This is a genomic window from Hydrogenophaga pseudoflava (genome assembly GCF_031020795.1).
GTDB classification, from domain to species: Bacteria; Pseudomonadota; Gammaproteobacteria; order Burkholderiales; family Burkholderiaceae_C; genus Hydrogenophaga; species Hydrogenophaga pseudoflava_A.
In genome coordinates, this window is record NZ_JAVHJP010000011.1 from 1 (window position 1) to 83557 (window position 83557).

Consider the following 83557-nt stretch of genomic DNA (forward strand, 5'->3'; position numbering starts at 1 on the left):
TTAGTTCCTCAATCGCGCTTTGATCATGCACTGCCCACTGCGCATAGGCATTCGAAAAAAGACCGAGCAGGGCCACTGCAAGGCTGGTTTGACACAGTCTTTGAATTACTCTCATAGGTAACCCCTGACAATGTCTTGGCCACCTACTTCATACCAGTTTGCTCCGCTGAGCACGTAGTCATCAGGAGCCTTTGAGCTATCTGGAGAAAAGGTAACTGACAGGTTTTCATTGCCGGAGCGGTACCCATAGCTTGTGTTTGAAATCGACGATGGTTCACGCCCAATCAATTCCCGCACCTGCTTCTTCGTCATCCCCGGCTGCAACCGATCAAAAGCTTCACGCAGCGTCGGCGGCTCATCGCTGCCCCCGCCACCCCCGCCACAAGCCGCCAGCCCAGCGCCCATCGTTGCGGCCAATGCCCATTGGCCCCACCTCCGGCGGGTGATCGGGTTTTGACGGGTGGTATTTGATGTGTTCACGGGCTTCCTCCTTGGGTTGGTTGACAAAACAATCATCCGCGAGCGATGGCGGCCTCTGGCCAGGCTTGCGGGGACGGGGTTGGGGATACGAATGCCGCATCCTGCATGGACGTGTTCATGGCGACCGCTTCGCGCCAATGCTCGGCCGGGGATTGCGAAAGCGCTTGCGCCACACTGAATTCGCGCAGGGGCGGGTGCGTCTGATGCAAGCAGATGCTGCTGGCGTCCTTGTTCAGCAGGAATTGGCTGACCTCGCCTTGCGAGGCGTGCAGGGTGGATTCCTTCACTGCAGCAGCGGTCAAGGTCTGTAGCTGTGTTTCGCTCATCCCCAGGGCACGCAACCGGGCACCCAGCTGTCCCAGGAAGCGCTCGGCATGCGCCCTTTGCTGTGAGCTGGGCGTCAGCGTTTCGCGCTTCTCTCCCACCGCCTCGGCCAGTTGTGTGCGCTGCGCTTCGGGCTCGCACATTGCCACCGTCTCGCGGCGCACGGGCCGGCCATGCGCATCGAGCTCGGTGAACACAGCTTCCTTCCCAAGCCGGGGGTTGAGCTCAATGCGGCTTCGGCTGCCGTCGGGGCCGTAGTGCTCGATCTCGACCGCGCCCGTTTGCGGGTTGCTGCTGAGCCACTGGCGGCTGCCGTCTTCGCGCTCGATCTGGTAGCGGTTCCAGGGTGAGTTCTCGTCGGCGCTCGCCATCTGGCCGACCTTGGTCACGGGTGAGGCGCTGAGCAACGCGAAGCGCGCCCTGGCCTGCGCAGGAATTTCGGAGAAGTCGATCTGGCCTTCGGGGATGCGGTAGCGCCCGTCGGGTCCGACGCTCAGGCCTTGCTGGCCGTCGACCAAGGCGCCCATGGTGTGGTCCTTGCCCATGAGCGCTGCGGCTGGCAGCGTGCCGACCTTGCTCAGCATCAGCGCGGTTTTGAGCAAGTCGGGCGCGGCAGCGCCGGGCAGCAGGGTGTGGGGGTGTCCCGTTCGTTCGCTGAGGTAGTGGTTGCGCATCACCCCGTCGTAGGTGTAGGTGGCGATGTCGTTGGGCGTGCGCACGTCGTGCACCACGCGGCCGCTGGCCTGGTAACGCGCGATGGCCGCCTTGTACCCGCCGACGCTCTTGAAGTAGTCGCCGTTGCGGGTGTCGCGTGCGATGGGCAGGCTGTTGTAGACCGCCGCGTCGATGTTGTTCTTCAGAGCGAAGCTCTGCGCCATGCCGCCGCCCAGGCTGTGGCCGGTGGCGGAGAAGTGGTAGTGCTTGTAGCGCTCGTCGTTTCTCAGTGCATCAAAGGCCGCTTGGGCCTTGGCCTCGATCTTGGCGAACTCGCTGGCGCCTGCGTTGCCCAGGTCACTCTTCCAGTTGCTCCAGGCGTCCGAGCCTTTGAAGTCGAAGCTGATCTGGTTCGTCTTCCGGTTGATGGAGACCATGAACTGGTTTTCCAGCTTGCCGTCGGCATTGTGCTGGGTGTTCCAGCCTTCCTGGAGCAACCTACCTTGGGGGTCTTTGACCGGCATGGGCCAATCGGCGGGAATGTGGTCTCCCTGTACGGCATGCTCCCAGGGCTTTGGATACTTGGCTATTTCTTCGGCCGCCTTCACGTCTTTGTGTGGATAGGCCCAGAAAGCCAGATACAAACCAACTTTGGCGTCCCACCTGTTCCAGGGGGTGTCCGGCAGCCCGGAGGGAATCTCGTTTTTCCCGCTCATGCACTTGCTCCTGACTTATTTGTTGTAGAGCCGGTCCAGCCATTGATCTGCAGGTTGCTTGCAGTTGTCCTCCAGGGCCTGCCAGAGCTTGTGCCGCTCAGGATCCCTCAACAAGGTTCGTGTCCCATCTTGGTTATTGCGGTAATAGCCGTCCCGAAACGTTGGCCAAATCTTGTACGCCACCGCATACGTGGTGACATGCGGCCGAAGCTCGGTGCCCAGGTCCCGGCTTCCTACCACCAGCCGCCTCACATAACACTGCTGCTGCAACAGCGGCAGCAACTCGGCGAGGCCAGCCTCCCAGGCGACGACATTGCCTCGCGGGCTCATGCCTTCATCCAGCTTGCCCGGCACCGGTCGGCTGGTCGCCTTCTGCAGCGCCAGCAGAATCTTCGCGTCCATCGACCCTTTGGCCGCCGCCTGGCGGAACAGCTCGGTGATGGCCTCGTCGTCCTGCACGTCCTTGATCCAGCCGTCCGAATTGCCCAGCGCGTAGAAGTAGTCCCCGAGCGGATCGCCCGCAGCCTGCAGGGTCTTGACGTGGTGCAGCAGCATGGCACGGCCCTTGTCGATGTCGCTGGCATATCCAGCCTTCTCGATGGCGGTGCAGGCAGAGAGCATCAAGGCGCACGCCGCCGCCCCAGCGAGCGCAACCCGCCGCATGCCATTTATGGGCTGTTCGTAACGATTTGGAATGTTCATGTCTCAGGACTCAAGTCAAGAAAGAGCTGGAAGATGAGTGCGCGATTGCGGCCTCACGCGCGCGCTGCGCGGGCGCCAAGGCGCCCTCCGCGCACCTTTGGCGGGGAGTTGTCCGGTTGGATGGTCTTGACGTCCAAATGCTTCTTTGACATCCCGATCAGAAGGTGAAGTAGCCAGCGCATGGTGTGCAGAAGCCGGGGGCTTTCGGATTCGTGTGGGGGTGGTGAGGGCGAGGCGAAGCCTTGCACGGACGGTCCGCAGGCGGCGTCCACGCACGGTCGGGGCAGGTGCCCGAAGCGGCTTGGTGGTGTGTTTGGATGGTCGGCTCCCTGGCGCCCGTGGTGGTCCACAGGTCGCCTGTGCGTCGGATTGGGTCCGACAGCGGGAGATGCTAGCGCCAAACCGCTTGGGCTCGGTCCCAGGCGTGCACTATTTGGTTACATTTTGAACCGCACGTGCGGCGCCACCACCGGCACCGTCAGCATGGTGCTGGCCACGGCCATCAGCAGCAGGGCGGTGAAGGTCTCGCTGGTGATGACCTGCTTGTCCAGCAGGATGTTGGCGAAGATGATCATGATCAGCGCCTTGGTCTGCAGCAGCCAGCCGATGACGCTGGCCTCGCCCGGGCCCCAGCCCAGCACGCGGCCGGCGATGCGCACACCGATCAGCTTGCCCGCCACCGAGACGAACAGCAGCAGCGCCGCCGCCGCGAACACCTCGGCGCCGCCGACGCCCCAGTTGGTGCGCAGGCCGGTGGAGAGAAAGAACACCGGCATCATCACCAGCAGCACGTGGTGGCGCAGCTGGTCCAGCTTGTCCTGGTTGAACCAGTGCGCGTCCATGATGGCGCCGGCCAGGAAGGCGCCCACCATGTAGTGCAGGCCGGCCCAGTCGGCGCCGAAGCCGCAGGCCGCGAGCCAGATCAGCGCGACGTACCAGCGGTCGCGCTCCTGCAACCAGGCCATCAGGCGCCGGAAGCCCCAGCCCAGCACCACAAAGCCGAGCAGGAACACCACCTGTTTGCCGATGCGGCTCCAGTCCATGAGGATGAGCGCGAGCACGCCCCAGATGGCGATGTCGTCCAGGCTGGCGTAGCGCAGGATGCGCTGGCCCAGCGGGTGGCGCAGGATCTCCAGCTTCTCCATCAGCAGGATCAGGATCGGCAGTGCGGTGACCGCGCAGGCCATGCCGACGCCGGTCACGAACTGCCAGTCCTGCGCGAGCGGGCCCATCCAGCCCGGGAACTGCAACAGCACCAGCGCGGCCCCGCAGCCCAGCACCAGTGGCACACCCAGCGCCAGCCCGGCGGTGATGCCGCTCTCGCGCCGGTGCTTCCAGGCCTGGGCCAGGTCCAGCTCGACGCCAGCGATCATCACGAACAGCATCACCGCCCACCAGGCGATGCCGCTCAGCGACTGCACCACCGCCGGGGTGAACACGAACTGGTAGTACTCGGGCGACCACTTGCCCAGCACGCCGGGCCCCAGCAGGATGCCCATGATGATCTGCACCACCACCAGCGGCGCGAAGTAGTCGGTGTTGAAGACTCTCCAGACCAGCCAGGGCAGGCTGAAGATGATCAGCATCGCGATCAGGAACAGCTCAGTGGTGTTCATGCCGGCCGCACCCCGGTGTATTCGCGGAAGATGCCCAGCGACACCGAGCAGTCCACGTCGGCGAAGCCGGCGCGCCGCAGGGCGTCCATGATGGTCGCGGGGTCCAGCGCCGCCTCGATGGTGTCGCCGTAGTAGGCCCAGAGCTTCTGCACGTCGGCGTGCCGGCCGGTGAGCCGCGCCATCAGCGGCACCATCACCGAGATGTGGAAGCGCAGCAGGCCGCGCAGCAGACGCCCGCGCGGACGGCTGATCTCCATGATGCAGACCTTGCCGCCCGGCTTGAGCACGCGCAGGTACTCGGACAGCACCTTGTTCAGGTCGTCCACATGGCGCAGGGCATAGCCCATGGACACAAAGTCGGCCTGAGCGTCGGGCAGCGGGATGGCTTCGCCGAAGGCTTCGAGGGTCTCCACCGACACCTTCTTGCGCAGCTCGGCCAGCATGCCGGGTGAGGGATCGACCGCGATCACCCGGCCCGACGGGCCGACCAGCTCGACCCCGGCGACCGTGACCAGGCCGGTGCCGGCCGCCACATCCACCAGCGTCATGCCGGCGGACAGGCCGTTGCGCCTGAGCACGTCGCGCCGGTACCAGGCGCCGCTGCCCAGGGCGGTCAGGCTCTCGGCGCTGTCGTAGCCGCCCGCCGCCTCGTTGAACATGGTCTGGGTGAGCTGGCGTCGCTCGCCCTCGCTGCTGAAATAGGGGCGCAGGCGCGGGTCGTCCTTGAGCGCGCCCTTGCGGGCCTCCGGCAGGGTCATGTCGTTGTTCCTATCCAAAAAGACGTCGCCAGACCAGCAGCGGCAGCCGCAGCACGAAGCCGATGAACAGGCGGGTGTGCATCCAGGTCAGCAGGGTGTTGTCGCGCAGGTATTTGAAGTGCGAGACGCCGCCTTCCTCCGCGCTGAGGTAGCGCACCGGGGCGTCGATGTTGACCGGCCGCACGCCGGCCCAGCACAGCCGCACCACGGCCTCGGGGTCGAAGTCGAAGCGGCGCATGAAGCGGTTGCCGCGCATGATCTTCGCCAGCGGTGCAATGGGGTAGACGCGAAAGCCATAGAGCGAATCGCCCACGCCCATCCAGAGCGTCTCCAGGTTGGCCCAGCCATTGGAGACCTTGCGGCCGTTGACGCGCAGGGCCGGCGCCTCGGGGCCGAACACCGGCTTGCCCAGCACCATGGTGCCCGGGTCGCGCTGCGAGGTGGCCATGAAGGTGGGAATGAGGCCGGCGGGGTGCTGACCGTCGGAGTCCATGGTCAGCGCGTGGGTGAAGCCCTCGCGCGCGGCCTGTTCGATGCCGTGGAGCACGGCCGAGCCCTTGCCCTGGTTCTGCGGCAGCACGATCACGCGCAGACCGGGGTCGCGGGCGGCTTCGGCCTGCAGCAGCCGGTCGGTGCCGTCGGTGCTGCCATCGACGACGACCCACACCGGGGTCCATTGCGCGCGCGCCTGGCGAACGGTGTCGATGACGCCCGGGCCGGGGTTGTAGCTGGGGATCAGCACCAGGTGGGTGCTCGAAGCAGAAGCGGTCATGCGGGTGGGGCGGCGGGCACTCGGACCTCGCGGCGGAAATAGGCCTCCAGCTCGGCGGTGAAGGCGATGTGGTCGGCGGGGGCGTCGAAGCGGTGGCCCAGGCGGGCCTTCACGGTCAGCGGCAGCACCGGCGGGCGCAGCAGCGGCCAGGCCTTGCCCAGGTAGGCGGTGGAGAAGTCCAGCAGCACCGTCTGCACCGGGGCCCCGGCGCGGCGGGCGATCATGCCCACCGTGGGCGCCAGCGGGTCGACCGGGAAGTGCACGGTGCGGCTGCCTTCGGGGAACAGCACCAGGTGGGAGCCCTGCTGCAGCGCTTCGCAGCCGCCGGCGATGATGCGCAGGATGCCGTCGTTGCGCACGTAGCGCGCCAGGCGCGCGGCCGAGCCGAACAGCGGGTTGTCCATCAGGCTGGCCTTCATCACGCAGATCGCGTCCGGCAGGCGCGAGACGATGAGCACGGCGTCCAGTAGCGAGGGATGGTTGGCCGCGATGACCAGTCCGCGCTCATGGCGCAGGCCCTCGATCTCGGACAGGTCGAAGCGGCAGGCGCACAACCGCTCCAGCAGACCCAGGTAGAAGCGGAAGCCCGCGGCGATCACGCGCCGCCCGAGCCGCTGGCCCAGGGGGCGCGGCAGCAGCGGGTGCAGCAGCATGGCAAACGGCAGCCAGGTCAGGCAGAGCAGCGCCAGGGCGCCCAGGCCGATGTGCATGGCCAGGCGCTCGTACAGGGCCCACAGCGGACCGCGTGGCCGCAGCGCGTCACTCATCGACCCGCACGCGCTCGCTCGATTCGCCGAACACCCAGGACACCGCCACGCCGCCGGCCACGTAGTGGCGCGTGCGCACCAGCGGGCTGGCCTCGAACGCCGCGCCGCGCAGGCTGTCGTAGCGCAGGAAGGCGCCGACCCACTGGTTGCCGAAGCGCCTGGAGACGCCCACCAGGTACTGCATGCCGGCGAAGCCGGCGCCGGCCCGGTAGGCCGGACGGTCGGCGGTGGCGTGGGCCGCGTCGACGCCGTAGAAGTACTGGTGCTGCTTGCGGTCGCCGAACAGCGGGCCCGCCTGCAGGCCCACGTTCCAGCCCGGCAGACCGGACAGGTCGGTCAGGTCCAGGTTGAGCTTGGGGTGCAGCACCCAGCCCAGGCTTTGCGGGTTGCGCTGCAGCGTGTAGGCCGCGCGCAGCGGCAGCAGCAGCTTGAGCTGGCGCGCCTTGCCTTCGGTCTGCCACAGGGTCAGGTTCAGCTGCGGGCCCACTTCGAAGTTGGCGCGCAGGTCGGGCATGCCGGCGCGCGCGCGGATGTCCTCGCTCGACGCCGGCGGCGACAGCGCGGCCGAGACGGTCAGCTCAGCCCGGTCGGAGCCGAACAGCTCGGCGCGCACACCGTCGCGGTCGGCCTTGAGGAACTCGCCGCGGTAGACGAAGTAAGGCGTGGGCAGCACGAAGGCCCGGCGCTGGTCCGATCCGCGGTAGGCGGGAAAGCTCACCGCCGCCACCCCGGCGCCGGCTTCCCACAGCGGCTTGTCTTCCGCGCCCTGGGCGGGGGCGGTGGCCCCCAGGCCCAGGAGCAGGCCGGCCATGCCCGGGGCAGACGCGAGGCGGAGCAGGGTCTTCATGCGTTGTACATGGCGGGATCGTCCACCTTGCGGATGTTGAATCGGCGCCGCTGCCAGGCCATGAAAGCGCGCCGGGGCTGGGTGATGTTGGCGATGTAGTACATCGCCTTGAACACGAGGATCGAGCGCCAGATCGGGGTCTTGCCGAACACGTCGCCGGCCAGCACCGACAGGATGGCTTCCTTGACGCGGAACACGTTCTTGGGACCCATCAGGAAGTCGCGCATGATCGGGTTGGTGACGCGGTAGATGAACCAGGAAAACTCCTTGGGCCCGTGGCGCATCACGCGGTCGAAGCGCTTGAGCGCGGCAGCGGCCCGCCCCGGTTCGCGCAGGCAGGTGTCGATGGTGTCGGCGCCCACCACCGCGCTGTGCATGGCGAGCCAGACCCCCGAGGAGAACACCGGGTCGATGAAGGCATAGGCGTCGCCGAGCATGAGGTAGCTCTCGCCATGGTTGCGTTCAGAAACGTAAGAGAAGTTGCCGGTGGCTTCCACGGCACTTGCCAGTGTGGCCATGGACAGCCGTTCGGCCAGCGGCGGGCAGGTGGCGATGTTGTCCATCAGGAACTGCTGCAGGCTGCGCGCGCCCTTGGACTTCATGTGGTACGGCCAGGTGACCATGCCGATGCTGGTGGTGCCGTTGGTCAGCGGGATGAACCAGAACCAGCCGTGGGCGAACCAGAAGATGCGGATGTTGCCTTCTTCCTCGCCCTCGCCACGGCTGGCGCCGTCGAAGTGGGCGTAAAGGGCCGAGCTGTTGTGGCGCGGGTTGCGGTGCTTGATGCGGAAGCGGTTGGCCAGGAAGGTGTCGCGGCCCGAGGCGTCGACCACGAAACGTGCGCGCCAGCGCACCGTCTGGCCGTCCGCGTCACGGGCGCTGACGTCGGCGCCACTGCCCGGCAGGAACTCGACCCCGGTGACCTTGACGCCCTCCAGCGCCAGGGCGCCCTTGTTGCGCGCGTGGCGGAACAGGATCTGGTCGAAGTCGGCGCGCCGCACCTGGTAGGCGGCGGGCATGGACTTGTCCCAGGCGTCGGCAAAGTAGAAGGTCTGGGACCGGCCGTGCTCCATGGAGACGAACTCGGCGCCCGGCTTGTGCATGCCAATGGCCTTGATCTCGTCGGCGATGCCCATCTGCGCGAACAGCGGCAGGTTGGCTGGCAGCAGGGACTCACCGATGTGAAAGCGCGGGTGGTGGGCTTTTTCGAGCAGCACCACCTGGTGGCCTTTGTCGGCGAGCAGGCTGGCCACCGTGGAGCCGGCCGGGCCGCCGCCGATGACCAGCACATCGCAGGAAGGGGCGCTGACGCTGCCCTGGGCCGGGGTGTTCATGGGGTGGGATTCGGAATGCGATGCAGAGGCCGCCGGGCGGGTGCCGGCGGAAGCCCCGCATCATAGTCCGTTGCCCTCAGCAGACCGGCTCGGGCAGCCGGCCCGGCAGCAATGCGCGGGCCGGGGCGCTGGCGGCCGGGTCCGGAGACACCAGCCGGCCCAGCGCGCCGGTGTCGAGCCCGGGGTGCTCGGCGAGGGCGCGGCCGAGGATTTCCGCGGCCAGGGTGTGCAGCAGGGTATTGGACGCACGGATGCGGGCCACGAAGCCGGCGGCGTCCAGTGTGTCGTTGAGGCTGCGGTTCAGTTCGGCGAACCAGGGCAGGGCGGCCTGGTCCAGCATTGCGGCCGGGTTGCGCTTCTCGCTGACCACCGACCAGGCGCGCAGGAAGTCCTGCACGGCGCGGTTCAGCGCCTGGCACTGGGCCAGTTCGCTGCGCAGGGCGGCCAGCGACGACAGGTCGGCCAGCCGGTTGTGGAACACGAACTGCGCCAGCACGCCCCAGTAATAGGTGTAGTCCCAGATCACCTTGACCGGCAGCACCTCGGGGTCGCCGAAGATCGGGTACTGGTCCTGGTAGAGCGCCATGGTGCTTTCGTAGAACGAATGCAGCAGCTGGTCGAACACCTGAACCCGCGCGCCCAGCCGCTCGCCGCGCCGGTCCATGGCAACCAGTTCGGTGATGTAGGTGTTGCTGATGGCGATGAAGTCGCTGCCCGGCGAATAGAAGGGGTCGAGGAACAGCCCCGCCTCGCCGGTCAGCGCCCAGCGGTCGGCCGAATAGACCTGCTTGCAGCCGTAGGAGAAGCGCTTGAAGAAGGCGAAGTCCTGCAACAGGTGGCGCTTGCCGTCCAGATCGTCGAACAGCAGCGGCTGGTAGGCCTTGAACCAGTCCATGGCCTTCTCGAAACTGTCCATGGTGTCCAGCGGGTGGATCGCCGGGTCGGCCACGATGCCGACCGAGTGCGAGCCCGAGGACAGCGGGATCAGCCAGACCCAGTAGCCCTTGCCGACCAGGTGGTTGGTCGAGAGCCAGCGCGCCGGCGGGTTGCAGCGCATGCGCCACTCGGTGTTGTCGGTCCAGCGGTCGATCTCGATGCGGTCCTTGATGCGGAACCACACCGCATGGGCGGCGTGGTCGTTCGGCTCGGCCAGGCCCAGCTTGCGCTTGATCAGGCCGGCGCGGCCGCAGGCGTCCACCACCCACCGGCTGTCGACCTCGTGGCTGCTGCCTGCGTGGGTGTAGCCGACGCGGTGCAGGGCGCCCGGGTCGCCGGACGATTCGGCCAGTTCGATCTGCCGTACCATCGAACCTTCGATCACCTCGATGCCACGGCGGCGGGCCTCCTCGACCAGGAAGTTCTCGAAGATGCCGCGGTCGATCTGGTAGCTGGGCACCGACAGGTGCATGCTGGCACCGATTTCGGTCACCTGGTCCAGGTCGCGCCGGCCTTCGGAGAAGAAAAAGCGGAAACCGAACTTGCGCAGGTGGCGTTCGCGCAGGTGCTCGCCCAGCCCTACCACTTTGTCGAAGTAGTGTGCGCCGACCTCGACCGTGGATTCACCCACCTTGTGGGCGGCCTCGGGCGCCGGCCCCGCGCGGCGCTCCAGCACCAGGATGTCCAGGTCGGGCTCGCGCTGGCGCAGCTGCAGGGCCAGCGTCAGGCCGGCCAGTCCACCACCAAGGATCACGACGTCGCGGAAAGGGCGTTGGGCATTCATGGCGGAAGTATCGCCGCATTGATCCGCCGCACGGCCTGCGAAAAGGGGAAACCGCAGGTCTCAGGGGGCGATGAGCAGTTCCAGTGACTGGTGGGCCGACAGCGGCCAGCGCAGCCGCGCCGGTTGCCCCGTGGCCAGGGCCTCGAACAGGGGCAGCGCGGGGGCCATGGCGTTGCCGCCAAGGGCCTGGGCGGCGGGGCTGCGCGCGGCCGGTGGCTCGGATGCGACGGGACTCAGTTGCCAGTCCAGCCGGGCGGTGCTGGCCGGGCCGGCCCGCGGCGCCAGCACCAGCCCGACGGCCAGCGCGCCCTGGCTGGTGGTGGTGTGGGTCAGGGCGCCGACGGCGGCGGTGTCGTAGGCCACGTACAGCACGGGCCTCTGCTCGGCCTCGCACTGCACCAGTGCCTCCAGCAGGCCGTGGGCGAAGCTGTGCGCGGCGCCGCTGACTGAGGTGTTGCCCTGGCCGTTGCGCGTGAGCATGCTCCAGAAGCCGGCGGGCGCGTTGTGGATCGAGTGCAGGAAGCGCGTCGGCGACACCAGGGTGGGCGTGTGCACCAGGGTGCGGCACAGCTCGTCGATCACCGGCAGATCGCCATGGGCCGAGGCGAAGACCGCCAGAAGCTGCGCCGGGTCGTGACCACAGGCCATCACCGCCTCGTGGGCCGCGGCCAGAGACAGGGCCACCGTCTGGGGCGCGCGGCGGCGTTCGGCCGGGGGCAGCTGGCCGGGCGGCGGAATCGGCAGCGGTGGGTCCCCCGGAGGCATTTCGCCGCGCAGCGCGGAGCGGGCCGTCGGCCAGCCTGGCAGGGTGGGGGCCCAGAGCGCGATGCCGTCGATGCGGGTGCTGAACCCGCTCATGAGCCCGCTCCATCGCCGCGACCGAAGACCAGCACGCAGTTGCTGCCACCGAAGGCAAAGGCGAAGCTGGCGGCGGTGCGCACCCGCTGCTGCCGCGGGGCCAGCAGCAGCCGGTCCTGGATGCCCGCTTCGGGGGACGAGGTGTTCGCCGTACCGGGCAGCAGGTCGTGGTCCAGCGCGAGCAGACTGAACACGGCACCCAGCGCGCCGGCCGCGCCCAGCGTGTGGCCGGTCATGCCCTTGGTCGAGCTGGCCGGCACGCCGGGGGGGAATCGGCGCGCAACCAGCCGGGCTTCGACCTCGTCGTTCTTGGGCGTGGCAGTGCCGTGCAGGTGCAGAAAGCCGATGTCGCCGGTGCCCAGCCCGGCACGGGCCAGCGCCCGGTCCAGCGCGGCCTCGGCGCCCGCGCCGTCGGGGTCGGGAGCCGACAGGTGGTGGGCGTCGCTGGACTCGCCGTGGCCCAGCAGCTGCAGGCCGCCTGCGCCGCGTTCCAGCAGCACAAAGGCCGCGGCCTCGCCGATGCTGATGCCCCGGCGCGCTCCGTCGAAGGGCCGGCAGGGTTCGGGCGACACCAGCTGCAGGGCATGGAAGCCGAACAGCACACTGCCGCACAGGCTGTCCACCCCGCCCACGACCGCCGCATCGGCCAGCCCCAGGCGGATCAGGCGCTCGGCGGCCGCAAAGACCTTGGCGCTGGACGAGCAGGCGGTGGAGATCGTGAGCGGCGGCCCCTGCAGGCCCAGCGCCTCCTGCACAAAACCGGTGAGCGAATGCAAGGTGTGCAACGCCGGGTTGTCGGGCTGGGGCGGGAACACGCCGCTGGCGTCGAGCACGCGGCAGGCGTCTTCGGTGGCGCCGATGCTGGCGGTGGACGAGCCGAGCACCAGGGCCACACGGCCGGCGCCATGGCGCTGCACCGTGGCGGCCACTGCGTCCGCGAAGCCGTCCGCCTGCAGGCCGCGCCAGGCCAGCCGGTTGTTGCGGCAGTCCCAGTGGGCCCAGCGTGCCGGCAGGGGCCGGTCCAGCCCATCGACGCGGCCGACCCAGGTGTCCAGGGGCTCGGCCATCGGGGCGGCGCCGAAGTCGTGCGGGCCGAGTGGTCGCAGGCCACTGCGACCCGCGGTGATTGCATCCACCATGGCCGCCCGGCCGTCGCCCAGGGCCGACACGGCGGTGAAGGCGCTGACGCGAAGGGGTGGAATGGACACGGTGGGCTGGTCGGTGGCGGGGTGTGGCGGGCATTGTAGGGAGCCGGGCCCGCAGCGCGGACCGGGCACCCCCCGGTAAAATCACCGGTCCGTTCTGTATGGCGCCCGCCTGCGCGCACCCCCACCCCATGCCCCCTTCGACGACCGAACTGCCACCGCCGGCGGCCTCCTCCGTGTGGCCCTGGGTCAAGGGCGCGCTGGCGGCCCTGGCGGCAGTGGCCTGGGCCGTCGCCTCGCATGTGGCGGCCGGGCAGAGCGAACCCTCCGGCTGGGGCGCCGCGCTGGCGCTGGCGCCGGTGGTGACGGCCCTGGCGCTGGGGCTGTGGAGCCTGTCGGCGCGCTGGCTGGGCCTGGCGGGGCTGGCGCTGCTGGCGGCGCTGCTGGTCGGCGCCTGGCCCTGGCTCACCGCCCGCGTGCCGCTGCTGTTCTTCATGGACCAGACCGGTGTCTACCTGCTGATGGCGGTGGTGTTCGGCCGCACGCTGCGGGGGCCGGGCGAGTCGCTCGTGACGCAGATGGCGCGCCTGGTCCACGGCGGGGTGCTCTCGGCCCGGCAACTGGTCTACACCCGAGCGGTCACGGTCGCCTGGAGCCTCTTCTTTTTCGTCATGGCCCTGGTCTCGGTGGCGCTGTTCGCCTTCGCGCCCACCGCGGTCTGGTCGACCTTTGCCTACCTGTTGGGCGGCCCGCTGATCGGCCTGATGTTCCTGGGCGAGTTCCTCTGGCGCCGCCACGCGCTGGCCGGCGAGGACAAGGCCACCATCGCCGACGCCATCCGCGCCTGGAAGGCGCACAACGCCGACAAGGCGCCCTGATTTTTTTCGCCCGCCCGTGCGCGGGCCTGCTGCACCGATGTTCATCCACCTGCGCCTGCACACCGAGTTTTCCGTCGTCGACGGCACCAACCGCATCGACGACGCCGTCGCCGCGGCCCAGGCCGATGGGCAGCCGGCGCTGGCCATCACCGACCTGAACAACCTGTTCGGTGCGGTCAAGTTCTACAAGGCGGCCCGCGGGGCCGGTGTCAAGCCGCTGCTGGGGGCCGAGGTGTCGCTGGGCGGTTTCACCGACGAGACGGCGGGCGCCATGCCCGGCGCCCACCAGCCCCCGGCACCGCGCGTGATCCTGCTGGTGCAGGACAAGCAGGGCTACCTCAACCTCAGCGAGCTGCTGGCCCGTGCCTGGACACGCAGCGACGGTCGGGCCGGCGCGGTGGTGCAGCGCGAATGGCTGGAGGAACTCAACGCCGGGCTGCTGATGCTCTCCGGCGCGCAGGCCGGCCCGGTGGGACAGGCGCTGGTGCAGGGCGACTCCCAGCGCGCGGCCGACCTGGCACTGAAGCTGGCCAGCCTGTTCCCGCACCGCTTCTACATCGAGCTGCAACGTGCCGGCCGCGCCGACGACGAGCGCCACGTGGTCGCCGCCGTGCAGCTGGCCGCGCGCCTGCACCTGCCGGTGGTGGCGACCCACCCGGTGCAGTTCCTGGCCGAGGACGACTACGAGGCACACGAGGCGCGGGTCTGCATCGCCGAGGGCGAGATCCTGGCGAACAACCGCCGGGTGCGCCGCTTCACGCGCGAGCAGTACTTCAAGTCCTCGGCCCAGATGGAGGCGCTGTTCGCGGACATCCCGTCGGCCGTCGCCAACACGCTGGAAATCGCCCGGCGCTGCAGCCTGACCCTGGTGCTGGGCAAGCCGCAGCTGCCCAACTTCCCGATCCCGCCGGTGGACGGCCGCACCATGTCGGTGGAGGAGTATTTCCGCCACGTGTCCTACGAGGGGCTGGAAGGGCGGTTGAAGCACCTGTTCCCCAACGAGGCCAAGCGCGAGGAGCAGCGCCCGCGTTACGTCGAGCGGCTGGAGTTCGAGCTCAACACCATCCTGAAGATGGGTTTCCCGGGCTACTTCCTGATCGTGTCGGATTTCATCAAGTGGGCCAAGGAAAACGGCTGCCCCGTGGGCCCGGGCCGGGGTTCCGGCGCCGGCTCCCTGGTGGCCTACGCGCTGCTCATCACCGACCTCGACCCGCTGCAGTACAACCTGCTGTTCGAGCGCTTCCTGAACCCGGAGCGGGTGTCTATGCCCGACTTCGACATCGACTTCTGCCAGTCCAACCGCGACCGGGTGATCGACTATGTGAAGGACCGCTACGGCAAGGACGCGGTGAGCCAGATCGCCACCTTCGGCACCATGGCCGCGCGCGCGGCGATCCGCGACGTGGGCCGCGTGCTCGACTTCTCCTACGGCTTCTGCGACGGCATCTCCAAGCTCATCCCCAACAAGCCGGGCATGAGCGTGACGCTGCAGTACCCGCCGGTGCCCAAGAAGGAGGGCGACAAGAACAACTACGCCATCGAGATGGAGCCCATCCTGGCGGAGCGCATCGAGAAGGAAGAAGACGTCAAGACCCTGATCGAGCTGGCGCAGAAGCTCGAAGGCATGACCCGCAACATTGGCATGCACGCGGGGGGCGTGCTGATCGCGCCGGGCAAGCTGACCGACTTCTGCCCGCTCTACCAGCAGCCGGGCAGCGAATCGGCGGTGAGCCAGTACGACAAGGACGACGTCGAAGCCATCGGCCTGGTGAAGTTCGACTTCCTGGGGCTGGCGACGCTGACCATCCTGGAGATCGCGCGCGAGTTCATCATGAAGCGCCACAAGGGCCAGGAGAACTTCCGCTTCGAGGACGTGCCGCTGGACGACAAGGCGGTCTACGCGCTGTTCTCCAAGGGCCAGACCGAGGCCGTGTTCCAGTTTGAAAGCCGCGGCATGCAGGGCATGCTGCGCGACGCCAAGCCCAGCCGGCTGGAAGACCTGATCGCACTGAACGCGCTCTACCGTCCGGGCCCGATGGACCTGATTCCCAGCTTCGTGAACCGCAAGCATGGCAAGGAGGTGGTCGAGTACCCGCACCCGCTGGTGGAACCGGTGCTGGCCGAGACCTACGGGATCATGGTCTACCAGGAGCAGGTGATGCAGACCGCCCAGGTGCTGGGCGGCTACTCGCTCGGCGGCGCCGACATGCTGCGCCGCGCCATGGGCAAGAAGAAGCCCGAAGAGATGGCCGAGCACCGCCTGATCTTCCGCAAGGGCGCGGCCGAAAAGGGCATCAGCGAAGAGAAGGCCGACGAGGTTTTCGACCTGATGGAGAAGTTCGCCGGCTACGGTTTCAACAAGTCGCACGCCGCCGCCTACTCGCTGCTGGCCTACCACACGGCCTGGCTCAAGGTTCATTACACAGCCGAGTTCTTCTGCGGCAACATGACCGTGGAAATGGACGACACCGACAAGCTCAAGGTGTTGTGGGAGGACGCGCGCAAGATGGGCGTGGCCTTCGAGCCGCCCGACGTGAACCGCGGCGTCTACCGTTTCGAGCCGGTCACGGACAAGCTCATCCGCTACGGCCTGGGGGCGGTCAAGGGCACGGGCCAGCAGGCGATCGAGGCCATCGTCGCGGCGCGCGAAGGGCGGGGCGAGGGACCGAACGGCGGTGAATCCGGACCGTTCACCAGCCTGTTCAACTTCTGCCTGCGGGTCGACCGCCAGCGCATCAACAAGCGCACGGTGGAGGCGCTGATCAAGGCCGGCGCCTTCGACGCGCTCAACCTCAACCGGGCCGAGCTGCTGGCCTCGCTGGACGTGGCCTTCGAGTACGCCGCGGCCACCCAGGCCAACGCCCACCAGGGCGGGCTGTTCGACATGCTGGGCGGCGATGATCATGGCTCCAGCACGCAGGAGCCCGCCTACGAGACCACGACGCCCTGGGGTGTCAAGGAGCGCCTGACGCACGAGAAGACCGCCATCGGCTTCTACTTCTCAGGCCACCTGTTCGACGAGGTCGAGCGCGAGGTCCGGCGCTTCGCCCGCACGCCGCTGGCCGACGTGAAGGAAAGCCGCGACCCGGTGGTCCTGGCCGGCATCGTCTCGGACTTCCGCGTCATCAACGGCCAGCGCGGCAAGCTGGCCTTCTTCAAGCTGGACGACAAGAGCGGTGTGCTGGAAGTCAGTGCCGACGAGAACCTGATCAACCAGTACCGCCACCTGCTCAAGGACGACGAGCTGTTGGTCGTGCAGGCGACCGTGCAGCCCGACCGTTTCTCCGGCGGCCTGCGGCTGAAGATCCAGCAGATCTGGGATCTGGCGGCCGCCCGCTGCCGCTTCGGCAAGTACCTGCGCGTGGCGGTCAACGGCCAGGCGCCGGCCATCGCCCAGCTGGTGCGCGATTTCCCACCCCGGCGCGAAGAAACCGAGCAGGGCGAGCTCGTCCGGGGGCTGGGCGTGCGGCTGATGGTCGAGCGCGCCGGCGCCCGCTGCGAGCTGCAGCTGGACGACCGCGCGCTGTTCTTCCCGACCGATGCGGCGCTGGCGAGCTGGATGGCGCAGGCCCATGACCGCCGGGCCGAGATCGTGTTCGACTGAGCATTCCCGGTCCCGGTGCAGGAAAAACCCTTCTTGGTTGTCAATCCTGTCACGCAGACACAGGTCCCGGCACTCAAGTCGGCTCAAGCTGCACCGATGATTTCGACAACCATGAAACTGCAATACAAGGCTTGGGCGCTGGTGTTTGCCATCGTCGGGTTCGCCGCCGGCTCGGCCATGCTGGGCGCCCGGTACATTGTTGGAGAGTCGTTCGCCCAACTCGAAACCGACCGGGCCCAGCGCGAAGGCGAGCGGGCGCGGCGCGTGCTCGACCAGCAGGTGCAGGCCCTCAGCGCCACCACGCGCGACTACGCGCAGTGGGTGGACGCGGTCGACTTCCTGCAGGGGCGCAAACCGGAGTTCATGGACGACAACTTCGACGTGGGCAACCTCGGGTATCTGCGCATCTCCGAAGTGGCGGTGTTCGATGCAAAGGGTCGGCTGGTGGCCAGTGTCACCGTGGACGACCAGGGGCGCAAGGTGGCGGTGCCGGCCGCGCGCATCGAGCCGCTCAGGCCCCTGGCCCTGGAGGTGCTGGCCTCGTCCGACCCCCTGTCCGCATTCCAGACCCTGCGCGTCGCCGACGGCCAGCTGGACATGGTGGCCGTGGCCTCGGTCCAGAAGCCCAACGTCAGCGGGGAGCCCGCGGTCGGGGCCATTGTCATGGTCCGCCGCTTCGATCAGGCGGAGCTGAAGCGGTTCTCGGAGGTACTGATGATGCCGACGGCGCTGTCGTTCGAGGCGCCTGATCACCGAGAAGAAGACATGCATGTGGAGCTGGTGGATGACCAGCATCTCAACTTGCACGCGGTGCTGAAAAACCACCAGGGCCATCCAGTCGCGGAACTGGTGCTGGAGCTGGACCGCTCCCTCGAAGAGCAGGGCCGGGTGCTGACCTGGAAGGGCATGGGGCTGTCGGCGCTCGCCGGCTTGATCGCCAGCGTGGTGCTGGTGCTCCTGCTGGACCGGCTGGTGCTGCGCCGTTTGCAGAAACTGCACCACGATGTGAGCCGCATCACGATGGATGGCCCCACCGCGGGCCACGAGGTCCAGGTGGCCGGCAACGACGAGCTGACCCAGCTGGCCGAAGGCGTCAACGCCCTGCTGACCCGGGTCCGCTCCGATGCCCAGGCGCAGCGCGAGGCCCATGTGCAGCAGGAAGCCCTGCAAGTGCAGCTCATGCAGTCGCAGAAAACCGAGGCACTGGGTCGGCTGACCGGCGGCATCGCGCACGACTTCAACAACTCGCTGGCCGCCATCACCGGCTGGGTCCGCCTGGCCAGCGAAGACCTGGACAGCACGCACCCGAGCCACGAAGCCCTGCAACAGGCGCTCAAGTCGACCCGCTACGCGGACGGGCTGATGCGCCAGCTGCTGGCCTTCGGCCGGCAGTCCGCACCCCGGCTGCGCCGCCTGCACTGGGCGGCCCTGATCGAGGAGACGCGTGTCCTGGTCTCCGCGGGACTGACGCGCGACTGCGAACTGGTGGTGCATTACGAGGTGGACGACGACGAGGTCGACGCCGACCCCACGCAGCTGCAGCAGGTGCTGGTGAACCTGCTGATCAACGCGGCCGATGCCATGAAAGGGCAGGGACGCATCGATCTGACGCTGGGTTCGGCGGAACTCCCGCCCGGAAGCGGCCAGGAAATGCCCGCCGGCGCCGCCGGCCTTCCCGACGGGCGCTACCTCGTGCTGCGGGTGCGGGACCATGGGCCGGGCATTCCACCCGAGCATGTGGACCGGGTGTTCGACCCCTTTTTCACCACCAAGGCCAAGGGCCGCGGCACGGGTCTGGGTCTGTCGGTGGCGCAGGGCATCATGGCCCGGCACCACGGCTCGCTGGGCCTGCTCAACAGCCCGGACGGCGCCTGCTTCGTGCTGTGCCTGCCGGCCAGCCGGCGCGACGAGACGGTGGCCTCCATCACCACCCCCGGAGGGCCGGGCAAGGGGCGCCAGCTGCTGTTCGTGGACGACGACCAGTCGGTGCGGCATGCCTGGGCTGCGCTGCTGGAGCGCAAGGGCTGGCAGGTCACGCGCTCACGCGATGGCGAAGAGGCCTGGAGCCAGTTCTCGCAGACGGGCAAGCACTTCGATGTGGTGCTGACCGACCAGTCCATGCCCCGCCTGGACGGTGTGGGACTGGCCCAGCGCATCCGCGCCACCAACGCGCCGCCACCGGTGGTGCTGATGAGTGGTCACGTCGACGAAGTCGAGTCCGGTCTGCTCAAGACCCTGTTTGCGGCCGTGATGCACAAGCCGGTCGACCCGACCGAACTGGACCGGGTGCTGCAGAGCCTGCCCTTGCCGGAAGAAGCGGCCGCCACCCGGTTCTGAGTGCGGGTCAGTCGGTCGGGCGGACCACGATGATGATGGGCGAGGGCACGCGGCCATCGACATCGCGCGGCAGCGATCCGGTGCGGTCGATGGCTTTCAAGGCCGCCTCGTCCCAGGCCGAGTTGCCGCTGCTGTCCACCACGCGCCTCGCGGTGATGGTGCCGTCCGGCAGGGCCCGCACTTCGATTTCAGTACGCAGCGAGCGTGGGAAATCTTCCGTGTAGCGGATGTTGGGACTGACCTTGGCCCGCACGCGGGCACCATAACCCGAGGACGGCCCGCTGGACTGCTGGGCCGAGCCACGGGCTTCGGGGCCGCCGCTGGCGCCCACCTGGCCCATCATGCGGGCGAGCTGGTCGCGCCGCATCTTGTCGGCCAGTTGTTCTTCGCGCCGTTCGGCTTCCCGGCGCTCCTGGTCCTGCTTCTTTTTCTCCGCGAGCTTCTTCTGGTCCTCGGCCTTCTTTTTCTCGGCCAGTTCCTTTTCTTTCTTTTCGCGCTCAGCCTTCTCCTTGGCCGCTTTTTCCTTCCTGGCCTCTTCCAGCTCGCGCCGCTTCTCGTCTTCCAGTTTCTTCTGCTTGGCCTTCTCGGTCGCAATGTCCGGCTGCTTCACCGCCGGCTGGGGCGGTGGCGGTTCGGGCCGGGGTTCCGGCTTCGGTTCGGGCTTGGGTTCCGGCCGGGGCTCGGGTTCCGGCGGAGGCGGCGGGGGAGGTTCGACCGCCCGCGGTGCGGCCTCGCGCGGCAGCGCCGACCAGATCTCGGCCTCGAACGCCACCTGCGGTTCGTCCTGCTTCCAGTGCACGCCCCAGGTCAGCGCCGCCATCAGCAGCACGTGGGCGGCCAGGGCCAGCGCCAGCGGCGTGCCCCAGCGGCCGGAGCGCGGCGGCTTGAAGTCGATGGCGTCGGTGATGATCTGCATGGCCGGACGATCAGCGGCTGGCCTGGACCGCCAGGCCCACGCGGTCGACGCCGGCGCGCTTGAGCGTGTCCATGGTCTTGACCACGGTGTCGTATTTGATGTCCTTGTCGGCGCTGATGACCACCGGCACGGCGTCGGCCGGGGAGCCCGCTTCGGCGGCAGTGCCCTGCAGCTTGCGCACCTCTGCCGCCAGCTGCGGCAGCTTGACACCTTGGCCGCCCTTGCTGGCCGTGCCCAGGCGCACCTGGATGGTTTCGTCCTTGTCGATCACCACCTGCACAAAGCTCTTGGGCTGTGCGTCGGCCTGGCCCACGCTCGGCAGGCTGATCTGGCTCGGGGAGATGAGGGGCGCGGTCACCATGAAGATGATCAGCAGCACCAGCATCACGTCGATGAACGGGACCATGTTGATCTCGTTCTTGGTGCGGCGGGTGCGGCCCCGCGAGGAAACGGCGGCCATGCTCAGTGTCCCGACGCCGTGGCCTGGCTGGGCTGCTGGCCCAGGTTGCGGTGCAGGATGTTGGAGAACTCTTCCATGAAGGTTTCCATGCGGTTAGCGACGCGGTCGATGTCGGTGGCGAAGCGGTTGTAGGCCACCACGGCCGGGATCGCGGCGAACAGGCCGATGGCGGTGGCCACCAGGGCTTCGGCGATACCAGGGGCCACCGTGGCCAGCGTCACCTGGGCCAGCGCGGCCAGGCCCGTGAAGGCGTGCATGATGCCCCAGACCGTGCCGAACAGGCCCACATACGGTGCCACCGAGCCGACCGTGCCCAGGAAGGAGAGGTTGGTTTCCAGCACGTCGATCTCACGCTGGAAGCTGGCCCGCATGGCGCGCCGCGCGCCGTCGAGCAGGGCGCCCGCGTCGGTGATGCGGCGCTCGCGCAGCTTGTGGTACTCGCGCATGCCGCTGGCGAAGATGCGTTCCATGGGACCGCCGTGGCGCGCGCTCTGGGCGGCGGCCGAGTAGAGATCGTTCAGGTTGGTGCCCGACCAGAACTCCTTCTCGAAGTCCTCGTTGTGGCGGTTGACGCGCTTGAGGGTGAAGACCTTGCGGAAGATGGCCGCCCAGCTGATCACGGACACGAGGACCAGCAGGGCCACCACGGCCTGCACGACCCAGCTCGCGTTGAGCATCAACTGGACGATGGAGAGATCTTGGGACATGTGATGGAAAGGTTGGAGTCGGGTCAGAGGGTCATTGGTTCCCGGGGGCGAGTGCTTGCAGCACGACCGCCGGAATGCGCTGGGGGCGCAGCTGCTGCGCGTCGACCCAGCCGATGCGGATGCTGCCTTCGCAAAGCAGGATCGGTGCCGAGCCGTCGGCGGGCTGCAGCGAAGCGGTCTGTTCGATTGTCAGCGAGGCCCGACCGGGTTCAATGACGCGGGCGGTAACAGTGAGCAAATCGTCGAGCCGCGCCGGGCGGTGGTAGCGCAGCTGCGTGCCGGTGACCACGAACATGCCGCCCACCTGCTCGCGGAGTTTCTGCTGCTCGACGCCCAGGTGGCGCAGCCACTCGGTGCGCGCGCGCTCGAAGAACTTGAGGTAGTTGGCGTAGAAGACGATGCCGCCGGCATCGGTGTCTTCCCAGTAGATGCGCACGGGCCACTGGAAGGCTGGTTGGGCCAGGTTGCTCACAGCGCAGCCTCCAGCCGGTGCACCGCTTCCTGCAGCTGGGGCAGGGCATTGGCGGTGGAGAAGCGCAGGTAGCGGCCAGGGTCGGCCAGACCGAAATCCCGGCCGGGCGTGGTGGCCAGCTGACAGCGGCGCATCAGCTCGAAGGCCAGCGCCCAGCTGCCGCCTTCCTCAGGCCGTCCGTCCGGGGCCTTCAGGCGCCAGCGTTCGCACAGCCCGGCCACATCGGCCCAGGCGTAGAAGGCGCCGTCGGGCATCACCGGGACCGACAGGCCCAGGCGGTCGAGCGCCGGGATGAAGAAGTCGCGCCGGGCCTTGAACTCGGCGCGGCGGCGTTCGTACTCGGCCAGACTCTCCGGCTCGAAGCAGGCCAGCGCCGCATGCTGGGCCACCGTGCTGGCGCAGATGAAGAGGTTCTGGGCCAGGCGCTCCACCGCCGGCACCAGCGCGGGCGGCAGCACCAGCCAGCCCAGGCGCCAGCCGGTCATGTTGAAGTACTTGGAGAAGCTGTTGACGCTGATCACCTCGTCGCCCAGGCCGTCGGGCAGACCCAGCGCGCTGTGGCCGTAGGCGTCGTCGTAGGACAGGCCCAGGTAGATCTCGTCCACCAGCGTGACGCCGCCTTTTTCTCGCACGAAGTGCGCGATGCGCTCCAGCTCCGCGCGGGCGATCGAGGTGCCGGTGGGGTTGGAGGGGGAGGCGAGCAGCACGCCGCGCGTGGCCGGGCCCCAGGCCGAGGCCACGTGGTCGGCGCTGAGCTGGAAGCGGTCTTCGGGACCCGACGGGATCAGCACCGGCGTGCCCTCGGCCGCCTGCACGAACTGACGGTTGCAGGGGTAGCAGGGGTCGGGCATCAGCACCTCGTCGCCTGCCTCGATCAGCGCCAGGCAGGCCAGCTGCAGCGCGGCCGAGGCCCCGGCGGTGACGACAATGCGGGCCGGGTCGATGTCCAGACCAAAACGGCCGGCGTACCAGCCGCTGATGGCCTCGCGCAGGGCGGGCAGGCCGGTGGCGGGGGTGTACTGGCTGCGACCCTCGCGGATCGCACGCTCGGCGGCGGCCTGCACCGGGGCGGGCGCGGTGAAGTCCGGCTCGCCGATGTTCAGGTAGATCATCGGCCGGTCACCGGACCGGGCCTGCCGCGCCATCTCGGTCGCGGCCTTGGCCAGTTCCATCACATAGAAGGGTTCGACGCGCCGGGCCCGGCGGGACAGGCGCAAGGGGTCCGGACGCAAGCTCATGCCGCCTTGGACGACTTGCGCGTGCCAGCGGGTGCCGCCGCCGCTTCGTGCGGGCGCAGCCGGGCACCGAGCTGGTGCAACACGCCGTTGACGTACTTGTGGCCATCGGTGCCGCCAAAGGACTTGGCCAGCTCCACACACTCGTTGATCACGACGCGCAGGGGCACGTCCAGGCAATGCTGGAGTTCGTACGCGCCGATCCACAGCACGCCGTGTTCGATCGGCGAGATTTCGGCCATCGGCCGGTCCAGCAGCGGGGTCACCAGGTGGTCCAGCGCTTCGGCCTGTTCGACACAACCATGCAGCAGTGCGTCGTAATGGGCGCTGTCGGCCTTGTGAAAGCCCGAGAGGTCGCGCGTGAAGACGTCGATGTCGCTGGCCTCGTTGCGACCCACCAGGTGCTGGTAGAGCGCCTGCAGCGCAAACTCCCGCGCCCGGGTGCGGGCCGACTTGTCGGCCGCCTTGCGCGGCTTGGTGATGCTCTGGTCGTTCATGGGGTTCAACCGATCTGCTCCAGCACGTGCGCCATCTCGACCGCCACGCGCGCGGCGTCGCGGCCCTTCTCGGTCTGGCGGGCCACGGCCTGTTCCAGGTTCTCGGTGGTGAGGATGGCGTTGGCGATCGGTGTGTTGGTGTCCAGGGATACGCGCGTGACGCCGGCGCCGGATTCGTTCGCCACCAGTTCGAAGTGGTAGGTCTCGCCGCGGATGATGCAGCCCAGAGCGATCAGCGCGTCGTACTCGTCCTGCTCGGCCATGGCCTGCAGGGCAATAGGCACTTCAAGGGCGCCAGGCACGGTCACGCGGGTGATGTGCTTTTCCTGTACGCCCAAGGCGAGCAGTTCGGCATGGCAGGCCTCGAACAGGGCGTTCGTGATGCCTTCGTTGAAACGGGCCTGGACGATGCCGATGGAGAGTTTCTTGCCGTCGAGCAGGCCGGTGCTGCCTTTGTCTGCGCCAAACATGGGGGTCTTTCTAGGTGGGTTCAGTTCTTGGAGGGGGTGGCGCCGAGCATGCGCTCGACGTAACGGGCCACGGTGTCGATCTCGAGGTTCACCGCGCTGCCCGCGCCCAGGTCGCCGAGCGTGGTGTTCTGAACGGTGTGCGGGATCAGGTTGATGCTGAACTCGCACCCGTCCGGGCGGTCTTCGATGCGGTTGACCGTCAGGCTGACGCCGTTGATGGCGATCGAGCCCTTGTAGGCGAGGTACTTCGCCAGTTCGGGCGGTGCCAGCACGCGCAGTTCCCAGCTCTCGCCCACGCGCTCGAACAGAGTGACCCGTCCGACGCCGTCCACATGACCCGACACGATGTGGCCGCCCAGGCGGTCGTTCGCACGCAGGGCCTTCTCCAGATTGACCCGGCGGCCGGCCTCGGAAAGACCTGTGGTCTTCGAGAGGGACTCGGCCGAGACGTCGATGGTGAAGCGGGATGAGGCGGCGTCGAGGGTCGTGACGGTCATGCAGGCGCCGTTGTGGGCGATGCTGTCGCCCAGGGCGACGTCGTCGAGGTAGCCCGGCGGCGCCTCGATCGTCAGGCGCCTGCCGTGGTCCAAAGAGCTGCCCAGGGGGTGAAGGTCGGCGATGCGGCCCACACCGGTGATGATGCCGGTAAACATCCGCGTATTTTCGCAGGGTTTGGCCCGCCGCTGCGCGCGGCGCCAAAAGGTCGGCGGTTTGTGGGCCTCAGGCCTGCAGGAAATGGTCCCGGCCCTGCACCCGCGCCAGGATGCGCAGGTCGTCGCCCACCGGCTCCACCGCCGTGAACCGCACGGGCAGGCGCTGATCCAGCGACTGCAAAGGCCCCCAGTTGGCCAGCCCCGCTCCGCCGACACCCAGGATCTGGGGGGCCAGGTACAGAAGGAATTCGTCGACCAGGCCTTCGCGGACGAAGGAACCGTTGAGCTTGTGGCCGGCCTCCAGGTGCAGCTCGTTCACTTCCCGGGTGGCCAGGTCACGCAACATGGCCGCCAGATCGACCTTGCCTCCCGGGCCGGGCAGGGCGATCACGGTGGCGCCTTGCCGCTCCAGCGCCGCCTGGCGGCTGGTGTCGGATGCGGCGCAGTAGATGAAGATGCGGCGCGTCAGCCCCTGCGCCGGGGACTGGAACAGACGCGAGGTGGCGGGGGTTTCGAGCTTGCTGTCGACGATCACCAGGTGGGGCTGTCGTGGCGTCGGCACCTGCCGCACGTCCAGCATGGGGTCGTCCTCCAGCACGGTGCCGATGCCGGTCAGCACCGCACAGGCGCGTGCGCGCCAGGCATGGCCGTCGGCACGGGCAGCCTCCCCGGTGATCCACTGGCTGGCACCATTGCCGAGGGCGGTCACGCCGTCGAGCGACATCGCCGCCTTCATGCGCACCCAGGGGGTGCCGCGGATCATGCGGCTGAAGAAGCCGATGTTCAGTTCGCGGGAGGCGATTGCGGTTTCGCTGTCAGGTGGCAGCAGCTCCACCTCGATGCCCGCACCCCGCAGGCGGTCCAGGCCGCGCCCGGCCACCTTGGGATTGGGGTCGCCTGTGGCCACCACCACCTTCGACACACCGGCGGCGACGAGGGCATCGCAGCAAGGCGGGGTGCGTCCATGGTGGGAGCAGGGCTCCAGCGTGACGTAGGCGGTTGCACCCTGGGTGGATTCGCCGCGCTGCGCCGCATCGCGCAGCGCCATCACCTCGGCGTGCGGGCCGCCCGCCTGCTGGGTGTGACCGCGCCCGATCTCCCGGCCGTCGGGAGCGAGGATCACGCACCCGACGCGGGGATTGGGGTTGGACAGTGTCAGGGATTGACGAGCCCGTTGAAGGGCATCGGACAGCGGTCCTTGATCCGGCGGCATGCGGTCAGGAGGCCTTGAAGCACTCTTCCCGGGTGACCCCGCTGGCTTCGTTCTCGATGTCTTTGACGCCCGTGTGGGTGACCGTGAGGTCTCCGCAGCGATCGGCAGCCATGCTGCCCGTGCGGACAGCCCGCAAGGTGAAGGTGCTCGCAGACGTGGTTGGAGAGCCTGTTTCCACGCCCACCACGTCACCGTCTTCAACCAGTTCGATGTTGTAGGCGGCTGCGCCGGAGCCGGGGCGCGGAGATACAAGGAGTGCAGCTGGCAGGACCACGCCAGCAAACGTGTCCCGCGCGCTGAAATATCGGCGCATGTACTGCTCGGCTTCCATCAGCGCTCGCTGGGCGTCCGCCCGGCGGGACTTCGCTACCTGCTCCTGATACGAGGGATAGCCGATCGCCGCCAGGATGCCGATGATGGCGACGACGACCATCACCTCAATAAGGGTGAAGCCGTCCTGCTTCATGCCGTGCGCGGGAAGAGAAGGGAGGTGGTTCATGCTCTGTGTCTCAGTTGCTGGGTGGGGCGCTCAGTTGGAACTGTGTGCGGCTCCAGCCGGTGGTAGGGCAGTACACGCCAGCACCCAGCGGGGTTTCTCCGGTGCCCAGGATGATGCCGCGCATCGTCCGGCACTTGGGTGCCCCTCCCGACTGGCTCAGTGCCGATTCACCGGCGGCTTCATCGGCGGCTTTCTCCATCCGGTCGGAAACGCTTTCGGTCACCTGGGGATCACTGGGATCGCCCGTGTCCGATTGCGGGTCGTCGGGCAGTGCCGTGCCGTCGGCGCGAGAGCGGAAGCGGCTGACGGAAATGCCGCGGGTGAACCCACCCTGCGGTGCATAGGCCACCGCATATCCGGCGTCCACTCGCGAGTCCCCGTTCGAGTCCCAGGCATCCATGCGACCGTCGCCATCGATGTCGAAGGATCGGCTGAGTTCCGGAGAAGCGCTCTGAGCGTTCACGATGTACACGTAGTTCCCAGGCAGATCGGCCACGGTGCACATTTCTCCTGCTGGGGGCGGACGCAGCACCGTGGAGGTGATGATCACGCTGCGCCCGAAGTTCTGCACATCAGCGATGGACCTTTCTCCAGGCTGCAAAGCCCCGTCCCGTTGATGGACATTGGTCATGTGTATGTACCAGCCGCGCTGGGTGTCCCAGTCAATCACGTCGCCGGTGATGGCGTAATAGAAGAAGCCAGCCCGCGAGGCCTCCGACGACTGGACGACCGTGCGCTCCTCCAGTTGGGTGGCGCTGACCGGTGTGAACGTTTCGTCATTGAGCATCGTTCCGTCGATGGTCTGCCGGTCCCAGATACCGTAAATGGTTTGCTGGCCGAGGTCGTTCAGGTGGTCGTCCTCCAGCATGATGCCAGTGGCAAATACCACGATGAAGCCCCCCGCTTCATGCGCCTGCCAGGCCGGGGAGCCGTATATCGGGCGGTTGTCCGGCACGGTGAACAATGGCCTGTTGTGTTCCACATGCCAGGTACTGGGATCGCCTGACAGGTTGAACTTCCACAGCTGGCCCATGGCGTCGCCGGCATAGGCTGCCACCACCCGGGTGTTGGTGCCGTAGCTGCGCAACAAAGTGACGCCACTGAGACCATCTCCTGCCGGGTAACCGTCTGGAAGGGGAATGGTCCGGATGACTTCTCCGGTCACAGCGTCCAGCACGACCAGCCCGTTCTTTTCCCCATTGGGCTCGCCGTTGTAGTGGCCGTTGTTGACCGCCACGATCCAGCGGCCGCGCCGGGCGTTGGTCGCGTCCGACAGGTCCTCGGTCTGGCCGCTGCGAGCCGAGTTGGACATGTAACCCACCGTGACATCACTGCCGTCTGCGTTGTCGATCAGGTCCGGACCCGTCTCCCACAGGAAGTCTTCCCGGTCGGGTATGCGGTTCGGTGTGACTCCGGGTTTGATCGGGGAGTTGACCGCATAAACCAGCTTTTCGCCTCGGCCGCCCGTGCCGACGGCCAGGTGGCGCCAGGCCCTCCATTCGTTGGCTTCGGTGAGTCCATCTGTTAAGGCCTTGCGCCGGTCGAAGATGTCGTTTTCAGTGATCGGGCCATCCAGCACATACTCAAAGTTATACGGTTCGGCAGCGAAGTTCAGCATGCGCCGCAGGCTGCGGCGCGGCATAACTGCTGCCAACTCGGTACCCGCTGTGGCCGAGAAGGCGTGCATGGTTCCTGCGTTGGTGGCCACGAACAGCGACTTGGGATAGCCGCGCTTGCGGTTCGTGAAGTCCACGTAGCTGCCGCGCCCGTCGACGCCACCGCTGCCATCCTGGTCGTAGGCGTAGTCCCTGGCATCGCCCATGAATACGGCAGGCGGGTTGACCATGGCAGCGACCTGAGACACGCGCTGCCGGAACAGCATCCCGTTGCTGTCCAGGGCTGAGTTGTCTCCGCGCAGGTAGTTGACGAAGTTTGCGTTGGTCGGGATGCGGGACGCGTCCGGGCCAGTGGCCAGTGCAGTCTGGATATCGCTGTTCAGACCGCTGAACGAGCCAATGAAATCGACAGGCTGGTTCCGGTCGTGCATCGTGAACACACGGCGGTCAGCTGGACTCGGCATCAATTGATTGGCGGACCATGCAGTCACTCCCGTTTCTCGGCCGTCAGCTGCCAGCTCCCTCGCAAGGATGTCCCCGGAGTTGTCCATGGTTCGGTAAGACACCGTGTACTTGAGGCGACCGGCCAAGGTGCTGTTGTCTCCGCCACCGGTGTTGACGGACACACCGGCATCCTTGCCGGATGCACTGAGGATTTCGGCCAGGATGGTGTTGAAGATGGACTTCACGTCGTCTGCGGTTTTGGCGCTGAACGAACGCGCGCCACCCGTGTAGCCGGCATGGATGAAGTCGTCCACCCGAGTCTGCGTACCGCTGCTGAGCAGGTCACCGACAGGAAACGAAGGAAACACCGTGGTGCCCCCGGGGCCATTGAGCGTGTAGTTCGTTCGGTACTGGTCAATCTGGTTGAAGTTCAGTCCGGTGCCCGTGACGTCCCCGGTGGGTTGGATCAGATAACCCACCGTGTAGGTGGTCATGTTCTGCCAGAAGGTCGGTTGCCCTGGGCGGGTCTGGATGTTGTTGTCCAGGCCGGTGCGCATGTCCGTGTGCCAGTAGTAGCGCGCCGTCAGGTCTGCCAGGCCACCAGTGCCCGTACTGGGGAAGGGGACGTACTGCAAGCGGCCAGCCACAGTGTTGATGCCGCCAGACATGTAGCGGAACGATTCGGTGGTCCCGTCTGCGCGCGTCCGGGAGAACGTGGGGCCGTTGGTGTTGTCGTAGTCAGGACCGGCGGCAGAGGGGCCCCACGGGGCGCCAGACGTCCAGCCGCCATCGGAGAACAGCAGGTTGAAGGAGCGGCGGCAGCTCATCTCGGGGCTGCTGGCGTTGGTCGGATCGGTCCGCCAAGGGTTCTCCAGCACACCGGCCTGCATGCTGTAGTAGCCGGCAGCACGTTCAACGGCGTAGTGCAGCGGTGTTCCCCCTTGGGACACCATGGTGTTGAGCCAGTTGAAAAGCTCGGTGTTGGCCGTCGACCCTCTGTTCAGCAGCCGCACCCCTCGGGAAAGCGTGACCGGAGCGCCGGCACCCGGCGGAAGCGTCAACGGGCCGTCATACCGTTGGTTGATAGGCAGATAGCCGATCCGCAGCTCGTTGTCGAATTTGGAGGGAATGTTGAGCGCGCCGTTGGCATCGGTGTCCGCGAGAGCCAGACCGATAGCGGTGCTGGTGGCCAACTGCCGCGTGCTGTACCAGCGGTACCAATTCAGGATGTTGGCGACCTCCTGGGCGTTGTTGCAGACATTGGCCGTGCAGTCCGTGCGGTTGTTGGGGGTCGGGATGGTGTAAGTGGCGGTGTCTCCGAGCCTGACATCGACCCGGGTGCGGGCGGCGCAGCCGGTTTCCTGCCCCAGTCCGTTGGTGACCACGTTGGTGCAGTACGCATAACTGAAGGTGGTGGCAGGGCCGGCAGTGGGTGCTGCGGTGTAGGCGATGTGCTGAGGGATCTTCAGCGTGTACTGGAGGTTGTAGCGGGAGGTGAATCCCGAAGGTGCCAATGTGTTGACATGCCCTTGGTCATTGCGCGTGGCTGCACTGCCCGCGGGCGGGGAAGCGGCGTTGTCCGCATACATTGAGTGGTAGATGCGGTAGTCGCTGGGAGCAACGTTCCGCTGATAGACGGTGTACCGGAAGTCCACGGTGTTCTGGTTGGAGATCCACACCACGTTGTAGGTCAAGCCCCGCTCGCCGGCTGGAACCGTGGCCGGTAGCAGCGGGTCGCGCGGGTTCACGATCGTGCCGCTTCCATCGACCCGGGGCAGGTACCGCACGCGCGGGTTGTAGTAGATCGGGTTCACGTCCGCCGAGCGCTGGGCGGACCAGTTCAGGATGCTCTGATCCGGCGTGTACGGCACGGCCACGGACGTGCGGGCCTGGGTGACCCAGGTGCCCGAGATTCTGAGCCGCTCGTAGCAGGTGTAGACGGTTGGAGGGCCGATGGTGGTGTTCGCTTCCTGACCGATTCCCGCGTTGAAGGTGGTGGACGTCGTCGATGAACTCCTGGAGTAGGGGTTCGGGCAGTAGCGTCGCTGGTATTCGTTGCTGTCGGTGACGTTGTAGCTCTCGTGGTAGGTGAACGCCATCGACCCCGAGTTGTCCAGCGCCACCATCAGGTTGGGCTTGGCGCCTGACTGGTTGGTCAGCAGCGGCCTGCTGGAGGGCTGGGCCCAGGCCTGCCCGGCGGGCAACAGCACCGCACCCAGGGTCACCGACCACAACAGGCGGCGAGTAAGACGGCGTGTAACGAGGGAGTTCATGGGCACCTCACTTGAATGCACTTTATTGATATCAATGGACAGCATCAGCACACGCCGTTGTTGGGGCACAGGGTCGGAACGATGGGCGTCAAGATGGACTGCAGCCACACTTCAGAGCCGGCCGTGAGCAGTCCGTTGGCGTCCACTGCAGCATCGTTGGACAGGCCGCGTGATGTGATCAGGAAACGGTCATTGACCATGGCCTGGATGATGCAGGTGGGGGCATTCCGGATCTGTGCGTTGGACTGTGCTTCGCTGCCGGTGTATTGGGGCGTCACGGTGATCAGGTTGGCCCCTGTGGCCGCCCAGTTGGAACGCGTGTTCCAGACTCCGCCGCTGATGGCTGCTTCTGTGTCCGCAGAGATCACGTTGGTGTCTTCGACGCGGTCCACGTCGGTACCGAAAGCTGCGCTGCCTTCGACGCTGGCCCGGGCAACCCGTTCGCAATAACGCAAGGCGTCCTCGGCAGACACACGCGCCACCTGGTTCGTGCGCATGTTGTTGGAGAACTGCTCGAAGGTGGCCGAGTTGCGCGCAGCCAGCAGGCCAGCGAACGAGATGATCACCAGCATGATCAGTGCGATGGGCAGTACGACGCCTCGTTCGGCATTGCTCATGTTGGTGTGGGTGTGGCAGCGCATGGTGCGGTTCTCTAGCGTCAGTTGTCGTACATGTATTGCCATGGATCGCCGCCGAGTTCGTAGTCGGAAGGCAGGCCAGGGCGCATGTTGCGCAGCTGGATGGTGGTCACATAGGCCCGGCGAAGAAAACGGTCGGTTGGCGTCTGTTCGGCGCCGTCGCAATCGATGTATCGACCGACGTCGGCGAGGGTGTTGTCGCCGGTCGGTACCGGTCGGGCACTGCGAGCCAGCAGGCAGACGCGCACCGCCGCTACCCGGGACCAGTTGATCGATGTGTCTCCCAGCACCTCGGCGCCGTTGGCAGTCTGGTCCGCGGTCACATAACCGGCCACTTGATGTGGAATGGGGTTGCCCACAGACGGCAGCGCCGTGACTGCATACTGGACTTGCATGTCTTCGATGTTCGGGATCAGGGCTGTGGCATTCCCGAACCCGGTACCAGTGCGCCCCTGGCAGAACAGCGACGGCGTGCCGTCCGCGTCGTCGGCGATGTAATAGCGGTTGTCGGCCAAGGTCATCGCTGTGGCAGTGGCTGCTCCCTCTGCCTGTGCATTCCAGGCAGTGATGCCCTCGTGTGCGCAATTGCCCGGGCGCTGCACGCCACCAGCGTCGGTCACCGTCTGGCTGTTGAGCAGCGACGCCTCGTAGCGCACGGCGAGCGCATCAGGACCCGCGCCACCGTTGCAGCTCAGGAGTGGCGGCGACGCAGGATCAAGAAATACCGCAGTGTTGTCGTCGAAGCCTCCGTCGCAACCGCGCACCGCCTGTCCGGGGAACAGCCGGTTCCCGGACGCGTCCACATTTGAAAAGCCGGTCAGGCGGATCTGCTGTTGCAGCAACTCAAGTGCCAGCGCAGCGTCCTCGTTCATCTGGGATTCCAGTGTGCTGCTGCGCGAGGTGGTGGCCGTGTTCACATAGATGATACCGACCGCTCCCAGGAGAAACAGCCCAATGGTCAGCGCCACCATCAGTTCAACCAGGCTCAGACCCCGCTGGGTCCGGCGATTGATCTGGGGAGTGCGTGTTCTGGAGGTCATGGTCACAGCCCCACCTTGAAGTACATGCAGTTGTACAAGGCTTGCTCGTCAGGCGTCAGACTGCTGGGGCAGTTTTCCTGGCCTGCGCCGAACAGCGTGTCCCCCGCGTCGGTGGTGGGCTCCTGCCACAGAAGCCACACGTCCAGGTCTCGCGCGGTAGCGCCGGGCCGGCTCATCACGACGGCATCCCCCTGCGGCAAGCGACTGCGCACGCTTCGCAGGAACTGGTCGACGTCCGCCGCGGCGAGTGCATCTGCTGCAGTGATCGCGTTGGCAGGGACGGATGGGTCCAGATCGAGATTGGCATCGGGCACGGTGACCGCTGCGCTCTCGAAATCGTCACCCAGCGCGATGTCGTAGGCGCCACGGTCATAGCCGTATACATTGACACGGGCCCGGTCTGCCAGATCATTCACCAAGGCAATGCCGGTCAGCCGCATTTGGGACACCTTGTTGTAGCTGAAGGTGGCCCCTGAGAGCCCTGCGATGCCGAGCAGACCCACCGACACCAGCAGGATGGCCACCAGCACTTCGATCATGCTGGCGCCCCGTTGGAGGCCGCTGGCGGCGGACTTGGTCTTGAAGATGTTCATGGGATCCCTGGTGGTCATGGAAGCTCGGTCACAACGGAAACGCGACCCACGCGTGAGACGGTGATCTTGTCGACCTTGGTTTCGGGATTCGCGCCGGAGGGGGTGACCGTGAGGGTGGTGGTATCAGAGCCCAGCAGTCCGTTCGGAAGGAACTGCATCCATTCCACGTCGTCCGAGCTTTCGATAGAGGCCACTCCCGATTGGGCGGACACCACCTTGAGGATGCGCTCGTTCGTATTGACTGCCTGGTTGCCTGCGTTGGAGGCCGTGCCTGCACCATCGTCGACGAACACGATCCAGCCAGTGTTCCATTCGGTCCCCCCGGCGCAGGATGCTCCGTCGGCACTGGGGCATACCACGATCTGGCGCGAGGACTTGATGGACTCTGACCGGGCCAGTTGGAGACTGGTCGTCAGCTCGCGGGTGGCGCTGTCGCGACGCCACTGGCGCAGCACCTCGCTGAAACTGGGAACGGCCAGGGTCGTGAGGATCGCGACCAGCGCAATGGTGACCACCAGTTCCACCAGTGTGAATCCTTGCTGGTGCGAGTTGGCTGGCATATGGGATGTGGGCAGGTGGTTCAATTTGCAGCTCCGTGCTGCAATGTATCGCCCACCTTCGAGGGTCTTCCCGGCGCCCGGACGCGCGGTCGGATTTGGCCTGCTCAGCGGCAGAAAGCATTCATTTTTTCCAGCGGTCGCTTGGTGCTGTTGCTGGCTGTCCATCCGCAGTCGCCCGCCGTATCAGCAATGAGCGCAGGCTTGTCACGCGGCCTGAAGGCCGACGCTGAGGCGAACTCTCCCTATTCGATTGACGATGATTCTTTGAATTGTTCCTGTCCGGGGAACAATCTCCAGCGTGCCCATTCCAGAGGCCATCATGCCCGTGGGCATGAATACGAATCGCTGGATCAGCGCATTGCCCCGGATGCTTTGAATGCCGCTGGCACCGTGTGAAACAACGACCAGTTTGTCGGAGGAATTGAATTGACCATTGCCGTCAAGGTCCTGAAAGACGAGCCAGCCTGATTTCCATTCTCTGTTGGTTCCAGGGGAACAACGTAGGCCATCCAAGCTGCTGCACATCACCACCCGCTGAGACCAGCGTATAGCTTCGGATCGAGCAAGCGCCAGATGGTCGGTGATCGCTCGGGTGGCGTGGTCTCGTTGCCAATCGGAGAGCATTCTGCTCATGGGCGGAACTGCCAGCTGGATGAGGAATGCCAGCAACGCGGTTGCCACGACCAGTTCGATGAGGGTGTAGCCGCCCAATTGACGGGGAATTTGACAGGCAGGTAATCGCATGATGAGTTCGAAGTAATTCGTTCGAACTCATTATTTCCCTGTGTTGCCACCGAATCATGCCTCCAATGAGGTACATGCCGGTGTCTTGTCCCTCCAATGGAGGAATGCGGTTGCCGGTGGCTGGATGGGCGTTACCGGCGAACCTCGTCCACAAGCGCGCGAAACTCGTCGATGTCCTCGAAGCTGCGGTAAACGCTGGCAAAGCGTATATAGGCCACCTTGTCGAGCTTTTTAAGCTCGCGCATCACCATCTCGCCCAGTTTGGTCGAGGCCACCTCACGCGCGCCCAGGTTGAGGAGCTTTTCTTCGATGCGCTCGATAGAGGCATCCACCTGTTCGGTGCTGACCGGCCGCTTGCGCAGGGCCAGCGTGAACGAGGCGCGGAGTTTGTCCGGCACGTAGTCCACGCGCCGTCCGTCTTTCTTCACCACCGCTGGAAAGCTGACTTCCGGCCGCTCGTAGGTGGTGAAACGCTTCTCGCAGTGGCCGCACTGCCTGCGGCGGCGAATGAAATCCGCGTCTTCGGAAACCCGGGTCTCGACGACCTGGGTTTCCAGATGGCCGCAGAAGGGACACTTCACTTGTAGACCGGGAAGCGGGCGGTCAGGGCGTTGACCTTGGCGCGCACGGCCTCGATGTTCGCCGGGTCGCGCGGGTTGTCCAGCACGTCCGCAATCAGATTGGCAGTCAGGCGGGCTTCTTCGTCCTTGAAGCCGCGGGTGGTCATGGCGGGGGTGCCGATGCGCACACCGCTGGTGACCATCGGTTTTTCCGGATCGTTGGGGATCGCGTTCTTGTTGATGGTCATGTGGGCGCTGCCCAGCACGGCCTCCGCTTCCTTGCCTGTGATGCCCTTGGCGCGCAGGTCGACCAGCATGACGTGGCTTTCGGTGCGACCCGACACGATGCGCAGCCCGCGCTGGGTCAGCGTCTCGGCCACGATCTGGGCGTTCTTCACCACCTGTTGCTGGTAGGCCTTGAACTCGGGTTGCAGCGCCTCCTTGAAGGCCACAGCCTTGGCGGCGATGACGTGCATCAGCGGGCCGCCCTGCAGGCCGGGGAAGATGGCGCTGTTGATCGCCTTCTCATGCTCGGCTTTCATCAGGATGATGCCGCCGCGCGGGCCGCGCAGGCTCTTGTGGGTGGTGGAGGTCACCACGTCCGCGAACGGCACGGGGTTGGGGTACACGCCCGCTGCGATCAGGCCGGCGTAGTGGGCCATGTCGACCATGAAGATGGCGCCGATTTCCTTGGCGATTTTGGCGAAGCGCTCGAAATCGATGCGCAGGCTGTAGGCGGAGGCGCCGGCCACGATCAGCTTGGGCTTGTGTTCGCGCGCCTTGGCTTCCATGGCGTCGTAGTCGATCTCTTCCTTGGCGTTGAGGCCGTAGGAGACGACGTTGAACCACTTGCCGGACATGTTCAGCGGCATGCCATGCGTCAGGTGGCCGCCTTCGGCCAGGCTCATGCCCATGATGGTGTCGCCGGGCTTCAAGAAGGCCAGGAACACAGCTTCGTTGGCCGATGCGCCACAGTGCGCCTGCACGTTGGCGGCGTCGGCGCCGAACAGTTGCTTGACGCGGTCGATGGCCAGCTGTTCGGCCACGTCCACATATTCACAGCCACCGTAGTAGCGCTTGCCAGGGTAACCCTCGGCGTACTTGTTGGTCAGCTGCGTGCCTTGGGCGGCCATCACCGCCGGGCTGGCGTAGTTCTCGCTGGCGATCAGCTCGATGTGGTGTTCCTGCCGGGCGTTCTCGGCCTGGATGGCGGCAAACAGTTCGGGGTCGGTTTGTTCGATGAGGATGTTGCGGTCGTACATGGTTTGGCAGTCTCGGGACGGTCTCGGGGTGGACTCTGGAGAAAGGGACCCCACGCATTCCGGTGGAACGGCAGGGACTGCCCAGGCGAACGGCTGAACACCCGGCGGACGGGCGGCGCGCTTCCCAGTGGTTGTCCCGCTCGCGGGGAGCGGGGGGCCACGTCAGCGCGGACGGCAGGACGCTGCCGCGCGCCTATCGCCAGTTGCGCACCCCGCTAGTTTATCCGAGCGACGATGTGCTCGCTCGCACTTGGGGGCTGCTCGGTTGGCCTTCAGGAGTTGGTGAGTCCGGCGTCGGCTGAGGACTCCACCGGCTGGCTGCTCGGGCTGGCTTCCGGCGGCGAGTCCAGCAGTCCGGTCTGCGTCGATCCGATGGGTTCCGGCTCAACGGGCGCGGGAGCGGCAGTGAAAATCGGGAACGAAGTCGGCATCGGCTTGCCCAGCGCCACGCTCTGGATGCGGAGGTGCTCGGCCATGACCTTGTTGATGTATCCGCTGCCATCGCTGGTCACGGCGCCCACATAGAGCCGCAGCCCCCCTTCGACGGATCCGGCCTGCTTGATGCAGTCCTGAAGCACTTTGACGCCCACACGCAGATTGGTCATTGGGTCGAAGGCCGCCATGGTGCCGCCGTAGTCGTCGTACTTGTCGGTGTGCACACGGGTCAGCACCTGCATCAGGCCCTGCGCGCCAACGGGGCTCTGTGCATAGGGGTTGAAACGCGACTCGATGGCCATCACCGCCAGGATAAGGGTGGGGTCGAGGCGCACCTTGGCGCCGACGGCAAATGCTTCTGCCACCAGGGCGCCCAGAGGTTCGGGCGCCACCCGGTATTTGCGGCTGAGCCACTGGGTCACAGCGGCCTGTTGTTTGGGCAGCAGCGGTGGCGAGGCCACGGCAAGGCGGTCGTCGCTGTCTTCGGCCAGGGGGGAGGCGGTGTCCGCCACCTCGACCGAATCCTGACGCTCCTGCAGCCAGTTCAGGAGCTGTTGCTCCAGATCCGTGCGCAGCTCGCTTTGCACCGCGAGCCCAACGACCAGAGCCGCAAAGCCGGCGCCGAGCAGCGCCATGCCGTTTCGGGTGAGCGCGGCGAAGCCTCTGTAGGCGCCGGAAAGTGCAATGAACAGAGGAGACGTGGCAGTCGAAGCGCTGCTGTTGTTCTGTGTCTCGGTAACGGAAAGCGTTGTCATGTTGTCGCTCCTTGCAGGGCTGCGCCGACCACAAGGTCTGCAGCAGCGGTGAGGGGGGCGCCATCAATGGCGGCTTCGCGGACACCCTGGAGGTAGGTGGTGCCGGCGTCGTGAGGGTTTACCCGGAACGGGAAACCGGCGAATGGTAGGGGGGTGTTAATTTCCAGTCAATGTTTTAAACGTCGTTTAAAACAATATTTTGTTATAAAAAAGATGATGGAGAGTCCTTGGTTGCAAGTTCCTAGCGGCGGGTCCAGCAGCTGTGCAGGCTGCCGTCTGTCTGTGTTTGAGGTACCGCTGGTCGGATGTGCACGCGGTTGCGTCTGGTTGCAGCCGGGCGGCTACCGCCAGTCGGACAGTTGCGGGCGCAGGGGTAACAGTGCGTCTGAGCGCTTGAAATCGAGACCACGACGGCGTAACCTTAGGGCGTCGGTCTGATGACCGGCAACCAGCCGATCAGGCAGTTCAGCTGCCAGTCGGCTCACAACGGAAGCAATCTCTTGCTTCCAGGCGTCAGGGACATTCATCTCCCTGCCTGCCAACCCCGACGGCAAGTGCAATTTGCCCGCCGTCAACCCCGGCAGGTTCTCCTGCCGGGGTTTCTTTTTTGGGGGCCGGCATGCCAAGTCGGTAACGGGACATCCCGGGCGACAATAGCGGGTGCGGTCCATCGCCATTGGCGTGGGCGTTTCATATTGCTGTACTTATCACTATGTCGCTGTTTTCCTTGCGCAAGAGCGCGCCCCAGTCTCCCTCGTCCGATCCCGCCGCAACGCCGGCCGGTGGGGGCGCGGCGGCCTCGACTCCGTCGGCCCATCCTCTTGATGCGTTGACGGGAGGTGCGTTCTCCGCGCCCACCAGCGGAGAGAGGGCTGCCCGGGTGCGCGCCTGGTTGCAGACCGAGCCCGCCTGGGACGCCATGAACGAGGTGTTCAAGGAACTCTCCCAGCGGGACCGCGGTGCAGCCAAACCCCTGAAGGAAAAGCTGGACGAACTCAAGCGCCAAAAGGCCCAGGAGCACATCGGCGTGGAATGGGCCCAGAAGGCCCAGGCGCTCATTGCGCAGTCGCGGCTCAACCTGGCCGATGCCATGGCCTGGCAGCGCGATGCGGCCAGGGCCGGGGCGCCGCTGTCGCGCGAACCGCTCGCCGGGCTCAAGGCGGCGCTGGCCGAACGCGTCAAGGCCATCGAAGACCTGCAGCACCGGGTGCAGGTCGAGCGCGAGTCAGCGGTGTTGATGGCACAGCGCATCGAAATTCTCTCGACCAAGTCGTGGAAAGAAGCCCAGGCGGGTGTCGAGGGGCTGCGGGCGGATGTCCAGCAGTGGCAGGCGCAGGCCAGCGGGCTGGCCGACGACCCGCAGTGGCCCAGCGTCGAAGTCCGGTTCCCTCCCATGCTGGAGGCGTCACGGCAGCAGCTGCAGCTGGTCTGGGATGCCTTTGAAGCCGCGCTGGCTCAAGCGGTGGCTGCGGATGCGGACCCGCAGGCGCCATTGCCGGCCGTGCCGGTTTGGGCCGATGAACTGCGGCAGGCGCGGGGCGTCGAAGCGCCGCCTGAAGTTGACAAGACAGATGCGCAGGCGACCGAGCGGCGTGCCCGGGCCAGGGCGGATCTGCAGAAGGCGCTGGAAACGCTCGAACGCGAGCTGGCGCAGGGACACGGCAAAGCCACCCCCAAGGCGGCGGCGGATGTCCGGGCCCTGTTGCGATCGTCAAGCCGGTTGGTGGGCGCCGAGCTCGAAGGCAAGGCGAATGCGATCTTGGCCCAGGCTGGCGAACTGGAAGACTGGCAACGCTGGCGCGCCGACCAGCAGCGTGAGGAACTGGTCCGCAAAGCCGAAGCCCTGCTGGCTGCGCCGGAAGGGCAGCGTCTGGGCGGTCGCAAGATGCAGGAAACCCTGCGCGGCCTGCGGGAACAGTGGAAGACGACCGACCAGGGCGGGCAGGCCAACCACGCGCTCTGGAAACGTTTCGATGAGGCTTGCACTCTGGCGCACAAGGAGGTCGAGGTGTGGCTGACCCAGGTGCGTCAGCAGGCGGAGGCCCACCGGGCCCAGCGGCTGGCCATCATCGAGGAGGTCAAGGCCTGGACCGTGGCCCATGCCGGCCAAGCCGACTGGAAAAGCCAAATCCGCGATCTGCACGCCTTTTCCGAGCGTTGGCGCGAGGCCGGACATCTCAGCGAAAAAGCATTCGCCGAGATGCAGCCGCTCTGGAAGGAGGCCATGCACGCCGCCCACGTCGAGCTGGAAGCCGCCCAGGCGGAGAGTGTGGCGCGTCGCCGCGCCATGATCGACGAAGCGGTGGCGCTCGGCGAGGCGCCGCAGTTGCGCATCGATGCGGTGAAGGCCCTGCAGCAGCGCTGGCAGGCCGAAGCGCACGCGGTGCCGCTTGAAAGGAAGCAGGAACAGAAGCTCTGGGAGGCGTTCCGCCAGCCGATCGACGCCGCGTTCCAGCGCAAGAGCTCCGAGCGGGAGCGCACTGTGGCCACCCTGAATGCGCACGACCAGCGCGTGCTTGATGCGGCGCGTACGCTTGATGCGGCCAGCGCCAGCGGCGATGCTCAGCAGATCCGGGCGGCACAGCTGGCACTGGAACAGGCGATGCGGGGCGAAACCCCTGCGCAGGACGCTCCCCAAGCCGCGCCTCTGGATGGAGCGGCGGAGGGTGAAGCGCCGGCCGAGGCCAACGCGCCAACCGCTGCTGCGCCTGCACCGGCGGCTGCGCCCGCCCGCAAGCTCGTGGCCATGCGGGGTGATGACCGGCCGGGCATGAAAAAGGCAGAGCCCGTGGCACGGGACGAGCGCCGTGGGCCGGCAGGACGGGATGGCCGCGGCGGCGCCCGTGACGCCGGCAGGGGAGGGCGCGAGGGCTGGGGCGATGCCCGCCCGCCTCGCGAACACCGGGGTGCGCCGGCGCCCAGGCTGGGCGATGCGGCGTTCCGTGCACAGCGTCAGGCGCTTGAGCATGCTGAAGTGGCGCTGCGCAAGCTGGCGGCGCAGGCGCATGGCGAGGTGCTCACTCAGCTGCTGACCGCCTGGGAACAGCGTGACCCGGCGGCTGTGCCCCCGGCCCAGGCGCTGGGTGGCCGTGCGGTGGCTGCGTCGCGCAGTGCCTGGGTGCAGTCACTGGGGGCCGCTCCTGCTGCGGCCGTGCCGGCCGAGGCCTTGCTGCGCCTGGAGATGGCGGCCGAGGTGCCGACGCCTGCGGACCAGGTAGAGGCGCGCAGGCTTCTGCAGTTGCAGATGCTGACCCGGCGTCACGAGGCCGCTCCTGTGGACACTTGGCCACAGGATGTGGCCCGGGTGCTGGCGGCGTCGTTTGACGCGGGGGCTGCGCGACGCTTGCAGCAGGCGCTGAAGGTGCTGTTGAGGCGTTGATGAGAGCGGACCGTCCGGGTGCTCAGGTGTCCGGGCGGAAGAAGCCGTCGTAAAGCAGGAGAAGCGCCGGAAACTCCTGGGCGAACCGACCGCGGCTGACGAAGTACGCCTCGCAGGTCACGGCAAAAAACTCCGCCGGGTCGGTGGCCGCGTAGCTGTCCAGCCAGGGGCGTTCGGCACCGAAGCGCTCCGCCATGGACACGCTTTCTCTGAAATGGTCGTAGGCCTGCGTCATGGCGCGGCGCCAGTGTTCGCGGGCCTGGGCGTCGCTGCGGGTGCCCCAGAGTCCCGCCACGAGAGCCGGCGCGCCGTCGGGACTGCCGCCGGCGTGCATGCCCCGCATGTCGATCTTGTGCACGAACTCGTGGATCACCACGTTGCTGCCGGTGCTCGCGGCATCGGGTGCCTGGCGAACCTCCTGCCAGCTCAGCATGACAGGGCCGCGGTCCATGGCCTCGCCGGCGAGCACCTCATCGTAGTGGTGGACCACCCCGCTGGCGTCTGCCACGCGGCGGCGCGCCAGTGCAGCTCCCGGCTGCACCACGATGCCGACGAAATCGTCGTACCAGGCCAGGGCGTCCAGCGGATGGGATGCCAGACGCCCGGAGGGCGGTCGGATGTGCAGCAGGGGTATGCACGCCTGGGCAGCGATCGCCAGCGCCATGGCGTCGGTGATGACGAGTCCATGGGCGCCGTGAAACTCCTTTTCCATAAGAAAGTGGCCGCTGAGCTGGCGCAGGTGGTTCCGATCCGGCCCCGAGAGTTCGGCCAGAAAGGGATGGGAATTCAGAATGGTCGCCCAAAGCCCGGCCGGGACAGGGGGCTCCGCCCGCCAGCGGCGCGGGAGCCAGCGCTGCAGCGTCTGAATCACGGGCGCAGGTGGGAGAAACCGCTGCGGTCCAGCCGCAGGATGTCCAGCCGGGCGGGATCGGCTGCCGCGTCCCAGTCGCTGAGCACCACACGCCGGAGGCCGTCTCCCAGGTCGTGTGTCGCGGGCCGGTGGGTGTGTCCGTGGATCAGCGTTTCGGCATCGGCGGCCCGAAGCCAGCGGCGCGCTTCTTCTGCGTCCACGTCCGCCCATAGTGCAGGGTCGTGCGCCAGGCTCTTCTTGCGGGCTTCGCTGCGTTCGCGCAGGTCGCGCGCCACGGCTTCCCGCTGCGCGAGCGGTTGGGCCAGGAAGCTGCGCTGCCATTCTGCAGAGCGGACCATGGCGCGAAAAGCCAGGTAGTCGGTGTCGTCCAGGCACAGCGCGTCGCCGTGGCTGAGCAGCCAGCGCTTTCCGGCGAATTCCAGCACCGTCGGGTCGTCCAGACCCTGCATGCCGCAGGCTCTCAGAGCAGAAGGGCCAATAAGGAAATCCCGGTTGCCACACATGAAGAACACCGGCGTGTCGATGCTGTGCTGGTGCAGTTGCCGGGCACACAGGGAACCGAAAGAGTCTGGGTTCTCCAGCGCATCGTCTCCGACCCACACTTCAAACAGGTCGCCAAGGATGATCAGCGCATCGGCCCGCTCCGAGGGGCGGCGCTCCAGGTAGCGTTGCCACGCCTCCAACGTCTGTGGCTCCCCGGGGTGCAGATGGAGGTCCGAAATGAAATCGACCGCCTGCCAATGCGCGGAAGCGCGCAACTCGGCCAGGCGGTCGAACGACGGGTTCGTCATGGGTCAGGGGCGGACCCTGAGCTTCAGAGCGCGACCGCCTTTTCGATCACCACGTCCTGTTTGGGCACGTCGTCGTGGAAGCCACGGCGGCCGGTGGGCGTGGCTTCGATCTTCTTCACCACGTCGGACCCCGACACCACCTTGCCGAACACCGCATAGCCCCAACCCTGGGCGCTCGGAGCGGTGTGGTTGAGGAAGGCGTTGTTGGCCACGTTGATGAAGAACTGGGCGCTGGCCGAGTGCGGGTCGCTGGTGCGCGCCATGGCCACGGTGTAGATCTCGTTGCGCAGGCCGTTGTTGGCTTCGTTCTGGATCGGCGCGTCGGTGGCTTTCTGGTTCATGCCGGGCTCGAAACCGCCTCCCTGCACCATGAAGCCGGGGATCACGCGGTGGAACACGGTGTTGTTGTAGTGGCCCTTGTTGACATAGGCCAGGAAGTTGGCGGTCGTCAGGGGGGCTTTCTCGGCATCGAGTTCGAGCGTGATGACGCCGAGGCCCGCGATGTGCAGTTCGACCTGGGGGTTGGCCATGTTCAGTTCTCCAGAGTGGCTTTGAGGATGGTGACGGGCGTTTTGGGAACGTCCGTCGGGAAGGGGCCGCCGGCACCTGTGGGTGTGGCCTTGATCTTGTTGACCACTTCCATGCCGGCAATCACCTTGCCGAACACGGTGTAGCCGAACAGCTGCCCCGCGGCCAGCAGGTTGGCGCGGGGCACATTTTCATAGACACGGCCGCCATATTCGAAACGCGGCACCGGATCCCCTGGCGGGATGGGGGTCGGGTCCAGAAATGCGTTGTCCTTGACGTTGATGAAAAACTGGGCGGTCGCGGAGTGCGGGTCATTGGTGCGCGCCATGGCGACCGTGCCCACCACGTTGCGCGGGCCACCCCGTTCCAGCGCCGCCTGACCCTCGTGTGCGACCGGCGCGCGGGTCGGTTTCTCCCGGTACTTGGCGTCGTATCCGCCGCCCTGAACCATGAAGTTGTCGATCACGCGGTGAAACACCGTGCCGTCGTAGTGCTTGTCACGGACGTATTGAAGGAAGTTCTCGACCGTCTTGGGCGCCTTGTCCGGGTAGAGCTCCAGAACGATGTCGCCGGCCGAGGTGCTCAGGCGGACCTTGGGGTTCGGCGCGCCCGCTGCCACGGCGTCGGACATCGGCAGCGCGCCTAAGCTGCATGCCGCCAGTCCGGCTACTGCAAGGGCGCGCACCATGGTCCGGCGGCACGAAGAGGTGTGATCGAACTCAGACGGCATCAGGGTGTTCCCTCGTGAAAAATCTTCCATTGGTCGCCCTCAAGAGACCAGTACTGGCGCCGGGTCACTCCTCGGCTTTGGCCTTGGGGCACCTCCCCGAAGGTGACCACCATCGTGTCCTGCTGATCCTTCCAGCGCAATACGGACACGTCCTTGATATCGACCGCCCTCGCGCTTTTCACAGAGTCCGGTCCGCCATCGGCGCGCAGCTTGCTCGAGTAGAACGCAATCAGGCGGTCGTTCTGTCCGGTGCTCTTGGCCGCTTGCCAGGAGGCCAACGCGGCCTCGAAGGTGCGCCGTTCTCCGTCGAGTGCCTCGGGTGCCACCCATTGGAGTTCTGGTGCGATCACCACCGGTGTGGTGCGGATCTGAACGGTGGACAGCAGGCGCTCGAGATCCGGGTTGGAAAGTACCACGCAACCGTCCGAGGCTTGCGGTGCCCGGACGAACTGCTCGCTGGGCGTGCCGTGAAGCCAGATGCCACTGCCCGTCTTGCCACGCTGCATGTCCAGCGGGTTCGGGTAGTTGATGGGCAGCGCGCCGACGCCATAGAGGTCGGGCAGGCTCTCGGGATGCAGGGTGCTCGTGATGTAGTACACGCCCAGAGGGGTGCGCTTGTCGCCTTCCACCTCTTTTTCGATACCCGACAAGCCGACCGAGATGTAGAAATCTCCCAGAAGTTTGAGCTTGGGCGGGGCGGCGAGCAAACCGCCAGCGTTGCCAGCGGGTGTCAGGTTTTCGAACAGGTACAGGCGCGACCGGGAGGCGTCCACGGCAATCGCGTGCCTGCTCTGAGAGGCCAAGCTCAGGAACTGGGACGGAATGGCTCCCTCGGGGGGGCGTTCAGTCAACGCCCGCAGGCGTCGGCGGGACTCGTCGCGCAGAACAGCGAGCTGCTGGGCCGCCGCCGTGGCGGCGGTGTCGGGCACATCGCCCAGCTGGCGGACCGGCCGAACCTGCAGGCTCAACAGGTCGCCGTGCACGAGGTGCGCGAGGTGGAAATTGGGATGATCGTGGACCAGGCGCTCCACCTGCGACAGCGCCTCACGGTGCTGGCCTTGGCTGATGAGTCGGTAGATGCCGATCAGCCTGGCCTCTGCTCGGCCTAGCAGTGGGGCAACGTGGGACATGGCCTCGTCGGACAGCGGCTGTGGCTGCAGGCCTGAGGGGCTCCTGGCCGATCGGATGAGCTCGGACGCCTGCTGCACCCGGGCCACGGCGACATTCATCAGTGATGAGCCCGCCTCCGTTGCGTTGCCCGGGGAAGCTGATCCGGCCGATAAGGAGAAGAGAGTGTCTCGAGAGTCCTGGGGCAGGAGGGCAATGAGCGCGCCCGACAATGCGGAGAGGGCCAAGGCCCCAAGGAGCCACCGGGGCAGGCCCCCAGAGCCAGGGGGGCGCAGGGAGGCGGCTGGGACGCTGGCGTGACCCCGTTGGAAAAACCGCCGACCCGCCATCAGGATCCCGTGGATTCGCGCACGATCAGCCAGCGGTTTCCGCTCTTGACCAGGTCCAGGGTCTTGCGGCTGGTCACGCTCAGCGAATCGGACGAATAGGCTTGGCGGAACTTGGCCGAAGCACGGTCACCGTTGACCGAAACGGAGAGCTCGCTGATGTCCACGTCGATGCGGTTGCGCGGCATGATGCGTGCCTTGCGATCAGCCTCCCACTCGCTGCGGCTCTGCCCTCCGGGAGGCGTGAAACTGCCGGCGTAGGCCCCCAGATAACCCGACATGTTCTTGCTGGACCAGGCCTTGGCCCAGGCCGCGACAGCCGCTTCCACATCACCCTCGCTATTCACCGGGGCCGCGGGCGCCTGGGCAGCCGTTGCTGCCGGTGCCGGCGCGGCGGGCTTCGCCGCAGCCACGGGGGCCGTGGCCGGTGCAGGGGCTGCCGCGGGTTTGGCCCCCTTGGTGTCGGCTGCAAAAAGGTTGCGAATCAGGCTCAGCTTGGGAGCCACTCCGGCATTGCCCGCATCCAGCTGAAGCGCCTTGCTGTACGCCTGGCTGGCCAGCTTGGCGTAGACGTCCCCAAGGTTTTCGTGCGCAGTGGCGTAGCTGGGGTTGGTCCGGATCGCCATCTCGAGGGCTGCCCGCGCCTTGTCGAACTGGCTCTGCCCGGCGTACAGGACCGCGAGGTTGTTGTAGGGTTCGGGCAGCTCGGGGAACTCTTCGGTCAGCTTCTGGAACGTGGCGACGGCATCGGCCTGTTTGCCGCTTTCGGTTTGGATCACGCCTTTGAGGAAGCGCATCTGGGGATCCCGGGGCTTGCCTGCAAGATACTGATCGGCCTTGGCCATGGCCTCAGGGAGCTGCCCTGCTCGCAAGAGGCGATTGACCTCCGCGTAGTCGTCGCCCTGTGCTTGGGCCAGCGGCGCCGCGAGGGCTGCGGAAACCGCCACGCACAGAGCCATCAGGCGCAGCGGAGCGAAGGTTCGCCGGGTACCGGAACTGCGGAGGGAGACGGTCTGGGCAGAGGGAAAGTGCATGGGGTGGATCATGTGACCTCAGATGGCGACAACAGCGAACCGAAGGCCGGCCCGGACCGGTCCGCGAATACTATAGCGCTCCTGTGTGCGGGCATCGAAAACGCCGGTTCCGCAGTGGGCTGGATATACTGACGCATTGTATCTGAGGGTACCCGCCGGGCCCTGCAGTTCGGTGTGCATGCGACGGGGGTGTGATGCCCGCTGTTCTCGCGCTTCGTTGTCCCTGAATCCTGTCGACGCCCCAGGTCGAGCGGTACCCTGTCTGCAGGCGTGCGCCGGTCGGACCTTTCGGCTGGCCTTCCATGTCCTTGAGAATCTTCAACACCCTCTCGCGCGGCGTCGAGCCGTTCCTGCCACTCGAGCCCGGGCATGTGCGCATGTACGTCTGTGGAATGACGGTCTACGACCTGTGTCATCTCGGGCATGCGCGCTCCATGCTGGCCTTCGATGTGGTGCAGCGCTGGCTCAAGGCCAGCGGTTATCGCGTCACATACGTGCGCAACGTGACGGACATCGAAGACAAGATCATTGCCCGCGCGGTGAAGAACGGCGAGACCATCAAGCAGCTCACGGACCGCATGATCGAGGCGCTGCACCAGGACGCCGACGCGCTCGGTATCGAGCGACCCGACCACGAGCCGCGCGCCACCGACTACGTGCCGCAGATGCTGACCATCGTGCGCCAGCTCGAAGGCAAGGGGCTGGCCTACCGCAGCCTCAATGGCGATGTGAACTATGCGGTGCGCAAGTTTCCGGGCTACGGCAAGCTGTCGGGCAAGTCGCTCGACGACCTGCGCGCTGGCGAGCGTGTGGCGGTGGACGACGGCAAGCAGGATCCACTGGACTTCGTGCTGTGGAAATCGGCGAAGGTCGACGAGCCCGCCGAAGCCCAATGGGACAGTGCCTATGGCAAAGGTCGGCCGGGCTGGCACATCGAATGCTCGGCCATGAGCTGCGAGACGCTGGGCGAGAGCTTTGATATCCATGGCGGCGGTGCCGATCTGCAGTTCCCGCACCATGAGAACGAGATTGCCCAGAGCGAGGGCGCCACCGGAAAACCGCTGGCGCGCTTCTGGATGCACAACGGCTTCGTGCGCGTGGACAACGAGAAGATGTCCAAGAGCCTGGGCAATTTCTTCACTATCCGCGAGGTGCTGGAGAAGTACGACGCCGAGACGGTGCGCTTCTTTGTGCTGCGGGCCCACTACCGCAGCGCGCTCAACTACAGCGACGCCCATCTCGACGACGCACGGGCGGCGCTCAAGCGTCTGTACACCGCGCTGGCTGCAGTCGAGGCGAAGGCTCCGGCAAGCATCGACTGGAGTCACCCGTTCGCAGCCCGCTTCAAGGCGGCCATGGACGAAGACTTCGGCACGCCCGAGGCGGTGGCCGTGCTGTTCGATCTGGCCAGCGAAGTGAATCGCACGCGCGATCCGGCGTCGGCCGGGCTGCTCCAGGCGCTGGGGGGTGTCTTGGGGCTGCTGCAGCAGGATCCGCAGAGCTATTTGCAGGCTGGTGGTGCCGCAGGGGGACTGGACGAGGCCGCCATCGCCGAGCAGATCGGAGCCCGCGCCGCGGCCAAGGCCGCGAGGAACTTTGCCGAGGCCGACCGCATCCGGCAGTCTCTGCTGGCCCAAGGCATCGTGCTCAAGGATGGACCGGCCGGCACCACCTGGGAGCGTGCCTGATGGTGACCTCGCACTTGCCCGAAGTCGGGCCGGATGCCCCGCTGTACTGGCAGGAGGCCTGTCGCCATCTGATGAAGCGCGATCGGGTGATGAAAAAGCTCATTCCGCAGCATCCAGGTGCCAGCCTGCAGTCGCGCGGCGATGCGTTCATCACGCTGGCCCGCAGCATCGTGGGGCAGCAGATTTCGGTCAAGGCAGCGCAGTCCGTGTGGGACCGTTTTGAAAAGCTGCCTCGCAAGATGACGCCCGCCTACGTGCTCAAGCTCAAGGTGGACGACATGCGGGCGGCCGGTCTGTCGGCGCGCAAGGTCGAATACCTGGTCGACCTGGCGCTGCACTTTGCCAACGACCAGGTGCACGTGGCGAAGTGGGCAGAGATGGACGACGAGGCCATCATTGCCGAGCTGGTGGCCATTCGCGGCATCGGCCGCTGGACCGCCGAGATGTTCCTCATTTTTCATCTGATGCGTCCGAACGTGCTGCCGCTGGATGACCTCGGCCTGCAGAACGGAATCAGCCGTGCCTACTTTTCCGGTGAGCCGGTGAGCCGCAGCGAGATCCGCGAGGTGGCCGCCTCCTGGGCACCTTACTGCAGCGTCGCCACTTGGTATATTTGGCGCTCGCTGGACCCGCTGCCGGTCAGCTACTGAGCCCCTCGGGGCTTTCCTGTTTCCGGACGTCGTTCACACAAAGACCAAAGGAGTCATACCTTGGCCAAAAGAAACTTCCTCGACTTCGAGCAGCCCATTGCCGAACTCGAAAGCAAGATCGAAGAACTGCGCTATGTCCAGACCGAATCCGCGGTCGACATTTCCGCCGAGATCGAGCAGCTGTCGGGCAAGAGCCTGCAGCTCACAAAGGACATCTACAGCACCCTGACGCCCTGGCAGATCACCAAGATCGCGCGCCATCAGGACCGGCCGTACACGCTGGACTACGTGAACGAAATCTTCACGCACTTCCAGGAGCTGCATGGCGACCGTCATTTCTCGGACGACCTGTCCATCGTCGGCGGCCTGGCCCGTTTCAACGGGCAGCCCTGCATGGTGATCGGACATCAGAAGGGGCGGGACACCAAGGAGCGCGGCCTGCGCAACTTTGGCATGACCAAGCCCGAGGGTTACAGAAAGGCCCTGCGCCTGATGAAGCTGGCCGAGAAGTTCAAGCTCCCGGTATTCACTTTCGTGGACACGCCCGGTGCCTACCCCGGCATCGACGCCGAAGAGCGCGGCCAGTCGGAGGCCATTGGTCGCAACATCTTCGAGATGGCGCAGCTGGAGGTGCCGATCATCTCCACCATCATCGGTGAAGGTGGCTCGGGTGGTGCGCTGGCCATTTCGGTGGCCGACCAGGTGCTGATGCTCCAGTACTCGGTGTACTCGGTGATTTCGCCCGAAGGGTGTGCCTCCATCTTGTGGAAAACCAGCGACCGCGCCAGTGACGCGGCCGAAGCACTGGGCATCACCGCCCACCGCCTCAAGGCCCTGGGTCTGGTCGACAAGATCGTCAACGAGCCGGTGGGTGGCGCGCACCGCGACCCTGCACAGATGGCCGCGTTCCTCAAGCGCGCCCTCAACGACGCCTGGCGGCAAGTGGCCGATCTCAAGGTCAAAGAGCTGCTGGAGCGTCGGCACACACGCCTGGACAGCTACGGCCGCTTTACCGACACCAAGGCCGACAGCGCCAAGCGCTGAGGCGCTTCGTGACGGCGTCGTCCAACCCCTGCGGGCCGGCGCTGTTGCGCTGGTCTGCGCAAGGGGTTCCGGACAACTGGACCAGGCTGGCGGTGGCTTACAGCGCAGGCGCCGATTCCACCGCGTTGTTGCTGGAGGCTCGTGCCCTCTGGCCTGGGCAGGTGGTGGCCTTGCATGTGCACCACGGACTCCAGTCCGCGGCGGATGCCTTTGAGGTCACCGCGCGAACCACTTGCGCCGGACTGGACGTGCCCTTGCATGTGGCCCACGTGCGAGCCATGCCAGCGAGGGGGCAGAGCCCGGAAGATGCCGCGCGCGTCCAGCGTTACCGCGCACTGGCCGATCTGGCCAGAGCATCGAGAGTGGGTGTGGTGCTGCTGGCCCACCACGCCGATGACCAGGCCGAAACCCTGATGCTGGCGCTCAGCCGCGGCGCCGGCTTGCCCGGGCTGGCCGCCATGCCCGGTCGCTTCGAACGGCACGGCATGCACTTCGCCCGTCCGTTGTTGGAGGTTCCTGCCAGCGCTCTGCGCGCCTGGGTCGAGGCCCGCGGGGTGCTCTTTGCCGACGATCCCAGCAACGCCGACACCCGCTACACGCGCAACCGGATCCGCCAGGCCTTGATGCCCGCCTGGGACGCCTGCTTCCCAGGGTTCCGGCCCATGCTGGCACGCAGCGCGCGCCATGCGGCGGAGGCCCAGGGCCTGCTGGACGACCTGGCGCGCATCGATCTGGTTTCCGTGGGCGAGCCTCCGTCCATCACCGCGTTGCAGGTCCTCGGCCGTGAGCGCCAGGCCAATGTTTTGCGCCATTGGCTGCGGGTGGGGTGGGGGGTGGCACCCACCACGGCCCAGATGGAGCAGGTGCTGGACCAGGTGGCCGCCTGCCGCACGCGGGGTCACCGCATCAAGCTCAAGGTGGCCGACGGAACCTTGAGCCGGAGCGGCGGACACCTGGCGTTCGACCGGGCGGGCGGGACTGCGCCGATATAATTCCAAGGCTTTGCCGGGCGCATCCGGCGGGGCCCGGCCGGTTCCGGCGACCGGCCCAGCGCGACCGACGGCCGCGTGGTCATTCCAACGATCCTCTTCCCGATCCAACCCGATGGCTTTGATTGTTCACAAGTACGGCGGCACCTCCATGGGGTCCACCGAGCGCATTCGCAACGTGGCCCGGCGTGTCGCCAAGTGGCACAAGGCCGGTCACCAGATGGTGGTGGTGCCCAGCGCCATGAGCGGTGAAACCAACCGCCTGCTGGCCTTGGCCAAGGAGCTGCAACCCGCCCAACAGGGCAAGTCCTACGGCCGTGAGCTGGACATGCTGGCCGCCACCGGCGAGCAGGCTTCTTCCGCGCTGCTGGCCATCGCGCTGCAGGCCGAAGGCATCGACGCCGTCAGCTACGCGGGCTGGCAGGTGCCGATCAAGACCAACGACGCTTACACCAAGGCCCGCATCGAGTCGATCGACGATGCCCGCGTGCGCGCCGACCTGGCCGCCGGCAAGGTGGTGATCGTGACGGGCTTCCAGGGCGTGGACCCCGATGGCAATATCACGACGCTCGGCCGTGGAGGCAGTGACACTTCGGCCGTGGCGGTGGCGGCGGCAATGAAGGCGGCCGAATGCCTGATCTACACCGACGTGGACGGCGTCTACACGACCGACCCGCGCGTGGTGCCTGAAGCCAAGCGCCTGGAGCGCGTGAGCTTTGAGGAAATGCTGGAAATGGCCAGCATGGGCTCGAAGGTGCTGCAGATCCGCTCGGTGGAATTCGCCGGCAAGTACAAGGTGCCGCTGCGCGTGCTCTCCAGCTTCACCCCCTGGGACATCGACCTGAACGAAGAAGCCAGCTCTGGCACCCTGATCACTTTTGAGGAAGACGAAGATATGGAACGAGCCGTTGTTTCCGGCATTGCCTTCAACCGCGACGAAGCGAAGGTTTCCGTGCTGGGCGTGCCCGACAAGCCGGGCATTGCCTATCAGATCCTGGGTGCCGTGGCCGAGGCCAACGTCGAGGTGGACGTGATCATCCAGAACCTGTCCAAGGACGGCAAGACCGACTTCAGCTTCACCGTCCACCGCAACGATTTCCAGAAGACGTTGGACCTGCTCAAGGGCCAGGTGCTGCCGGCGCTGGGAGCAGCCGACGTGGTGGGCGACAACCGCATCTGCAAGGTGTCCATCGTCGGCATCGGCATGCGCAGCCACGTGGGCGTGGCCAGCCGCATGTTCAAGTGCCTGAGCGACGAAGGCATCAACATCCAGATGATCTCGACGTCGGAAATCAAGACCTCGGTGGTGATCGACGAGAAGTACATGGAACTGGCTGTGCGCGCACTGCACCGCGAGTTCGATCTGGACCAGACGGCCGACACGATTTCGAAGTGAGGCCGCAAGCCTATGGCCGCACCGGAAACGGGGACGACTTGAGGCATAATACGCGGCTCTGGAGTGATGACCGAGTGGCCGAAGGTGCTCCCCTGCTAAGGGAGTATGGGGTGTAGAGCCTCATCGAGGGTTCGAATCCCTCTCACTCCGCCAGTAAGACAAGGCTCCCACGCAAGTGGGAGCCTTTTGTCTTTCTGGGTCCAGTGTTTTCGCGGGGTTTCGGGCGGTGGCTTTTTCTCTGTGGTTTCTATGACAGCGGCTTTTATGGCCTTTGCCGCGGGCCATTCTCTGACGCCGCTTTTTTGCGGTGAGGCTTTTCATGTGGCTTCAACGCCTCGTGCTTGCCAGAAGAACACCGGCCCGGACCTATGTGTGCCGGTGATGGCCTTGGTCACCGTACTCAGGCTCTTGTAGGTCTGGCCGTGGTGGCAAAGCCCTGGCGCAGCACACGCTTCAGGCGCGCCGCACCCTTGGGACCACACCAGTCGTTGTCCAGCATCTGGTCCTGCGCATGCCAGGAGAGGACCCGGCGGATCAGGTTCACCTGTACATGGGCCGGCGGCTCCCGATCGAACAGGGACTGCCAGCGCTCGACCAGCGTGGCCCGGTCAGCCTGAAGGATCTGCTCCACCACGCTCATGCTGCCGCCGCCTCCACGATCCGGTAGAGATGAACACCATCGACCCGCTGGCATTGCACATCCAGACCCAGGCGCTTGCGCAGCGAGCCGCTGAGCATGCCGCGCACGGTGTGGGACTGCCAGCCCGTGAGCGCCATCATCTGCTCCATGCTGACACCGGCCTCACTGCGCAGCAGGGTGATCAGCTGGGACTGTTTGGTGGTGGTGACTTCAGGAGCCTGAGCGAGAGCAGGCTTGGCCCTTTTGGCCGCGGGCTTGGTGGCGGCGGCTGCCTTGGTACGAGCGCCAGAAGCGGCGCGGGCCGGCTTGGCCGAGGAAGATTTGGAAGAGGGGGACGGTTTGCGTTTCATGAGTTGCTCCGGTGCCAACAGCGGCACGGAGCAAGTAACGCTCTGTCTTCACCCTCGATCAACTGATGCAGCGCAGTAGCCGTGGTGTGTGGTCGTGATTCACATCCGGTGCTTGCCTTGCACGGCGCTCTGCGGCATGTGGTGCGGGCCGATCAGGCGGCGGATCGGTCCTGAGTCCATGACGAAGCCGAATTCGCAGGCCCTGAGAGGCGCCACTGATCGATGGAGGTGAACTCCAGCTTGCACTGAACGCAGCGGTAGGCCCCGCTGGGCGTCATGGCACCGCTGGCGTCGCGCGCGATCACCGGTCTGTAGGCGGTGGCTCCACAACGGTGACAGGCGTTCGCTGGGGTCTTGTTGTCCATGGCTGCATTGTGCTGGCCGGCGTACGTGTGGGCTTAAATGGGCACAAGCCAAAAGGCGATCAACCCGGACCGGCGTGAAGTTCTTCACCCCAAGTCCGGCACCTGTTGCCTGTGCCTGCGACTGAGGTCGCTGGCCTTGACTTCAGGGTCCTGATGAACGAATGTCCGTGACCATGAAGCGCTTTCACCCACGCAAGAACGACGACGGGCAGCTCGTTGAACTTCGCAGTCCAAGCAAACCCACAGCCTTGGCCAGTTGGGACGACCCAGAACAGATCGCAACGGTGGTGCCTGATGGGCCGATGCCCGAGAGTCTGAACGGCATCGCTCTGGCCACCTGGACCGACGCCCCCACCGACATCGCCGCCTGGGCGAAACTCGCGACGCTGCAAACCGAGGACTTTTCCGAGCCACCGATGACGACCGCTCCAGGCAAACGCGCCGCATCAGGTGTGGTGATTCTCGAGAGCGATGATCGGGTGTGGGTGGTCTCTCCCAGCAACCAGTATGGGGGTTATGTGAACACCTTTCCCAAAGGCAAGCTGGACGCTGGAATGAGCCTGCGAGCCAATGCCCTGAAGGAAGGATTCGAAGAATCCGGCCTGCAGGTGGTGCTGACCGGTTTCCTGTGCGATTCGGTGCGCAGCACCTCGGTGACCCGCTACTACACCGCCAGACGGGTGGGGGGCCATCCGGGCGACATGTGTTGGGAGAGCCAGGCCGTGCAACTGGTGCCACGGAACCTGCTGAGCAAGTTCGTCACCCATCCGAACGACCAGAGTGTGCTGCAGGCGCTGGCAGCGCTGGGCTGAGGACTCAGTATCGAGGAGCCAGCAGCATGTGGATCTTTCTGCCGAAGAGTTTCATCAGCGTGGTCCAGAAGCCGGGAGACACGGACACGCTCACGGTGCGGGCCCGCGTCAAGGGCGACATCGAATCGGTGTTCCCGCAGGCCAAGGTCGAAGTGAACCAGGGGACAGACTACAAGTACCGGGCAAGGGTGCCCCGAGCAGCCGTGGCCCAGGTGCTGCACGACCAGGTGATGAACCTGGACTGGAGCAACTTCAAAGGAGCCGTGAAGGCCAAGAAGCGGCACGACGCCTATATGAACGTCTGGTCGGCGATGTGTGCGGTCGACCGCTGAGGGATGAGCTGTTCTTCTGCGACGCGCAGTTGCCGGCACACGGTGGTCAGTGGGGCGTGCTTTGCAAGACCTGCACCGTGACCGAAGGCATCCGAGCGGGGTGGGGCAGGGCGCAGTTCTACGAGCGCGAACCATCCTGTTCGAGCGGTCCATCCGCCTCATCCCAACCAGCAGAACGGCGGTGGCGCTGCGTGGCTGGGCAGCCTCCGGCCGACCTTTCCTGATTGTCTTGACTTGTGTTTTGTCGTCGGCACACTGTGCCGCTGCACACACCTCTCATCCAGAAGGAAAGACATGCAGAACAACCGGTTCAGCCGTCTGACCTCCCTCAACGAAGAGGCCTGCGCCACCACGCAGACGCAGCTGGAGGTTCAGGTGATTCAAAGAGTAGCCAGCATACCTGGGTGTTTGACTCTCTATCAGAACAGGTCGAGGGCTGGGTTTGAGGAAGGATCCGCCACCTTTGACCAGCAGATCATCCACACGTCATTACCTTGAACTCCACTCGTCGATCCAGCGCATCGCTGGCGTCGTCGCGGCCGTTTCCTACCATCGATTGTTTGGAGCCGACGCCGTTGGCGATCATGCGTTTGTCGAGCCCAGGTGAGGCCTGGGCCAGACGCGCCTTGATGTATTCGGCCCGAATCAAAGACAACCGTTCATTTAGCGGTTCTGGACCTGTTGGGCTGGTGTGGCCGATGACCTCCAGGCACTTTCCGCTGCTGCGGGTGCGAAGAGCGATGGTGTTCAGCCAGCTTGAATAATTGCTGCTCAGCGGCGCATTGGCCATGAATGCCATTGAACCGGGGCGGAACAGGAACTTGACCGCAAGCCTCTGGTGCACAAGGCCGTAGTCGACCACCTTGGAAAAGGCGGCCTCGGCCGGCTGCTTGCGGCCGAGCTTCCAGTTGGCGAGATAGATGCCGTTATGCACACGAAACTGGTCGCCGGCCGGCATGTCCAGGGCACTGGTGTAGAGCTCGAGAGCTTCCCGGTAACGGCCGGCCTCGTAGGCTTCGATGCCTTCCGCGACAACCGAGGCCGCGAGAATGCGGTCGAGGTAGAGCGGGTTGATCGGATCGCCGGCCTTGGTACCCTGACAGGTCTTGATGTAGCCCTCAGTTGCTGGGTCTTCCGTCCAGGCGGGGGCGTCACGAAAAAAGGCCAGCGGCGTCGGGTCAACGCCTTCCGGCAAAGCAAAGGCCAAGCCTTTGCTGACCAGCTTGCCGCTGCGCAGATCGGCCAGCGCGAAGCAGATGCGATAGGTTTCTCGGGCGCCCGCGGTTTTGCGCTCGGCATTGACCCCAGTGAAGGTACCAATCAGGACCAACGGGCTGCGCGCAACGTTTGCCGCGGAAAACGCCTGCACGTCGAACTGCTGGTATCGCTCGCGCATCAGTTCGGCCAGCCGCCGACCCATGGAGCGCGTTGTCACCGACTGGGCGCCGGTCATGCCGTCGATCAGCGGGTCGATCACCAGCGGGTATTTCGGCAGGGCTGGGGTGCCGGCTGGTGGCAGCTTGGCATTGGTGAACAAGGCCGTGGCTGCGCTCAAAACCGCCATGTCGTATGGCTGTGCAGGTGGAGGAGGTGGTGGGGACTGGACGGTCAAAGCGGGCGGGGCCGCAGGGTTGGTCACGGCGGGCGGTGAGGGCTCGGCAACGGGGGTCGGCGTTGCGGTTTGCTTCTGGAGGTTGTTGCAGCCGGCCACCAGCATCAGAGTCCCAAACGCCGCCGTGCACAGGGCTGAACGCGAGGGGTGGGGGGATGTAATTTTCATGATCAACACTCCTTGTCGAATTTCGATTGATTGGCCCCGGAGAGGGTTTCGCCGAGTTGGATGCGGGCCAGTGAATCGGCACAGAAGGCGCTGGACAAGCGGGTTGAGTTGCCTTGCTTGAGGGGGACGGAGGGTTCGGGCAAGGGCCTAGTGCGCGACAACGGAGTCGTCGAGGAGGTCAATGCAGCGTTCGCGCGGACTGAGATGTCAGGCGGGACACTGCCCGTCGGTGGTGAAAGCGAAGACGGAACGGTAGAGTGTGCCTCCGGCGGCGCGCCTTGCTCCGTTTGCCTACTGGTGGACTCCATGGTCGTTGCTGCGGTTGGGGTCGAGCTTGCTGGAACAGGTTGTTGGCGAGGAAACAAGATGATGAAAGTCGCCACACTGGCAAGCAGCAAGCTACCTGCCAATGCCCGGAGCGGCCAGCGCACGCTGGCTCCATACGCAAGCCTTGCCTTTCCGGGCAAATCGGTCAGGTTGTAGGGTGACGCAGGGGCATGTTCTGTATTGACCGGCTGGGCTGAGGACCGGCAGTTCGATGCTGTGCCATCGGTGCTGGTCACCACCGGCTTGCCCAGCAGATGCTCAAGATCCGACAGCAGCATGCGAAGGCCCTCGAAATCGGGTGAGCCGTCCCAACCCGTCAGGTCGGCCGCCTGGATCTCGCGGAATCCGGCCGGCGGGCGAACAGGTTCGAGCATCACCGGGACAAGTTTTCCCTGACGGCGCCCCTCCGAGGCTTCCTCGTAGACCCACTCGCTTTCGATTGAGTTGGCCGACCACAAGACCACCATGCAGCGCATGTCTTCCAGCGCATGTTCCAGAACGCCGCGCCAGGTTTCACCCGCTGGAATCCGCCGATCCCACCAGACGTTCCAACCAGCAGAGCCTAGCGCCTCGGCAACCCGCCGCGCCATGTCACGGTCTCGCTCCGTGTAACTCAGGAATATGTCGGTCATCCCCTGTCCCCCAATGAGGCCAGAAAAACCGGAGAACCCGCCGATTCGACAGCGCAACTCAAAGAATGAGCGGCAACGATATGACCCGACGAGCCGGCCAACCTTTGCTAGTAGACAGCAGAAATCTTGTCCCGTCCAATTCGCAGCACACGAAGCCACCCACCTTCGGGGGATGACATTGAACGTGCCCGAATGGTTTGTGGACGTTCATCTGGAACCAATGCAGGAGGGCGCATCCGGTGATGGGAAGTGGACGACTCATGACGCCCGTTGGACGATTGCGTTTGTTCCGAATCTGTCGCATGCTCAAACTCGTGATCGTGTCCTGCGATGGAGATGCCACTGTGTTTGAACAACGCTTCTGCCTATGACACCTCATGCATTCGTTGCCATGCCCTTTGGCACCAAACCGGGGGCCGATGGCAAAGACATCGACTTCAACCGTGTCTATGCCGAACTGCTGAAACCGGCGCTTGAAGCCGCCGGCTGCGAGGTGTTTCGCGCGGACGAAGAGCAGCGGGCCGGAGACATCCGAACCGACATGTTTCAGGAGTTGCTGGTGGCCGACCTGGTGCTGGCCGACCTGACTCTGGACAACCCCAATGTCTGGTACGAGTTGGGTATACGGCATGCGCTGCGTGCGCGTGGGGTGCTGCTGGTGCAGGGGCCCCGGTTGTCCAGTCCGTTTGATATCTACACAGATCGAAAGCTGCGCTACCGGCTGAAGGACGGCGGGCCCGATCCGGAGTTCGTGGAGGCCAACAAGGCCGCGTTGACCACCATGGCTCTTGCCACGCTGGCTGTTGACGCCCAACGCAAGGTGAGTCCGGTCTACACCTTGCTGCCGCATCTGCGCGAGCCAGCTTGGCGTGATCTTCTGCTTCAGGACAAGAGCGAGTTCGGCGCAGCCTTCGAACGCTGGGATGCCCGCATGAAGGTGGCTCGTGCCAAGTGCAACGCAGGTGATCTCCTGGTGCTGGCCAGCGAGACCCCGACGCAGGCGCTGTGGCTCGAAGCCAAGCGCGCAGCGGGCAACAGCCTGCTGCAAGTACGCCAGTTCGCGTTTGCACTGGAGCAGTTCGAGGATGGGTTACGTGTCGAGCCCGACGACCGAGCGTGCCGCAGCAAACGCATCGTCTGCTTGGGCCGCTTGGGGCAGCACGAGGAGGCTCTTGAAGCGGCGCGCCAGTTCGTGGTGGACAGACCTGGCGATGCAGAAGCACTGTCGCTGGCCGGACGGGTGGAAAAGGACCGCTGGCAGTCTCGCTGGCGGACCTCCGCCGATCTATCGCCGGATCGCTTTCGTATGGCCGCTTGCCTAGAGACCGCCAGCCTCGAAGATTCACAAGCGCTCTACCGCAAGGCATTTGTCATTGATCCATCCCACCATTACTCAGGCATCAACGCTCTGACTCTTTTGATGCTGCTCAGACACCTGGGCGGCGAGGTTCAGCAGGTGGCTGTCGACAACTTGATTGGTGGGGTGCTCTGGGCCGCATTGACCGCACAAGAACGTGACACTAGTGATTACTGGGCAAAAGCCAGCTATGCTGAGTTGTGCTTGTTGGTGCATTCGCGTGATGTCGTGGAGAAGGAATTCCGAAAAGTGGCAACTGCGGCGAAGCGCGACTGGTTTGCCTTGGACTCGACGCGTCAGACATTGACAATGCTGCGCGACTTGCAGTTCCGCCTTGAGGAGACAAGCGCTGCACTGGAGATCCTTGACCACGAGATCGCTTGCAGCATGCCACCTTTTAAACCGCGCCAGGTACTTCTTTTTTCTGGTCACATGGTGGATACACCTACGCGTGCGAAACCTCGCTTTCCAGCCGCAATGGTGCCGCGCGCCACTGCCGAGATCGAGCGCGTACTCGACGAACTGCAAGCTGGCCCGGGCGACCTCGCGCTTACACAGGGGGCAGCCGGTGGTGACCTGATCTTTGCCGAGGCATGCGCACGGCGCGGCGTGCGCCTGCAGTTGTTACTGCCATTGCCGGAGCCCGAGTTCATTGAGTCGTCCATCATCCCGTCTTCAGACGGCGCTACCTGGCGCAGGCGCTTCATCGCACTGAAAGAAAGGCTCAACCCACCCCTTGCTGAGACCCCACGGATCATGACCACCGAACTCGGGCCCCCACCGGCAGGGTCCAGCCCGTTCGAGCGCTGCAACCTGTGGCTGCTTTACTCAGCCTTGTCATATGGTCCTGAAAAGGTGCGCTTTGTCTGCCTGTGGGACGGTGGCGGCTCGGGCAGACCCGGGGGTACCCGACACATGGTGAATGAAGTCAAGCGCCGCACCAGCAACGTGAACTGGATCGATACCCGAGCACTCTGATCACACTGATTGCGCGTGACCTGAACGTGCCCTTCAACGGAGAGCCCAATGAACGAAGCCCTGATCCAGCGCTTGCAAGTTCCTGGTCCCAAAAAAATTCTCGCCTGTGACGGCGGCGGCATTCTAGGCTTGATGAGTGTGGAGATCCTCGCCAAACTTGAGGATGACCTGCGAATCCGACTCGGCAACGCCCCCGACTTTGTGTTGGCCGACTACTTCGACTTTGTCTGCGGGACCAGCACCGGCGCGATCATCGCCGCATGTATCTCTTGTGGCATGTCGATGTCGCGAATCCGTAAGTTCTACGAGGACAGTGGCGAGCAGATGTTCGACAAGGCGTTCCTGCTTCGGCGGCTGAACTACAAGTACAACGATGAGCCGCTCGCAAAGATGCTGAGAACCGAACTGAGCCAAGCGCTCGGAGACGATGCCTCGTTGGGCAGTCCAGGCCTGCGAACGTTGCTGATGATGGTGATGCGAAATGCCACCACCGACTCTCCATGGCCTATCAGTAACAACCCGTTCGCCGGCTATAACCAACCTGCACGCAAGGACTGCAACTTGAGACTGCCGCTATGGCAGCTGGTGCGTGCCAGCACGGCGGCGCCTACCTTCTTTCCTCCTGAGATCGTGACACTGGCCGAAGGCACGCCCGATGCCTACACGTTCATCTTCGTCGACGGAGGTGTGACCACCTACAACAACCCCGCGTTTCTGGCGTTCCAGATGGCTACGGCAGCGCCCTATGCAGTGAACTGGTCCACTGGTGCCGACCGGTTGCTCATCGTTTCGGTGGGTACCGGTAGCGCGGCAAAGGTGCAGATGGATCTTGAAGCCAACGACATGCACATCCTCTACAACGCGAGCACCCTACCGGGCGCTCTGATCAATGCAGCCTCCGCAGGCTGGGACATGGCCTGCCGGATGCTTGGCGAATGTCGCTTCGGCGGCTGCATTGATCGGGAATTCGGCAGCATGCTGAGCGAGCCCGACAGACCATCCAACTGGAGTGGGTCGAAACTGTTTACCTATGCACGCTATGACCCCGACGTCACACCTGATGGACTGTCTGCATTGGGGCTGTCGGACATCAGCAGCAAGGCAATGCAGGAGATGGACGCTGTCCGCCACATACCCGACATTCAGCGTGTCGGTCGAGAATTTGCACAGAAACATATGTCTCTGGGGCACCTGCGCGGCTTCTGCTGAGTCCGGTCATTGCTGCGCTCATGAATACGCCCCATGTGTGGTTGCACGCTTGGCGGCGAGACGTTCATTTGCGACCGTAACCACCATCCCAGGGGAAGAGCGTGCCGCACAGGACCTGAACCGTGATTGAAGAGGTTCGACATGGTTGCGGCTGGGTGCACTTCTACGAGCAAGAACAATCTAGTTCGAGCTGTTCCAACGTCTCCTCCCGGTCGGCCCACCTGCAATGGTGCTGGGTGACCCGAAGGCCTCCGGCTGACCCCTCCGGATTGTCTTGACTTGTGTTTTGTCGTCGGCAAACTGTGCCGCCGCACACACCTCACATCCACAAGAACACACATGCATCACAACTGGTTCAGCCGCCTGACCGGCTTCAACGAAGAGGCCTACGCCACGACGCAGGCACGGCTGGAAGTTCAGGGCAACACCCTGCGATCCAAAGACAATGGGAGCAGCTTTGGCATCGGCCACTTTGAAATGGTGTCGCTGGCCGAGTTGCGACAACGGGTGGATCAGGAGCAGGTGACAAAGACAGCGACAAAGGTGAGCATCGTCACCGGCGATGTGAGGCAGATGCACCAGATGCCGCAGTACGCGGGGGCCCTGTTCCAGGTGGCCAGCCAGTTCAATGCGCTGGAGATGGTGGGGCCCAGTGTGACGCCGGAAGACGGCGTGACCCGCTACGAGCACGACCGCACGCAGGGGCCAGCCTGCGCCATCGCCGCAGGCGCGGCCACGATCTACCGCAACTACTTCGTGCCGGTGGGCGAGCAGATCGGGCAGAGCGCCGAGCACCAGCTCGACGGGCTGGCGGACCTCGGAGCAGCGCTCAGTGCCAAGCTGGGTTGCCCGGTCTCCGATCTCTGGCACATGCAGAACGGTTACGCGCTCGCAACCAAGACCGGGCTGGAGAAGATCTCCGCGCTGTTGAAGAATATGGACGAGGCAACCCGCAGCGAACTGGCCGGGCTCGTGAGGATCGGATTGCACCAGGGTGTGGAGGTGACCGATGGAACGTCCTCACCTGGACCATTGGTCAGCCAGGCTTTCTGCTCGGCGCTTCCCGCGGCCTACGGCCGGGTCGCGCAGCCGCACTGGCAAGGCTTTGCCCAGCTGGTGCTGGATGCAGCATACGAAGCCACCTTGTGGGCAGCCGTGCTCAATAGCCGCCAAGGCGGTTCAAACACCGTGCTGCTCACCATGCTCGGAGGCGGTGCCTTCGGCAACGCGACGGAGTGGATTCACACCGCCATCCAACGCGCTCTCAAGAAGGCGCAGGGCCACGGCCTGGATGTGCGGCTGGTGAGCTACGGGCCGCCGTCGGCGCAGATGAGGGCGCTGGTGAACGCCTAAGCGGGCCGCCTTCAGTTCATACCTGTCCGGTATCAGGAGGATGGAACAATGCGTTCAAAATCCCCGTTCCTGCAACCATGCAATTGTCTTCTCGAAGAAAAAGTGTGCACCTGGGTCTTTGTTGATCAGGTGACCCGCCTCTGGCACCAGGAACGTTGTTACATCCGTCTCTGGTCTGTATTTCTGGGGTTCATTCAAAAAGACTGGATCAGTGGAACAGTCTCCGGTTGTCGTGCACCAGCGCAGGTCGTGTCGGCCTAACGCGAACAGCACCGGTACACGTATGCCTTTGGTGATCTCGACGTTTTCCGAGTCCGGCTTGATCGCCTTCAGCTCGGCCAGCATTACTGTGTCTTGAAACAACAAGGTGTACAGATCGTGGCCGCTTGCGGGGAGCGCGGGCGACAACCGTCTAATGAAGTAACCGGGTAATAGACCACAACCCAATCCAAAGCTGGGGTGTTCCTCTACGGGTTGCAGCGCGTTGAGAACCATGTCCATGGCCAGGTCGCTCAGGCCATGGCCAACTCCACTGACAATCACTGCATCGGCCGGCGAGGGGTCAACCACTGAGTGCCAAGCGACCATGCCGCCCATGGAGTTCCCGTTGACGACGACTTTCTTGAAGCGATGGCCAATGGCCCCGCTCTTGAGCTGCGCCATCACCTGGCGGACTGCCTCCGCTTGCGCCCGGAAGTCCATGCGGGTCGGGTCGGGGCGGTCGCTCTTGCCGTAACCGGGACGATCTAGGTTCAGGGTAACAAAACCAGCGTTGGTGGCGTGTCTGACGAAGGAGTGGCGTTCTGGGTCCAGTGGCCAGTCCCAATAGCTGCTGTTGTTGGAGCCGCCAGCCAGAAGCAGGATCAACGTTGAGTCCTCGTCAATCTCATGTTGGGTAGACATCTCTCCAAACAGCTCCATGGTGCCGTCGATGGCAGCCGAGGATGCCACTCGAAAGCGATATGCCCTGCAACTAGCTACAGAACCCGCCTTGCGCACCGTTGCGCTCACCGCCCGAGGGCCGCATTCGCCGGTAGCAAGTGCGCGCGGCTCGGGCAGTGCGAGAGTCGGGACCTCGGCAAATTGGTCAGGGACAGGTATGTCACGCGTGCTCGCAAGGTCGTTGCCGGCATAGGCGGAAAGCCGAGGAGTGGAGGATGAGAGGGATGAGTTCGTCATTTGCAGTTCTCTTGTTGTCAGTCCAGTGAAATCTTGGCGCGTTGGATCACGGGGCCCCAACGGCCACGTTCCTCCTTCACAAATTCAGCAAAGTCCCTCTGAGTGGCCTTGCGGATCTCGGCTCCCATCTTTGTGTAGGCGTCCTTCACAATTGGGTGGTCCAGCGCAACGTTGATGGCGCCGTTCAAGCGGTTCACTACTTCCATCTCGGTACCACGGCGGACACCGACACCAACCCAGATAGCGGCGTCGAACTCAGGGAGTCCTCGTTCACCAACGGTCGGCACTTCTGGAAGACCCGAAACCCGAGCGGGCGTAGCCATGGCCAGCGCACGAAGCCGGCCACTTCTGATGTAGGGCTCGAGCAGAGGTACACCATCGAGCATCACGTCAATGCGTCCGCCCATGAGATCCTGCAACGCACTGGGACCAGACTTGTAGGGAACGGGAACGACATCGATACCGGCCAAGCTTCGGAAACGCTCAAACGACACATGAGAGGGCGTGCCGATGCCGCCAAAACCATAGGTGTACGAGTTCGGCTCTTTCTTGGCGAGTGCGATGAATTCCTCCAAGGTCTTGGCCGGCACTTTGGGGTTGACGGCTATCACCATCGGGATGGCTGCCAGCGGAGCGACCGGCACGATGTCGTGTTCAGGATCGTAGGGAAGCTTCTTGAACATGAATTGGTTCCAGGCCACCGCGGTGGCACTCAAAATCATGAGGGTCTGCCCGTCGCTGGGGCTGCGCAGCAGATCGGCAATGGCAATGAAGCCCGCCGCGCCCGGCTTGTTCTCGACGATCATGGGCTGGTTCATGGACTTGCCAAGGACTTCGGCAAGGGGGCGCGCCAGCATGTCAGCGATGCTGCTCGGGGCCCCTCCCACAATCAGGCGGGATATCCTGGAAGACTGGGCAAAAGTGGCTGATGTCGCCAAGGCGCTCAGGGCGACGGCGGAGGTGGCGACAAAGGTGCGGCGAGTGGTCATGGTGTGTCTTTCATCTGGCGCTTGGGTGGGGCGGGGCGGGAAGGAAATCGGTGCCAACTACAGAGAGGAGATGGCTTCTGTGACTTGTGTGGCTCTGACTTGGGCGCGCATGGTCGATCGCAAGGTCGTTGCGATGCGTGCCAGCTGCCTGGCGCGTGGCGCCGCAGGGTCTACTGCGCCGGTCACGGAGAGTCCGACCAGGGCAAGGTTCGCCTCCCCTAGCCAGTTTGAAAAAAGCGTGAATGCAGGGTGTTTTGTGCCAAGCTGTCTTAGGGCCGTGCGGGCTTGTCGGCAGCGCTCATGAGCCAGTTCTAGCGCGGCCTCCAACACCGCTTCCGGGCTTCGCCTGAGCTCAATCTCAGAGAATGTGTTGGTTTCATCGACATAGTGGTAGCCATGCTCTGGTCCGCGAGCCTGTACCGCCCTGTGTGCTGGGCCGATGCAGCCCAGATAGCGGCCGCCTTCGCCACTCTGCGGTCGCATCACCGCTGTGTAGGCATTGCCTCGGTGAGCCGTGGACGAATTCCAAGGTGTGCCGGCCTGCCACATCCGCTGGAGCTGCTCCAACGTGCCAGGTGACATGTCACCGCCCTGGCGGTAGACGGCTTTCATGTACTCCAAATCGATCTTGCCGTAGCGCTCCATCATCCTGCGGTAGGCATAGCGGTTGCGGCCCTCGCTGGATCGGGTGTTCAACCGGCGAAAGGCCTTTGGACCTAGCTCCGACTGAATGGCATTCCAATCCAAGGTGAACCAGCCCCCGGCAACCGTATAGCGGTAGCCTGTTTCAGGAGGGCAGTTCAAGTGGCCAGATTCCGGCGCCATGGCGTTGTTGTTGGCATAGAGGAAGTCAAAGGTTTCGCCCATGACGTCCAAGCTGTGTTCCCTGAGGATGGGGTGGGGACTGTTTGGTGCGCCCGGCCGGGACTCAAGGGAGAAGCCTTGCTTCGCATCTGCGAACAGACCGCCCACGGTGCCAAGTGAAATGCCTGCATCGCCAACAGGAAATTCCTGCAAGCGTTTGCGAGCATCGGCTGCGTCGCTGGCGAACTGCAGTAGGTGGAAGGTGGCGGGGCCACGCCGCACGCCGTAGCCCCATTGCGCCTGGGGCTCTCCGGTATTGGCGCCGCCGTGGTGCACATAGGCGAGGCCGGCTGCGTTCATGCCGGGATGGCCAGCCATGTGGAAGTTGCCCAGTACGGGGATGGACCCATTCGCTGAAAACGGGGTGTAGATGAAGGGGTTGCCCTCGTCTGGAAAGGCCACGATGGTTGCTTGGAAGGTGCAATCGTGGTCGGTGCTGGAGCCTGCGATGAGCGAACCATCGGCCGTGGCCCGGCCCCAGGCGCAGATGCCGCTGCACATGTCGGTTTCCGTAGACAAGGTGCGGGCTGAAACCCCTAGGTAAGCGGCAGTGATGCGGGCGTCGTTGTCACCGTCCATTTGTGCGAAGGCCATGGGGCGGGCTTCTCGGGCTGGTGGCCGGATGCCTGTCCAGATCGATACTGCCTGTTGGCGCGACATCGGCAGACCGGCCTCTGTGCAGCCCCGAGCCATGCCGGCGGCAAAGGCCAACACTTCGGGAGTTAGGCGTTGAAGCTCGGCTTCCCAGTGGCTGATTTCAAGCGCTTCGTTTTCGCTGAAGGTTCTCCTCGCCTGCTGGGTGAAGATCCAGACACCGTAGATGTCGATGACTTGTTGCGCATACTGCGCGCCCATTTCCTCATTGCTTCCTTGCAGCACTACTACAGGGCTTACGTTGGGTACCAGGGGGGTGTTGCCTGTGAACTGGATTTCGGCGCTGCGCAAGAGTTCTGGGTGTTCCATCGCTGGTGGCAGGCGGCCTGCGTCGCAGGCCTGGCGTATCTGCTGGCATGCTGAGATGGCGCGTTCGAAACCCTGAGTAGCCTGCGTTATTGCGGCGGGAACCGAAGGCGTTGGTGGGGCGAACTCGCGGTAGGTGCCATCGGCTTGACCCAGGATCCATTTGGCCTGGGCGAGGCCGATCAACACGCTGTCAAGTGCCTCGCGCCCAGCAATGTGCACCGGGTCACCCCATCCCTTTTCAACAAAGGAACGGTTGGCGTCGTAGACAGCGAACAGTGCTTGTGTGCGGAGCTGCTGGGCTTGTGCGAGTGGGTCGGTCATGCACGTGCTCTCTGTAACGGAGGGGAATCAATCAAAGGGCCAGGGCTTTGGGTGCTGCCAGCCTGTGCGAGAGCTCGGTACCAAGTTGCTTGGCTCGGCACTGGCAATCGGTGAAGCGGCGCAATGCCGCGGAGAGCGTGCGCAGCCGTGCCGACGTGGTGGACGCAGCCTGTACTTGCGCGAGGCGGCTTGTACCTTGCTCCCAAGCTTCGCGAGCACGCTCCAAGATTCCGAGGAAATAGGCAGGGTGCTCGATGCTTCCGGGAGCAGTCAGCGCGGCCTTCCATTGCACCTGGGCCTGTGCCAGCAGCCATAGCGCTCGCGACTTCGCATCTTCGACCAGCGCCTCGGGCGAGTCCTTGAGGCGAATCTCCCAGAACTCGTTGACCTCGTCGTGGTAGTGGTAGCCGTGCCCCGGGATGTGCATGCGAGTGCGTCGGTTGGCAGGGCCGATGCAGCCCATGTATAGCCCGTTGCCGGCGTTGTCGGGTTGCATGATGCTGGTGAAGGCGTTCACTCGGTGGCAAACCGAACTGGGCCATGGGTCGCCAGCCAGCCAAGCTTGTTCGATCTCCACACGCGACATGGGGCGACCGTCGGCGTGGCGGCGCGCGGGTGGACTACCGCGAAGAAGGTCTTGCATCGTGTCGACGTCGATGCGCCCATTACTCGCCTGCAGGTTTTCAAAGTGATAGCGGTTGCGGCCCTGCGAGCTTTTGGTCGACAGCAGTGGGCTCAGCCCGAGTGGACCGAGGTGCAGGTGGTGTGCGGGGGCGCCCTCGAACCAGCCCTCAATGGAGTTGTAGCTGTAGCCCGACTCTGGTGGCTGAAACCCGCAGCTGGAGCGCGGGTGCATGGAGTTGTTGTTGGCGTAGAGAAAGCTGTAGCGTTGTCCGTGGGTGCCGAAGGCGTGTTTACGAACGATGGCGTCCGGCCCTACGGATGACGAGGGCCTCGCTTCACACACATAGGCTCCCTTGGCGTCGGCATAGAAACCGCCGACGGAACCCAGGATGGTCCCGACATCCCCGATCGGGCAGGCCAGCTCGAAAGCCAGTGCTTCCTCTGTGTTAGAGGCATAACGAAGGTTGTGGAAAGTAGATGCGCCTCGGCGCAAGCCATAACCGCGATCAGCCGGGCCCTCAATGCCATGCAGGCCACCACCATGATGCACATAAGCCAGACCCTGATTGTTCATGCCCGGGTGGCCGGCGAAGAAATACTGACCAAGCTGGGGGATGAAGCCGTTGACCGAGAACGGCGTGTAAACGTACGCGTGGCCGGTGTCGGGGTATGCAACCACTGTGGCCTGAAAGGTGCAGTCGTGGTCGGTGGTGGACGCCGCCACCAACTTGCCCTCGCTGGTGGCTTCACCCCAAGCGCAGCATCCACTGCACAGGTCCTCGTGCGCCTCCACGGCCGCGCGTTGCGCGGACTGCCCGCCCAGGTAGGCCGATGCAGACCGATCTTCGTTTCTCTGACCCACTGGCGCGAGATCACGTATGCCATGTCCCTTGATGCCCTGTGCAATGGGTTCGAAGTGTCCAGTCCAGAGTTGGATTGCATTCCAGTAGTCCAAGGCAATGCCAAGGTCACGGGCTGCATCCACCCACCCACGCACCGTGTCGCAGATCTCCGGTGTCAGGCGTTCTAGGTGCTCATGCCAACGGCGAATGGTGAGAATTTCGTGTTCGCTAAAGCGGCGCTTGGCCACGGCCTCGAAGATCCAACTGCCATAGACATCGACAACCTGCTCGATGTACTGCCTCCCCATTTCGTAGGAGCTGCCCTGCAGAAGCACGATAGGGCAGACGGTGGGAACGAGAGGCACTCCGTCCGCGAACAGGATCTCGCTGTCCTGATGGGGCGAGACTAGAACAGCGAACTGATCGCCCGCGACATCGTGGTGTCGTCCCTCCAGCGTTGCCCGCGAACGGTCTGCGAGCTCCAGACAACGAGCGAAGGACTCTCCTGCGAGGTCGGCATCTAACAGGCTGGCGGTGAATTCAGTGAAGTACAGCGCCGAGCCGCTGAAGCGGCCCATGTACCACTTGGCCTTGGCCAAGTGCAGCAGCGCTTGGTCGATGGCCGACCGTTCTCGCACATACAGCATCGAGTCGGTTGGTACTGCGTTCAGTGCCTGCACAGCCTGTGCGACTGCATGGTGGGCGGCTTCGGACGCTGTTTGCAGGCTTGCAAGACGTTCTTGCTGGCTTCCGAGCTTTTCCAATGCGGTGTCGAGTTCCATTTGGGCGGTTTTCAAGTTGAATCTCAGTAAGTAGGTGTGCTGATCGCCTCGGAAATACTAGGAGTCGGGTGCTTGGTTCGGAAGGCATCTCTTTTTTGTCATGACAACCAATGGTTGTCTTTTGAACTCAAAAAAAACCCCGAGAAAGAATTTTTCGGTTTAAATAGCCGTTCTAAAGAAAACGTTTGGATGTCGTATGGTCTGCATCCCGTGCTTCCCATGAAACTGCAACAACTGGAGTTGCTGGTCGCTGTTGTGCAGCACGGCAGCATCCGCGCTGCGGCGCGGCAACTTCATCTTTCGCAGGCAGCGGTCACCAAGTCCATGCGCATGCTGGAGGAAGAGGCCGGCGTGGCGCTGCTGGAGCGTCGTTCGCGTGGTATCGACCTGACGGAGGCTGGTCGACGTCTGGTCGCGAGGGCTAGGATCATTTCGCGCCAAGTGGCGCTGGCTCGTGACGACCTGCGGCAAACCGCTGGTGGTGATGCGGGCAGTTTGCGGGTTGGTATCACTCCCTTCGTAACCCGCGCCGTGCTGGGCGATGCCTTTACTTGGTTTCGCCAGCGATACCGCAATGTGCACCTGGAGCTGGTGGACGGGCTGGTGCACCGGGTGCTGCCCCGTATACGCGATGGCTCGCTGGACATGGCCCTGACGATAGGAGACACCGACGTGAGGCTGGGTGAAGAGTTCTCTGTGGAACACATCCAGTGCATGAGTCAGTGCGTGGCCGTACGGCGTGGGCACCCCGTGCTGGAGGCACCGAGTGCAGCGGCACTTGTGCAGTTCGAATGGGTGGCCACTCGGCCCATGGATGGGAATGGGCCAGGCCAACTGTCGGCCATGTTTGCCAATGCAGGCGTGGCGCCACCGGAGCGCGTAATCGTCTGTGAGGCCCTGCAGGCCATGGTCCTTCTGCGCTGCTCGGACAGCGTAGCCATCATGCTGCGAGGTTCTCTTGCGTTGCCGGAAATGCAGGACATGGTGGCCATCGACGAAACCACACTGCGCCCCCCTGATGTAGCCCTGATTCGGGTGACCCGTTCTGACGTGCCCATGACGAGGGCTGCGGAGTACTTTGCACATTGCCTCGATCAGACGATCCGCGGCGCAAGGCTGTCGTAGGCTGCTGTGCCTCTGTCAGGCCAGCACCGCACCTGCGCCGGCGAAGCCCGCTGGCAGTGCCAGCAGATCTAGCATGTTGCGTACGGTACAGGCAGCGGTTGAAGTCACGGGCAGTCCGAGCAGATCCTGCGCCCGCTGCAACGCAGGTAGCGAGGGCATCTGCACACACGCAGAGAGAACCACCACGTCGACGTTGGCGGTGTTCAGACGTTTGACGTCGTCCATCAACCGCATGGGGTCGCGCCGGCCTACCTCCAGGTTGTCTGGGATCTCGAAGCAGATACGGTCGACCACCTCGATGCCCTCGTGCTCGATGTACTCGACCACCTTCTGCGTCAGCGGCTTCATGTAGGGTGCGAGCAGCGAGATCTTTTTAGCGCCCAGGACATTAAGGCCGTGAATCAGCGCCCCGGCCGAGGTCATGACCTTGGAAGTCGCGCCCGCCTCGGCAACTGCCGCAGCCATGTCGAGCTCGACCGAACGATGGAAGCTCGGTCCTTGGGCCATGATGGCAACCAGGCAAGCGGTGCTCATCACGTCCACGCGTGCATCGGCGAGTTCAGCGGCGCATCGCTGGGTCTGCCCGTTCATTGCCTTGAGTTCCTCGGGCGTGACTTTGTGCATGCGCATGCGGCTGGCGTGAAAGGAGAAGCGCTCGGGCGCGATGGCCTCACGCAGGCGCAGCATGGCCGGAATCTCGGTCTCCATGGTGGTGTTGGAGCTGGGTACCATCTGGCCGATGCGGACGGGGGCGTTCATTCGGGGCTTTCCTGACTGGCTTGGAGAAGGACGCGGAAGGCGTCGGGAATCGGAACGGCGCGGCGTTCGCCGCGCGGGATGCAGATGGGGCTGAACACGCCGCTGAAGACTGCGACGCCCTCAGGCCGGGTGGCAGTTACGTGAACGTCGTAGCTGGCGTTGCGGATCTCGCCCACGCGCACTGCCATGTCGAACACGTCACCGGGCCAGAGCGCACCCTGGAAAACAAGCGACATACCCTTGCAGGGCGTATCTATGCCCAGGGCTTGGCGGAAGTCGGCAGGCTCGCCTTCGAACAGATGCTCGTGGAACAGTGACACTGCTGCGACGAGGAAATCGGTGAAGCGCGGCGTGTAGACCACGCCAGCCGGGTCGCATTCGCCCCAGCGCACGCGCCGACGCACCACGAAGGGCCGGGTGCTTAGAACGAACTCGGTTGGTTCGATGGCCATGGGTTCAGCCCACCGCTGCATTACGCCGGGCCTCCAACGCGGCCGCGAGTTCGGGAAACTGGGCTCGCAGCCTGTCCTCGCCGATGCGGCCGGTGCGAGTCATATAGCTATGCACGAAGTCGTGCACATTGCCACAGGCCATGTGGCGCGCGACGTCCTCGTACCAGTTGAAGCTGTTCTCGGAGGCTTCGATCAGCTTGGTCTTGCCTGGGCGGCGCGCGGCCTCATAGGCCGGGCCAATCGCGGGCACATCGCCCAAGTGGGTGAGGATGGCGTCGGCCAGCGCGATCGAGTCCTCCATGGCGATGCGGGTGCCCGAGCCAATGGAGAAGTGAGCGCTGGACAGAGCGTCTCCGATCAGAACCGTCTTGCCGCTATGCCAGCGCTGGTTGCGTATGACTGGAAACTGGCGCCACACCGAGTTACTGGCAACAAGGGGCAGGCCTTCGAGCTCGGGAGCGAAGATGTGCTCGAATAATTCCTGGCGCGACTCGTCCGTCATCTTGTCCAGACCGCAGTGGAACCAAGTGGCTTCGTCGCATTCGGCAACGAAGGTGCTCATGGTGTCGCTGTAGCGGTAGTAGTGAGCCACGAAGTGCCCACCAGCGTGTTCTCGGAAGACCAGCGCCGGATTGGGGAAGAGGCGCGTGGTGCCGTACCAGGCGAATCGGTTGTGCAGTAGACGCTGGCTGGTGCCGAAGGTCTCGGCCCCATGCTGGCGCACCACCGAGTTCACGCCGTCGGCACCGACCACCAAGTCGACGCTGGCGGTAATGGCTTCAAGGCCGCCGTTTGCGAAGTCCTGGCGTGAGGAAAAATGTAGGTCCACGCCCACCTCGACGCAATGGCCCTGCAGAATGCGCAACAGTTCGATGCGGGTGATGGCGCCACCTCCCGCTCCAGGGCGCCTGACGTCCAGAACCTCGTCGTTCAGGCAGATGGTCTGCTGGTGCGAGAAATGCATGGCCTCGCGCAGCGCATCGTGCGACGGCTTGTCGGCTGCTTCCAGGTGAGACAAGCCCGTATCGGCCATGACCACGCCGAAACCGAAGGTGTCGCCCTGACGGTTTTGCTCGTGGACCGTAACCGTCAATCCGGGCTGGCGACGCTTGAGTAGCAAGGCCAGGTACAGGCCTGAGGGACCGCCTCCCACAATGGCGATTTTCATGACGCTCCTCCGACGATGCGCAGTTCGTCGCGCGAGAACTCGGCGATGCGGCCAACCAGTCCACCGGTGAGCGCGCCGTACCACACGGCCGGCTTGAAGCCCAGGGCCTTGCGATTGAAGTGCAACTCGCCCTCGGCGCTGATGCGGGTGTAGCCACGCGGGCCGGGCTGAACGGAGACGCCAGCCTGCTCACGCGCGCTTTCAATCAGAGGGTGAAACTCTTCGACGTTCAAGACAAACAGTGTTGGCATCTCAGGCCTCCTGGGTGAGTTCGGAAAGCTCGGCGCCCTTGCGGCGCCAGACGTCGTCGATGCAGCTGAAGGCGTCGGCATCACCCAGGTCCTCCAGTTCCATGCCGGCGCGGATGGTGCGCTCGGCGTCCTCGGCATCGATGGCCTGCATGGGCCGCAGCTGGCAGGTGATCTCAAGTGGGTAGCCGTTGGGATCGGTGAAGTAGAGAGACTCGATAATTTCGTGCCGGGTCTCGTAGCGCAGCGGCACGCCCTGGTCCAGAAGGCGCTGTCGCCAGACCTCCAGGTCTTCGAGCTTCTCCACCTGCCAGGCAGTGTGCGTAGCCGTGTAGAAGTGGCTATGGACCGGCTCCAGGTAATTCGGGCGCTGTGTGCCGATGTAGTAGAAGAATGCGATGGTGCTGCCATTGCCGCTGTCGAAGAAGAAGTGCAGGAAGTCGGGGTGGCCTTCGGGCCAGCCGCGCGCCGAGATCGCGTGCACCAGGGGCAGGCCCAGCCTGTCGCGGTAGAACTCGACGGTCTCGCGCAGCTTCCAGGTCGGGCGCGCAGTGTGGTGCACGCCGTGGATGGGCGTGCTTCGTTGGGTGAGTGAGTGGCTCATGAGAAGGGCTCCAGAGGAATGAAGTGAGTCAGGCGTAGCGCTGGCGCAGCGTGAGCTTGTCGAGCTTGCCGACATGGGTCACCGGCAATTCGGTCATGATTTCGATGCGTTCGGGCCACTTGAACTTGGCGAGGCCATAGGCCTGCAGGTGCAGGCCCAGCGAGGCTACGGTGGGGGCCTCGGCACCAGGCTGCAGCACCAGGCAGACACACATACGTTCGCCTAGCAGCGGATCCTTGAGCCCTATGACGGCACAGGCCGCCACGGCCGGATGGGTGTTGACGGCGGTCTCCACCTCCTCGGCGTTGATCTTCTCGCCGCCTCGGTCCACTACATCCTTGATGCGCCCCTCGTATACGTGGTAGACCTTGCCGTCGATCAGGCGTTTGGACATCAGATCGCCGGAGCGGTAGAAGCCGTCGCTGGTGAAGGCTTCGGTATTGCGCTCGGCGGCGTCGTAGTAGCCGTGCACCGTGTAGGGGCCGCGAAAGGCGGGCTCTCCGACTTCGCCCAGAGGTAACTCCTCCTCAGTGCCAGGCCGCAGGATCTTGACTTCGTCGTGCGGAGAGATTGGGCGGCCCACTGTGTGGTAGCGTGCCTCGGCCGAGTCGCTGGGATGGGTAAACATGATTACCCCCTCGGTCATGCCGAAGACATGGTAGGTGGGCACGCCGGTCAGCTTTTCCACCATGTCGGCGCCCTTGGATGTGATGGAGCCGCGCGCATGCGAGAAGCTCACCGCACCGCTGGCGATGGCTGGCTGCAGCTTGGCCAGCAGCGGGCCGGGCAGGGTGAACCAGGTAGGCTTGTCGCGGCGCAGGATGCCCACCACGGTTTCCGCGTCCAGCGTGGGCGCCAGGGCGATGGCGCCACCAGCCATCAGCATGGGCGCCGAGCAGCACACCAGATTGAAGTTGTGGATCAGCGGCATGGGGTTGTAGAAGCAGTCCGCGGCGCCGAAGCCAAACCAATCCACCACAGCGCGCATGTTGTAGACGTAGTCACCCGAACTGCGCGGGATGATCTTGGGCACGCCGGTGGTGCCGCCCGAAAGCTGGAACAGCGCCACTTGGTAGGGGTCGCGCGGCAGAGCCTGCACTCTTTCGCGGGCCGCAGTCGGATCCTGGGCTTCCCACAGCGCACGAAGTGACAGAGCACCGTCTCGCGCCGGACTGCGTGCAACCACCGTGTGCCTGAGCGACGGCACTTGGGCGCGCATGCGCATAGAGAATTCGACATGGTCGAACTTGGGGTCGTCGCCGGGCACGAGGTGTAGGCAGGCCTGAGCGTGTTGGGCTAAATAGCCGATCTCACGCTCTCTGTGTGAAGCAAGGGTGCAGACTGGGATCAGGTTGGCCTTGAAGCAGGCCAGTAGGGCGATGACCAGTTCCTTGCAGTTGGGCAGTTGGAACACTACGCGGTCCAGCGGGGCCAAGCCCAGGTCCAATAGGGCGGCTGCAGTGCGGTCTGTCAGGATGTCGAGTTCACCGTGAGTGATCACCCCTTCTGGCCCCACAAGCGCGGGGCGATGGGCGTTTGCCGCGTGAGTGGCCATGAATGCCTCGGCCAGCGTGGTTTGACCAATGAAACCCGCCGAGGTGTCGCGGCGAAGCTGTTCGGGCGGCGGGTAGACCACACCCGGCAGTCGCACGGTGGGAACCAGAGTTGCGTGAAGGAGCGGTGCGAGCATAGCGGTGGACTTCACTTCGATTGGATGCCGGTGTTCCGGTAGACATCCATGCAGAGGGAGTTCTCCATGTATGCAAAGGCCAGGACAGAGGGAAGGATGGGGCATTTCATTGCAGTCTCCAGTGTTTTTTTAAAGATCAAAAGCGGCTCTTCAACCACTCCTGTATGCGGCTGCCAGCGATCTCCTGGCCATTGGGCTCGCCAGGTTCAAGTGCTTGCCCATGGTGATTGCCGCGTACCCGAAGGTGGGTCTTGTCGGGGGTGGGCATGGCCGCCAGCATGACCTGGATGTCGGCGGGGAAGACACAGTTGTCGCCCGTGTACTCGATGAGCAGCGCTGGCTGCTGCACTGACGGTGCCGTCTTGGCCATCACCGCATTGGACGACAGGCCCGACCAGGTGGACAGCCAAGACTCCGGGGTGACAACCCGAGCGAAACCTACGCTGCCTAGATTGGAGACAGCCGGATCTGCTCCCCACAAGGTGCCTACCAGGCGATCCGAGGGGTCCAGCGAAGTGTCCCAACCGCGCAGGTCCGCGTCGGTACGCCAAACTTGAAAGATCGGTGAGTGGCTTGCAACCAGCTTGTCAGTGCGGTTGGGCGCTTCCTTTAGCCGAGCCAGTGCTTCGCGCTTGCGTCGGATCATCTCGCGTGCCTTAGCGTCGATTCGTTCGCAGCGGGCGACTTGTGCCGCGCGGTAGCGTTCGATGAAATCCGGTGCGTATTGCGCGGATTCGGGCGGACGCCGAAAACCATTGTCTGGGCTGAAAGGGTCCAGTGCCGGGTCGCAGGAGAAGGCGTCGCTCTCGTCGGTTACTGAGGGATCCAGAGCATTGAGTAGCAGTGCACCCTGACCAGGATGGGGTGAGACAAAGATGAGGCCGTCCACCACCGGCAGTTCGGCGGTGGCGAGCTGAGTGGGGCGTCCACCAGGTGTGCGTGCGATGCGCTGCTCGCCGGGCAGCAGCGATTGCTGGTTGTAGAAACTCAGCAGACCAGCGCCACCAGAGTTACCCAGCAATACGATCTTTTCGAAGCCTAAGGCGCGCAACTGACGAATGCCAGCTGCTACGTCCAGCAAGGCGATCTCGTGTTCCAGTCTCAGGTCGTTGCCGATTGAGCGCGGTGCCTGAGCCCAAAAGGCCCAGCCGGCGTTGAGAACGTCGGGAACCAGGTAGTGGGTCATGACCATTTCTCGAGGATGCATAGCAAGGACTGCTTTGCGTTCACCCCCGCGGGCGAAGAGAAAGCCCAAGACGCGCTGGCCATCGTGAGTGTTCAGAGAGAAAGGAGTTGTGCTGAATGGATGCTTCATGCGTTCAGCGTTCCACGAAGCGCCGCGTAAACCCGCCGTCACCGCTACTCGCCCTGTAGTGGGCTTATTTTGTGTCATGTGTTCTCCTAAATTGAGTACATATCAAATAAAGAGGGACTCTACTATATTTGATGCACACTCAATTAAGGGAAACCACTGATGCCCTTGTGCCGACCAGGGATTGGTCGAAGTCGCTGCAGAGGGCGATGAACACAAGAAAGTCGACTCCAAAGTGGGCTTGGCCGCCAAGTACGCAGCCCGAGCAGGCCGACCTTTGCAGGATTCCGACTCGCTACTTCATGTGCAGCCGAGACATGTCTGCTGGTTGCTACCGGCTCACTGATGAAACTACCGTTCGAGATGGTGAATCCGAATGAAGAGGTAGAAATTCAGCGCGGCTCAGAGCGTCCGCTTCCCCAAGGCAGTCGAGATGGGGGAAAGGTTTGGCCAGACGGCCAGGGAGGACGGTATGAGTGAACCGACGCTCCCCAAGTGGAAGAGTCGGTTCTTAGTGATCAGTGTTTCGCAGCTTCGCCTGCTTCAGGGGCTCGATCACTCATGTCGAGTGACTCAACAAGACCTGGTGCACTGAGGTGCAGGGTGCTTCCTGGCCAAACAGATCGGGAACTGCGGGGCATGTCGTCCGACTGGTTGCACCGCACTTCCGCCACGCCCATGAAGCCGAAATCTATGCCTTTGACTGGTTCAGCGATTCGAGGGAACTTCTGCTTCAAGGGCTATGAGGAGACGCATAGTGGTAAGGGCCGAGTCTCAACACCGCCACGGCGGCAAGTGCCAAGCCTGTCGCGGCGACCCAAAGCGGTTGAGCGTAACTTTGAGTTCCGTCGAAGCTAGCGCCGAAAGCGACAGGCCCAAGTAGTCCGCCAATTGCGAACGCAAAGAACAGGAGACCGTAGATCGAGCCGAAAGCTCGCAACCCGAAGTACCTACGCACGAAGAATGGGATGAAGTCGCCTTCCGCACCGATCGCGAATCCAACCATCAGCCCACACAGCGCCACGGAGGCGAAGCCTGAGGGTGCGCCGGATGCCAGAAGTACGGTGCCAGCGCTGGCCAAAGCGAACGATAGGGCCGCAATGCGAGGGGCCGGGTACATGTCGAGTACGACACCGCATACCAACCTGCCTAGCACCACGCCTACGCCAGTGACCGCTGCCACGCGCGCTCCGTCAGAAGCGCTGACGCCCAAGTCCGTTACGAGCGAAACCAAGTGAATTGAAACTCCAAGGCTCGATGCCGAAACCACGAGGATCACCGCGGACAGCAACCAAAAGCGGCCACTACGCAGTGCTTCAGATACTGTCTCACCAAGCACACTCGACTTGTGTCCGGTCCCCTCGCTACGCGCCAGCGGTCGATGGTTTCGCGGTAGGAATATCAGGATGCAGGCGAGCGCACCACAGGCCGCGGCCCAAAGACTGAGGTGGATGTATGCACCGCGCCAGCCATACTGGCCTATGAACCCTTGTGTGATCATGGGCGCCAGTACCGTGCCCACGCCCATTCCCACGCCAGCGAGACCGAGTGCCAATCCGAGGCGTTTGTTAAACCACATAGCGAGCACCGACAGGTAGCCAGGTGGTGTGGTTGCCGCGCCAACAACGCCAATAAGGAAGCTCAAGCCACCGAACAGAAAGGGATCATTGCCCACTCTTGCCAACAGGTTGATCAGCAGTGCCATGAGCGCCACCGATGCCAGGATGATTCGTGATGGGCCGAAGCGATCAATGCACCGGCCGACCAGCACCGAGCCTATTGCCAGACCCAGCATCGACAACACACCAGCGCCAGCGGTTTCCGCGCGACCCCAGGAGAACTCGGCGGCCACCGGCTTGAGAAAGACAGATAGCGTTGAAAAGTACATAGGGGCGAAGCCTGACCCCAGACCTACTGCCGCTCCTAGTACCACAAGGCTTTTCTGCGCCCCTGACTTTTCGTCACTTGCACCCGGAAGTGCAACATCGGCCATATCTGAGGGGGTGGGTGTCAATTTATTTGTGTCCATGCGAACTCCGGAGTTGGTGGATTCGGTGGGGCCGGCTTCTCGTGCATGAGATCCACCGACCATTGCGAGTGGCGGCCCGTGAATGTTTTGTTATTGGTCAATAACTGGGTGTCGCACTGACGCCGTTCCACGTTCGCTCCAATCGCAAGGGGGCGCTCGACGTGGCTGAAGTCTGATCAGTCTTGCGACCCTCGTTCCTGTGGGGCTGCAGCGGATTCGGCGTTACGGGAGGAGAAGTCAGTACTGAAGAACGAGAAATCAAGCGGCATCGTGGCCCCCGAGTGGCATCGCACGTTGCGCTTACCGAAGTGGCGAAGCGCAACTAAAGTCAGGGCACTTGGTTGAGGCGCCCTTCGGGGGGAAGATGTCCAGTCACTGCTAGTGGCTCAGTCCTCTCGGAGAAATGAGCCCCTTGTCAACGCGGGAAGGTCCAGCGGAGCTTTAGGGCAGTTCAGGACGCAAGGTCAGAACGTGTGCCGAATGCCTGCACCGTAAGCGGTGTTAGTGGATTTCCCGGTCTCTCTACCGGAGCCGGCGTCAAAGTACACGTTGGTACGCTTGCTCAGGTAGTGCTCGTAGCCCAACGAGATCTTGGTCTGCTTTCCGCCATTTCCCGGTTTCAGTTGGCTGTAGGCGACCTTCACATTCCCAACACCGAAAGGCGCGACTGCCGCCAAGTCCCAGAACTGATTTGAAACGGTACCGCCAACGGTCTTTGACCTGGCGACATAGAGCATTGGCCTGATCACTCCGAAGTCATAGTGCAAGGCCAGGTTGGTCAGTGAGTTCCCACCACCTAGTGCGGTCTCACCATGGAGCTTTTGAAAGCCGACTGCGGCGTAGATGCCATTTGCTCTGTAGTCGACACTGATACCGTCGTCCCGAGGTGTGACACCTTCACCCAGTCCGGTAGCCACCCGAACCGAGATATCAGCGAAACGTGGCGACAAGTAACCCAAGGTGTTGTTGGTACGTACCACAGCTGAGTCGCTGAACCCCGCGAACTGCGGCAGTCCGATCTGACCCACGCCGCCCCACTGAAACGGATCGCTCAGAAACGCTACCCAGAACGCGGGTGAATATTCGCGCCCCATGTAGACGGTGCCGTTTTTGGCCGAGCCAATCTCCATCAGCGATCGACCACCCCAGAAAGTAGCGGAAGCGACACCATCGTCCGGCGTGAAGCGATGGTCGAGCACAAAGGATACCGACGCTCCGCTGCCCAGGTCTTCGGTTCCTTTGAACACCAGGCGAGACGGGGTTGCCTGCTTTTGCATCCAATCTTTTGACGTTCCATTGCCACCCGCATTGGCTGCAGTACCCCCATTCCCCTTGGTTAGTCCCAGGTCCACGATGCCGGAGATCGAGACTGAGGACTGAGCGTGTATGGCGAAGGTTGCAGTTGCCAAGGCAAACGCAACAACTGAATGCTTGAACATGATGTCTCCTTTGAATATGAATGCGCGATGGGAGTTCGGATCCGCACCCACGACGGTTCCTGGCGACATGACACGCAGAGTGCCGCGTGACGGGTGCGAGTCTGCTGGTTGAGATTTATTGACTGCGGCTCAAATATCAGACCGGCGCGACGATACCTTGTATTTGACAGTCACTCAAATAATGGTTTACCCGCATCCTTGGCATCACCAGATCCGCTTCTGACTTTGGCTCGCACTCGAGCACTCGCGTTCAAGCGTGCTTGGTTCGTTGAGGAGAGCGCAAGCAGGCAACGTGACCGCTCCAGGTTTTTCGAGGTGATACTGAAGCGCGTTGGAGACGTTCGTTTTCAGGAAGACGCGTTGCCCTCCAACACGCGGTTGCTGCCTTCAACCGCTTTGTAGTACGGCTCGTTGTGAGCGATCCCAGGGGGCTACTGATCGAAGTCGGCTTGTTGGATTCCACTGCACAGCGGAACCATCTGGCCTTGGGGGGACTGCGCCTCAACGCAGTGACAGCCTGATGCACACATCCAGCGTGTGGAGCACGCAAACCTGCGGTTCTTCAGCACCGAAAAGCGGAGCCGAGCTCAATTGCATGAGTACCCCATTGCCTATGTCAGGGTGGAGAAGCTGATGCAACGCTTGGGCTTTCAGGACGAACAACGTGGCGCAGCGATGTGCATCGTGAACAGCGGTGCCCGCTGGATGAGGCTGAGGCCGACTGTTGCTGGCAAACACGACAACAGCTGGACATAAACCAACTGCTGTCACCATCCCTAGGATGGTTGTTTGTCATCTCGAGCTGGCTAGCATCGCTCTGTACAGCGGGACGGCACGTGTGGTGACTCTTGCCCTTCCAAAGAGCACATTGGACTACCTCTGTTTGGGGCCTTTCGCTCGGGTAGTAGGCCGCACTGCTGCAGGCTTCTGTTGAGGCACTGTGCCGATGCGCTCAAGGCTGTCGATCAGCAGTCCGATACCCTGATCGATGGTTTTCTTGCTGTCGATGGTCGTGAATGCCTTTCCGATGAAGGCAGCTCCGGGGTAGCGAGTTGACGGGAACTTAGCCAGGTGCCCAAGGATGTACTCTTTGTGAAGTGCAGGTTCCTGGCGATTCACCGATGCATTGGAAACGGCTGTGGTGAACAGCATCAAAAGGTGAAAGGCCATCGCAGCCTGCTGAGGCGTCAGCCCACTGGCACGCAGGATGCGCCCCATTCGGTCGAAGAAGACCAACCCGAAATCCTCTTCTCCTTCCTCCACCCTCTGGAACAGTCGGTACTTGTTGTGCGACGCAATGTAGGTGGTTATGCCCTTCCATCGCATCTGCATTTCGATCGTGTGTCGCAGTAGCGCCTCCAAGTCGGCACGCCAATCGTCTGTGAAGTCAGGGAATGACTCGGCACGCTCCCTCAGCGCCTGGTTGATAACGAGGCTCAGCAGGTTGTCCCGACTGCCGACGAAGTAGTGGATCAAGGTTGGCGCTACCCCAAGCTCCCGCCCTAGCCGCGCTATTGTTATCTCGGAAAAAGGCTCCTCCTGCGCCAACAGAGCAGCGCGGTGGACGATTTCGTCCTTGCTTATGCCCGGTGGGACCTCCTTGCTTCCGAGCTTCGGACGTCTCCCCGCACGACGAGGAGCGGCGGACTTCAATTCGTCGTTGGAGTGGGTGTTCGTGCTCATAGGCTGAAAACTTCTTCGGTAAGCGTTAACACGGCTCAGTTGTGATCGACGTGGGTGCAGTGTATGAGGTTACGTGGGGCCTTTAGCCTGTGGTTTCTTCAGCGGCAGTTGCGCTAGGGTGGCAGCTGCCGGTTGTATCGACCCAGGTTTCCCAGGCACCCGCGAACCGTTGGGAATAGCCTCGTTCGAACTCGACCGGATGTGTCGCTTGATGAGCGAGCCTCTCTTCGAAGTGCCAGCTATGCTTGAGCGAGGAGCTTGCAAAGACCTCGTGTCTACCGCCCTTGCACCTGCTCAGAACGTGAATCCCTCCCGAGCGTTGAAGAGCTGCGCTGGCCGTTGCGGACCACGCTCGTACTCGTCCAGCTCCACCAGGTCTGTTGAGCCCTTGAGTCGACGCCGGAACACGCTCTTGTCCAGGTCACGGCCGAGGATGGCCTCACAGACCTTCTGCAGTTGGGTCAGGGTGAACTTCTCGGGCAACAGGTGCAGTGGCAGCACGTCGTCTTCCACCCGCGAGCGCAGAGCCCGCAATGCGGCCTGCAACTGTTCCTCATGGTCGAAGGCCAGACGGTGACGGGGACTGGTGGCACTGACCCACTGGACAGCTTCGACCTTGTTGCGTACGAGTGCATTGATCTTGTCCTTGGGCAGCAAGGCGTAGAACAGAGTGGCAATGGACCAGCCTCGGGGATCACGGGTGGGGCCACTGAAGGTGGACACCTCGGCCACATGCTGCAGCTCCACGCTCACCTTGTGGGCCAGTACACGTCGAGCGGCGGCCATCAGCGAGTCGTCCAGGTGCGGCTTGAGGACGCCACTGGGCAGTGCCCATTGGCGGGCATATGGATCTTCGGCCCGTTTGACCAGCAGCACCTTCAAGCCGTCATCGTCCACACAGAACAGGGCCACGTCCACACCGACCAGAGGAAAAAGCTCTCGCACAACGACCATAGTTGCAGAGTGTCAATATGTTGTTATCATATTTGCATTGTGCCACTAAGGGTTGACGATATGGCGTATGACATTGTGGGAGATATTCATGGGCAGGCGCACAAGCTGGATGCGCTGCTCGAGACCATGGGCTACCAGCGCAAGGCAGGTGCTTATCGCCATCCGTCGAGAACGGCCATCTTTGTGGGTGACTTCATTGACCGAGGCCCGCGCCAAGTGGACAGCTGTCGCCTGGTCCGCGAGATGGTGGACGCTGGCAGCGCACAGGCGGTGATGGGCAACCACGAATTCAACGCGGTAGCTTGGTTCATGCAGGATCCAGAAGGCGAAAGCGCAGAGCACTATCTGCGGCCGCGCCACGGCGAGAAGGGAATGAAGAACCGCCACCAGCACCAGGCCTTCCTGGCCGAAGTGGAGGGCACTCCCATGCACCAGGAGCTGATCGACTGGTTTCTGACCTTGCCCCTTTGGCTGGAGCTGCCTGAACTACGAGTGGTGCACGCCTGCTGGCACGACGGGCTGATGTCCTCGCTGGCGCCACTGCTGGGGCCAGGTCGCACCCTGACGCCGGAATTGATAGTCAGGGCGAGTCGTCAGGGTGACCCAGTGTTCGAGGCTGTGGAAACTCTGACCAAGGGCATCGAAGTGCCACTGCCCGATGGGCACTTCTTCCATGACAAGGACGGGCACGAGAGGCGCAACGTCCGCGTCCGTTGGTGGGAAGAGGGCAGCGACACCTACCGTGATCTGGCGATCATGCCGGAGCCTGAGCGACAGAAGTTACCGGACCTGCCGCTGAGCGCGAAGGCCAAGCCTGTCTACGACAAGAGCAAGCCTGTGTTCTACGGACACTACTGGATGCAGGGAGACCCGGTGTTGCAGGGCAGTCACTTTGCATGCGTGGACTACAGCGCTGGCAAGGGTGGGCCGCTGGTGTCTTACAGGTGGGATGGAGAGGAGAAGCTTGATCCACGCCGATTCGTAGGGACGGCCTAGGCAAGAACACGGCGCTGTTGCAGACGCTCCTTTCCTGCTGTTAATCTGTTGATAGCGCTGCACTTGTCACTGCAGTGCGCCTGGAAATATGTGCATCCGCATGCGGCCAGAAAAGCGTCAATCTACACGGGGTCCGCCGAAAACCGACATCGAGGGCGAGCAGTCGGCACCATTCGGAAATGAGTTCATCGGCTCGTGCCGAAGCTGGTTGTGTTCAGTCCTTTCACTGACAGATGGAGCATATGAAAGGCGTTACCTCGCCTCACTTCAACAAAGGTACGCTGCCTCTAG

The 83557-nt window shown here is 64.4% G+C and carries 74 protein-coding genes and 1 tRNA gene; 17 read left to right on the forward strand and 58 right to left on the reverse strand.

Going from position 1 to position 83557, the window contains the following annotated elements; genetic code table 11:
* Positions 1–111: 111 nt before the first annotated feature.
* The 12 genes from RCO38_RS23470 to RCO38_RS23525 all read right to left on the reverse strand — a co-directional run bounded on the left by RCO38_RS23470 (position 112) and on the right by RCO38_RS23525 (position 12750).
* Entirely contained in the window at positions 112–480 is a 369-nt protein-coding gene (locus tag RCO38_RS23470; protein ID WP_308330996.1) for a hypothetical protein, read from the reverse strand.
* Between the two features lie 32 nt (positions 481–512).
* Entirely contained in the window at positions 513–1982 is a 1470-nt protein-coding gene (locus tag RCO38_RS23475; RefSeq protein WP_308330998.1) for a hypothetical protein, read from the reverse strand.
* 207 nt (positions 1983–2189) lie between these two features.
* Positions 2190–2876 carry a hypothetical protein gene (locus RCO38_RS23480; RefSeq protein WP_308331000.1) on the reverse strand — a complete coding sequence of 229 codons (687 nt, stop codon included), beginning with the start codon at positions 2874–2876 and terminating at the stop codon, positions 2190–2192.
* A 437-nt stretch (positions 2877–3313) separates the two neighbouring features.
* The gene (locus tag RCO38_RS23485) at positions 3314–4492 is read right to left on the reverse strand and encodes a cation:proton antiporter (RefSeq protein ID WP_308331002.1); all 1179 of its coding nucleotides are present in this window, start codon (positions 4490–4492) and stop codon (positions 3314–3316) included.
* Positions 4489–5250, reverse strand: coding sequence for a class I SAM-dependent methyltransferase (locus RCO38_RS23490; RefSeq protein ID WP_308331004.1), 762 nt, complete (start codon positions 5248–5250; stop codon positions 4489–4491). The genes RCO38_RS23485 and RCO38_RS23490 overlap by 4 nt, the downstream gene beginning before the upstream one ends.
* Before the next feature lie 10 nt (positions 5251–5260).
* On the reverse strand, positions 5261–6022 hold the full coding sequence (locus RCO38_RS23495) for a glycosyltransferase family 2 protein (protein WP_308331006.1): 762 nt from the start codon (positions 6020–6022) through the stop codon (positions 5261–5263).
* Positions 6019–6789 (reverse strand): lysophospholipid acyltransferase family protein, encoded by a 771-nt coding sequence (locus RCO38_RS23500; protein WP_308331008.1) that lies wholly within the window; start codon positions 6787–6789, stop codon positions 6019–6021. The genes RCO38_RS23495 and RCO38_RS23500 overlap by 4 nt, the downstream gene beginning before the upstream one ends.
* Positions 6782–7636 carry a MipA/OmpV family protein gene (locus tag RCO38_RS23505; protein WP_308331010.1) on the reverse strand — a complete coding sequence of 285 codons (855 nt, stop codon included), beginning with the start codon at positions 7634–7636 and terminating at the stop codon, positions 6782–6784. Before RCO38_RS23505 ends, RCO38_RS23500 begins: the two co-directional genes overlap by 8 nt.
* Positions 7633–8970 carry an NAD(P)/FAD-dependent oxidoreductase gene (locus RCO38_RS23510; protein WP_308331012.1) on the reverse strand — a complete coding sequence of 446 codons (1338 nt, stop codon included), beginning with the start codon at positions 8968–8970 and terminating at the stop codon, positions 7633–7635. The genes RCO38_RS23505 and RCO38_RS23510 overlap by 4 nt, the downstream gene beginning before the upstream one ends.
* A gap of 76 nt (positions 8971–9046) precedes the next feature.
* The gene (locus tag RCO38_RS23515) at positions 9047–10690 is read right to left on the reverse strand and encodes an NAD(P)/FAD-dependent oxidoreductase (RefSeq protein WP_308331015.1); all 1644 of its coding nucleotides are present in this window, start codon (positions 10688–10690) and stop codon (positions 9047–9049) included.
* A 60-nt stretch (positions 10691–10750) separates the two neighbouring features.
* Positions 10751–11548, reverse strand: a complete 798-nt coding sequence (locus RCO38_RS23520; protein WP_308331016.1) for a beta-ketoacyl synthase chain length factor — start codon at positions 11546–11548, stop codon at positions 10751–10753.
* Positions 11545–12750, reverse strand: coding sequence for a beta-ketoacyl-ACP synthase (locus tag RCO38_RS23525; protein WP_308331086.1), 1206 nt, complete (start codon positions 12748–12750; stop codon positions 11545–11547). Before RCO38_RS23525 ends, RCO38_RS23520 begins: the two co-directional genes overlap by 4 nt.
* A gap of 134 nt (positions 12751–12884) precedes the next feature.
* Here RCO38_RS23525 and RCO38_RS23530 point away from each other — a divergent pair, with 134 nt between their 5' ends.
* The 3 genes from RCO38_RS23530 (at position 12885) to RCO38_RS23540 (ending at position 19512) form a co-directional block, all read left to right on the forward strand.
* Positions 12885–13571 (forward strand): hypothetical protein, encoded by a 687-nt coding sequence (locus RCO38_RS23530; RefSeq protein WP_308331018.1) that lies wholly within the window; start codon positions 12885–12887, stop codon positions 13569–13571.
* Between the two features lie 37 nt (positions 13572–13608).
* On the forward strand, positions 13609–17175 hold the full coding sequence (dnaE, locus tag RCO38_RS23535) for a DNA polymerase III subunit alpha (protein ID WP_308331020.1): 3567 nt from the start codon (positions 13609–13611) through the stop codon (positions 17173–17175).
* 111 nt (positions 17176–17286) lie between these two features.
* Positions 17287–19512, forward strand: coding sequence for an ATP-binding protein (locus RCO38_RS23540; protein ID WP_308331021.1), 2226 nt, complete (start codon positions 17287–17289; stop codon positions 19510–19512).
* 7 nt (positions 19513–19519) lie between these two features.
* On the opposite strand, the gene RCO38_RS23545 is transcribed toward RCO38_RS23540, so the two are convergent.
* From RCO38_RS23545 to RCO38_RS23635, 19 genes are all read right to left on the reverse strand, one after another.
* Positions 19520–20428 carry a cell envelope integrity protein TolA gene (locus tag RCO38_RS23545; protein ID WP_308331022.1) on the reverse strand — a complete coding sequence of 303 codons (909 nt, stop codon included), beginning with the start codon at positions 20426–20428 and terminating at the stop codon, positions 19520–19522.
* A 10-nt stretch (positions 20429–20438) separates the two neighbouring features.
* Positions 20439–20888 (reverse strand): biopolymer transporter ExbD, encoded by a 450-nt coding sequence (locus tag RCO38_RS23550; RefSeq protein ID WP_308331023.1) that lies wholly within the window; start codon positions 20886–20888, stop codon positions 20439–20441.
* Between the two features lie 2 nt (positions 20889–20890).
* Entirely contained in the window at positions 20891–21595 is a 705-nt protein-coding gene (gene tolQ / locus RCO38_RS23555) for a protein TolQ (RefSeq protein WP_308331025.1), read from the reverse strand.
* A gap of 31 nt (positions 21596–21626) precedes the next feature.
* The gene (gene ybgC, locus RCO38_RS23560; RefSeq protein WP_308331026.1) at positions 21627–22067 is read right to left on the reverse strand and encodes a tol-pal system-associated acyl-CoA thioesterase; all 441 of its coding nucleotides are present in this window, start codon (positions 22065–22067) and stop codon (positions 21627–21629) included.
* The gene (locus RCO38_RS23565; RefSeq protein WP_308331087.1) at positions 22064–23284 is read right to left on the reverse strand and encodes a pyridoxal phosphate-dependent aminotransferase; all 1221 of its coding nucleotides are present in this window, start codon (positions 23282–23284) and stop codon (positions 22064–22066) included. The genes ybgC and RCO38_RS23565 overlap by 4 nt, the downstream gene beginning before the upstream one ends.
* Positions 23285–23301: 17 nt before the next feature.
* On the reverse strand, positions 23302–23799 hold the full coding sequence (gene nusB, locus RCO38_RS23570; RefSeq protein WP_374694579.1) for a transcription antitermination factor NusB: 498 nt from the start codon (positions 23797–23799) through the stop codon (positions 23302–23304).
* Positions 23800–23804: 5 nt separating this feature from the next.
* Positions 23805–24269, reverse strand: coding sequence for a 6,7-dimethyl-8-ribityllumazine synthase (gene ribH / locus RCO38_RS23575; protein WP_308331027.1), 465 nt, complete (start codon positions 24267–24269; stop codon positions 23805–23807).
* A 20-nt stretch (positions 24270–24289) separates the two neighbouring features.
* The gene (locus RCO38_RS23580; protein WP_308331028.1) at positions 24290–24922 is read right to left on the reverse strand and encodes a riboflavin synthase; all 633 of its coding nucleotides are present in this window, start codon (positions 24920–24922) and stop codon (positions 24290–24292) included.
* 67 nt (positions 24923–24989) lie between these two features.
* Positions 24990–26135, reverse strand: a complete 1146-nt coding sequence (gene ribD / locus RCO38_RS23585) for a bifunctional diaminohydroxyphosphoribosylaminopyrimidine deaminase/5-amino-6-(5-phosphoribosylamino)uracil reductase RibD (protein WP_308331029.1) — start codon at positions 26133–26135, stop codon at positions 24990–24992.
* 4 nt (positions 26136–26139) lie between these two features.
* Positions 26140–26634, reverse strand: coding sequence for a type IV pilin protein (locus tag RCO38_RS23590; RefSeq protein ID WP_308331031.1), 495 nt, complete (start codon positions 26632–26634; stop codon positions 26140–26142).
* 10 nt (positions 26635–26644) lie between these two features.
* Positions 26645–31012 carry a pilus assembly protein gene (locus tag RCO38_RS23595; RefSeq protein ID WP_308331032.1) on the reverse strand — a complete coding sequence of 1456 codons (4368 nt, stop codon included), beginning with the start codon at positions 31010–31012 and terminating at the stop codon, positions 26645–26647.
* Positions 31012–31608 (reverse strand): pilus assembly PilX family protein, encoded by a 597-nt coding sequence (locus tag RCO38_RS23600; RefSeq protein WP_308331033.1) that lies wholly within the window; start codon positions 31606–31608, stop codon positions 31012–31014. Before RCO38_RS23600 ends, RCO38_RS23595 begins: the two co-directional genes overlap by 1 nt.
* Before the next feature lie 17 nt (positions 31609–31625).
* Positions 31626–32645 (reverse strand): PilW family protein, encoded by a 1020-nt coding sequence (locus RCO38_RS23605; protein ID WP_308331088.1) that lies wholly within the window; start codon positions 32643–32645, stop codon positions 31626–31628.
* Between the two features lie 2 nt (positions 32646–32647).
* A complete protein-coding gene (gene pilV / locus RCO38_RS23610) occupies positions 32648–33238 on the reverse strand; it encodes a type IV pilus modification protein PilV (protein WP_308331034.1) in 591 nt (196 codons plus the stop codon).
* 14 nt (positions 33239–33252) lie between these two features.
* Positions 33253–33822, reverse strand: coding sequence for a GspH/FimT family pseudopilin (locus tag RCO38_RS23615; protein WP_308331035.1), 570 nt, complete (start codon positions 33820–33822; stop codon positions 33253–33255).
* Positions 33823–34002: 180 nt separating this feature from the next.
* Positions 34003–34542, reverse strand: a complete 540-nt coding sequence (locus RCO38_RS23620; protein WP_308331036.1) for a GspH/FimT family pseudopilin — start codon at positions 34540–34542, stop codon at positions 34003–34005.
* Positions 34543–34673: 131 nt separating this feature from the next.
* Positions 34674–35123, reverse strand: a complete 450-nt coding sequence (gene nrdR, locus RCO38_RS23625) for a transcriptional regulator NrdR (RefSeq protein WP_308331038.1) — start codon at positions 35121–35123, stop codon at positions 34674–34676.
* Positions 35120–36364 carry a serine hydroxymethyltransferase gene (glyA, locus tag RCO38_RS23630; RefSeq protein WP_308331039.1) on the reverse strand — a complete coding sequence of 415 codons (1245 nt, stop codon included), beginning with the start codon at positions 36362–36364 and terminating at the stop codon, positions 35120–35122. Before glyA ends, nrdR begins: the two co-directional genes overlap by 4 nt.
* Before the next feature lie 272 nt (positions 36365–36636).
* Positions 36637–37434 carry a transglycosylase SLT domain-containing protein gene (locus tag RCO38_RS23635; protein ID WP_374694580.1) on the reverse strand — a complete coding sequence of 266 codons (798 nt, stop codon included), beginning with the start codon at positions 37432–37434 and terminating at the stop codon, positions 36637–36639.
* Between the two features lie 832 nt (positions 37435–38266).
* On the opposite strand from RCO38_RS23635, the gene RCO38_RS23640 reads away from it, so the two are divergent.
* Complete coding sequence (locus tag RCO38_RS23640; protein WP_308331041.1) at positions 38267–40933, forward strand: DUF349 domain-containing protein; 2667 nt, start codon at positions 38267–38269, stop codon at positions 40931–40933.
* Between the two features lie 22 nt (positions 40934–40955).
* Here the strand turns inward: RCO38_RS23640 and RCO38_RS23645 are convergent, their stop codons facing one another.
* The 6 genes from RCO38_RS23645 to RCO38_RS23670 all read right to left on the reverse strand — a co-directional run bounded on the left by RCO38_RS23645 (position 40956) and on the right by RCO38_RS23670 (position 46266).
* Positions 40956–41804, reverse strand: a complete 849-nt coding sequence (locus RCO38_RS23645; RefSeq protein WP_308331043.1) for a M90 family metallopeptidase — start codon at positions 41802–41804, stop codon at positions 40956–40958.
* A complete protein-coding gene (locus RCO38_RS23650) occupies positions 41801–42595 on the reverse strand; it encodes a UDP-2,3-diacylglucosamine diphosphatase (protein ID WP_308331045.1) in 795 nt (264 codons plus the stop codon). The genes RCO38_RS23645 and RCO38_RS23650 overlap by 4 nt, the downstream gene beginning before the upstream one ends.
* Positions 42596–42618: 23 nt before the next feature.
* Complete coding sequence (locus tag RCO38_RS23655; protein ID WP_066261378.1) at positions 42619–43125, reverse strand: peptidylprolyl isomerase; 507 nt, start codon at positions 43123–43125, stop codon at positions 42619–42621.
* A gap of 2 nt (positions 43126–43127) precedes the next feature.
* Entirely contained in the window at positions 43128–43754 is a 627-nt protein-coding gene (locus tag RCO38_RS23660) for a peptidylprolyl isomerase (RefSeq protein ID WP_308331047.1), read from the reverse strand.
* 98 nt (positions 43755–43852) lie between these two features.
* Positions 43853–45082: a L,D-transpeptidase family protein gene (locus RCO38_RS23665; protein WP_308331048.1), complete on the reverse strand. Its 1230-nt coding sequence runs from the start codon at positions 45080–45082 to the stop codon at positions 43853–43855.
* A 227-nt stretch (positions 45083–45309) separates the two neighbouring features.
* Entirely contained in the window at positions 45310–46266 is a 957-nt protein-coding gene (locus RCO38_RS23670) for a tetratricopeptide repeat protein (protein WP_308331089.1), read from the reverse strand.
* Positions 46267–46643: 377 nt separating this feature from the next.
* On the opposite strand from RCO38_RS23670, the gene cysS reads away from it, so the two are divergent.
* The 6 genes from cysS to RCO38_RS23700 all read left to right on the forward strand — a co-directional run bounded on the left by cysS (position 46644) and on the right by RCO38_RS23700 (position 52261).
* Positions 46644–48029 (forward strand): cysteine--tRNA ligase, encoded by a 1386-nt coding sequence (gene cysS / locus RCO38_RS23675; protein ID WP_308331050.1) that lies wholly within the window; start codon positions 46644–46646, stop codon positions 48027–48029.
* A complete protein-coding gene (locus tag RCO38_RS23680) occupies positions 48029–48679 on the forward strand; it encodes a DNA-3-methyladenine glycosylase family protein (protein WP_308331052.1) in 651 nt (216 codons plus the stop codon). The genes cysS and RCO38_RS23680 overlap by 1 nt, the downstream gene beginning before the upstream one ends.
* A gap of 60 nt (positions 48680–48739) precedes the next feature.
* The gene (locus RCO38_RS23685; protein ID WP_308331053.1) at positions 48740–49723 is read left to right on the forward strand and encodes an acetyl-CoA carboxylase carboxyltransferase subunit alpha; all 984 of its coding nucleotides are present in this window, start codon (positions 48740–48742) and stop codon (positions 49721–49723) included.
* Between the two features lie 8 nt (positions 49724–49731).
* Positions 49732–50715, forward strand: coding sequence for a tRNA lysidine(34) synthetase TilS (tilS, locus tag RCO38_RS23690; protein WP_308331054.1), 984 nt, complete (start codon positions 49732–49734; stop codon positions 50713–50715).
* Positions 50716–50827: 112 nt separating this feature from the next.
* On the forward strand, positions 50828–52108 hold the full coding sequence (locus tag RCO38_RS23695) for an aspartate kinase (protein ID WP_308331055.1): 1281 nt from the start codon (positions 50828–50830) through the stop codon (positions 52106–52108).
* A 60-nt stretch (positions 52109–52168) separates the two neighbouring features.
* Positions 52169–52261: transfer RNA gene (locus RCO38_RS23700), tRNA-Ser, on the forward strand.
* Positions 52262–52425: 164 nt separating this feature from the next.
* Here RCO38_RS23700 and RCO38_RS24300 read toward each other — a convergent pair.
* The 4 genes from RCO38_RS24300 to RCO38_RS23715 form a co-directional block, all read right to left on the reverse strand.
* Positions 52426–52512 (reverse strand): hypothetical protein, encoded by an 87-nt coding sequence (locus tag RCO38_RS24300; RefSeq protein ID WP_374694581.1) that lies wholly within the window; start codon positions 52510–52512, stop codon positions 52426–52428.
* The gene (locus tag RCO38_RS23705) at positions 52509–52748 is read right to left on the reverse strand and encodes a hypothetical protein (RefSeq protein WP_308331056.1); all 240 of its coding nucleotides are present in this window, start codon (positions 52746–52748) and stop codon (positions 52509–52511) included. The genes RCO38_RS24300 and RCO38_RS23705 overlap by 4 nt, the downstream gene beginning before the upstream one ends.
* Positions 52745–53098: a DUF3489 domain-containing protein gene (locus RCO38_RS23710; protein WP_308331057.1), complete on the reverse strand. Its 354-nt coding sequence runs from the start codon at positions 53096–53098 to the stop codon at positions 52745–52747. Before RCO38_RS23710 ends, RCO38_RS23705 begins: the two co-directional genes overlap by 4 nt.
* A gap of 152 nt (positions 53099–53250) precedes the next feature.
* Positions 53251–53463, reverse strand: a complete 213-nt coding sequence (locus RCO38_RS23715) for a hypothetical protein (RefSeq protein ID WP_308331058.1) — start codon at positions 53461–53463, stop codon at positions 53251–53253.
* A gap of 161 nt (positions 53464–53624) precedes the next feature.
* Here RCO38_RS23715 and RCO38_RS23720 point away from each other — a divergent pair, with 161 nt between their 5' ends.
* Both RCO38_RS23720 and RCO38_RS23725 read left to right on the forward strand, forming a co-directional pair.
* Positions 53625–54275, forward strand: a complete 651-nt coding sequence (locus RCO38_RS23720; RefSeq protein WP_308331060.1) for an NUDIX hydrolase — start codon at positions 53625–53627, stop codon at positions 54273–54275.
* A gap of 26 nt (positions 54276–54301) precedes the next feature.
* Positions 54302–54607, forward strand: coding sequence for a hypothetical protein (locus tag RCO38_RS23725; protein ID WP_308331061.1), 306 nt, complete (start codon positions 54302–54304; stop codon positions 54605–54607).
* A gap of 475 nt (positions 54608–55082) precedes the next feature.
* On the opposite strand, the gene RCO38_RS23730 is transcribed toward RCO38_RS23725, so the two are convergent.
* Together RCO38_RS23730 and RCO38_RS23735 are read right to left on the reverse strand one after the other, a co-directional pair.
* Positions 55083–56387 carry an OmpA family protein gene (locus tag RCO38_RS23730; RefSeq protein ID WP_308331062.1) on the reverse strand — a complete coding sequence of 435 codons (1305 nt, stop codon included), beginning with the start codon at positions 56385–56387 and terminating at the stop codon, positions 55083–55085.
* Between the two features lie 2 nt (positions 56388–56389).
* On the reverse strand, positions 56390–57346 hold the full coding sequence (locus RCO38_RS23735; protein ID WP_308331063.1) for a toll/interleukin-1 receptor domain-containing protein: 957 nt from the start codon (positions 57344–57346) through the stop codon (positions 56390–56392).
* Positions 57347–57737: 391 nt separating this feature from the next.
* Between RCO38_RS23735 and RCO38_RS23740 the strand changes: the two genes are divergently transcribed.
* The 3 genes from RCO38_RS23740 (at position 57738) to RCO38_RS23750 (ending at position 62243) form a co-directional block, all read left to right on the forward strand.
* Positions 57738–59681, forward strand: a complete 1944-nt coding sequence (locus RCO38_RS23740) for a TRAFs-binding domain-containing protein (RefSeq protein WP_308331064.1) — start codon at positions 57738–57740, stop codon at positions 59679–59681.
* A gap of 48 nt (positions 59682–59729) precedes the next feature.
* Positions 59730–60890 carry a patatin-like phospholipase family protein gene (locus RCO38_RS23745; protein ID WP_308331065.1) on the forward strand — a complete coding sequence of 387 codons (1161 nt, stop codon included), beginning with the start codon at positions 59730–59732 and terminating at the stop codon, positions 60888–60890.
* Between the two features lie 339 nt (positions 60891–61229).
* Positions 61230–62243, forward strand: a complete 1014-nt coding sequence (locus RCO38_RS23750; protein WP_308331066.1) for a hypothetical protein — start codon at positions 61230–61232, stop codon at positions 62241–62243.
* Between the two features lie 54 nt (positions 62244–62297).
* Here the strand turns inward: RCO38_RS23750 and RCO38_RS23755 are convergent, their stop codons facing one another.
* From RCO38_RS23755 to RCO38_RS23770, 4 genes are read right to left on the reverse strand one after another with little or no spacing between them, the layout of a single operon-like run.
* Positions 62298–63422: an alpha/beta hydrolase gene (locus RCO38_RS23755; RefSeq protein ID WP_308331067.1), complete on the reverse strand. Its 1125-nt coding sequence runs from the start codon at positions 63420–63422 to the stop codon at positions 62298–62300.
* Between the two features lie 17 nt (positions 63423–63439).
* A complete protein-coding gene (locus RCO38_RS23760) occupies positions 63440–64411 on the reverse strand; it encodes a Bug family tripartite tricarboxylate transporter substrate binding protein (protein WP_308331068.1) in 972 nt (323 codons plus the stop codon).
* Between the two features lie 57 nt (positions 64412–64468).
* The gene (locus tag RCO38_RS23765) at positions 64469–66559 is read right to left on the reverse strand and encodes a hypothetical protein (RefSeq protein WP_308331069.1); all 2091 of its coding nucleotides are present in this window, start codon (positions 66557–66559) and stop codon (positions 64469–64471) included.
* Between the two features lie 31 nt (positions 66560–66590).
* Positions 66591–68807: a hypothetical protein gene (locus RCO38_RS23770; protein ID WP_308331070.1), complete on the reverse strand. Its 2217-nt coding sequence runs from the start codon at positions 68805–68807 to the stop codon at positions 66591–66593.
* A 114-nt stretch (positions 68808–68921) separates the two neighbouring features.
* On the opposite strand from RCO38_RS23770, the gene RCO38_RS23775 reads away from it, so the two are divergent.
* On the forward strand, positions 68922–69932 hold the full coding sequence (locus RCO38_RS23775; protein WP_308331071.1) for a LysR family transcriptional regulator: 1011 nt from the start codon (positions 68922–68924) through the stop codon (positions 69930–69932).
* 15 nt (positions 69933–69947) lie between these two features.
* Here RCO38_RS23775 and RCO38_RS23780 read toward each other — a convergent pair whose 3' ends face one another.
* From RCO38_RS23780 to RCO38_RS23830, 11 genes are all read right to left on the reverse strand, one after another.
* The gene (locus RCO38_RS23780) at positions 69948–70691 is read right to left on the reverse strand and encodes a maleate cis-trans isomerase family protein (RefSeq protein WP_308331072.1); all 744 of its coding nucleotides are present in this window, start codon (positions 70689–70691) and stop codon (positions 69948–69950) included.
* A complete protein-coding gene (locus RCO38_RS23785) occupies positions 70688–71143 on the reverse strand; it encodes an acyl-CoA thioesterase (RefSeq protein WP_308331073.1) in 456 nt (151 codons plus the stop codon). The genes RCO38_RS23780 and RCO38_RS23785 overlap by 4 nt, the downstream gene beginning before the upstream one ends.
* 4 nt (positions 71144–71147) lie before the next feature.
* The gene (locus tag RCO38_RS23790) at positions 71148–72311 is read right to left on the reverse strand and encodes an FAD-dependent monooxygenase (RefSeq protein ID WP_308331074.1); all 1164 of its coding nucleotides are present in this window, start codon (positions 72309–72311) and stop codon (positions 71148–71150) included.
* Positions 72308–72562: a hypothetical protein gene (locus tag RCO38_RS23795; protein WP_308331075.1), complete on the reverse strand. Its 255-nt coding sequence runs from the start codon at positions 72560–72562 to the stop codon at positions 72308–72310. The genes RCO38_RS23790 and RCO38_RS23795 overlap by 4 nt, the downstream gene beginning before the upstream one ends.
* A 1-nt stretch (position 72563) precedes the next feature.
* Positions 72564–73163, reverse strand: a complete 600-nt coding sequence (locus RCO38_RS23800; protein WP_308331076.1) for a VOC family protein — start codon at positions 73161–73163, stop codon at positions 72564–72566.
* 28 nt (positions 73164–73191) lie between these two features.
* On the reverse strand, positions 73192–74868 hold the full coding sequence (locus RCO38_RS23805; RefSeq protein ID WP_308331077.1) for an AMP-binding protein: 1677 nt from the start codon (positions 74866–74868) through the stop codon (positions 73192–73194).
* A 121-nt stretch (positions 74869–74989) separates the two neighbouring features.
* Complete coding sequence (locus RCO38_RS23810; RefSeq protein ID WP_374694582.1) at positions 74990–76168, reverse strand: alpha/beta hydrolase; 1179 nt, start codon at positions 76166–76168, stop codon at positions 74990–74992.
* Positions 76169–76898: 730 nt separating this feature from the next.
* A complete protein-coding gene (locus RCO38_RS23815; protein ID WP_308331080.1) occupies positions 76899–78194 on the reverse strand; it encodes an MFS transporter in 1296 nt (431 codons plus the stop codon).
* 464 nt (positions 78195–78658) lie between these two features.
* Positions 78659–79633, reverse strand: coding sequence for a porin (locus RCO38_RS23820; RefSeq protein ID WP_308331082.1), 975 nt, complete (start codon positions 79631–79633; stop codon positions 78659–78661).
* Between the two features lie 873 nt (positions 79634–80506).
* On the reverse strand, positions 80507–81316 hold the full coding sequence (locus RCO38_RS23825; protein ID WP_308331083.1) for a TetR/AcrR family transcriptional regulator: 810 nt from the start codon (positions 81314–81316) through the stop codon (positions 80507–80509).
* Positions 81317–81610: 294 nt separating this feature from the next.
* Positions 81611–82270 carry an NUDIX hydrolase gene (locus tag RCO38_RS23830; RefSeq protein ID WP_308331084.1) on the reverse strand — a complete coding sequence of 220 codons (660 nt, stop codon included), beginning with the start codon at positions 82268–82270 and terminating at the stop codon, positions 81611–81613.
* A 60-nt stretch (positions 82271–82330) separates the two neighbouring features.
* Here RCO38_RS23830 and RCO38_RS23835 point away from each other — a divergent pair, with 60 nt between their 5' ends.
* Complete coding sequence (locus RCO38_RS23835; RefSeq protein WP_308331085.1) at positions 82331–83266, forward strand: metallophosphoesterase; 936 nt, start codon at positions 82331–82333, stop codon at positions 83264–83266.
* Positions 83267–83557 lie beyond the last annotated feature (291 nt).

What these genes read in the sequence shown, in the direction of transcription:
- nusB (WP_374694579.1), bottom strand. Translation starts at nt 23,799, where the DNA reads ATGAACGACCAGAGCATCACCAAGCCGCGCAAGGCGGCCGACAAGTCG.
- RCO38_RS23670 (WP_308331089.1), bottom strand. Translation starts at nt 46,266, where the DNA reads ATGGCTCTGTGCGTGGCGGTTTCCGCAGCCCTCGCGGCGCCGCTGGCC.
- RCO38_RS23740 (WP_308331064.1), top strand. Translation starts at nt 57,738, where the DNA reads ATGCCCTTTGGCACCAAACCGGGGGCCGATGGCAAAGACATCGACTTC.
- RCO38_RS23655 (WP_066261378.1), bottom strand. Translation starts at nt 43,125, where the DNA reads ATGGCCAACCCCCAGGTCGAACTGCACATCGCGGGCCTCGGCGTCATC.
- RCO38_RS23545 (WP_308331022.1), bottom strand. Translation starts at nt 20,428, where the DNA reads ATGCAGATCATCACCGACGCCATCGACTTCAAGCCGCCGCGCTCCGGC.
- RCO38_RS23720 (WP_308331060.1), top strand. Translation starts at nt 53,625, where the DNA reads ATGTCCGTGACCATGAAGCGCTTTCACCCACGCAAGAACGACGACGGG.
- ribD (WP_308331029.1), bottom strand. Translation starts at nt 26,135, where the DNA reads ATGCCGCCGGATCAAGGACCGCTGTCCGATGCCCTTCAACGGGCTCGT.
- RCO38_RS23770 (WP_308331070.1), bottom strand. Translation starts at nt 68,807, where the DNA reads ATGGAACTCGACACCGCATTGGAAAAGCTCGGAAGCCAGCAAGAACGT.
- RCO38_RS23830 (WP_308331084.1), bottom strand. Translation starts at nt 82,270, where the DNA reads ATGGTCGTTGTGCGAGAGCTTTTTCCTCTGGTCGGTGTGGACGTGGCC.
- RCO38_RS23635 (WP_374694580.1), bottom strand. Translation starts at nt 37,434, where the DNA reads ATGGCGCTGCTCGGCGCCGGCTTTGCGGCTCTGGTCGTTGGGCTCGCG.
- RCO38_RS23735 (WP_308331063.1), bottom strand. Translation starts at nt 57,346, where the DNA reads ATGACCGACATATTCCTGAGTTACACGGAGCGAGACCGTGACATGGCG.
- RCO38_RS23785 (WP_308331073.1), bottom strand. Translation starts at nt 71,143, where the DNA reads ATGGCCATCGAACCAACCGAGTTCGTTCTAAGCACCCGGCCCTTCGTG.
- RCO38_RS23595 (WP_308331032.1), bottom strand. Translation starts at nt 31,012, where the DNA reads ATGCTGTCCATTGATATCAATAAAGTGCATTCAAGTGAGGTGCCCATG.
- RCO38_RS23820 (WP_308331082.1), bottom strand. Translation starts at nt 79,633, where the DNA reads ATGTTCAAGCATTCAGTTGTTGCGTTTGCCTTGGCAACTGCAACCTTC.
- RCO38_RS23640 (WP_308331041.1), top strand. Translation starts at nt 38,267, where the DNA reads ATGTCGCTGTTTTCCTTGCGCAAGAGCGCGCCCCAGTCTCCCTCGTCC.
- ribH (WP_308331027.1), bottom strand. Translation starts at nt 24,269, where the DNA reads ATGTTTGGCGCAGACAAAGGCAGCACCGGCCTGCTCGACGGCAAGAAA.
- RCO38_RS23660 (WP_308331047.1), bottom strand. Translation starts at nt 43,754, where the DNA reads ATGTCCGACGCCGTGGCAGCGGGCGCGCCGAACCCCAAGGTCCGCCTG.
- RCO38_RS23665 (WP_308331048.1), bottom strand. Translation starts at nt 45,082, where the DNA reads ATGAATGTCGCCGTGGCCCGGGTGCAGCAGGCGTCCGAGCTCATCCGA.
- RCO38_RS23530 (WP_308331018.1), top strand. Translation starts at nt 12,885, where the DNA reads ATGCCCCCTTCGACGACCGAACTGCCACCGCCGGCGGCCTCCTCCGTG.
- RCO38_RS23815 (WP_308331080.1), bottom strand. Translation starts at nt 78,194, where the DNA reads ATGGACACAAATAAATTGACACCCACCCCCTCAGATATGGCCGATGTT.
- RCO38_RS23540 (WP_308331021.1), top strand. Translation starts at nt 17,287, where the DNA reads ATGAAACTGCAATACAAGGCTTGGGCGCTGGTGTTTGCCATCGTCGGG.
- RCO38_RS23620 (WP_308331036.1), bottom strand. Translation starts at nt 34,542, where the DNA reads ATGCGATTACCTGCCTGTCAAATTCCCCGTCAATTGGGCGGCTACACC.
- dnaE (WP_308331020.1), top strand. Translation starts at nt 13,609, where the DNA reads ATGTTCATCCACCTGCGCCTGCACACCGAGTTTTCCGTCGTCGACGGC.
- RCO38_RS23760 (WP_308331068.1), bottom strand. Translation starts at nt 64,411, where the DNA reads ATGACCACTCGCCGCACCTTTGTCGCCACCTCCGCCGTCGCCCTGAGC.
- RCO38_RS23835 (WP_308331085.1), top strand. Translation starts at nt 82,331, where the DNA reads ATGGCGTATGACATTGTGGGAGATATTCATGGGCAGGCGCACAAGCTG.
- RCO38_RS23795 (WP_308331075.1), bottom strand. Translation starts at nt 72,562, where the DNA reads ATGCCAACACTGTTTGTCTTGAACGTCGAAGAGTTTCACCCTCTGATT.
- RCO38_RS23480 (WP_308331000.1), bottom strand. Translation starts at nt 2,876, where the DNA reads ATGAACATTCCAAATCGTTACGAACAGCCCATAAATGGCATGCGGCGG.
- RCO38_RS23705 (WP_308331056.1), bottom strand. Translation starts at nt 52,748, where the DNA reads ATGAGCGTGGTGGAGCAGATCCTTCAGGCTGACCGGGCCACGCTGGTC.
- RCO38_RS23590 (WP_308331031.1), bottom strand. Translation starts at nt 26,634, where the DNA reads ATGAACCACCTCCCTTCTCTTCCCGCGCACGGCATGAAGCAGGACGGC.
- RCO38_RS23745 (WP_308331065.1), top strand. Translation starts at nt 59,730, where the DNA reads ATGAACGAAGCCCTGATCCAGCGCTTGCAAGTTCCTGGTCCCAAAAAA.
- RCO38_RS23755 (WP_308331067.1), bottom strand. Translation starts at nt 63,422, where the DNA reads ATGACGAACTCATCCCTCTCATCCTCCACTCCTCGGCTTTCCGCCTAT.
- RCO38_RS23500 (WP_308331008.1), bottom strand. Translation starts at nt 6,789, where the DNA reads ATGAGTGACGCGCTGCGGCCACGCGGTCCGCTGTGGGCCCTGTACGAG.
- glyA (WP_308331039.1), bottom strand. Translation starts at nt 36,364, where the DNA reads ATGTACGACCGCAACATCCTCATCGAACAAACCGACCCCGAACTGTTT.
- RCO38_RS23710 (WP_308331057.1), bottom strand. Translation starts at nt 53,098, where the DNA reads ATGAAACGCAAACCGTCCCCCTCTTCCAAATCTTCCTCGGCCAAGCCG.
- cysS (WP_308331050.1), top strand. Translation starts at nt 46,644, where the DNA reads ATGTCCTTGAGAATCTTCAACACCCTCTCGCGCGGCGTCGAGCCGTTC.
- RCO38_RS23810 (WP_374694582.1), bottom strand. Translation starts at nt 76,168, where the DNA reads ATGAAGCATCCATTCAGCACAACTCCTTTCTCTCTGAACACTCACGAT.
- tolQ (WP_308331025.1), bottom strand. Translation starts at nt 21,595, where the DNA reads ATGTCCCAAGATCTCTCCATCGTCCAGTTGATGCTCAACGCGAGCTGG.
- RCO38_RS23505 (WP_308331010.1), bottom strand. Translation starts at nt 7,636, where the DNA reads ATGAAGACCCTGCTCCGCCTCGCGTCTGCCCCGGGCATGGCCGGCCTG.
- RCO38_RS23495 (WP_308331006.1), bottom strand. Translation starts at nt 6,022, where the DNA reads ATGACCGCTTCTGCTTCGAGCACCCACCTGGTGCTGATCCCCAGCTAC.
- RCO38_RS23475 (WP_308330998.1), bottom strand. Translation starts at nt 1,982, where the DNA reads ATGCCGGTCAAAGACCCCCAAGGTAGGTTGCTCCAGGAAGGCTGGAAC.
- RCO38_RS23650 (WP_308331045.1), bottom strand. Translation starts at nt 42,595, where the DNA reads ATGACGAACCCGTCGTTCGACCGCCTGGCCGAGTTGCGCGCTTCCGCG.
- RCO38_RS23715 (WP_308331058.1), bottom strand. Translation starts at nt 53,463, where the DNA reads ATGGACAACAAGACCCCAGCGAACGCCTGTCACCGTTGTGGAGCCACC.
- RCO38_RS23515 (WP_308331015.1), bottom strand. Translation starts at nt 10,690, where the DNA reads ATGAATGCCCAACGCCCTTTCCGCGACGTCGTGATCCTTGGTGGTGGA.
- RCO38_RS23790 (WP_308331074.1), bottom strand. Translation starts at nt 72,311, where the DNA reads ATGAAAATCGCCATTGTGGGAGGCGGTCCCTCAGGCCTGTACCTGGCC.
- pilV (WP_308331034.1), bottom strand. Translation starts at nt 33,238, where the DNA reads ATGAACATCTTCAAGACCAAGTCCGCCGCCAGCGGCCTCCAACGGGGC.
- RCO38_RS23730 (WP_308331062.1), bottom strand. Translation starts at nt 56,387, where the DNA reads ATGAAAATTACATCCCCCCACCCCTCGCGTTCAGCCCTGTGCACGGCG.
- RCO38_RS23490 (WP_308331004.1), bottom strand. Translation starts at nt 5,250, where the DNA reads ATGACCCTGCCGGAGGCCCGCAAGGGCGCGCTCAAGGACGACCCGCGC.
- RCO38_RS23550 (WP_308331023.1), bottom strand. Translation starts at nt 20,888, where the DNA reads ATGGCCGCCGTTTCCTCGCGGGGCCGCACCCGCCGCACCAAGAACGAG.
- RCO38_RS23580 (WP_308331028.1), bottom strand. Translation starts at nt 24,922, where the DNA reads ATGTTTACCGGCATCATCACCGGTGTGGGCCGCATCGCCGACCTTCAC.
- RCO38_RS23600 (WP_308331033.1), bottom strand. Translation starts at nt 31,608, where the DNA reads ATGCGCTGCCACACCCACACCAACATGAGCAATGCCGAACGAGGCGTC.
- RCO38_RS23800 (WP_308331076.1), bottom strand. Translation starts at nt 73,163, where the DNA reads ATGAGCCACTCACTCACCCAACGAAGCACGCCCATCCACGGCGTGCAC.
- RCO38_RS23695 (WP_308331055.1), top strand. Translation starts at nt 50,828, where the DNA reads ATGGCTTTGATTGTTCACAAGTACGGCGGCACCTCCATGGGGTCCACC.
- RCO38_RS23510 (WP_308331012.1), bottom strand. Translation starts at nt 8,970, where the DNA reads ATGAACACCCCGGCCCAGGGCAGCGTCAGCGCCCCTTCCTGCGATGTG.
- RCO38_RS23780 (WP_308331072.1), bottom strand. Translation starts at nt 70,691, where the DNA reads ATGAACGCCCCCGTCCGCATCGGCCAGATGGTACCCAGCTCCAACACC.
- RCO38_RS23750 (WP_308331066.1), top strand. Translation starts at nt 61,230, where the DNA reads ATGCATCACAACTGGTTCAGCCGCCTGACCGGCTTCAACGAAGAGGCC.
- RCO38_RS23725 (WP_308331061.1), top strand. Translation starts at nt 54,302, where the DNA reads ATGTGGATCTTTCTGCCGAAGAGTTTCATCAGCGTGGTCCAGAAGCCG.
- RCO38_RS23825 (WP_308331083.1), bottom strand. Translation starts at nt 81,316, where the DNA reads ATGAGCACGAACACCCACTCCAACGACGAATTGAAGTCCGCCGCTCCT.
- RCO38_RS23520 (WP_308331016.1), bottom strand. Translation starts at nt 11,548, where the DNA reads ATGAGCGGGTTCAGCACCCGCATCGACGGCATCGCGCTCTGGGCCCCC.
- RCO38_RS23765 (WP_308331069.1), bottom strand. Translation starts at nt 66,559, where the DNA reads ATGACCGACCCACTCGCACAAGCCCAGCAGCTCCGCACACAAGCACTG.
- RCO38_RS23680 (WP_308331052.1), top strand. Translation starts at nt 48,029, where the DNA reads ATGGTGACCTCGCACTTGCCCGAAGTCGGGCCGGATGCCCCGCTGTAC.
- RCO38_RS23485 (WP_308331002.1), bottom strand. Translation starts at nt 4,492, where the DNA reads ATGAACACCACTGAGCTGTTCCTGATCGCGATGCTGATCATCTTCAGC.
- RCO38_RS23605 (WP_308331088.1), bottom strand. Translation starts at nt 32,645, where the DNA reads ATGACCTCCAGAACACGCACTCCCCAGATCAATCGCCGGACCCAGCGG.